The sequence below is a fragment of the Afipia felis ATCC 53690 genome, assembly GCF_000314735.2.
In the GTDB taxonomy this organism is placed as follows: Bacteria; Pseudomonadota; Alphaproteobacteria; order Rhizobiales; family Xanthobacteraceae; genus Afipia; species Afipia felis.
Map to the genome: position 1 here is coordinate 549,800 of NZ_KB375270.1, position 112,997 is coordinate 662,796.

Sequence of the window (112,997 nt, forward strand, 5' to 3'; positions counted from 1 at the left end):
TATCGTGTCTCGCAACGGCGAGTCGACGAAGGTCGCAGCGGGCGATGTTTATTTCGGTGCGGCGATGTCCGCGGGAGCGGCGTGATGGCACGGGCTGATGAACTGAGTTTTGTGCCGCTTGGTGGCATCGGCGAAATCGGCATGAACCTGTCGCTATATGGCCTTGGCAAGGGCAGGCAGCGCTCCTGGCTCGCGGTCGATCTTGGCGTATCGTTCGGCAACGAGGAGCATCTGCCCGGCATCGAAGTCGTGATGCCGGATATCCGCTTCCTCGAATCTGAGAAGAAGAATCTCGTCGGCCTCGTGCTGACCCATGCCCATGAGGATCATTTCGGCGCGATCATCGATCTGTGGCCGCGCCTGCAGTGCCCGATCTATGCCACGAAATTTTCCGCGGCGTTGTTCGAAGCCAAATGCGCGAGCGAGCGCAACCCGCCGAACATCCCCGTCACGGTGATCGAATCCGGTGGGCGGATCGATATAGGCCCGTTCAATGTCGAATTCGTCGCCATGCAGCATTCGATCCCAGAATCACACGCGCTGGCGATCCGCACCTCCGAAGGGCTGGTGCTGCATACCGGCGACTGGAAGCTCGATCCGACGCCGCTGATCGGTGAGCCGACCAACGAGAAGCGGCTGCGTGAACTCGGCGACGAGGGCGTGCTGGCGCTGATCGGTGATTCCACGAATGCGGTGCGCGAGGGCCGCTCGCCATCGGAGCGTGAAGTCGCGCATGGTTTGACGGAGATCATCAAAGCCGCGAAGGGCCGTGTGGCAGTGACGACGTTCGCCTCCAACGTTTCTCGGATGCGCGCCGTGGCGGAAGCCGCGCGCGAGGCGGAGCGCGAGGTCGTACTGATCGGTCGCGCGATGGAGCGCGTGGCGCAGGTCGCGCGCGAGACGGGCTATCTCGATGGTATTGCGCCGTTCCGCGGCGCAGACCTCTACGGCCACTTCCCGCCGAACAAGGTGCTGGCATTGTGCACCGGCAGCCAGGGTGAGCCGCGCGCGGCGCTGGCGCGCATTGCCAATGACGACCACCCCGAGGTGACGCTGAACAAGGGCGACACCGTGATCTTTTCATCGCGCACCATTCCGGGCAACGAGAAGGCGGTCGGCTCGATCATCAACGGCCTTGTCAGTCAGGGTATCAAGGTCATCACCGACCGCACGCACATGGTTCACGTCTCCGGCCATCCGCGCCGCGATGAGCTGCGCGACATGATCTCATGGGTGCGCCCGCAATTGCTGGTCCCTGCGCATGGTGAGGCACTACATTTGTCCGAACATGCGGCGCTTGCGCGCTCCTGCGGCGTACCGAAGGTGCTGGTGTGCAAGAATGGCGATCAGGTGCGGCTTGCGCCGGGCGAGCCTGCCATTGTCGAGCAGGTGCCGTCCGGTCGCCTCTACAAGGATGGCAAGATCCTGGAAGACCAGAACGCGCGCGCCGTGGTGGCGCGACGGCGGCTGGCGTTCGCAGGCAGTGCGTTCGTGGCGCTTGCGCTGACAGAGCAGGGCGAACTGGCGGACGATCCGCAGATCGATCTCGTTGGCATCCCGGAGCGCAATGCGGCCGGCGAACTGATGGACGAACTGATCTACGACGTCGCGGTCGCGACCTTTGAGAATCTGCCGCGCGCCAAGCGGCGCGATTCTGACGCGGTCGGCGAAGCGGTGCGGCGCGCGGTACGTTCGGCCATTGCCGAGCAGTGGGGCAAGAAGACGATCTGCGTCGTCCACGTCCTGGAAGTTTGAGGGGCGGGCGCGATGCTGGGCCGGCTCAACCATGTGGCGATCGCGGTGCGAGACGCGCGTGCGGCGGCGTCCGTCTATGCCGGGATAGGTGCAGAAGTGTCCGCACCGGCAGCGCAGCCGGAACATGGCGTCACGACGGTGTTCGTGACGCTGCCGAACACCAAGCTCGAATTCATCGAACCTCTGGGCGATGCGTCGCCGATCTCAAAATTCCTTGAGCGCAGCCCGGATGGTGGCATTCACCATCTTTGCTTCGAGGTTGATGATATCATCGCGGCGCGAGACGCCCTGATTGCCGATGGTCGTCGAGTGCTCGGCGACGGCAGGCCGCGGATTGGTGCGCATGGCAAGCCGGTGTTGTTTTTCCACCCGAAGGATTTTTCGGGAACGCTGATCGAGATCGAGGAGGCATAAATGGCCCAGTCAATCGCTTCCGCATTTGCGGTCTACTTCGTGGTCTGGTGGGTCGTTTTGTTTGCGGTGCTGCCATTCGGTATTCACAGCCAGCACGAGAACGGCGAAGTGAGTTTGGGAACCGACCCTGGCGCTCCGGTGCTGGCGAGGATGGGCCGCAAGCTGCTGTGGACCACGCTGATCTCGGCAATCATTTATGGCTGCGGATTTGTGGCATATCGTGCCGGATACTTTGATCTGGGCCGCATCAGCAAGGCGATCGGCCTGCCGTTCTGACCTCCGACATTGGATCGTCTTGCGATCCAATCACCACATTTTGGCTCCTCGTCGTCATCGCGCTTGATCCAACGCAATGCGTGCGGTCCTGCGCGACCTCAGGATACGACGGGCAAAACCAGATGAGATGAACACAGCAGGAAAACAGATGAGAGCTGCGGCACAGAACCTGCTGGACAAAGGCTTGCAGGCAAAAAAAGAGCAGGGCCGGAAGCCCTGCTGTTTAAACGTCGCGACCCTGTGTCCCCGAAACGTTGGATCTATCGTTGTTTAGACGGGGATGACGCTGCGTTGTGCGCGTCGGGCCTCCTCCCAAGACCTAGACCACAGCAGGTCTGGCGATACGCCTAGCCTGACTGACGGGCCTGTGTAGCGCAAGACTTTCGGCCTGTCATCTTTTTTGGAAACAAAATTCATATTGGAGTCCGGCTTTGAATTTTTGTTGCGCCGCGGGGTTTTTAATCGAGGAGCAGGCGATATCGACATTTCGATATTGCCGTGCTTAATCAGGGACATCCGGATTTCATCCGGTGGGGGTGGCAATGCGCAAGCGGCTGGGACGTCTGGTTCCCATCGTGATGATCGCGGTTCTGGTGCAGCTTTTTGCACCGATTGCGATGATGCGCGCGGCTGCCGCCGCAGCCTCTGATCCGCTGAGCGGTATTGTGATCTGCTCGGAGCATGGTGACGGCGCTTCCGACGCCGCGCCAGCCGCAACACACGCGGCCTGCTGCCCGCTCTGCGCTCTCGCGCATGTCGTGCCGCCGCTCGATCATCCTGTTGCACTTCATGTTGCCATCCAGCGCATCTATCAGCGCGTGGCCTGGCTCGAGAGCCGGACACCGTTCGTCAGCGGCGGGATTGATGATCGGCCGCATGCACGTGGCCCTCCTGTTTATTCCTGAGTGACAGTTCGCACGGATGGCGGGTTCTGCCTGCTGTTCTCCTGTTCGAAATGACTGCCACCGGCAGTTATCGGGAATATTCCAATGCTCAAGCCACACACATTCGGTGGCGCCACGATTCTCGCCGCTTGCGGCGCGCTCGCTGCTGCGTCTTCATCGAGTCTTGCCGATCACATCGAAGGTCACGTTCTTCCTGAAGTCACGGTAACCGCGCCGAACGCGGTGCGCGCCAAACCCACCCGCAAGCCGAAAGCGCGTGCGGTTGCGGCAAGACGATCCTCGCGCTCCCCCGGCACACCGGCGACAACGCCCCCGCGGGTTGTCGTCACCGGCGGAAGCCTCACCCCGGCGGCGGCGCTTGCCGGGCTTTCACAAGCGCCGACTGGCCAGACCGCGACGACGATCGATCGCGGCCAGTTCGACAATCGACCGTCGTTCTCCGTGAGCGATGTGTTGCGCGACAGTCCCGGCATCTCGGTGAAGCAGGGCAACGGTCCACGCGATTTCGGCATCTCGATTCGCGGCTCGAACGCGCGCAACGGCTTCGGCATCCGCAACATGGTGATCTTCGACGACGGCTTTCCGGTCACGCAGCCGGACGGCCTGTCGCGCAGCGACTTGATCGATCCGCATGCCTATGGCGCCATCGACGTGATCCGTGGGCCGTCGTCCGCGCTTTACGGCAATTACGCGACCGGCGGCGCGCTCAACTTCCGCACCCGCCCGGGCGGCAGCATCGACGGCGTCGAATACGGCATTGACGGCGGCAGCTTCGGTTATCTCAACAACTATTTCACCGTGGGAAAGAAAGTCGGCAACTTCGAAGCCTCACTGTTCGCGAGCGATGCACGCGGCGACGGCTTCATCGGCAACAGCTGGTTCAACACCCAGACGGTGAACTTCCTCGGCACCTATCAGGCGACGCCGGATGATCGCTTCACGCTGAAGATCATCAACAACAATGTCGATGCGCGGTTGCCGATCCGGCTGTCGCTCAATCAGTTTGGGATAAATCCGTTCCAGCGCGGCTGCTCGACGGCCGCAGGCGCCGCGCCGGGTTGTGCGACAGTTTCGTTGTTCGAGAACGGCTTCAACGGAGCACGCATTCCGCAAACGGCGGAGCAGGCGGGCCTTGGCCGCACTGACCGGCGCACCATCGTCGGCGCGCGCTGGGAGCACGATTTCGACAACCAGACCACGTGGCGCAACCAGCTGGTGTTCGACGATCGCAACATCAACCAGCCCACGGGCGCGACCAGCGCGATCGGCGACTATCCGTCCTACAATTTCATGAGCGATCTCACCCATAAGGGTCAGTTGTTCGGCTTCGATTCCACGACTTATTTCGGCGGCTTCTACAACACGCTGAGCTGGTCGGGCGACACACGCAACGTGATGCCGGGCGGCGATGCGACGCTGGGGCAGTTGTCGTCGAACGTTACGGGCACGCATACCAATTTCGGTTTGCGCGCACGCGAGGAATTGCGGTTGACCGACGCGCTGACAGCCATCGCCGGCATCGGCTGGGAGAATACCCAGCTCAAGGGCGTGAATACTGCTTATACGTATTCGGTGCCAAATGTTCCGACTGCAACCCCCACGCTGACGAGCGCCGACAAGCAGTTCACCAATGTCGCGCCGGAATTCGCGCTGCTCTACAAGTTCAGTAATGAATGGCAGGGGCGGGCTCGCGTCGGCACCGGTTACGGCACGCCGCAGGTCGGCAATCTGTTTGTCCTCGCCAATGGCCAGAACGGCAACAATACCAACCTCGTGCCGCAGCAGAATGTCGGCTACGACCTTGGCGTCGACTGGACTCCGAACAAGGCCGTGAAGGTCAGTCTCACCGGCTTCTACGAATTCTTCCGCAATGAACTGGTGTCGCAGGCGACACCTGTGGGGGCGCCGAATTCAAGCTTCATGTTCAACGCGCCGCGCTCAGAGCATCGCGGTATCGAACTCGCGGCCGACTGGCGGTTTCATCCGGGCTGGCGCGCGACGCTGGCCTATACCTATCTCGATGAAATCTACACCGACTATACCGAGATACTGAATGGTGGCGGCACGAGCTTCAGCTTCAACCGCGCCGGCAACAAAATCCCCGGCATTTCCCCCAATGAGTTGACCGCGCGTCTCGGCTACGACGAATTCGCCGGGATCTATGCGGGCCTCGGCGCGTTCGTCGAATTCCAGTGGAAGGATGCCTTCTACATGGACAACGCCAATCTGTTGAAGGCGCCGGGTTACGAGCTCGTGAACCTCAACGTGCACTACACAACCGATCTGAAGTCGGACTATTTCAAGACACTCAATGTTTACTTTGAGGTCCGCAATCTGTTCGATAAGACCTACATTGCGTCGGCCAACAATATCGGCAACAGCGTGACAAGTGCGGGCGTTCAAGATCAAGCAAGCGTCCTGGCGAACAAGACCGGCTCGATCTACGCCGGATCGCCGCGTGCATTCATTGCCGGCATGAAGGTGGCGTTCCGATGAAACAGACATTCATGAACAAATGGATCGCCGCTGCCGCGCTGCTGCTTTGTCAGTTGCCGGCATCGGCGCATGACATGCACAAGCCCGCAGCGGAGGCCGGTTGCACTGACGTCGCGCTGTCCTGTGCGACCAAGGTAACGCCCGCGTTCGGACCCGACGGCAAGCTGTGGATCGCGATGCTCGCTGGCGGCAAGGTCGCGGTGGCGAACTCGACCGATGGTGGGCGGAATTTCACCAAGCCTGTCGCCGTCACCGATCAGAAGCTCGACATGGACTGGGGCCCGGATGCGCGGCCGAAGATCGTAATCGACAAGCACGGTGACCTGATCGTGGCGTTCTCGACGTTCCGCGACACGGCATTTAACGGCGAGGTCTTCACCACGCGTTCGACAGATGGCGGGGCGACCTTCGCGCCGATCAGGCCGATCACGTCCAATAATGTCAGCCAGCGGTTCGAGACGCTCGCGCTCGATACCGACGGCACGGTGTTCGCGGCGTGGCTCGACAAGCGCAACCGCGCGCCCGCGAAGAAAAAGGGCGAGGCCTATGACGGCGCGGGCCTGTTCTTCGCGACGTCACGGAACGGTGTGGCGTATTCGCAGGCACAACTCGTTCACAACAACACCTGCGAGTGTTGCCGCCTCGGCGTGGCGTTTGCCGGTCATGGTCGCCCAGTCGTGATCTTCCGCAATATCTTCGAGGACGGCGTGCGCGATCATGCCATCACGACCTTCAGCGACCTGGACACGCCCGGACCCATTCATCGCGTCAGCAATGACGACTGGAAAATCTCGGCTTGCCCACATCAGGGGCCGAGCCTGTCGATTGCGCCGACCGGCACTTATCACGCGACATGGTACACCAACGGCAAGAACCGGCAGGGCCTGTTCTATGCGCGCTCATTGGATGGCGGCGCGACGTTCTCCAAGCCGGTGCCGATCGGCGACCCTGCGCATAATCCTTCGCGGGCCTTCGTGCTCGCGACCGCCCAGGGCACCTATCTGGCGTGGAAGGAGTTCGATGGCGAAAAGACCGCCGTGCGGATGATGCAGTCCGCCGACGACGGCAAGACATGGTCGGAGCCGAAGACGGTGATGGAGACTGCAGACTCCTCGGATCATCCGTTGCTGGTCAGCTTTGGCCGTGCGGTGTTTCTGTCATGGATGACAAAGAAGGACGGCTATCGTTTCCAGCCGGTCGGGCAGGGGACATGAAACGGTACATGACACATCATCTGACGCGCGGCCTGCTTGCCCTTATGACGATCCTGTTCGCGGGTGTTGCGATGGCTGACGCGACCATCGAGATCAAGCCATTCGAACGCGGAAGCTGGCAGGCGATCCGGCAGGCCCATGCCGGGCGGCCGACGCTGGTGCATTTCTGGGGCGTCACATGCGGGCCTTGCAAGGTCGAACTGCCGGAACTCGGCCAATTCGCCAAATCGCATCCCGGCGTGGACGTGGTGATGATCGACGCCGATCTGGTTCCGAACACGCCCGCCGCGGTGCGGGCGACGGTGTCGCAGGCGGGGCTTGCCTCGGCCGAGAACTGGGCGTTCGGCGATACCTTCACCGAGCGGCTGCGTTACGAGGTCGATCCCAAATGGCAGGGCGACATCCCGCGCAGCGTGCTGATCGGCAAGGATGGCTCGGTCAGGACCATCGAGGGGTCGGCTGCGTCCGCTGATCTGGAAAAATGGGCGCAGGGGCAGGGCGCAGGCCGTCATTGAGGGGGCCGCGGGCCGCGCCAGAAGCCTTGTCTTTTGCCCGCCAATCCGCTTTCAGTGACGGCTCCTCATCCTCCCGATTCCAGAGTGTTTTCCCATGCGGCTGACGCGCTTTTTTCTCCCCATCCTCAAGGAAACACCGAAAGAGGCCGAAATTGTCTCGCACCGGCTGATGCTGCGCGCGGGCATGATGCGGCAGGAGGCGGCGGGTATCTATGCCTGGCTGCCGCTCGGCTTCCGGGTGCTGAAGAACATCGAGCGGATCGTGCGCGAGGAGCAGGACCGCGCCGGCGCCATTGAGCTTCTGATGCCGACGCTGCAACTCGCCGACCTGTGGCGCGAGAGCGGCCGCTATGACGCCTACGGCCCGGAGATGCTGCGTATTCAGGATCGCCACAAGCGTGAGCTTCTTTACGGGCCGACCAACGAGGAAATGATCACGGAAATTTTCCGGGCCTACGTGAAGTCGTACCGCAGCCTGCCGCTCAACCTCTATCACATCCAGTGGAAGTTCCGCGACGAGCAGCGTCCGCGTTTCGGCGTGATGCGCGGCCGCGAATTCCTGATGAAGGATGCCTATTCGTTCGACATCGACGAGGCGGCGGCGCGTCTGTCCTACAACAAGATGTTCGTCGCCTATCTGCGCACCTTCGCCCGCATGGGACTGAAGGCGATCCCGATGCGCGCGGAGACTGGCCCGATCGGTGGCGATCTTTCCCACGAGTTCATCGTGCTGGCCGAGACCGGCGAATCCGGCGTGTTCTGCAACAAGGACGTGCTCGACCTGCCGGTGCCGGGCGCGGACGTCGATTACGACGGCGACCTCACGCCGATCATCAAACAGTGGACCGAGCTTTACGCCGCGACCGAGGACGTGCACGACGAAGCCCGCTACGAGAGCGAGGTGCCTGCCGACAAGCGCGTCAACACCCGCGGCATCGAAGTTGGCCAGATTTTCTACTTCGGCACAAAATACGCGGATTCGATGAAGGCGCTGGTCGTCGGCTCGGATGGTGCGGAAAAGCCGATCCACGGCGGCTCCTATGGCGTCGGTGTCTCGCGCCTTGTCGGCGCGATTATCGAGGCCTGCCACGACGAGAACGGCATCCAGTGGCCCGAGGAGGTTGCGCCGTTTCGCGTTGCCGTCCTCAACCTCAAGCAGGGTGCTGCGGAGACAGACGCCGCCTGCGAAAAGCTCTATCGCGAGCTGACGGCAGCAGGCGTGGACGTGCTCTACGACGACACCGACCAGCGGCCCGGCGGCAAGTTCGCGACCGCCGACCTGATCGGCATTCCGTGGCAGATCCTCGTCGGGCCCAAGGGGCTTGCCGAGGGCAAGGTCGAGATCAAGAAGCGCGCCGACGGCAGCCGCGAGATGATGAGCGTCGACGAGGCGTCTCACCATTTCCAGACGAAATGGAAGCCCGCCAACTGACATGACCGATATTTAAGGTCGCATCGTCGGTAATGGTGCGATTGAGCGGTGAATCATTGCGCTGCGGGGGCGGCGCGGGCGCGTGTGTGGACTACAATTCGCCTGATTCGCATGAAATTCGGGGCGATGGACAGATTTGATGAGTGAGCCGGTTCGAACTGCCCCCTTTGCTCCTTTCGAGTGGCTGATCTCGGCCCGCTATCTGCGGGCGCGACGCAAGGAAGGATTCATCTCGGTCATCGCGGGCTTCTCGTTTCTCGGCATTATGCTGGGCGTCGCCACACTGATTATCGTGATGGCGGTGATGAACGGCTTCCGCAAGGAACTGCTCGACAAGATTCTCGGCCTCAACGGCCATCTTCTGGTGCAGCCGCTGGAATCGCCGCTGACCGACTGGAAGGAAGTCGCCGACCGCATCAATGGCGTGCAGGGTATCCGCCTCGCGGCGCCGATCGTGGAAGGGCAGGCGCTGGCGTCCTCGCCGTTCAATGCTTCGGGCGTGCTGGTGCGCGGGATCCGCGCCGCAGATCTCGAAAAGCTCACCTCGATTTCCAAGAATATCAAGCAGGGCACGCTGGAAGGCTTCGACGACGGGCAGGGCGTCGCCATCGGCCGCCGTCTCGCCGATCAGTTGTCGCTGCATGCGGGCGATACCGTGACGCTGGTCGCGCCGCGCGGCGCAGTGACGCCGATGGGCACGACACCGCGCATCAAGCCCTACAAGGTCGCTGCCGTGTTCGAGATCGGCATGTCGGAATACGACTCCTCCTTCGTGTTCATGCCGCTGAAGGAAGCGCAGGCCTATTTCAACCGTCCCAATGATGTCACCGCCATCGAGATCTACACCGACAATCCCGACAAGGTGGACGAGTACCGCAAGGCGGTGACGGACGCGGCGCAGCGCCCGGTCTTCATGGTGGACTGGCGGCAGCGCAACTCGACCTTCTTCAACGCGCTGCAGGTCGAACGCAACGTCATGTTCCTGATCTTGACGCTGATCGTGCTGGTGGCATCGCTCAACATCATTTCCGGCCTCATCATGCTGGTGAAGGACAAGGGCAGCGACATTGCGATCCTGCGCACCATGGGCGCAACGCAGGGTTCGATCATGCGCATTTTCCTGATTACGGGCGCTGCGATCGGCGTGGTCGGCACGCTGGTCGGCTTCCTGCTCGGCGTCATCATCTGTCTCAACATCGAGAACATCCGCCAGTTCATCTCCTGGCTGACCAACACCGAACTGTTTTCGCCGGAGCTTTACTTCCTGTCCAAGCTACCGGCGGAGATTAGTGTCGGCGAGACGGCGGCCGTCGTGATCATGGCGTTGACGCTGTCGTTCCTCGCGACGCTGTACCCGTCCTGGCGCGCGGCGCGGCTCGATCCCATTGAAGCCCTGAGATACGAATGAGCGCGGCGATGCAAGACGGAGACAACGACGCGCCGGTGGTGTTCCTCCACGACATTCACCGCCAGTATCGGCAGGGTGAAACCACGCTGACCATTCTCAACGGCGCCAAGCTCGCGCTGTGGGCGGGGCAGTCGGTGGCGTTGGTGGCGCCGTCGGGCACCGGCAAGTCGACGCTGCTCCATATCGCGGGCCTTTTGGAGCAGCCGGATTCCGGCGAGGTCTATGTCAATGGTGCGCCGACCTCGACGCTGTCGGATGGTGACCGTACCCAGATCCGGCGCACCGACATCGGCTTCGTCTACCAGTCGCACCGCCTGCTGCCGGAATTCTCGGCACTGGAAAACGTCATGATGCCGCAGATGATCCGCGGCCTTCCGCGCAAGGAAACGGTGCAGCGTTCGAAGGAAATCCTGGCCTATCTCGGCCTCGGGGACCGCATCACCCATCGGCCGGCCGAATTGTCGGGTGGCGAGCAGCAGCGAGTTGCGATCGCGCGCGCAGTCGCCAACGCGCCGCGTGTGCTGTTCGCGGACGAGCCGACCGGCAATCTTGATCCGCACACAGCCGATCACGTCTTCAACGCACTGATGCAACTCGTGAAGGCGACGCAGGTCGCGATGCTGATCGCGACCCACAACATGCAGTTGGCCAATCAGATGGACCGCCGCGTCTCGCTGTCCGAGGGGCAGGTGGTGGAGCTCGACTGAGCTTTCGCCTCAGCGCGCTTGATGAATCTTGCGCTTGTGCTTGTGGCGAACGGACCGCTGCGGACCCGGTGCGGGCGCCACGCGGTAGGGATCGTAATTCGGATCGATGTTGCCGAACGGTGAATAGGGCACGCGCGGCTGCGTGATTACATAGGGGCTGCCCGGCCGTCCTTCGTAGAACGGGTCGCGGTAGCACATCGCCGAGCGGCCCGAGGCACTGAACTGGCACTGGGCGAGCGTCGAGTAACTGCAATCCTCATACTGGTCGCGGGTGTAGACCTTCATGCAGTAAGGATAGCGGATCAGTGCCTGCGCCGGCGACGGCATCAGGGCGCCAGCCCCCACGACCAAAGCGAGCGCCGCAAGAGAGGCGCGTAAGCCGCCTTTACCTGATGCGCGCGGCGCGTTCATGCTCAGTAAATCTCGCGGTAGACGCGGCGGCCCCGGCGCGGCGCGTCAGGCGCGCTGTGGTAGAAGGGATTCCGGTCGCAATAGGCGAAACGTCCCGACGCGGCGGCCGCACAGGCGGCGTAGCTCGGATAGCTGCATTCGCCATAGCCGGTGTAGTCGCGGCCGCGGATGCAATAGGGCTGCTCATGCGCGGCGGCCGGCGTGATGTCGAGGCTGGCGTACGCGCTGAGCGCGAGGACCGCGAAAAGCAATTTGCGCATCGATCTCTCCTGAATCGTCTGGACTGTTCGTGAACGCGTCCAGTTCCATGGTCAATACACTTCAAGGCCGGCGGTTCATTTCAGGCGCGGTCTCTCCCGTAAAACATTCGTTAAGGCTGTTTATTCGGTCGCGCTCCCGGGCGTCTTGACGAAAGAACAGATATAGAACATTGTTCTCCATATGTTCCAACCAAGCTTTCCGGGCGTTTCCGGGGATCAAGGAGCCGATCATGCTGAAGATGTTCTTTGAAGAAGCCGCCGCACTGGCCTCTCTGGTGCTGTTCGTGGGAACCGTGGCGGTGTGGGCGCACCTCATTCCGCAGCTCTGAGGACGGCCAGCCGCCACAGGCTGGGGAAAGGGATGATAGCGCCGCGCCGGATGCTGTTACGCATGGACAGGGCGGGGCGCGGGCGGCACCGTTGAGACAGTGAGTCGCCCGATGCGGCTTTCATCCCCCAGCGCGAGAGACTGCCCGGATGGCCTCTGCCGGATTTATCCATCTTCACGTCCACTCTGCCTATTCGCTGCTGCAGGGTGCGATGAAGATTCCCAAGCTCGCCGAGCTTGCGAAGGCCGACCATCAGCCCGCGCTGGCGCTGACCGACCGTGACAACATGTTCGGCGCGCTGGAGTTTTCCGACAAGCTCGCCGGCGCAGGCATCCAGCCGATCGTCGGTTGCGCACTCGCCATCGATTTCGGCGATATCGACCCCAACGCCCGCAATGCGCTTGTGGCGCCTTCGCACATCGTTCTGCTCGCCGCGCGCGAGGAAGGCTACCGCAGCCTGATGCGGCTGAATTCGCGCGCGTTCCTCGAGACGCCCGTCCACCAGTCCCCGCATATCAAGATCGACTGGCTGAAGGACGAAAGTGCCGGACTGATCGCGCTGACCGGTGGCCCGAATGGTCCGGTGTCGATGGCTCTGGCGACGGACCAGCCTGCGGTCGCCTTATCGCGCACCGAACAGCTCATGGAGGTGTTCGGCGACCGGCTTTATCTCGAACTGCAGCGACACGGGCTCGACGTCGAGCGTCGCGTCGAGGCCGCGCTGATCGACATCGCGTACGCCAAGAGCCTGCCGCTGGTTGCGACCAACGAACCTTATTTCGCGAGCGCCGACGATTATGAATCGCACGACGCTCTCCTCTGCATCGCAGGCGGCCGGTTGATCGCGGAGACGGATCGCCCGCAGCTCACGCCCGAGCATCGCTTCAAGACGCGGGCGGAGATGGCGGTGCTGTTCGCGGATATTCCCGAGGCGCTGTCGTCGACGGTTGAAATCGCGCAGCGCTGTTCGTACCGGCCGCGGACCCGCAAACCGATCCTGCCGCGCTTCACCGTCGGCAGCGACAACACAGCCGACGCGGAAAAGGAGGAGGGCGAAGAGTTGCGGCGTCAGGCGCAAGAAGGCCTCGCCCGCCGCATCGCCGCGCATGGATTGTCTCCGGGCTTTACGGAAGAGGACTACAGCAAGCGTCTCGACTTCGAACTCGGCGTCATCACCCGAATGAACTATTCGGGTTACTTTCTGATCGTGTCCGACTTCATCAAGTGGGCGAAGTCGCAGGGCATCCCGGTTGGACCGGGACGCGGTTCGGGCGCAGGTTCGCTCGTCGCTTATGCGCTGACGATCACCGATCTCGATCCGCTGCGCTTTGGTCTGCTGTTCGAACGCTTCCTCAATCCGGAACGCGTCTCGATGCCGGACTTCGACATCGACTTCTGTCAGGACCGTCGCGGCGAAGTGATCCAGTACGTCCAGCAGCGCTACGGGCGCGAACAGGTCGGCCAGATCATCACCTTCGGTACGCTGCAGGCGCGCGGCGTGCTGCGCGACGTCGGCCGCGTGCTGCAGATGCCGTACGGGCAGGTCGACAAGCTGACCAAGCTTGTGCCGCAAAATCCAGCCGCGCCGGTGACGCTGTCGGCGGCGATCGCGGGCGAGCCGAAATTGCAGGCCTTCCGCGATGAAGACCCGATCGTCGCGCGGGCATTCGACATCGCCATGCGTCTCGAAGGCCTGACGCGCCACGCATCGACCCACGCCGCGGGCATCGTGATCGGCGACCGGCCGCTCTCCGAACTGGTGCCGATGTATCGCGATCCGAAATCGGACATGCCGGTCACCCAGTTCAACATGAAGTGGGTCGAGCCCGCAGGCCTCGTGAAATTCGACTTTCTTGGCCTGAAGACGCTGACTGTCCTCGATGTCGCGGTGAAGCTTCTGAAGCAGCGCGGGCGGGAGGTCGATCTCGCCAAGCTGCCGCTCGATGACAAGACGACCTACGACATGCTCACGCGCGGCGAAGTGGTCGGCGTGTTCCAGGTTGAAAGTCAGGGCATGCGGCGCGCGCTTGTGGACATGCGGCCTGACCGTCTGGAAGACCTGATCGCGCTCGTCGCGCTCTATCGTCCGGGTCCGATGGCGAACATTCCGACCTATTGTGCGCGCAAGCATGGCGACGAAGAGTCGGAATACATGCATGCCATGCTCGAGCCGATCCTGAAGGAGACCTTCGGCGTCATCATCTATCAGGAACAGGTGATGCAGATCGCGCAGGTGATGGCGGGCTATTCGCTCGGTGACGCCGACCTGCTGCGCCGCGCGATGGGCAAAAAGATCCGCGCCGAGATGGACAAGCAGCGCACGATCTTCGTGGCGGGCGCGACCAAGAACAGCGTGGCGAAGGGGCAGGCCGAGCAGATTTTCGAGCTGCTGGCGAAATTTGCTGACTACGGCTTCAACAAGAGCCACGCCGCCGCCTACGCGCTGGTGTCGTACCAGACCGCCTATATGAAGGCGCATTATCCGGTGGAGTTCATCGCGGCGTCGATGACGCTCGACATGAACAACACCGACAAGTTGTCGGAATTCCGCGCCGAGGCGCAACGGCTAGGCATCAAGGTCGAGCCGCCGTCGATCAATCGCTCGGAAAGCACGTTCACGGTCAACGGCAACACGATCTATTATGCGCTCGCCGCTCTCAAGGGCGTCGGCGCGCAGGCGGTCGAGATGATCGTCGAGGCACGCAAGGACGGCGGACCGTTCACCTCGCTGGCGGATTTCGCGTCGCGTGTGCCGCCGCGCGCGATCAATAAGCGCGTCCTGGAAAGTCTCGCCGCCGCAGGTGCGTTCGATGAGTTCAACCCCAACCGCGCCGCGGTGTTTGCGGGTGCGGACGCGATCCTGGCCGCCTGCCAACGTGCCAACGATGCGGTCACGCTGGGGCAGAGCGACATGTTCGGCGGCCAGAGCGGCGCGCCGTCGCTGATCCTGCCGAATGTCGAGCCGTGGCTTCCGGCGGAGCGCCTGCAGCGCGAATACGGCGCGGTTGGCTTCTTCCTCTCCGGTCATCCGCTCGACGATTACAAGGTCGTGCTTCAGCGCCTCAACGTGCAGTCGTGGGCGGAGTTCTCCAACGCGGTGAAGAACGGCCGTACCGCGGGCAAGGTCGCAGCCACCGTGGTGTCGCGCATGGAACGGCGCACCAAGACCGGCAACAAGATGGGTATCATCGGCCTGTCCGATCCGACCGGACATTTCGAGGCTGTGCTGTTTTCCGAAGCGCTCGGTCAATTCCGCGACATGCTGGAGCCGGGGCTCGTCGTGCTGTTGCAACTCAGCGCCGAACTGCAGGGCGAGGACGTGCGCGCGCGCATTGCCAATGTCGAATTGCTCGATCAGGCGGCTGCGAAAACATCGATGGCGCTAAAGATTTTTCTCCGCGACGCCAAGCCGATCGAATCGATCCGTCGCCGCCTCGAGGATCATGCGCAGGGAGCAGGCGCGCGCTCGGGGAGCGCGGGTGAAGTCACGGTGGTGATGATGCTCGATCTCGAAGCGGAGGTGGACTTGAAGCTGCCCGGACGCTTCAAGGTATCGCCGCAGATTGCCGGTGCGTTGAAGGCTGTCACCGGCGTAGTCGATGTACAGACGCTTTAGAGAGCGTTCAAAGAATATTCAGACACGCCCGCGCCGAATGTGCCATCATTGCGACGTATCGCATCGGAGGCTGTTATGGCGTTTCGTATCGTGGGATTGTTTGCTGCTGCCGCACTGCTGGTTGTGACGGCGCTGCCGGGGGTAAGTGAGGCGCAACAGCCTCAGCAGCAGGCACAGCAACCGCAGGAAAAGCGTATTGCTCTGGTGATTGGCAACGGCGCCTATACCAAGGCACCGCTCGCGACCGCCGCCAACGACGCGGGCCTTGTTGCGCAGACATTGCAGGCCGCGGGCTTCGATGTGATAGGTGCGCGCGATCTCGACGGCGATACGCTGCGCAGCAGCTTCCGCGATTTCATCCAGAAGGCGGAAGCATCCGGCCCCGATACGGTGGCAATGGTCTACCTCTCGGGCTACGGCGTGCAGCTTGCGGGCGAGAACTATTTCATTCCGGTCGATTCCAAGATCGAGCGGGATACCGACATCCCGACCGAAGGACTTCGCCTCAGCGACTACATGCGTCAGCTCGCTGCGCTGCCGTTGAAGGCCGGCATTGTCGTGCTCGACATCGCGCGCCAGCAGCCTTTCATTGAAGGCAACGCGCAGATCGCAAGCGGCCTCGCGCTGGTCGACCCCGAGCCGAAGATGCTGATCGCATTCAACTCGGCGCCGGGCACTGTCGCACCGGACGAGCAGGGCGCTTACGGCGCTTACGCGCAGGCGCTCGCCGAGATGATCCGCGCGGGCGGCCTGCCGCTGCCGGAATTGTTCGATCGCGTGCGGCTGCGCGTCAACGAAACCACCAAGGGCGCGCAAGTGCCGTGGGATGCGCAGAAGGTCGACGCGCCGTTCGTGTTCTTCGACCGCGCCCCCGATGCACCGCCGCAGGCGACGCCCGCGCAGGCGGAAGCCGCGCGCAACAAGCCGATCAAGGATATGGGTGCGACCGATGCCTACGCCGCCGCGCTCGAGCGCGACACGCTGCAGGGCTACGAGGATTTCCTCAATGCCTATGCGAGCGATCCGATGGCCAAGCGCGTGCGCGTCATCGTCGCCGCGCGGCGCGAGGCGATCACATGGCGGCGTACCTATCGTACCGATACACCGGATGCCTACTGGTCGTATCTGCGCCGCTATCCGCAAGGCCCTCACGCTGCCGATGCGCGCCGTCGCCTTGCGGTTTTGTCAGCAGCGCTGGAGCCGCCGCAGTCGTTTGCGATGATCGATTACGACGTGCCGCCGCCGCCGCCCGACGAGATCGTCTATGTCGACCGGCCGGTGCTGATGTTCTCCGACCCGGATTTCGATTTCGCGCCGCCGCCATCGCCGCCGGTTTATTACCTGCCGCCGCCGCCGGAGGACTTCATCGATCTGCCGCCGCCGTATTATTATTCGGATGACCTGTTCATCCTGCCGCAGCCGGTGTTCGTGCCGATTCCGATCTTCGTGCGTCCGCCGATCTATGTGCGGCCGCCGCAGCATGACTTCCTCTTTGCTAACATCCACAACCGCGCGGTGATCGACAGCCAGATCAACCGGCGTGGGCCGGGCGGCTTCAATAGGCCGGGCGGTCCGGGGCTCCCTCCGGGAGCGAAGGGGCCGATGATTCAGCGTCCGTTCAATGCAGGACCGGCGCTGCCCGGCGCGGTGCAGCGTCGCGCCACGCTCATCTCTGAAGGCAAGGCGCAGCGCCCCGCGAGTTCGTTCATCAATCCGCGCGCCAATATCGGCAATGTCGACCGCCGCGCACCGTTGCCGGGCCCTCGCAAGTTCGGCCCCGGTGCGACCACGCCTCCGGTTGCGCCTGGTGCGCGCCCGATGGCGCCGGCCACGATGCCAAATCGCAATGCGTTGCCCGTCCCGGGTCGTGGCAATGTGCCGAATGCACCTACCATGCGGGGACCGCAGCCAAACCCGGCCGGACCGCAGGCGCGTCCGGGTGGTCCCGGTGTTCCGAATGCCGGTGGACCTAATGCCGGTCGCCCCGGTCCCGGCGGACCGGGCCATATGGGACCGGGCCCCGGCCAGCGTGGACCTGATGCCAACAGGCCTGCCATCAACCGGCCTGACGTGAACCGTCCGGGCACGAATCGTCCCGGTATGGGAGGTCCGAGGCCGGACGCGATGAGGCCGCCTTCATCGGCCCGACCTTCGCAACCGCCCGCCGCGATGCGTCCTGCGCCGCAGGTCCAGCGGCCCATGCCGTCTCGGCCCGCGCCGCAGATTCGTCCGCAGGTACAGCCCCGGATGGCGCCTCCGCCACGGCAGGCCGCTCCGCCGCAGCGCATGGCACCGCCGCCCCGGATGGCTCCTCAACGTCCGCCGCCGATGGCCCGGCCCGCCGCACCTCCGCGACAGGCCCCGATGGCGCGGCCTGCACCGCCGCCGCGGATGGCCCCGCCAAGAGCTGCTCCGCCGCCACGGCCGGCTGCACCAGCCAAGCGCTGCCCGCCGAACGTGCCGCGGTGCTGAAAGATTTGAGGACCGGCGGGCATTCCACCGGTCCTCTTTCTTTTTAAGATCTCCCGGGCTGGAACCCGGCGGGCAGGGGACCAAATAACGCCCCCAAATCCTTGCCTTATGCCGAGTCTGTGGGTATAAGCCGCGCCATCTCACACGGAAACATGGCTGTCACAGGCCGTCCGGTGGCAACCGGGCCGCACGATCTGTCCATTTCGGACGCATCCGTAAGGCTCATTGCTCACACGTTTCCGGAGGAACCAACCGGAGAATACAACAATGGCGCTTCCCGATTTCTCGATGCGTCAGCTCCTCGAAGCTGGCGTTCACTTTGGTCACCAGTCCCACCGGTGGAATCCGAAAATGGCGGATTACATCTTCGGTGCCCGCAATAACATTCACATCATCGATCTCGCTCAGACCGTTCCACTGCTGCATCGTGCGCTGCAGGCGGTGAGCGATACCGTCGCCAAGGGCGGCCGCATCCTGTTCGTTGGTACCAAGCGTTCGGCACAGGACGGCGTTGCTGAAGCGGCGAAGCGCTCGGCGCAGTACTTCGTCAACTCCCGCTGGCTCGGTGGCACGCTGACCAACTGGAAGACGGTGTCGGGCTCGATCAAGCGTCTGCGCCAGCTCGAAGAGATGCTCGGCTCGGCCGAGGGCAACCAGTACACCAAGAAAGAGCGCCTGACGCTTCAGCGCGAGCGCGACAAGCTCGACCGCTCGCTCGGTGGCATCAAGGACATGGGCGGTCTGCCCGATCTGATCTTCGTGATCGACACCAACAAGGAAGGCATCGCGATCCAGGAAGCCCAGCGCCTCGGCATTCCGGTCGCGGCGGTCGTCGACACCAACTGCGACCCGAAGGGCATCACCTACGTTGTCCCTGGTAACGACGACGCGGGCCGCGCCATCGCGCTGTATTGCGACCTTATTGCGCGTGCCGCGATTGACGGCATCTCGCGCGGTCAGGGCGATGCCGGCATCGATATCGGCGCCATGGCCAACCCGCCGAAGGAAGACGCGGTGGCTCCGAAGACGGACGGCTTCCAGGGCCTCGCAGGTCCGCGTGGCGTTGCTGACGACCTCAAGAAGCTGTCGGGCGTTTCCGGCGCGATCGAGAAGAAGCTCAACGATCTCGGCGTTTTCCACTACTGGCAGATCGCCGAACTCGACCACGACACGGCCCACAAGATCGGCGAAGAAGTCGGTCTTCCGGCTCGTGCCGATGGCTGGGTCGCCCAGTCGAAGGCGCTCACCGCCGACGCGGAATAATTCAAGACCACCTTCGCGGCCGGCTCTGCCGGCCGCATCATTATCAGGCAAGAAACGCCCTGTAAGACGATGGCATGCGGCCCCGCAGCCGCGACACTGCAGGCGAAAGGGTATTGGACAATGGCAACGATCTCAGCAGCGATGGTCAAGGATCTGCGCGACAAGACCGGCGCGGGCATGATGGACTGCAAGCAGGCGCTCAACGAGAACGGCGGCGATATCGACGCGGCGGTGGATTGGCTGCGCAAGAAGGGCCTGTCGAAGGCCGCGAAGAAGGCCGGACGCGTTGCCGCCGAAGGTCTGATCGGTGCGGTCGTCTCCGGCACCAAGGGCGTTATCGTCGAGGTCAACTCGGAAACCGACTTCGTTGCCCGCAACGAGCAGTTCCAGGGTCTCGTCAAGATGATCGGTCAGGTCGCGCTCGACGCGGGTGCCGAGGTCGAGAAGATCAAGGCCGCCAAGGTTGGCGCTGTCACCGTGGAAGCCGCAATCAACGACGCGATCGCCACCATCGGCGAGAACATGACGCTGCGCCGCGCGGCTACGCTTTCCGTCAATAGCGGTGTGGTTGCGAGCTATGTCCACAACGCCGTCACCGACGGTCTCGGCAAGATGGGCGTGATCGTCGCGCTCGAATCGGCCGGCAAGGCCGATGAACTGGCCGCGCTCGGCCGTCAGCTCGCAATGCACGTCGCCGCCGCCAATCCGCAGGCGCTGGACGCCACCGGCCTCGACCCGCAGGTCGTCGCCCGCGAGAAGGACGTGCTGGCCGACAAGTACCGCCAGCAGGGCAAGCCGGACAACGTCATCGAGAAGATCGTCGAATCCGGTCTCAAGACCTACTACAAGGAAGTCACCCTGCTGGAGCAGGCCTTCATTCACGACAGCGGCAAGAGCGTAGCCCAGGCCGTGAAGGAAGCCGAAGGCAAGGTCGGCGCGCCTATCAAGGTTGCTGGATTTGTGCGCTATGCTCTCGGCGAGGGAATCGAGAAAGAAGAATCCGATTTCGCCGCCGAAGTTGCCGCCGCTGCCGGACAGGGCTGAGCGGAGACTTCCGCTCAACCATTCTGGAAGGGACAACGCGTCATGGGTGAGCCGCTCTATCGTCGCGTCGTGGTGAAGCTGTCCGGCGAGTATCTCGCCGGCCACCAGCCTTTCGGTATCGATCAACCGACACTGGACCGTGTTGCGTCCGACCTCATCGAGGCGACGGAGCGGGGCATCGAAGTTGCCGTCGTCGTGGGCGGCGGCAACATCTTCCGTGGGGTGGACGTGTCCTCGCGCGGCGTGTCGCGACCGACCGGCGACACCATGGGCATGCTTGCTACCGTGATGAACTGCCTCGCGCTCGAATCAGCGCTGGAGCGCAAAGGCAAATCCGCGCGCACGCTCTGTGCGCTGGCAATGCCGCAGGTGTGCGAACTGTTCACTCGCAAGGCGGCGCTGCGTTATCTCGCCGACGGCCGCATCGTGCTGTTCGCGGGCGGCACCGGCAATCCATTCTTCACCACCGACACCACCGCCGTGCTGCGCGCGAGCGAGATCGGTGCGCAGGCGGTGCTGAAAGCCACCAACGTGGACGGCGTCTACAGCGCCGATCCGAAAGTGGACAAAACCGCCAAGCGCTTCGAGCGGCTGTCGCACTCGCAGGCCATCCAGGGCGGCTACAAGGTGATGGACGCCACTGCCTTCGCGCTTGCCCGCGAGAACTCATTGCCTATCATCGTGTTTTCAATCGCCGAATCCGGGTCGATCGGCGCAATTCTGGACGGCACCGGCAACGGCACGATCGTCGCCGGCTGACAAGGAGCGGAAGTTCATGACGACGAACGGTTTCGACATCAACGATCTGAAACGCCGCATGGATGGCGCGAAGGATTCGCTGAAGCATGAACTTGGCGGCTTGCGCACCGGGCGTGCGGCGATCTCGATGGTCGAGCCGGTGCAGGTCGAAGCCTATGGCAGCTACATGCCGCTTAATCAGGTGGCGACCGTCAGCGTGCCTGAGCCGCGCCTTCTGTCGGTGCAGGTCTGGGACAAGTCGATGGTGAAGGCCGTCGAGACCGCGATCGTGAATTCCAATCTCGGATTGTCGCCCGCGACCGAAGGGCAGGTGATCCGGCTGCGGATTCCGGAGCTGAACGAGGAACGCCGCAAGGAACTGGTGAAGGTCGCGCACAAATACGCAGAGGCGGCCCGCGTCGCGGTGCGCCATGTTCGCCGCGACGGCCTCGACATCGTCAAGAAGCTGGAGAAGGATCACAAGATCTCCGAGGACGAGCACGAGCGGGCGTCTGGCGAAATCCAGAAGGCGACCGACGCGGTCATCGGCGATATCGACAAGCTGCTCGCCACCAAGGAAAAAGAAATTCTCACCGTCTGAGAGAAACCGATGTTGAAGGGCGACACGCCACAGAACGGAGAGCCGGAAAACACCGGATCGCCGCGGCACGTCGCTATCATCATGGACGGCAACGGCCGCTGGGCGGCTGCGCGGGGATTGCCGCGTGCGGAAGGGCACCGGCGTGGCGTCGAGGCGCTGCGCAAGGTTCTGCGCGCCGCGCACGAACTCGGTATCTCCTATCTGACGATCTTCTCTTTCAGTTCGGAGAACTGGTCGCGTCCGGCGAGCGAGATTGGCGATCTGTTTGGCCTCTTGCGCCGCTTCATCCGTAATGACCTCGCCTCGTTGCACAGCGACGGCGTCTGCGTGCGCGTGATCGGCGAGCGCGAAGGGCTCGAGCCGGACATCAAGGCGCTGCTCGGGGAAGCCGAGGATTTGACGCGTAACAACACGCGGCTCACGCTTGTCGTCGCGTTCAATTACGGTTCGCGACACGAGATTGCGCATGCCGCGCAGCGGCTCGCGGTCGAAGTGGCTGAAGGCAAGCGCGACCCGGCTACGATTACGGCCGAGACGCTCGGCAGCTACCTCGACGCGCCGGATATTCCAGATCCCGATCTCATTATCCGGACCAGCGGTGAACAGCGGCTGTCGAACTTCCTGATGTGGCAGGCGGCCTATAGCGAGCTCGTGTTTGTGCCGATCCATTGGCCAGATTTCGACAAGGCCGCACTTGAAGGAGCGATTGCCGAATATGCGACCCGCGAACGCCGTTTCGGCGGTCTGATCGCGAAGACGGGATCGTGAACGGCGCGATGCCGGAATCCTCGGCACCGACTGCTGCGGTGAAGAATTCGCGCAACTTGCTGATGCGTGTCGCCGCTGCCGCATTGATGGTGCCGTTGGCGCTGATGTTCGTGTTCGCGGGCGGCTGGCTCTGGGTACTGCTCGTCACCGCGATTGCCGTCGGCCTGTTCTACGAGTGGCACGAGATCGTCAATCCGGTGCGCAATCCGCGCACCTTCGCGGCTGGCGTGATCGCGCTCGAACTGATCGGCCTGGCGTTGTGGTTCGGGTGGGGTGGCGTGGCGTGGGCCGCGCTCATTCTCGGCACAACGCTGATCGCCTTTCTGGCGACGGAGCAGAAATGCTGGATCACGGGCGGCTTCATGTACGCGGCGGCGGCGCTCATCGCCTCCGCGATGGTGCGGCTCGATGGTGCGATGGGGTTCTACGCGTTGATGTTCACGCTGCTCGTCGTCTGGGCGAGTGACATCGGCGGTTACTTTGCAGGCCGTGCCATTGGCGGCCCGAAACTCTGGCCGCGCGTCAGCCCGAACAAGACATGGGCGGGCTCAATCGGTGCGCTGATTCTGAGCGCGCTGGTAGCGGTCGTCGTGGCGTGGCTGGGCTGGGGACGGCTCGTGCCGTTGATCGTGCTCGCGCTCGCGATGTCGGTGGTGGCGCAGCTCGGCGACCTGTTCGAGTCGGCAGTGAAGCGCCGCTTCGGGGTCAAGGATTCGAGCCAGATCATTCCGGGCCATGGTGGCCTGATGGATCGGCTTGACGGGTTTGTCGCCGCGATCGTTTTCGTGGCTTTGATCGGGTTTTTACGGGCCGGTGCTGATGGCATCGGCCGTGGTTTCATGATTTGGTGATCTGATGAGTGTTGTGCCTTTACGTCAAAGCGAGCCGATGCTGCATGCCGATCGTGTCGTCACGATTCTCGGCGCGACAGGTTCGATCGGCCAAAGCACCGTCGATCTGGTGCGCCGCGCGCCGGAGCGTTATCGCGTCGAGGCGCTGACCGCGCACAGCAATGTCGCCGAGCTTGCGAAGCTCGCGCGCGAACTCGGCGCACGCTACGCCGCGATTGCCGACGAGGCGAAGTATGGCGAATTGAAAGACGCGCTCGCAGGCTCGGGCATCGAGGCGGGCGCGGGCGAGGGGGCGCTGGTCGAAGCTGCTCTTCGGCCTGCCAACTGGGTGATGGCCGCGATGAGCGGCGCGGCGGGCCTCAAGCCGGCGATGGCGGCGGCCGGGCGCGGTGAGATCGTCGCACTCGCCAACAAGGAATGCCTTGTCTGCGCCGGCGAAGCCTTCATGAACCACGCCGCCGCGAGCAAGGCGACCGTGCTGCCGGTTGATTCTGAACATAATGCGATCTTCCAGGCGCTCGGCGCGGGCCGCCGCGAGGATCTCGTTCGTATCATCCTGACTGCGTCCGGCGGTCCGTTCCGCTCGGCGACGCGCGAGCAGATCGAGAACGCCACCGTAGAGCAGGCGCTCAAGCATCCGAACTGGAGCATGGGCCGCAAGATCACCATCGACTCTGCGACCATGTTCAACAAAGCGCTGGAGATCATCGAGGCATTTCATCTGTTCGAGCTCACGGCCGACCAGATCGATGTGCTGGTGCATCCGCAGTCGATCATCCATGGCCTCGTGGAATTCACCGACTGCTCGGTGGTGGCGCAGATGGGCACGCCCGACATGCGCACGCCGATCGCGCATTGCCTTGGCTGGCCGCACCGGATCGATGGTCCGGCGCAGCGCCTCGATCTTGCCAAATTAGGACAACTGACCTTCGAGGCGCCGGATCCGGTGCGGTTCCCGGCGCTGCGGCTGGTTCAGGAGGCGCTGCGGACGGGCGGAGCGGCGCCGACCGTGCTCAACGCAGCCAATGAGGTCGCGGTCGCCTCATTCCTCGACCGCAAGATTCCATTCGGCGGCATCGCACGGCTGGTCGAGGCGACACTTGAGGCTCTGGTGGCCAAGGGAACGGCGAAGGCACCACAAAGCGCCGACGAGGCCCTCGCCGTTGACCATACTGCGCGAAAAATCGCTGCGGGGCTCTTGCCTCAAATTGCCTTAAAGGCATCCTAGACGATTGGGGAAGCGGGCCTGTACGGCTCGCACGCGAGGGACGGACGTGGATTTTTTGTTCAATATTTTCCATACGTTAAGCCATGGTCTGATTGGCTATCTCGTTCCTTTTCTCTTCGTCCTGACGATTGTCGTTTTCTTCCATGAACTCGGCCATTTCCTGGTTGCGCGCTGGGCCGGCGTGCGCGTGCTCACGTTCTCGCTCGGTTTCGGTCCCGAACTGTTCGGGTTCAACGACCGCACCGGTACCCGCTGGAAGCTCTCCGCGATCCCGCTTGGCGGCTATGTGAAGTTCTTCGGCGATGCGAGCGAAGCCAGCACGCCTGCGTCGAGTGTGCTTGCCGCGATGTCGGAGAAGGAGCGGCAGGACAGCTTCCACCACAAGAGCGTGGCGCGTCGCGCCGCCATCGTGGCGGCAGGTCCGATTGCGAACTTCATCCTGGCGATTGTGATTTTCGCCGGTCTTTTCACGTTCTACGGTAAGCCCAACACCAGCGCACGGGTCGACACGGTGCAGCCCAGCAGCGCCGCTGCTGCCGCCGGTTTCAAGCCAGGTGACGTCGTCACCAAGATCGATGGGCAGACCATCGAAACCTTCGTGGACATGCAGCGCATTGTCTCCACGCGTGCAGGCGAGGAGCTGCACTTCACGGTGAAGCGCGGCGACCGCGTCGAGAACCTCACCGCAACGCCTGAGCTGCGCGAGGTGAAGGACAGCTTCAACAACGTCCACAAGATCGGCGTTCTCGGCATCAGCCGGTCCTCGACGCCCGGAGAGCATGCGGTCGAACGCGTCGATCCGGCGACGGGCCTCTGGCTCGGCGTCAAGGAGACCTGGTTCGTCGCCAAGAGCACGATCCTCTATATCGGCGACATCTTCACCCGCCGCGCGAGCACCGATCAGCTCGGCGGACCGATCCGAATCGCCCAGATTTCGGGGCAGGTGGCGACCATCGGCCTCGCGGCGCTGGTCCACCTGACGGCCGTGCTGTCGGTCTCTATCGGCCTGTTGAACCTGTTTCCGGTACCCATGCTCGATGGTGGTCACCTTTTGTTCTATGCGGTGGAGGCTATCCGAGGCCGGCCACTGTCCGAAAGGTCGCAGGAAATGGGCTTCCGTGTAGGCCTTGCGCTGGTGCTGATGCTGATGGTGTTCGCTACCTACAACGACATCCTGCATCTCGCTGGATCGTAACGGTTTTACCACCCGTGGCCGATAGGCAACGTCTTGGTGGGATTTTAGGTTTTCGATGCGAAAGGACGTTTGCCCGAGTGTTAAAATTGGCTACAAGCGGGCAATCTTTTGGGGAATCTCCCGACTCTCTCTTCGGGTCGGCTTTGGAATGATAAGGGCGCCTGGCGCATGATGGTTGGTTTGCGGGGTTTGCGGGGAGGCTTGGCGGCCGCCCTGGTTATGTTTGCTGCGCCCGCCGCAACGGTGGCTACGGTCGGTTTTGGTGTGACCGCGGCTTATGCCCAAACGGTTGCTTCCATTGGGGTTGAGGGGAACCGCCGTATCGAAGCCGATACGATCCGCTCCTATTTCAAGCCGGGCCCGAGCGGTCGCCTCGACAACGTCGCGATCGATGACGGCCTCAAGGCGCTGATCAACACCGGCCTGTTCTCCGATGTCCGAATCGAGCATCGCGGCGGCCGCGTCGTTGTTGTCGTGTCCGAAAACTCCGTGCTTGGCCGCGTCGTCTTCGAGGGCAACAAGAAGATCAAGGACGAGCAGCTCTCCGCCGAGGTGCAGTCGAAGCCGCGCGGCACGTTGTCGCGGGCGATGGTGCAGTCCGATACCCAGCGGATCATCGAAATCTATCGCCATGCCGGCCGTTACGACGTGACGGTGACGCCCGAATACATCGAGCAGCCGAACAACCGCGTTGACCTGATCTTCGTGATTCAGGAAGGCAAGAAGACCGGCGTGCAGGCCATCAATTTCGTCGGCAACCACGCGTTCTCCGCCTATCGCCTGCGTGACATCATCAAGACCCGCGAATCCAACATCCTGTCGTTCCTCACCTCCGGCGACGTCTACGATCCGGATCGCGTTGAAGCCGACCGCGATCTGATTCGCCGCTTCTATCTGAAGAACGGCTATGCCGACGTGCAGGTCATCGCGGCGTTGACCGAATACGATCCCTCGGTGAAGGGCTTCATCGTCACCTTCAAGATCGAGGAAGGTCAGAAGTATCGCGTCAGCTCGATCAGCTTCGCCTCGACGATTCCCTCGTTCGATGCGAATGCTCTGCGGCCTTTGTCACGTGTGAGCGTCGGCTCCGTCTATAACGTCGAGGCGGTCGAGAAGTCCGTCGAGGACATGACTGTCGACACGTCCCGCCGTGGTTATGCCTTCGCCCAGGTCAAGCCGCGTGGCGACCGCAACTTCGAGAACCACACCGTCTCGATCGTCTTCGACGTGACGGAAGGGCCGCGCGTCTACATCGAGCGCATCAACATCCGTGGCAATACGCGCACGCGCGATTACGTGCTGCGCCGCGAGTTCGACATTGGTGAAGGCGACGCCTACAACCGCGCGCTGATCGACCGCGCCGAGCGCCGCCTGAAGAATCTCGACTACTTCAAGGAAGTGAAGATCACGCAGGAGCCGGGCTCCTCGCCGGACCGCGTCATCGTCAACGTTGACGTTGAAGAGAAATCGACCGGCGACTTCTCGGTCTCGGGTGGTTACTCGACCGCCGACGGCGCACTCGCCGAAGTCAGCATCTCCGAGCGCAACCTCTTGGGCCGCGGTCTCTACGCGAAGGCGTCGGTGCAGTACGGCCAGTATGCACGTGGCTACACGCTGTCGTTCGTCGAGCCATATCTGCTCGGCTACCGTGTTGCGCTGGGTCTCGACCTCTATCAGCGCGAGCAACTGCCCAACAGCTACATTTCGTACACGTCGAAGACGTTCGGCTTCAGCCCGCGTCTCGGCTTCCAGCTGCGTGAAGACCTGTCATTGCAGGTGCGTTACTCGATCTCGCAGCAGAAGATCGAGCTGCCTTATCAGTATACCAACTGTAATAATGGGGGTAACTCGAATCTGCCGTTCTTCCCGACACCGGCTTATGTTGCTGCTAACGGAGGAAGCGTCACTAACCCGAGTGATCCGAGCAATCCGTTTACGTCTGTAAATAACTGCTATTCTGATGGCGAAGCTTCCATTCCAGTCAAGGCCGGTTTGGGATTCGGCGCGGTCCTGACCTCGGCAGCAGGCGCGACGCTGACCTACAACACCCTCGACAACAACAAGAACCCGACCTCCGGTATCTTGGCAGCTTGGTCTGAAGATTTCGCGGGCCTCGGCGGTGACGTGCGCTATGTGAAGTCCACCGCCGACGTGAAGCTCTATACGCCGATCGTCTCCGATATCGTCGGTTTGATCCACGTGCAGGGCGGTATCCTCAATGGCTGGGGTGGTGGCGGTGCTGCGAACGTTGGTAACCCCAACGGCGATGTCCGAATGCTGGACAATTTCCAGATGGGGCCGAACCTCGTGCGCGGCTTCGCTCCGATGGGTATCGGACCTCGTGACCTGACGATCGGAACGACGAATGACGCGCTCGGCGGCACCAAGTACTGGGGCGCTTCGGCCGAACTGCAGATGCCGTTCTGGTTTCTGCCGAAGGAGGCCGGCCTGAAGGGGGCTGTCTTCGCAGATGCCGGTTCGCTGTGGGATTATCAAGGCATCACGGTTCTTGCCTCAGACCCGACGCAGAAGGTTGATCTTGGTGACACCAATGGCATGAAGGTCCGCTCTTCGGTCGGTGTCGGCCTGATCTGGGCCTCGCCGTTCGGTCCGCTGCGGTTCGACTATGCCGTGCCGATCAACAAGGTTACTGGCGACCGCGTCCAGCAGTTCCGGTTCGGCGGCGGTACTTCGTTCTGATCCGGGCTTGAGACGCAGCTCGTTTTCATCGAGATTGAAGCGGCCGGATCATCTCCGGCCGCTTGATTTTATGGCTGGTTTGTTCCGGATTGCTTCCATTATGGATTTTCAGGGTGACCGTTCCGTGAGGCAGCAGGCATGACGCAGCCAGGCTTTTTCAAACAGCCGGAACCCATGACCCTGGGCGATATCGCCGCTCTGACGGGAGCGCAGTTGGCCGACCCGTCTAAGGCTGGGCAGACCGTCAGCGGCACATCGACGCTCGATCAGGCGGGTCCCAAGGACCTCGCCTTCTTCGACAAGCGCAGATACGGCGACGAGCTTTATCGCTCGCATGCGGGCGCCTGTCTTGTCAGCGCAGGCCTGCAGGCGGACGTGCCGGACCATATTGCGGTCCTGCGCGTGGCCAATCCCTACGCGGCCTTCGTTGAGGTCGCTCGTGTGCTCTATGCCGATACGCTGCGGCCGGCATCTTCCTTCGGGAATGATGGAATTGCGGACTCGGCCGTCGTGCACACCGATGCGTTGCTGGAGGACGGCGTGATTGTCGATCCGCTGGCGGTGATCGGCCCCGACGTCGAGATCGGCTCCGGTACGGTGATCGGCTCCGGCACGGTGATCGGAGCAGGCGTCAAGATCGGCCGGAATTGTAGTATCGGCCCCGGCGTGACGATCCTGCACTGCTACATCGGTAACGATGTCATCATCCATCCGGGCTGCCGGATTGGCCAGGACGGCTATGGCTTCGTGTCCGGGCCAAAGGGGCATAAGAAGGTGCCACAACGCGGGCGCGTTCTCATCCAGAACGACGTCGAGATCGGCGCGGGCACGACCGTCGATCGTGGCGCGTTGCGCGATACCGTGATCGGTGAGGGCACCAAGATCGATAATCTGGTGCAGATCGGCCATAACGTCACCATTGGACGGCGCTGCATCATTGTCAGTCAAAGCGGCGTGGCGGGAAGTTCGACGCTTGGCGATGGCGCTGTGCTCGGTGCGCGCGTCGGCGTCAGCGATCATGCCACCATCGGTGCGGGTTCGATGCTGGCAGCGCGCTCGAGCGTTGTCGGCGAGGTGCCGGCGAACGTGAAATGGGGCGGATCGCCCGCCAAGCCGATCAAACAATTTTTCCGTGAACTGTTCGAAGTCGAAAAGCTTGGCCGCGAGGGTCTGAACGGCGGCAAGTCGAAATCGGCAGGCGCGAACGAAGAAGGACAAAAATAATGGAAGCGCAGGCGCCAATACGTCTGGAATCGGTGGACATCGGTACCATCATGAAGACCTTGCCGCACCGGTATCCGTTTCTCCTGATTGATCGGGTGGTGGATATCCGCGACGATTTCAGCGGCATCGGCATCAAGAACGTCACTGCGAACGAGCCATGCTTTCAGGGCCATTTTCCGAACCGGCCGATCTATCCGGGCGTGCTGATGATCGAGGGGATGGCGCAGACTGCAGGTGTGATCGGGATGCTCTCCACTGAGACCGAACGGCCTACGGCGGTTTATTTTCTCACCATCGACAACTGCAAGTTTCGCAAGCCTGCGGGACCGGGGGACGTGATTTCGTATCATATGCGGCTGGTCAACCGGAAACGCGCGATGTGGTGGTTTCACGGCGACGCCAAGGTGAACGGCGTGACGGTTGCTGAGGCTGATGTCGGCGCCATGCTGGCGGATTGAACTGATGACCAGGATCGATCCCTCCGCGCGTGTTGAATCGGGCGCCGTTCTCGGCGCCGACGTCACCATTGGTCCGTTTTGCGTGGTCGGTCCGCATGCCGTGATCGGCGCAGGTACGACGTTGATCTCGCATGTCAGTGTGACCGGCGTCACGACGATCGGAGAAAGTTGCACCGTCTATCCGTTCGCCTCGCTCGGCACCGCGCCGCAGTCGACCGGCTATCGCGGCGAGCCGACCAAGCTCGTCATCGGTAATAACTGCACCATCCGCGAAGGCGTGACGATGAACACTGGTACCGTCTCAGGCGGTGGCGTCACGACAGTCGGTGATCGTGGGTTCTTCATGAACAACTCGCATGTTGGGCACGACTGCCACGTCGGCAACGACGTTATCTTCGCGACCTCCGCAACACTCGGCGGCCATTGCACGATCGGCGATTTCGTCTTTATCGGTGGTCTGTCTGCAGTCCATCAGTTTACGCGGATCGGCTCTCAGGTGATGGTCGGTGGCATGTCCGGCGTGACCTACGACATCATTCCTTATGCCATAGCCAACGGCCAGCGCGCGCGACTTGAAGGCTTGAACGTGATCGGAATGAAGCGGCGAGGCTTCAATGCTGCACGCATGAAAACCGTTCGCATATTTTACCAGAAGCTGTTTAATGGCTCGGGCGTATTCGCCGAGCGGCTGGCGACGCTGCAAAGCGAACGCGGCGCCGATCCTGCGATTGCCGAGATTCTGGACTTCATTGCGGCCGACAGGCATCGTTCGCTGACTATGACGTCGATTTCCGATCATTCCTGAATGTGGTGGTGATGGACAATCAGGCCGATCATACACACCCGGTCGGATTGATTGCTGGGGGCGGCGTTCTTCCTTTCGCGCTGGCTGACAGTCTGCTTGCGCAGGGGCGAACGCCTGTTTTTATCGGCCTGAGAGGATTCTGCGATCCGCAGCGCATCGCGAATTATCGTCATCGCTGGTTTTCCGTCGGCCAGTTCGGTTCGATCATGAAAGCGCTGCGCGAGGAGGGATGCACCGACATCACCTTCATCGGCAATCTGGTCCGGCCCGCATTCAGGGACCTGCGCTTCGATTGGTCGGCGGTGCGGCTTCTTCCGCGAATTCTGAATGGTCTGCGTGGCGGCGATGATCATATTCTCTCGGCCACAGCGCGTGTGTTCGAGGATGGAGGTTTTCGCGTGCTTGGTGTGCGCGATCTCGCACCCGATCTCCTGATGCCGTCCGGCTGCCTCACGCGTACGCAACCTGACGCAGCGAGCCTTGCCGATGCGGTGAAGGGGCGCGAGGTGCTGCAGGCGATCAGCCCGTTCGATGTTGGGCAGGCTGTCGTCGTGATCGACGGTCATGTCGTGAGCGTTGAAGACATCGAGGGTACCGATGCGCTGCTGGCGCGGATCAAGCGGCTGCGCGAGAATGGCCGGCTTCGGGCCAAACCGGGGCGTGGCGTCCTCGTCAAGGCGCCTAAGCAGGGCCAGGATTTGCGCCTCGATCTTCCAGCGCTCGGGCCACAAACGATCCGGGGCTTAATGGAAGCTGGTCTTGCGGGGCTTGCGGTTGCGGCGGGACATTCGGTCGTTGCCGAGCCGCAGGCAATGATCGAGGCAGCGGATAGTGCCGGAATCTTTGTCATCGGGCAGGAATCCTGACCGTGGCGCGGGAGGTCATGGGCAGCCGTCGAAAAATCTTTCTGATTGCCACGGAACCTTCCGGCGACCATCTCGGTGCCGCGCTGATGAAAGAACTGCGCCACCGTTTCGGTGGCGATGTCGAGTTCGCTGGAATCGGCGGTCGCGAAATGGAAGGGCAGGGACTCGGTTCGCTTTTCCCGATTGGCGATCTTGCGATTGTCGGATTCGCTGCAATTGTGCAGCAACTCCCGATGCTGATGCGGCGTATTCGCGAGGCTGCAGCGGCGGTTGTTCAGACAAAGCCTGACATTCTGGTGATTATCGACAGTCCCGATTTCACCCATCGCGTGGCGAAGAAGGTTCGCAAGATCGATCCTTCGATCCCGATCGTCGATTATGTATCGCCGACGATCTGGGCGTGGCGACCGGGGCGCGCGCGCGTCATGGCGCGTTACGTCGATCACGTGCTCGCGGTGCTGCCGTTCGAACCGGAAGAGCATCGCAAGCTCGGCGGACCGGCCTGCACCTACATTGGTCATCCGCTGATCGAACGGCTCGATACGCTGCAGCCGAATGCACAGGAGCAACAGCGGCGGGAAACGCCGCCTCCTGTGCTTGTGCTGTTGCCCGGCAGCCGCCGTGGTGAAATCCGCCACCACATGCAGGTGTTTGGCGAAACGCTGGCGGCCTTGCGCGAGCAGGGGCTTGCGGTCGAGCCTGTGCTGCCGACCTTGCCGCATTTGTTGGATGCGGTGAATGAGGCCGTCGCGCAGTGGCCGGTACGGCCGCGCATCGTGACGGGCGAGGCGGAGAAGCAGGCGGCGTTTCGCACCGCGCGCGCGGCGCTGGCGAAGTCGGGCACCGTGACGCTCGAACTGGCTTTGGCGGGCGTGCCAATGGTGACGCTCTATCGCGGCGGCGCGATAGAGGCCTGGATCGCACGTCGTGTCGTGCGCGTGTCCTCGATCATTCTCGCCAATCTCGTGATAGGCGAGAATGTTATTCCCGAATTTCATCAGGAAGAATGTACAGCGCAGAATCTTGCGCCTGCCTTGCAGGCTATTCTGAACGATACGCCGCAACGAAGTCGTCAACTCGAAGCCTTCGCGAAGCTCGACCAGATCATGAATACAGGTGCGCTTTCTCCAAGCGAGGCAGCCGCCGACGTAGTGATCGAAATGCTCGGGAAAGATCGGGCTCCACGATAATCAGTTGCTATCGGAGCGGCGATGATTCAGTACGAATTGATCTAGGTCAAAATACGTATTTCTGAGGGTCGTCGGCCTTCAGGAGGGCTTAAACAAAATTCAATATGTTTGATGCAGCGTGATCGTCATTGAGAGCGCGGCGCACTGCGATGATTCGTGGGAGACGCCATACAGATCACGCACGCTACCTCTCGAGACGTATGAACTCGATGAGGCTTTTAAATGCGCAAGAATTTTCCAGTGACCGATGCCGAGTATCCGGTCACTGATGAAACATTGATTGTTTCCAAAACCAATCTCAAGGGCAAGCTGACCTATATCAATGGTGATTTCATTGACGCGGCAGAATTCACGTCGGATGAACTAATAGGTCAGCCGCACAATATCGTTCGTCATCCGGATATGCCGGAGGTGGCCTTCGAAAACCTCTGGGACACGCTCAAGGCCGGAAAGCCCTGGCTTGGTGCGATCAAGAACCGCCGCAAGAATGGTGGGTTCTACTGGGTCCTCGCCACCGCGTCTCTCATTCGGGAAGGTGGACAAGTCACGGGTTACACGTCGATCCGGACGAAGCTGCCAGCCGACCAGCGCGCGCTCGCCGAAGAAGTGTATGCGGCCATTCGCGAGAACAAGCCGCATCGCTACCGCATCGATGCCGGCATCATCCGGAAGCGCTCCTTCTTCGATCATTTCGCGTTTTTCACGCGCACGCTGAAAGCGCGCCTGACGACGATGATCGCGGTGCAGATGATCTTCCTGCTCGCTATCGGCGTCTGGAGCGCGACTGGTCATGGCGCGTCGGGAATGCTGATGGCTTGCCTCGCCGGCATGGGTATCATCGCTTGCGCGGTTGTAGGGCGCCAGACCATTCTGGCCGTTCAAGGCCCGATGAAGCACCTGAATGAAGTCATGACGAATCTCGTTCAGGACAAGCTTGATAACCGGATTGAAATTATCCGCGACGACGAGATTGGAGAGGCGCTCCGCAATCTGCAGACGGTGCAGACCGTCATTCGCTTCAGCCGCGAAGAAGTTGGTGCCACTCAGCGCCGTGCGGATATCCAGCGCAAGACAGACATGACGAAGGTCGCGGATGCTTTCGAAGCTGCCGTTGGTGAAATCGTTGAGGCTGTAGCGGCGTCGGCCACTGAGCTCGAAGCGTCTGCGACCACGCTTGCGTCTACAGCCGATCAAGCCCAGGAGTTTGCCGCGCGCGTTGCCAGCGGATCGGAGGATGCCTCGTCGAGCGTGAGTTCGGTCGCCACCGCGACGGAGGAGATGACTTCTTCGGTGCAGGAGATTAGCCGGCAGGTGCAGGACTCGGCACGCATGACGAGTGCCGCTGTCGATCAGGCCAGATCTGCGACAGATCGCGTCAGCACCCTCTCGAATGCAGCAGCGCGTATTGGCGATATCGTCGAGATGATCAACAATATTGCGGGTCAGACCAATCTTCTGGCTTTGAATGCGACAATCGAGGCTGCAAGAGCCGGCGAAGCCGGTCGGGGGTTCTCCGTGGTGGCTTCGGAGGTCAAGGCACTTGCCGAGCAGACAGCAAAAGCGACCGGCGAGATCGGCCGACAGATCGGCGATATTCAGGGCGCCACTCAGGAATCCGTCGCGGCGATCAATGAAATCAGTAATTCCATCGAGAGGCTTTCGGAGATATCGGCCGCGATTGCCTCAGCTATCGAGGAGCAGGGGGCGACGACACAGGAAGTCGCCCGCAACGTCCAGCATGCCGCGCAAGGAGCGCAGCAGGTGTCCTCGAATGTCGGAAATCTTCAGCGTGGCGCGGTGGAGACGGGGAGCGCATCGTCTCAGGTGTTGTCTGCCGCCCAGACGCTTTCACATGACAGCCACAGGCTCAAGCTGGAGGTGGACAAGTTCCTGGATTCGGTACGCGTGGCCTGAACCGCGAATTGGAGCCGCAAAAACGAAATGGCCGGAGCATCATGCTCCGGCCATTTAATATTGTGAGTTTGAAGATTACTTGCGCTGATCGAGCGGGACGTAATCGCGCTTGGCAGCACCGTTGAAGAGCTGGCGCGGACGGCCGATCTTCTGCTCCGGATCCTCGATCATCTCGCTCCACTGGCTTATCCAGCCGACGGTGCGAGCGACCGCGAACAGCACGGTGAACATCGAGGTCGGGAAGCCCATCGCCTTCAGTGTGATGCCCGAGTAGAAGTCGACGTTCGGATACAGCTTGCGTTCGATGAAGTACGGATCGTTCAACGCGATCTTTTCGAGCTCGAGTGCGATCGGGAGCAGAGGATCGTTGGCGTGGCCGGTTTCCTTCAGCACCTTGTGGCACATCTGCTGCATGATCTTCGCGCGCGGATCGTAGTTCTTGTACACGCGGTGGCCGAAGCCCATCAGGCGGACGTTGCTGTTCTTGTCCTTTACCTTGGCGATAAATTCCGGAATTTTATCGACGCTTCCGATTTCGGCGAGCATGGCAAGCGCGGCTTCGTTGGCGCCGCCGTGAGCCGGTCCCCACAGGCAGGCGATGCCGGCGGCGATGCAGGCGAACGGATTGGCCCCGGACGAACCGGCGAGGCGCACGGTCGAGGTCGAGGCATTCTGTTCGTGGTCGGCATGCAGGATGAAGATCGTGTCGAGCGCTTTCGCCAGCACCGGATTGATCTTGTACTCCTCGCAAGGCACGGCGAAGCACATGCGCAGGAAGTTCGAGGCGTAATCGAGGTTGTTCTGCGGATAAACGAACGGCTGTCCGGCATTGTACTTGAATGCCATCGCGGCCAGCGTCGGCACCTTCGCGATCATGCGCATCGAAGCGACCATGCGCTGATGCGGATCGTTGATGTCGGTCGAGTCGTGATAGAACGCGGCGAGCGCGCCGACCGAAGCCACCATCACCGCCATCGGGTGCGCGTCGCGACGGAAGCCCTGGAAGAAGCGGGCCATCTGCTCATGCACCATCGTGTGGTTCGTGACGCGACGGTCAAAATCTTCCTTCTGGGCCTTGGTTGGCAGTTCGCCGTACAGGAGAAGATAGCAGGTTTCGAGGAAGTCACCTTTTTCGGCGAGTTGTTCGATCGGGTAGCCACGATACTGGAGAACGCCAGCGTCACCGTCGATATAGGTAATTTTCGACTGGCAGCTTGCCGTGGAAGTAAAGCCCGGATCGTAGGTGAACATTCCGGTCTGCGCGTAGAGCTTGCTGATGTCGATGACATCCGGACCCACCGTGCCGGCATAGACAGGCAAGTTTACGCTTTTCTCGCCTACGGTAAGGGTGGCTTGTTTGGTGTTGGACTTTACATCCATCGTGGATCCCCCGATGTCTCTTGCTTTCTTTAGATCACGGAGGACAGGCAAAATCTTGCGAGCCCGCCGCTATGCTTAAAGTTCGGCAGAAGGGGTATCGTATTGCTATGTGCGCTGCAAGACGGCCCTTCGAAGCCTTGGTAGGGGGTTACTGGCTCTGATCCTGCAACCGTGCCAAGGATATTTCACGTCCTAGAACGGCCAGGACATCAAAAATACCGGGAGACGTCGTTTTGCCGGTCAGTGCCACGCGTAAAGGCTGGGCAACAGCGCCGAGTTTCAGGTTGTTTTTCTCGGCGTAATCGCGCATCGCCGCTTCGGTTGTCGCCGCGTTCCATTCCTTCACGTCAGAGAGGCTGCGGTGAAGATCACCGATGAGTGAACGGGTCTGCGGCGTCAGCAATGCTGCAGCCTTTGCGTCCATGGTGAGCGGTCTGTCGGCGAAGATGTAGCCGGCATTCTCGATCAGCTCGATCAGCGTCTTGGCGCGCTCCTTTAGTCCGGGCATCGCCTGCAGGAATTGCGCGCGCGTGGCGTCGTTGAGTTTCGCCTGTAGCGCAGGGCCTTGTGGGACGAACTGCAGAACGTCTTCGACGCTCTTGAGCAATTCTGTGTCGTCCGTCGAGCGGATGTAATGGCCGTTCAGGTTTTCGAGTTTGGCAAAATCGAAGCGCGCAGCCGAGCGGCCGATCGAAGTGAGATCGAACGCCTCGATCATCTCCGGAGTGGAAAATATTTCCTGATCGCCGTGACTCCAGCCGAGCCGCACCAGATAATTCCGCAACGCTGCGGGAAGGTAGCCCATGGCGCGATAGGCTTCGACGCCGAGCGCGCCGTGACGCTTGGAGAGCTTGGAGCCGTCCGGTCCGTGGATGAGCGGAATATGCGCCATCACCGGTACGTCCCATCCCAGCGCATCGTAGATATGCTTCTGGCGCGCAGCATTGATGAGGTGATCGTCGCCGCGGATGACATGGGTTACGCCCATGTCATGGTCATCCACCACCACGGCGAGCATATAGGTCGGGGTGCCATCGGAGCGCAGCAGCACCAGATCGTCCAGATTTTCGTTCTGCCAGACCACGCGACCCTGGACCTGATCCTCGATCACGGTTTCCCCGGTTTGCGGTGCCTTGAGGCGGATCACCGGCTTGGCCCCGGCAGGTGCTTCGGCGGGATCGCGGTCGCGCCAGCGGCCGTCATAGCGCACGGCACGGCCCTCGGCGCGTGCCGCCTCGCGCATCTGGGTCAGTTCCTCCGGCGTCGCGTAGCAGCGATAGGCCTTGCCCGCGGCCAGAAGCTGTTCCGCAACCTCACGGTGCCGCGCCACGCGGCTGAACTGGTAGATCGTCTCGTCGTCCCATTCGATGCCGAGCCATTTCAGGCCGTCGAGAATGGCTTCGATTGCAGCGTCGGTCGAACGTTCGCGGTCGGTATCCTCGATCCGCAGCAGCATCTTGCCGCCGTGCCTGCGGGCATAGAGCCAGTTGAACAGCGCGGTGCGTGCGCCGCCGATATGGAGGAAGCCGGTCGGAGACGGCGCAAAGCGGGTGACGACGGATTCGGTCATTTCAGATGGTTCAATTGCTCTCGGAAAGGGTGGTTGGGCGGGCCTTTATCATACTGCCGGGGCACTGTCCCGGTATCCCGGCCGCAAATGCCGCCGGGAGGTCAAAAGTTCGTTCTCGCCCGCGCACTCCCGAATGGTGCTTCCCACGCTCCTGCTCTTGGCGTGGCGGCGCGGATTTGGCACATAGGGCACAACTTGAAAGGGTGCAAATGACTGACGAATCGACGCCGGATGTGGGCCGCGACTTCATCCGCGACATTGTGGCGGCGGATCTGGCCTCGGGAAAGCATACGGGCGTGGTGACGCGCTTTCCCCCGGAACCCAACGGCTACCTGCATCTCGGCCACGCCAAATCGATCTGCCTGAATTTCGGCATCGCCGAGGAGTTTGGCGGGCGCTGCCATTTGCGCTTCGACGACACCAACCCGGCCAAGGAAGAACAGGAATTCATCGACGCCATTCAGCGCGACGTCCGCTGGCTCGGTTTCGATTGGGGCGAGCATCTGCATTTCGCCTCCGACTATTTCGAGCAGCTTTACGCCTGGGCGCAGGATTTGATCCGCGCGGGCAAGGCCTATGTCGACGACCAGTCGCCGGACGAAATCCGGCTGACCCGCGGCACTCTGACCGAGGCCGGACAGAATAGTCCGTTCCGCAACCGTTCGGTGGAGGAGAACCTCGATCTGTTCGCGCGGATGCGCGCCGGCGAGTTCCCGAACGGCACGCGTGTGCTGCGTGCCAAGATCGACATGGGCTCGGGCAATATCAACCTGCGCGATCCGGTGCTGTATCGCATCCTGCATGCGCACCATCCGCGCACCGGCACGGCGTGGAATATCTATCCGAGCTACGATTTCGCGCACGGCCAGTCCGACTCCATCGAGCACATCACTCACTCGATCTGCACGCTGGAGTTCGAGGATCACCGGCCTCTTTACGACTGGTTCCTCGATAATCTTCCGGTGCCATCGCATCCGCACCAGTACGAGTTTGCGCGGCTGAACATGACCTACACGCTGCTGTCGAAGCGCGTGCTCACCGAACTCGTCCGCGAAGGCCACGTTTCGGGCTGGGACGATCCGCGCATGCCGACGCTCGCAGGTTTGCAGCGGCGCGGCGTGCCGGCGCAGGCGCTGCGCGATTTCGTCAAGCGCATAGGCGTCGCCAAGGCCAACTCGACCGTCGATATCGGCATGTTCGATTTCACCATCCGCGAGACGCTGAACAAGACTGCGCCGCGCCGCATGGCGGTGCTGCGGCCGTTGAAGGTTGTGATTGAGAATTATCCGGAAGGCCAGGTCGACGAACTCGATGCGGTCAATCATCCGGACGATCCGGCGCAGGGCACACGGAAAATTCCGTTCGGCCGCGAGCTCTACATCGAGCAGGATGATTTCATGGAGGAGCCGCCGAAGAAGTTCTTCCGGCTCGCGCCGGGGCGCGAGGTGCGGCTGCGCTACGCCTATTTCATCACCTGTCGCGAGGTTATCAAGAACGCGGCTGGCGAAGTTGTCGAACTGCGCTGCACCTACGATCCGGAAACGCGCGGCGGCAACGCGCCCGACGGTCGCAAGGTGAAGGCGACGATCCACTGGGTCAGCGCGGCGCATGCGGTGCCGGCGGAAGTGCGGCTGTACGACAACCTGTTTGCCTCCCCGCAGCCGGAGGCAGGCAATTTCGCCGCGCAGCTCAATCCGAATTCGCTGGAGACGCTGGTGGACTGCAAGGCCGAGCCTGCGTTCAAGACTGATGTGGCAGAGGGCGCGGTGCAGTTCGAGCGGCAGGGCTATTTTGTCCGCGATCGCGACTCGACGTCGGAGCAGCTGGTGTTCAATCGCACCGTGGGCCTGCGCGACAGCTACGCCAAGGCGACAGCGGCCGGTTAGCGCCGCTTCGCGGATTCTGCATCCGTTCCCGTGTTCAGAGCCTGATCTCATCCGCTAGCATTACGGCGGGGTCAGCCGACACACGGGCGGCGCGATGGCGGACGGGGGCTGGGAGCAGGAACGGTCGCGTGCGGGCAGGGCCATCGCATGGCCGCCGCGTGAGACGGCGGTTGTGCCTGCCTTGTCCGGGCGCAGCCTATGGCGCTTCCTGGCGGAATCGAACCTCAATTGGATCCGTGCGGAGGCTGGTCCCGGCCGCTTGCTGCCGTGGATTCCGGTCGCTTTCGGCATCGGCATCGCGCTCTATTTCACAGCGTCGCGCGAGCCGATAGCGGCAGTAGTCGCGCCGGTCGCGGGAATGGCCTGCATGCTCGCGCTGGTGATGCGGCGGCGGCCGATCTTTCCGATGATGGCGCTGCTGGCGGCATTGCTCGCGGGTTTTGCCACCGCGACGCTGAAGACCGCATACATTTCGCACGCGGTGTTGCTTGCGCCGGTCAGCTCGGCGGTGATCGAGGGGTTTATCGAGACGCATGAGGAGCGCGAGCGTACCGACCGCTTCGTGCTGCGGGTAGCAAAACTCGAGGCGCGGGGTACGCCGCAACTGGAGCGCGTCAGGCTCTCGGTGCGCAAAGGGACGGCGCCGGCGGTCGGCGCTTATGTCGCGTTGAAGGCAAGGCTGCTGCCGCCGATGCGGCCGCTTCGCCCCGGAAGTTATGATTTCGCCCGTGATATGTATTTTCAGGGTATCGGTGCATCTGGCTTCGTGCTCGGTGCAATCAGGACGTTGGATGCGCCGAAGCAGGGCGGCTGGAGGCTTCGCTACGCGGCTTGGATGCAAAGCCTGCGCGACGCCGTCGATGCGCGGATCCGAATGGTGCTGAGCGGCGACGAACGCGCGATCGCGACCGCGCTCCTCACCGGCCGGCGCGACGCGATCTCCACCTCCAACAACGACGCCTTGTTCGTTTCCGGATTAGGCCACGTGCTGTCGATCTCCGGTTATCACATGGCGGTCGTCGCGGGCGTGGTGTTCTTCGCGATCCGGGCTCTGCTTGCGCTTAGTCCGGCGTTGAGCACGCGGTTTACGATCAAGAAATGGGCAGCGTTGGCGGCGCTGATCGCTGCGCTATTTTACTTATTGCTGTCGGGCGCGGAGGTCGCGACGCAGCGTTCGTTTTATATGACGGCGCTGGTGCTGGTTGCGGTGATGGCGGATCGCCGCGCGATCACGTTCCGCACGCTGGCACTCGCCGCCATGCTGGTGTTGCTGGTGGCGCCCGAGGCGCTCGTGCACCCTAGTTTTCAGATGTCCTTTGCCGCGACACTCGGTCTCGTCGTACTGGCGCAGATAGGCATGCCGCGATGGTTCGGCACAAACGATGATACCCGACTCGGACGCTTCGCCGCGTGGGGCGGGCGCGAACTCGTGGTGCTGGCTCTGGCGTCGTTTGTCGCGGGTCTTGCGACCACGCCCTATGCAGCCTTCCATTTCCACCGCATCGCGCCTTACGGCGTCATCGCCAATCTGGCTGCCATGCCGGTCGTGTCCGCGCTGGTGATGCCGGCGGGCCTGCTCGGGATCGCGGCCATTCCGTTCGGCTTCGACGCCTTGTTCTGGCACCTGATGGAGGTCGGCATCGACTGGATGATCGCGGTGTCGCAGTGGGTAGCGGCGCTGCCCGGTGCGTTCGGGCGCGTTCATGCCTTCGGCATCGGGCCGCTGATCGTCATGAGCGGCGGCATTGTTGTGCTCGGCTTGCTGCGTTCGCCGTTGCGATGGGCGGGAGCCGGATTGATCGGTTGTGGTGTGATGTGGGCGGCTGCCGCAACCGAGCCCGACATCCTGATCGCGCGCGATGCGTCGAGTGTCGCGGTGCGCGGCAAGGATGGCCACCTGCGCATCATGCACACGGCCAAGAACGCTTTCCTGTGGCGCGAGTGGCTGGCGGCTGATGCTGATCCGCGCGTCATCACGGACCCTGGTCTCGCGCGGGGCGTGGCATGCGATGAGGCGGGATGCGTGGTCGAGGGCAAGGAGGGCGATCTTATTGCGCTGGCGCGGCAACCCGACGCGCTGGCAGACGATTGCACGCGAGCGAAAGTCCTGATCACGCCGTATCAGGTGCCATCCGATTGTGCCGCCCAGGTGTTCCATCGCGATGCGCTGCGCGAACTGGGCGGAGTGACATTAAGAAAGACAGTGCAGGGCTACAGTATTACGGCCAGCCAAACCGTTGGTATTGACCGGCCCTGGTCGCCCGCCATTCCAGATGTCTCTACAGGCCCGCACGGCAACAATGCCACCGGACGCAAGCCATCCCGGCAGCCGGTCGATGCGACCCCGCCGGCGGCAGAACAGGAGGCCGCCGACTAGAGGGTAGTCTCAGTATTTGCGGTAAAGTCCGATCAGCTTGCCTTGGATGCGGACACGGTTCGGCGGCAGGATACGAACTTCATAGGCCGCATTGGCCGGCTCCAGCGCAATGGAGGCCCCACGGCGGCGGAAGCGCTTGAGGGTCGCTTCCTCTTCGTCGATCAGGGCCACGACGATGTCGCCAGTATCGGCATTCTCATTGCGCTGGATCAACGCCATGTCGCCGTCGAGGATACCGGCTTCCATCATGGAATCGCCGCGCACTTCCAGCGCGTAATGCTCGCCAGAGCCGAGCATGTCGGGCGGCACGCTGATGGTGTGGCTGCGGGTCTGCAGCGCTTCAATCGGGGTACCGGCCGCGATGCGGCCCATCACTGGGACCGCGACAGGCTGCTCGCCGCTCTCCTCGAAGTTTCCGGACGGGGTGCTGCGAACCTTGCCGAGATTGCCTTCGATCACGCTTGGGGTGAAACCACGCCGCGCGCCGCTGTTGGCGGCGGGCTCCGGCAGCTTGATGACCTCGATCGCGCGGGCGCGGTTGGCGAGCCTGCGGATGAAGCCACGCTCTTCCAGAGCCGTGATAAGGCGGTGGATGCCCGATTTCGACCGCAGGTCGAGGGCGTCCTTCATTTCGTCGAAGGAGGGCGGAACACCGCTTTCCTTCAGCCGCTCGTTGATGAAGCGCAGCAGTTCATATTGTTTGCGTGTCAGCATCCGGCGCAGCCCTCAATCTCATGTTCCGCGGATCTTCACCCGCTTCCTGGCATCCGCCTTGTTCACGACAAGTGCCAGACTCACTCGAAACAAATCATGAACATACACTATATGTTCCATACATGTTCTGCAATAGTTAAATTCTTATGAATCCAGACGTGCTGTTTTTAGGAAATCATGCCGGAATGAGCCGAGAGGCTGGCAGGGGGCCATGGGGTCTTGCATGGCGATGCCGGAAGAGTTCCTCACAGGAGCCCCGCTTTCTGCGATGCCTCGTTGAGCCACTTCAATGTCTTCTAATTCCAGAACGGGAATGTTCGGTTGAGCTCCTTGCCGCAACCACCTACGTCTTCGCGCAATGCAACGAGCATGCAGAGGAGATGCCGATGGCAGATCAGGACGGATCCGAACCGACGCAGACCGAGATCGATCATCATCTGATGGTGACGTTTTGCCGGACGCTCGACAGCACCGCGCTGCAGCCGATGACAGTGATGCGGATGATGGCGTCTGCGTTAGGCGCAATCTACCGACAGACCTCTGCCTCGCATCATGAACAGGTGTGTCCCTGTGGTTGGCAGCCGTTGCCGTCCGATGTCGAGACGTTGCTGGCAGAAATTGAAGCCGCCGCTCGCCGTCCGCTCGTTCCTGATCTTTCGAACATGCAGATTGTCGGCAGGGCTTAAGACGCGCTGAGCCGGTTCGAGCAGTCAACCGGGCAGGCGGATGATCTCGCAACGCGCGCCAGCCAGTGCGGCGGGCGCATGCGGCGGCCGGATCAACAGCACGTCCGCGACGGACAGGTTGTTCAGGAGCGAGCTGTCCTGACGGCTCACGGCGGTCGCGACAGCGACGCCGTCATCGTTGATGGCGATCCGCGCGCGAAGATATTCCTGACGATGATCGTTGGCAGGCAGATCATGGCCGAGAATGGCATGCTCGATGCAATGTCCGACCTGCGCGCGGCCCGAGAGCGCGCGGATCAGCGGCACCACGAACAGGAACGAACACACGTAGGACGAGGACGGGTTGCCGGGCAGGCCGATCACGCTCATCGCTCCCTTGTGTCCGTGCATCATCGGCTTGCCGGGGCGCAGCGCGATCTTCCAGAACTTGATGTCGATGCCTTCGGCTTCGAACGACGGCTTGACGAGATCGTGCTCGCCGACAGACGCGCCGCCGGTGGTGAGGAGGATATCCACGTTGAGAGCTTCTGCGCGGCGGATGGCGGCGCGCGTGTCTTCCATCGTATCGCGCGCGATGCCGAGATCGATCGGCTCGGCGCCGCTGTTGCGGATGAGCGCGCGGATCGCATAGGCGTTCGAATAGATGATCTGTCCGGGTCCCGGTTGCGAGCCTGGCATCACCAGTTCGTCGCCGGTGGCGAGAACAGCGACCTTCGGCCTGCGGTATACCGGCAGCGTGGGGTGGTTCATTGAGGCGGCGAGTGACAGGTCGCGGTCGCTGAGGAGGGTACCGCGCTTCAGCAGGATGTCGCCTTCATGGAAATCGATGCCGGCCTTGCGGATATGGCGAGGCAGAGGGGCAGCTTCCGCTAAGGTGATGGAATTGTGTTCGCGCTGGACGTCTTCCTGGATGACGATGGTGTCGGCGCCATCGGGCACCACGCCGCCGGTGAAGATGCGGACAGCCTCACCTGTGCCGACGGATTTCTCGCAAGGCCGCCCGGCGGCACTCTCGCCGATCACCTCGAGGCGCGCGCCTTCGGTCGCATCTGTGGTGCGGACGGCGTAACCGTCCATCGCCGACATCGTTGCGGGCGGCTGGGTGCGGAGGGCGGCGATATCACGAGCCAGGGTGCGATGAAGCGCATCGTCGAGTCCGACGTCTTCTTCGGGAAGGGCCTGTATGCCGTCGAGAATGGAGTTCAGTGCGTCGGCGACCGGCATCAACGCCATGATGAAGCGTCCGTTTTATTTTTCATGCTTGTAGACGCCCGACTTGCCGCCGCTCTTTTCGAGAAGGCGGATGCCTTCGATATGAACGCCGCGTTCCACGGCCTTGATCATGTCGTAGATGGTGAGACAGGCGACCGACACCGCGGTAAGCGCTTCCATCTCCACGCCGGTCGGTCCCGTTACCTTGACGCTCGCCTCGACGCGGCAGCCGGGCAGCCTGTCGTCCAGCGTGATGTCGAGCGTAACTTTGGAAAGCGCGAGCGGGTGGCACAGCGGGATGAGATCGGAGGTGTGTTTCGCCGCCATGATGCCGGCGACGCGCGCGGTGCCGAGCACGTCGCCCTTCTTGGCATTGCCCTCGACGATGAGCTTGAGCGTATCGGTGCTCATCACCACGAAACCTTCCGCCACCGCGACACGCTCGGTCGCGTCCTTCGCCGACACATCGACCATATGCGCTTCGCCCTTGGCGTCGATATGGGTGAGGGAAGGTTTACTCATCGTCTCATGAAGCCTTCGCGAGCAGGGTGCGGGTAGCGGAGGTGACGTCGGCCTGCCGCATCAGGCTTTCGCCGACGAGGAAGGTCGAGATGCCGACCTTGGCGAGTCGGGCGATGTCGGCGGGCGTAAAGATACCGCTCTCGCCGACCATGATGCGGTCCTTCGGCACCGAAGCCGCGAGCGTCTCGCTGGTCGCGAGCGTTGTCTCGAAGGTGCGTAAATTGCGGTTGTTGATACCGAGCAGAGGCGAGCGCAGCTTTAGCGCGCGTTCAAGTTCATCCTGATTGTGAACTTCGAGCAGTACGTCCATGCCGAGGTCGAACGCAGCATTCTCGATATCGCGCGCGGAGGCATCGTCGAGCGCCGCCATGATGATGAGGATGCAGTCGGCGCCATGCGCGCGCGCCTCCATCACCTGATAGGTGTCGTACATGAAATCCTTGCGCAGCACTGGCAGCGAGACGGCGTCGCGCGCGGCCACCATGAAATCGAGATGACCCTGGAAGGAAGGCGTATCGGTCAGCACCGAGAGGCAGGTCGCGCCGCCGGCCTCATATGCCTTTGCGAGCGCGGGCGGATCGAAATCGGCGCGGATCAGTCCCTTCGAGGGCGAAGCCTTCTTGATTTCTGCGATCAATGCGTAGTCGCCACGCGCGATTGTGGTCTGGATCGCTTTGGCAAAGCCGCGCGCAGGCGGAGCGCGCCGGGCGGCAGCCTCGACCTCGGCTTGCGGACGAGCGGCCTTGGCGGTTGCGATTTCCTCGCGCTTGTAGCGTTCGATCTTTTCCAGAATGTCGGACAAGGATTTGTCTTCCTCAAGCACGGGATACGGCCACGAGCTGCGCCAGTTTCGCCGCCGCCGCTCCACTGTCGAGCGACTTGATGCCGAGCGCAACACCTTCCTTCAGGTCTTTCGCCTTGCCTGCGACAACAAGCGCGGCGCCTGCGTTGAGCAAAGCGACGTCGCGGTAATGGTTCTTCACGCCCTTGAGCACGGCGTCGAGCGCGTCCGCGTTCGCGGTGGCGTCGCCGCCGCGGAGATCAGCATTCTTCACGCTCGCAAGGCCGCCGTCTTCAGGTGAGACTTCAAATGAACGGATCGCGCCATCGGCGAGCTCTGTCACGAAGGTCGGGCCGGTGAGGGTGATCTCGTCGAGCCCGTCGGAGCCGTGCACAACCCAGGCCGAGGTCGCACCGAGGTTCTTCAGAACCTGCGCCACCGGCTCGACCCAATGTTTTGCGAACACACCGATCATCTGCCGCTTGACGCCCGCCGGATTGGCGAGCGGTCCGAGCAGATTGAAGATCGTGCGCGTGCCCAGTTCCACGCGGGTCGGCCCGACATGGCGAATCGCCGGATGGTGCGCAGGCGCGAACATGAAGCCGATACCCGCCTTGGCGATGCAGGTGCCGACCTGCTCCGGGGTGAGTTCGATATTGACGCCGAGCGAGGCCAGCACGTCGGCCGCGCCGGACTTCGACGACATCGCGCGGTTGCCGTGCTTGGCGACGGGGACGCCCGCGCCTGCGACGATGAAGGCCGCGCAGGTCGAGACATTGACAGAGCCGGCGCCGTCACCGCCGGTGCCGACAACGTCTACCGCGTCGGGCGGGGCAGTTACGCGCAGCATCTTCGCGCGCATGGCGCTCACCGCGCCGGTGATCTCGTCGACCGTCTCGCCGCGCACCCGCATCGCCATCAGCGCGCCGCCGATTTGCGAGGGCGTAGCCTCACCGGACATCAGATAGTCGAACGCGCGAACCGACTCCTCGCGCGAGAGCGATTGGCCGTCCGCGAGTTTCGCGAGGATCGATTTGAAATCGCTCATGCCCGGCCGGTCACTGGTTGTTGGTCGCGCCGGTCGCGATCGCGAATGCGTTCTCGTTCACCTTCACGCCGAGGGTGGTTTCCAGATGGGTGATGTATTGCCCGATCTGTTCGTCGCTCAGGTTCTGCGCGAGACCTTCCTTCATCTTTTTGGACTCGTCCGAATTGAGATCGACCGCCGGCGTGGTGACGTTGGCGACCTGCAGCACCACGACGCCGCTGCTGGCGGGTGTATTCTCCGCCATCGCGGCGGCACCCTTGGCGGTACGGAAGGCCGTATCGACGACGAGATCGGGCAGGCCGTTGACCTTGTCGTCACGCTTGAACGGCGCGGAAGTCTGCGACGTCAGCCCGGCGGCCTTCACTTCGGTGGCGAATACGCCGCCCTTGTTGAGTTTTTCGACCAGCGCCTTGGCCTTGTCGCGCAGGCGCGTGGCGACCTGCTCATCATGCCAGCGGGCGGTGACCTGGTCCTTGACCTCGTCGAGCGTGCGGTCGCGTGAGGGCGTGGTGCCGAGTACGTCGAACCAGACTTCGCCACCGGGGAAGGTGAGCGGGTCGTTGTCGACGCCGACATCGCTGCCGAACGCCGCCGTGATGAGATCGACGCCCTTCGGCAGCGGGGCTTCCTTGTTGTCCGGTGTGCGACCGGAACGATCGACATCGATCGTCACGGCTTCGAGGCCGCTCTTTTGCGCCGCTTCCGGAATGCTGGCCCCGCCGCTGCGCTCGTCCTCGATGGCATTGCGCATCTTGTCGAAGTCGGCGCGGACGCGCTGCTCGGCGAGCTCCTTCTTGATGGCGGGCGCGACGTTCTCGAAGGCCTCGGTCGAGCCGGGCTCGATCTTGGTGACCTTGAGCAGCACTGTGGCGAGCGCTCCCTTGACGGGCTGGCTGACCTCGTTGACCGGCAGCGCGAAGGCGGCCTTGGCGATGATCGGATCGCCGAGGCTGTTCTCGCTGACGAGGCCAAGGTCGATGTCGCCCGATGTGAGTTTCATTTCCTTGGCGAGGTCCTCGAAGGACATGCCGCCCGCGATCTTCGCGCGCGCGGCCTTGGCCGCGTCCTCGCTCTGGAAGGCGATCTGCAGCACCTGGCGACGATCCGGTTTTACGTAATCGCCGCGCCGGCTGTCATACACCTTGCGAGCATCGTCGTCGGACACCACGACCTTCTTGGCGAGTTCGTCGGGTGAGAGGGTGAGGTAGACCACCTTGCGATATTCCGGCGCGCGGAATTGAGCCTTGTGGGCCTCGAAATAGGCGTTGAGCGCGTCTTGTGCCGGCGCTTCGATCTTGCCGGCCTGATCGGGGCCGATCTTGGCGTAGTCGATGGTGCGCTGCTCGTTCTGGAAGCGGCTCAGTGCCTCGATCTGGGTGCTTGTCGGCTCGGCGCCCGCGACGATGCTGCCGATCAACTCGCGGCGCAGAGTGAGGCGGCGCTGTTCGGCCAGATAGCGCGGTTCGGTGTAGCCGTATTCCCGCATCGCCATCGCGAAGCGCGTCGGGTCGAATTTCCCGTTCTGTCCGGCGAAGGTCGGATCACTGGAAATGGTACGGACGATCTCGGCGTCCGACATTCGCAGACCCATGCGGCGGGCTTCTTCGTCAAGTGCCGTCTCGGCGATGGTCTGCTGCAGCAACTGACGATCGATGCCGAAAGCGCGGCCCTGTGTGGGCGTGAGCGGCCGGCGGATCTGACGGCTGATCTGCTGCAGCTTATCGGTATAGGCCGAACGGAATTGTTCCAGCGGGATGTCAGTGCTGCCGACCGTTGCGAGCGTCGTCTGCGTCGAGCCCTTGAAGATGTCGGCAATGCCCCAGATGCCGAAGCTGACAATGAGCACGCCGAACAGCACGCTCATGATCGACTTGCCGACCCGGTTCGACGTGACGTTTCGTATCCCTCGGAGCATGACACCACATTTGTAGGAGGAAGCGGAACAGACCGGGCCGATTTGCCCTCACCGCATTGTTCCGCCTCGTATAAAACGCCGCCCCGGCGGGGGCAACCGGGACGGATGCGACGGGCACGCCCTGAATACTGGATAAGGCAGGGCACCGGGTGGCGCGGGAGCAGCCCCTCTGGTAGCGGAAAGGGTCATAAAAGAAGGGGGAATGATGCCGGCAGCCATCCGACCGCTGATTGCGGGCAACTGGAAAATGAACGGCCTCAAGGCGTCGCTGGCCGAACTGGCGGCGATTGGGCAGGGTGCGGCCGAAGTCTACAGCAAGGCCGATCTCCTGATCTGCCCGCCCGCGACGCTGATCTTCCCGGCGGCAGCCGCCATGATCGGATCGAAGGTCGCGATAGGAGGGCAGGACTGCCACGCCAACGCCTCCGGGGCCCATACCGGCGATATTTCAGCCGAGATGCTGGCCGATGCCGGGGCGACCTACGTGATCGTGGGACATTCGGAACGCCGCACCGACCATCACGAAACGGATACCATCGTGCATGCCAAGGCAGAGGCTGCCTGGCGCGCCGGGCTCATTGCCATCGTCTGCGTCGGCGAAACCCGCGCCGAGCGCGATGCGGGGCGGGCTGCCGAGGTCGTGGGCCGTCAACTGGCAGGCTCGATCCCGAACGGAGCTACTGCAGCCAATCTCGTCGTCGCTTACGAGCCGGTCTGGGCAATTGGAACCGGCCTGACCCCGACGTCGGGAGATATCGAGCAAATCCATACCTTTATCCGCGAGAAGCTGACGGAGAGGTTCAAGAGGGAGGGCGAGGGTGTACGGCTGCTCTATGGCGGATCGCTGAAACCCGACAACGCTGCCGAAATCCTGCGCCTGACCGACGTCAATGGCGGCCTGATCGGCGGCGCAAGCCTGAAAGCAGCTGATTTCCTTGCGATCGCCGCGGCCGTGCCTACCTAGTGTCGCGAATCCGAAGTTCGCCTCACTTGCCGCGTCTTCCAGAGCGAACTTCGGATTCGCGACACTAGCAAATCTATGATTCTAGTGTGGTTTAGGTTCAGAAGTTCGCTTGTAGGGATTCGCGGAGAAAATGAAGCGAACTTCTGAACCACCACACTAGGGCCGGACACGCGCGCCGGGGTGGCGTTCAGCGCCCTGATCGTGTACAGACGCGCCAACCTCAACCCCTCAGACATTGGCGTATCCGGCTGGCCGGTCGCGATTGTTTGTGACGGAAAGATATTATGCAGACCGTCGTTATCGTCGTTCATCTCCTGATTGTCGCGGCCCTGATCGGCGTCGTGCTCCTGCAGCGCTCCGAAGGCGGCGGCCTCGGCATTGGCGGCGGTGGTGGCGGCGGTTTCATGTCGAGCCGGGGTACGACCAACCTGCTGACCCGGACCACAGCGATTCTGGCCGCGGGCTTCTTCATCACCAGCCTGTTTCTGTCCTGGCTGGCCGGTTACGATCAGCGGCCGGCATCGCTCATCAATACGACCCCGGCGTCGCAATCGGGCTCGCCGGCACCGGAAAAGAACCTCCTGGATTCGCTCAAGCCCGCAGAGCCGGCGGCACCCGCCGCTCCGCAGGCGCCGCAGTCCAAGTAAGGGTTCATCTCAGCCCGAACTATCGGTGGACACATCTCCGGCTGTGCTGCCATCGCGTCTGAGCGGTGGTCGCTAACCGGCTGTGTTTGTTTAAAATTCAACGTAACCCACAGGGAATGATTTTTTCCGGGGGGAAGGGCGATTCGTTTTGCGAATCTCGCCCGTGACGATAAAGGTAGGCTCCCATGGCGCGGTACATATTCATCACCGGCGGCGTGGTTTCCTCGCTCGGAAAAGGACTTGCATCGGCGGCGCTCGGCGCCGTCCTGCAGTCGCGAGGTTACAAAGTCCGCCTTCGCAAACTCGATCCCTACCTCAACGTCGATCCCGGCACGATGTCGCCGTATCAGCACGGCGAGGTGTTCGTAACCGATGATGGCGCGGAGACCGACCTCGATCTCGGTCACTACGAGCGCTTCACCGGCCGTCCGGCGTGCAAGGCTGACAACATCACCACGGGCCGCATCTATCAGGAGATTCTCGCCAAGGAGCGGCGCGGCGACTATCTCGGCGCGACCGTGCAGGTGATCCCGCACGTCACCAACGCCATCAAGGATTTCGTCCTCACCGGCAATGACGGCTACGACTTCGTGCTCTGCGAGGTCGGCGGCACGGTGGGTGACATCGAAGGGCTGCCGTTCTTCGAGGCGATCCGCCAGATCAAGAACGACCTGCCGCGCGGCGAGGTGATCTACATCCACCTGACGCTCTTGCCCTACATTCCGAGCGCGGGCGAACTCAAGACCAAGCCAACCCAGCATTCGGTGAAGGAACTGCGCTCGATCGGCATCCAGCCCGACATTCTGCTGTGCCGCACGGATCGTCCGATCCCCGACGGGGAGCGCCGCAAGCTCGGCCTGTTCTGCAACGTGCGTGAAAGCGCGGTGATCGAGGCGCGCGACGTCGACAACATCTACGCGGTGCCTGAAGCCTACCATGCAGCCGGTCTCGACGACGAAGTGCTGGCGGCGTTCGGCATTCAGGATGCGCCGCCGCCTGCGCTCCAGCGCTGGCACGAGATCAATGCGCGGGTGCGCAACCCGGAAGGTCAGGTGACGATTGCCGTGGTCGGCAAGTACACCGGTATGAAGGACGCTTACAAATCGTTGATCGAGGCGCTGTCGCACGGCGGCATCGCCAATAAGGTGAAGGTCAATCTCGACTGGATCGAGAGCGAGGTGTTCGAGCGTGAAGACCCCGCGCCGTTCCTCGAACACGTCAACGGCATCCTCGTGCCCGGCGGCTTCGGCCAGCGCGGCGCGGAAGGCAAGATCAAGGCAGTGCAGTTCGCGCGTGAGCGCCGCGTGCCGTATTTCGGCATCTGCTTCGGCATGCAGATGGCGGTGATCGAGGCCGCGCGCAATCTCGTCGGCATCAAGGACGCCAACTCCACCGAGTTCGGCGAGACCAAGGAGCCGCTTGTCGGCCTGATGACCGAATGGCTGCGCGGCAACGAACTTGAGAAGCGCTCCAAGGCGGGCGATCTCGGCGGCACCATGCGGCTCGGCGCTTTTCCGGCTGCGCTGCGCAAGGGCAGCCGAGTCTCGCAGGTCTATGGCGACGCGCTGGAGATTTCCGAACGTCATCGCCATCGCTACGAGGTCAACACCGCCTACAAGGACCGCCTCGAGCAGCACGGCCTGCGGTTCTCCGGCATGTCGCCGGACGGCGTGTTGCCCGAGATCGTCGAGTACGAAGACCACCCGTGGTTCATCGGCGTTCAATTCCATCCCGAATTGAAGTCGCGCCCGCTGGACCCGCATCCGCTGTTCTCCTCCTTCATCGCGGCGGCGGCGGCGCAGAGCCGTCTGGTCTGATCGTCAGTACAATCCATTGAACAGGTATCGGTGGGCCGGATAGGCTACCGCCGAGGCGAGCCTGTTGCGGACGCCTCCGTGCCGAGGTGTCGGGCTGATGAAGATTCCCAAAATCAAACCGCCGCCCCATGATGAACCTGCGCGGCCGTGGGGCGAAGCTTCCGGCGTGGAACCGAAGGCACCGGTCAGCCAGGTGCCCGGGCGACGTGCTCGCCGGTTCGGCCGCAGCTGGCTGTCATCGATCCTGTTCGCGGTTCTAATCTTCGGTCTGTGGGGCGGTCGCGCCTGGCAGGATCTGTCCTCGCCGTCGGCGTGGGCCTACTGGAAGGACCGATACTTCTCACCGACACTGACGTCGTCGGTTATTCAGATTGAGGCGAACGGGCGTTCGCATCGCGCGCTCGCCATCTCGGGTGAGATCGGCGCCGCGGCTGCGGTCTGGTTTCGCGAGAAGCTGGACGACGCCAAGCTGGGCGAGGGCGATTTCGTCGTGCTGTCGTCGCCGGGCGGGCAAGTCGATCAGGCCCTCATCATGGGCGATGTCATCCGCTCGCGCGGGCTGACGACGATGGTCGCCAAAGCCGATGCGACAGGCCGCTTGCGCCCGTCCTATTGCGCCAGTGCCTGTGTGCTTGTTTATGCCGGCGGCAAAATTCGCGAAGCCTTTCCCGGATCGGCGCTGGGTGTGCATCAGTTCACGACTGAATTGCCGAGAAGCGCGGACTTCGGCCGCGACATCGTCGCCGACACCCAGAAGACGACGGGCATCATCCTCGACTACATGACACGGATGGGCGTCTCGCCATCCATCCTGCAAGCGATGTCGGCCACCCGGGATATCCGCTGGCTCAACGACAGGGAGACGTTCGATCTCAAGTTGGCGACGAATCGGTTTGCGGGCTGATGTTTTGCCTCAGCTCTCGGAAGGTGAACGAATGGCGGAGAGGAATTGAGCGCGTAGGGCAAAGACAGGCCCCCGGAGGAGCGCTATAAAGCCGCCATTGAAATTCGAGGTTTGCTCATGAGCATTTACGAATTGCGCGTGTATCGCTGTCTGCCGGGCCGTCTGCCAGCGCTGGTGAAGCGCTTTGGCGAAACGACTACGAAAATCTGGGAAAAGCACGGCATCAAGCAGGCCGGCTTCTTCACCACGCTTGTTGGTGAATCCAATCAGGACCTGACCTATCTGCTGGAATGGGATTCGCTCGCCGATCGCGAGAAGAAGTGGAATGCGTTTCAATCCGATCCGGAATGGATCAAGGAGCGTGCTGACTCCGAAAAGGACGGCCAGATCGTCGCGAACATCGCGAGTTCGTTCCTGGTGCCAACCTCGTTCTCCTCGGTGAAGTGAACGCTGGTCCCGTCATGCCGACGCAGACATGGTCGCGCCCGCGCGGACTCGACCATGTCGTGCATGCTGTGCGCGACCTCGACGCGGCAGCGGACTTTTACGCGCGCGCGGGCTTTCAGGTCGGTGGCCGCAATCGCCACCCGTGGGGGACGCATAACCGCATCATCCAGTTTCTTGGCTTCTTCATCGAACTGCTTGAAGTCGGGGAGCCGGAGAAGATCGTGCCGCCCGCACCGGGACAGTTTTCGTTCGGTGCATTCAATCGTGATTTCCTGAGGGCGCATGAAGGGCTGAGCATGGTGCTGCTCGCCAGCACCGACGCACGCGCTGATGCACGGCTTTTTGATGAGGCGGGTATCGGCGGCTACGAGGTGTTCGACTTCGAGCGCGAAGGTGCAGGGCCGGACGGCGCGCCGGTCAAGGTCGCATTCTCGCTGGCATTTGCGCATGACAGGCTCTCGCCGCATGCGGGCTTTGCGGTCTGCCAGCATCATTATCCGCAGAATTTCTGGAATCCGTCACGGCAGGTTCACGAGAATGGAACGACCGGCATCGGCGGCGTGGTGATGGTTGCCGATAATCCGACCGATCACCACGTTTTCCTCTCCGCCTTCACTGGCGTTCGGCTGCTGCATTCCAATTCCATCGGCGTGAAATCGGTGACGCCGCACGGCGATCTGGAGATCATGGAGGTTTTGAGCTTCCGTGATCAGTTCGGAGTGGTTGAAACCGTTGCGGGCGAGGGCGCTGAGTTGCGTGGGCTGCGCCTCGAGGTGCGCGATCTCGGTCAGCTTGAAACGCGGTTGAATGCGGGTGGTATCGCTCACCATCGCCGGGTCGGGCGGGTGGTAATCGCGCCGGAGGCGGCCTTCGGTGCGACGCTGATTTTTGAGCAGACGCAGGCAGCCTGACGGATTGAAAGCCTCCCGATCGCCTTGATCTTGTCCCGTGCTCCCGGCAAAAGGGGGCCTCAACGCGGAGCATTCTTTTGGTTTCAGCCTCGAAAACCGTATCTGCCGGCAACGTCACCTTCGGCAACGATCTGCCGCTGGCGGTGATCGCAGGCCCATGTCAGTTGGAAAGCCGCGCGCATGCGCTCGAGGTCGCCAGCGCGCTGAAGGAGATCGCAGCGCGGCTCAAGATCGGCCTCATCTACAAAACCTCTTTCGACAAGGCGAACCGCACCAGTGCGTCGGCCGAGCGCGGCATCGGCCTTGCCAAGGCGCTTCCCATATTCGCTGAAATCCGCGAGAGCCTTAAGCTGCCGGTATTGACCGACGTGCACGAGGCGGAGCAGTGCGCGGACGTCGCTCAGGCCGTGGACGTGTTGCAGATCCCTGCGTTTCTCTGCCGCCAGACCGATCTTCTGCTTGCGGCGGCTGCGACCGGCAAAGTCGTCAACGTCAAGAAGGGCCAGTTCCTCGCACCCTGGGATATGCAGAACGTCGTCGCCAAGATCACGAGCGGCGGCAATGTCAATGTGCTGGTGACGGAGCGCGGTGCGTCGTTCGGCTACAACACACTCGTCTCCGATATGCGCGCGCTGCCGATTCTTGCGCGTACCACCGGTGCGCCGGTCATCTTCGATGCGACCCATTCGGTGCAGCAGCCGGGCGGCAAGGGCACGTCATCGGGCGGCGAGCGTGAGTTTGTCCCGGTGTTGGCGCGAGCCGCAGTCGCGGTGGGCGTCGCGGGCGTCTTCATCGAGACCCATCCCGATCCCGATCATGCGCCATCCGACGGCCCGAACATGGTGCCCCTCAAGGACTTCGAGGGACTTCTTAAGAAGCTGATGGCGTTCGACGCGCTGGCGAAGGGCCGCTGACAGCAGCCGATAAAAATTTCCCGGACCGGGCGAATAAATCCGCTCTCCACCCAGTCTCCTGAACAGCGCCCCGTGCGGGCCCTTTCAGGGAGACTGCCATGTCACATGACCATCACGACCCTGGTCGCCGTCACGCCCTTGAGTGCATGATCTGGGCGGGGACCGGCGTTCTGTGGACCGTCAGCGGGGGTATCCCCCATTCCGTAGGACTGATCGGCGAAGCGAGCGCTGCACAGCCGTCCGGCTTCACGTTCCTGCAAATGAGCGATAGCCATATCGGCTTCGACAAGGCGGCTAATCCCGATGCGCTCGGCACTTTGCGTGAAGCGGTAGGCATCGTGAAGGCGATGCCGGTCAAGCCGTCCTTCATCATTCACACCGGCGATATCACGCACCTTTCTAAAGCCGCCGAGTTCGACAATGCCGGTGAGGTGTTCGGCGAAACCGGCGTGAAAATTCACTACGTTCCCGGCGAGCACGACATCATCGATGAGGATCGCGGTAAGGCGTACCTCGATCGCTACGGCAAAGGCACACAGGGCGCAGGCTGGTACAGTTTCGACGATCACGGCGTGCACTTCATTGGTCTCGTCAACGTCGTCGATCTTCAGGGCGGCGGGCTTGGCAATCTTGGCGCGGAGCAACTCGCCTGGCTGCAATCCGATCTCAGGGACAGGTCGAACGACACCCCCATCGTCGTGTTCGCACATATTCCGCTGCAGGTGGTCTATCGCGAATGGGGCTGGGGCACTGAAGACGGCATGCGCGTGCTGGAGATGCTGAAGCGCTTCGGCTCCGTCACCGTGCTCAACGGTCACATCCACCAGTTGCTGCAGAAGGTCGAAGGCAATGTGACCTTCCATACCGCGATGTCCACGGCGTTTCCGCAACCGGCGCCGGGCGCGGCGCCATCGCCGGGGCCGATGCGCGTACCGCCTGAGCAGCTTCGCTCCATGCTTGGCCTCTCGAGCATCAATGTCGTGCAGGGTGAGAAGTCGCTCGCCTTCATCGATCGAACGCTCGCCAGTTGATGGAGACGATGATGGGAATGGTTGCAACTCGTCGAACGTTCGTGGCTGCAGGGCTCGGGCTTGCGTTCGGAGCGGTGCTGGCGCTCAGCGTGGTCAGGGCGGAAGGGACCGCGAAGGAGGTCACCATCGATAATTTCACCTTTACTCCGGCGGAGCTGTCGGTGCCGGTTGGCACGACCGTGACCTGGATCAACCGCGATGACATTCCGCATACGGTGATCGCGAAGGACAAAAGTTTCCGCTCGAAGGCGCTCGATACCGACGACCGTTATTCCTTCACGTTCGCGACCGCCGGGACTTACGATTATTTTTGCGGCCTGCATCCGCACATGACCGGAAAGATTGTCGTCACCCCATGAATGTGATGCAGAAAGGCGACGAAGATTGTGATGACTTTGCGGTTGCTGGTCATGCCGGCATCAGCGCGATGTGCTAGAACTGACCCACCGGAGCTTCTGGATGGCTTCTCCGGCTTGAAGCAGCGTTCGGGTGAGGCCTTGCCAAATCGCGATGATCGCTCGCTGTTCGATGCAGTATTCCTGCCGCACTTGCCGGAATCCTATCGTCTGGCTCGTTGGCTGACGGGCAACGGTGCGGATGCCGAAGACGTGGTGCAGGAATCGTCGCTGCGGGCGTTTCGCGCGATCCAGACCTTCGATGGCGCTAATGCGCGCGCCTGGTCGCTCTCGGTTGTTCGGAATACGGCCTATAGCTGGCTCCTGAAGAACCGGCCCAGGACAGTGGTCCTCGCTGATGACCTCGGCGATGCAGACCGGCGGCAGATGGAGCAGGGCGATGCCCATCGATCCGGCGTGCAGACGCCTGAACAGGCGCTGCTGCTCAAGCTGGATATCGAAAGCGTGCGGGATGCGCTCAAAAGATTGCCGGCGCCACTGCGCGAAATCATCGTCCTTCGCGAAATGCATCAGTTGAGTTACCGCGAGATTTCAGAGATTGCGGGCATCCCGATCGGCACGGTGATGTCGCGCCTTGCGCGAAGCAGGGACGTTCTCGCACATATGCTGGGAGAGCAGGATAGATGAGGGCATCCCCGGACGACGACGATCTTGAGTTGCAGGCTTACCTCGATGGCGAGTGTGACACGGATGCCGCGCGAGCGTTTGAGCAGCGCCTCGCAGGCGACGAGAGCTTGCGCCTGCGCTTCGAGCAGATGCTGGCGCTGAGCAACGCGCTGCGTGCCATTCCGCAAGAAGATATGCCGCAAACATTGCGGGCGCGTGTCGGCGCGACGGTGGCGGGTGCAAGCTCTCGTGAGCGACGGTGGTCGTGGCAGGCGCTTGCGGCTGCGGTCATCGTCGGCGTGTTGATCAGCGCGGCTGCGATGCTGACGCTCGACCGGTATCGTTCGCGACAGGATCTCGTGCAGCAGGTGATCGCAAGTCACGTGCGAGGATTGCTGGCACCGCAGCCGTTCGATATCGCCTCGTCGGACAGCCATGTCGTCAGGCCGTGGTTTGCCTCGCGCATTGCGCGTTCTCCGCAAGTGCTCAACCTGGCGCAACAGGGATTCAAACTCACAGGCGGACGTATCGATATCGTTGGCAACACACCGGTCCCGACCGTCGTGTACCGGCACGACACTCATGTGGTGAGCCTGACGATGCTCGCTCCGGGGATGTCTCTGCCGGTGGCGAGCCAGTCCGGCTATCAGGCCCTGAGCTGGAGCGACAGCAAGGCGACCTATGTGGCCGTGTGCGATTTGCCGGTGAAGGACCTCGCGAACTTTAGGCGCATCTTCACCGCCGCTTCGTCCTAGCCCTGCTCGCGGTAAGGCGACGGGTCCTGATCGGGGCTGTGCAGCTAAAGCTGAGCTTCGATGGCGGCCTTGTCTATCACTGACCAGACCCGCCAAATCTTCTCTGCCCGAAATTCATAAAATACGTTCTCGGCAAAGGAGACCCGCTTCCCGTTGACATCGAGTCCGAGGAATTTTCCTTTTGGTGTGCAGTCAAAGTTCAACCGGCTTGCGATGTAGGGCGGGTCGGACGTCAGTAATTGGATGTTGAAATGAAGGTCCGGGATTTCGGAAAAGTCTTTCTCCAGCATCTGACGATAGCCGGATATTCCGATGAGCTCTCCGTTGTAATGCACGTCATCATCGACAAACTGGTCCAGCTTCGGCCAATCCTGCCTGTTCAGACAGGCAATGTAGTTTCGGTAGATATTGGCGAGCTCGGTTTTGGTCATGGCGAATGAGCGTTCTAGCCGCGCCCGCGATAGGGCGGCACACCCTGATCGGGCACCCAGACATTCTTCGGCAGCTTGCCGGTCTGCCAGAACACGTCGATCGGAATGCCGCCGCGTGGATACCAATACCCGCCGATCCGCAGCCATGTCGGTTTGATTTCGCGCACGAGCCGCTTGCCGATTTCCACCGTGCAGTCTTCGTGAAACGAGCCATGATTGCGGAAGCTCGCGAGATAGAGTTTCAACGCCTTCGATTCCACCAACCACTGGCCTGGAACGTAGTCGATGACGAGATGGGCGAAATCGGGCTGGCCGGTGATCGGGCACAGGCTGGTGAATTCCGGCGCGGCGAAGCGCACGAGATAGCCGGTGCCCGGGTGCGGGTTGGGAACGCGGTCGAGTTGCGCTTCCTCGGGCGAGGCGGGCAGGGTGACCGGGCGGCCGAGCTGGAGCGGGGCCTTCGTGGCAGTTTTGCGCGGCTTTCGTGACATTTTCTTCTCCGTTGTGGAGGTGATAGCGAAATTGGCGCGGCCCGTCACCTATGCGCCCTTGCGGCTTTTCCCGCCGGAAACCTTGCTGTAGAAGCAGCCATCCTGTTTTCCATTCCAATCAAAGAGGCGCTCATGACTGCCATCGTCGATATTATTGGCCGCGAAATTCTGGATAGCCGTGGCAATCCGACGGTCGAGGTCGATGTCGTGCTGGAAGATGGTTCGGTCGGTCGTGCCGCCGTGCCGTCGGGTGCTTCGACGGGTGCCCATGAGGCGGTGGAACTGCGTGACGGCGACAAGGGCCGCTATCTCGGCAAGGGCGTGCAGAAGGCGGTGGAGGCCGTCAACGGCGAGATCTTCGACGCCATCGGTGGCATGGACGCCGAGCAGCAGGTGCAGATCGACAACGCGATGATCTCGCTCGACGGCACGCCGAACAAGAGCCGCCTCGGGGCCAACGCTATTCTCGGCGTCTCGCTGGCGGTCGCGAAGGCTGCGGCCGAGTCCTGCGATATGCCGCTTTATCGTTACGTCGGCGGCACCTCGGCGCGCACCCTGCCGGTGCCGATGATGAACATCGTCAATGGCGGCGTGCATGCCGACAACCCAATCGATTTTCAGGAAATCATGGTGATGCCGGTTGGGGCGGCGAGCTTCGCTGAAGCCCTGCGCTGCGGCGCGGAGATTTTCCACACGCTGAAGGGCGAACTGAAGAAGGCCGGCCACAACACCAATGTCGGTGATGAGGGTGGCTTCGCGCCGAACCTGCCGTCGGCAGACGCTGCGCTCGACTTCGTCATGAGCGCGATTGGCAAGGCCGGCTACAAGGCGGGCAGCGATGTGATGCTCGCGCTCGATTGCGCCTCGACCGAGTTCTTCAAGGACGGCAAGTACGTCTATGAAGGCGAGAAGAAGACCCGCTCGCGTTCCGAGCAGGCGAAGTATCTCCAGGACCTGACCAACCGTTATCCGATCGTCTCGATCGAGGACGGCATGGCTGAGGACGACATGGATGGCTGGAAGGAGCTGACCGACCTCATCGGCGGCAAGATCCAGCTCGTCGGCGACGATCTGTTCGTCACCAACGTCACGCGGCTCGCCGACGGCATCAAGAAGGGGCTCGGCAATTCGATCCTCGTCAAGGTCAACCAGATAGGCACGCTGACGGAGACGCTTGCTGCGGTCGAGATGGCGCACAAGGCGGCCTATACTGCGGTGATGTCGCATCGCTCCGGCGAGACGGAGGATTCCACCATCGCCGACCTCGCGGTCGCCACCAATTGCGGACAGATCAAGACCGGCTCGCTCGCGCGCTCCGACCGTACCGCGAAGTATAACCAGCTCCTGCGCATCGAGCAGCAGCTCGACAATCAGGCGATCTACGCAGGACGTGCCGCGCTGCGCGCGCTGGCCTGATCCCGTCACGCTCCGGCGTGACAGGCCGGCGCTCTAACCAAAGCGCTTGCTTCCTGATGCGATGATGTCAAAGCCCGGCCACAGGCCGGGCTTTTGCGTTGATTACTTCACCAGTCCGCGCCGGCAGTCATGAATGAACTTGTTCATGCCCGAGTTTGCGGTGCCGTGTTGCCCCTGGCTTCTGTCGAAGCCGCGCGCATGCGCGAGATCAATGCACTCCTGCTCCGGACGAAGCGGTTTTTCCGCGTAGACGGCGGACGATCCAAGAACGAGCAGCGCAACCACGGCGGAAAGAGTTTTCATTTCTCGATCTCCTGATGGCGGGAAGGCGACACGCATATGAGGCAACTTCCCCACGGCACCGTATAGCCTTGCCTGCGGGTTTTCATGCACTTGCATCTTTATGGGTGCGCGATAAGGTGCGCCGGTCGAACTTTACTGCTTCATTGCCCAAAGGACGTGTTCATGCCCCATCAAGTTCTGGTCATCGTCGGAAGCCTCCGCAAGGAATCCTTCAGCCTCAAGATTGCCAATGCGTTGGCGAAGGCGGCTCCGGCGTCGCTCAAGCTGAACGTGGCGACCCTTCACGGCCTGTCGTTCTTCAATCAGGACCTGGAAGCCAATCCGCCTGCGGACTGGGTGGCGTTCCGCGACAAGATCAAGGCATCGGATGCCGTGATTTTCGTCACGCCGGAATACAACCGCTCGGTCTCCGGCGTACTCCGGAACGCTATCGACGTAGCCTCGCGGCCGTCCGGGCAGAGCGCGTTTTTGGGCAAGCCCGTTGGCATCGTCGGCAATTCGCCTGGACCACTCGGCGGCGTCAGCGCGGCGATGGAATTGAAGCGTTCGCTGCCGGGCATCACAGGGCCGATCCTCGGCCAGCCCGAAATCTATCTGACGCATGTCGGGAACTCGTTCAACGAGAAGGGCGAGGTAACGAGCGAGAGTTTCGGCAAGGTGCTGCAGCAGTACGTCGAGGCTTTCGCCGCGTTCGTCGACAGGCAAAAGAAGGGTGCCGCAGCGTAAGCCATTAGCGCGGCATTAACCCTGACGGGGCATCGTGCAGCGCATGGTCTCTCGCGCACGATTCAAGGCGATTCTGACCGGCCTCGCGCTCTATGCGATCGCGGCCGGTTTCATCACCTATTTCGGCGTTAATGCCTATACCGGCCGCTACGGCCTCAATGCCCGCATCGAGCTGGAAAAGGAAGCCGCTTCGCTGACGGCGGAGCTCGCCCGGCTCAAAGTCCAGCGCGCCGACGAAGAAAAGCATGTGGCGCTGCTGCGCTCCGACCGGCTCGATCCCGACATGCTCGATGAAGAAGCGCGGCGGCAACTCGACTATGCGAACCCGCGCGATCTGGTGCGTCTTCTCAACCGATGAACTTGGAATATCGTACGCCACGCGCGTTACGATCCGGAGGAGAGAAGAATCTTCTCTCCTGCAAATGCCTCCCGATGAGCCTGAATCGCTGTTTGCGTTGTCCGTCTGTGCATAAGACGAGCGAAAAGCTTCCCTGCACAGGCGATGGTACCGCGTCGTTGTGTCGGAATTTCAAAACAAACAACACAAATTTCAAAATCACGTGCGCGCGATGCCATTAATTTCAAGTCGCTGCGCTGCAAAATGTTTTGTAATCATGCGGCGTTACGCGCTCCTTCCACGCCGATCAGAGTTGGAGTAGAGAGGATTCATCACCTCTCTTATCCGGACATCTCATGCCATCTGGAAAACCTACGGCCGCCGCAACCAAAGGCACGTCGGCCGGTGCCGCCAAACTGGAATTCACCAAGGAGCAGGAGCTCGCCGCATTGCGCGACATGCTTCTGATCCGCCGCTTCGAAGAAAAGGCGGGACAGCTTTACGGCATGGGCGCGATCGGCGGCTTTTGCCATCTCTACATCGGACAGGAAGCCGTCGTCACCGGCATCCAGATGGTGCTGAAGGAAGGTGATCAGATCATCACCGGCTATCGCGATCACGGCCACATGCTGGCGACCGGCATGGAGGCCAAGGGCGTGATGGCCGAATTGACCGGCCGCCGCCACGGCTATTCGAAGGGCAAGGGCGGCTCCATGCATATGTTCAGCAAGGAGAAGCACTTCTACGGCGGCCACGGCATCGTCGGCGCGCAGGTGCCGCTCGGTACCGGATTGGCTTTCGCCAACCGCTACCGCAACAACGGCAATATCAGCGTGGCGTATTTCGGCGACGGCGCCGCCAATCAGGGGCAGGTTTACGAGAGCTTCAACATGGCGGAGCTGTGGAAGCTTCCGATCATCTACGTCATCGAAAACAACCGTTATGCGATGGGCACCTCGGTGACGCGCTCTTCCGCGCAGACCGATTTCTCCAAGCGCGGCATCGCGTTCAACATTCCGGGCGAGCAGGTCGACGGCATGGACGTGCGTGCGGTGAAGGCGGCAGCCGAGCGCGCCGCGGCCTGGTGCCGCGAGGGTAAGGGGCCTTACATCCTCGAAATGCAGACCTACCGTTATCGCGGCCACTCGATGTCCGACCCTGCGAAATATCGTACGCGCGAGGAGGTCGAGAAGGTACGGCACGATCAGGACCCGATCGAGCAGGTCCGCAAGCGGCTGCTCGATGCCAAGGTCGACGAGGCGGAGTTGAAGAAGATCGACGCGGAAGTGCGCGAGATCGTCAACGAAGCCGCCGATTTCGCCCAGCACGATCCGGAGCCGGACGCGTCCGAGCTCTACACCGACATTTACCGCTAAGCGCGAGCCACCGACCATGCCAATTCAAGTATTGATGCCCGCGCTCTCGCCCACGATGGAAAAGGGCAACCTTGCCAAGTGGCTGAAGAAGGAAGGCGACACCATCAAGTCCGGTGACGTGATCGCCGAGATCGAAACCGACAAGGCGACGATGGAAGTCGAGGCGACCGATGAGGGGACGCTCGGCAAGATTCTCGTGCCGGAAGGCACGGCCGATGTCGCGGTCAACACGCCGATCGCCACCATCCTGGCTGACGGCGAAAGCGCAGCCGATCTCGGCAAGGCTCCTGCCGCGCCAGCCCCCGCACCGAAGGCCGCAGAATCTGCGCCGCCCGCTGCTGAAGCGCCTGCGCCGAAGGCGGATGCCGTGCCTGCCGCACCGGCCAGCCATGCCGCTCCCGATCCCGACATTCCGGCGGGCACCGAGATGGTGACGATGACAGTGCGCGACGCGCTGCGCGACGCCATCGCCGAGGAAATGCGCCGCGATGAAGACGTCTTCATCATGGGCGAGGAGGTCGCCGAGTATCAGGGCGCCTACAAGATTACGCAGGGCATCCTGCAGGAATTCTCCGCGCGGCGCGTGATCGATACGCCGATCACCGAGCACGGCTTCGCTGGCGTCGGCATCGGCGCTGCGATGGCGGGCCTGAAGCCAATCGTCGAATTCATGACCTTTAACTTCGCCATGCAGGCGATTGACCAGATCATCAACTCGGCCGCCAAGACGCTCTATATGTCCGGCGGACAGATGGGCTGTTCGATCGTATTCCGTGGTCCGAACGGTTCGGCTGCGCGCGTCGCTGCCCAGCACAGCCAGGACTATGCTGCGTGGTACTCGCAGATTCCGGGTCTCAAGGTGATCGCACCTTACACTGCGGCCGATGCCAAGGGCCTCCTGAAGGCGGCGATCCGCGATCCAAACCCGGTGATCTTCCTTGAGCACGAAATTCTCTATGGCCACAGCTTCGAAGTGCCAAAGCTCGACGATTACGTGCTGCCGATCGGCAAGGCGCGCATTGCGCGGCAGGGTCAGCATGTCACGCTGATCGCATGGTCGCATGCGATGATCTGGACGCTGAAGGCCGCCGAGGAACTCGCCAAGGAAGGCATTGAGGCTGAGGTCATCGACCTGCGCACCATCCGTCCGATGGACACCGAGACGCTGATCGCTTCGGTGAAGAAGACGGGCCGTGCGGTAGTGGTCGAAGAGGGCTGGCAGCAGTCCGGCGTCGGCTCCGAGATCGCCGCGCGGTTGATGGAGCATGCGTTCGATTATCTCGATGCGCCAGTCGCGCGCGTGTCGGGCAAGGACGTTCCGATGCCTTACGCAGCCAATCTCGAAAAGCTCGCATTGCCGACGGTGGAGGAAGTTGTCGCCGCCGCCAAGGCCGTTTCATATCGCTAAGGGCAGGGTCCGGTCATGCCGATCAACATTCTGATGCCTGCCCTGTCGCCAACGATGGAAAAGGGCAACCTCGCCAAGTGGCTCAAGAAAGAGGGCGACAAGGTTTCATCCGGCGACGTGATCGCCGAGATCGAGACCGACAAGGCGACGATGGAAGTCGAGGCGGTGGACGAGGGCACCATCGCGAAAATCCTGGTGCCGGAAGGCACCGCCGACGTGCCGGTCAATCAGGTGATTGCCGTGCTCGCCGGCGATGGCGAGGACGTGAAAGCTGCCGCAAGCGGTGGGGGCGCTTCCGCACCGGCGCCGAAGGCTGCGGAGGCACCGAAAGCCGCCGAAGCACCGAAGCCTGCCACTGCTCCGGCTCCCGCGCCTGCCGCAAAGCCGACCGCGTCGGCTGCACCGCAGCCTGCACAGGCTCACAGCAACGGCGCACGAACGTTCTCCTCGCCGCTGGCGCGCCGTTTGGCGAAAGAAGCAGGCATCAATCTGTCACGCGTCACTGGCACCGGCCCGCACGGCCGCGTCGTCGCCCGCGATATCGACGAGGCGAAGTCCGGCAAGGGGCTGAAGCCTGCCACCGCTGGTGGTGCTGCTGCGCCATCCTACGCACCGGGGCCGAGCGACGCGCAGATTCTGTCGCTGTTCAACAAGGACAATTACGAAGCTATCCCGCACGACCAGATGCGCAAGGTCATCGCGCAGCGCCTTTCGGCGTCGGATCGCGATGTGCCGCAATACTATCTCACCTGCGACTGCGACATCGGCAAGCTTGTCGCCGCACGCGAGGAGATCAACGGTCTCGCGCCGAAGGACAAGGACGGCAAGCCCGCCTACAAGCTTTCGGTCAACGACTTCGTCATCAAGGCGCTGGCAATGGGGCTGCAGCGTGTGCCCGATGCCAACGTAACCTGGACTGACGAAGCGATGCTTCGCCATAAGGTGTCGGATGTGTCGGTTGCGGTGTCGATCCCGACCGGACTTATCACCCCGATCATCCGCAGCGCGCATGCCAAGTCGGTGGCGACGATTTCCAACGAGATGAAGGATCTCGCCGCGCGAGCGAAGGCACGCAAGCTCAAGCCGGAAGAATATCAGGGCGCGAGCACTGCAGTGTCGAACCTTGGCATGTACGGCATGAAGCAGTTCACCGCCGTCATCAACCCGCCGCAGTCGACCATTCTCGCGGTCGGTATGAGCGAGCAGCGGCCGGTGGTGCGCGACGGCAAGATCGAGATCGCGACCATCATGACGGTGACGCTGACCTGCGATCACCGCGCAATGGACGGCGCGCTTGGCGCGCAGCTTCTCAGCGCATTCCGCCTGTTGATCGAAAACCCGGTCATGATGGTGGTGTGAGGCGCGTGCCTCACACCCAGAGACACTCATGAAGCTTTTGGGCACGATCATTATTGCAGCCATCGTTGCCGCGCTTCTCGGAGGCGTGGTGGCGGTGGCGCTATCCTCGCTCGTGGCCTGCTGGCAGGCGGGTTGCGCGTTGAGCGGGATGCAGCAATTCATGCTGACGCCGTTTTACGCGGGCCTCGGTGCCGTGGTGTTTGTTGTCGCCGCAACACGGAAACAGTGGCGCGAGGCCATGTTCTACGCGCTGCGTTTGCTGATGCTGGTTCCGGTCGTGCTCATTGTCGTGGGTCTTGCGGCGGGCAATTCTCCCCGCGCGCAGATTCCCTTCCAACTGGGTAGCGCCGTGCTGCTCTCGATTCCGTTCTGGGTCGTGATCATTTCCCAGTGGTGGATGGTGCGGCGCGCGCTCGTGTCCCGCGAGGCGGCGCAGGTATAGGCGATTATCTTCTCAAAAAGGGCGGCGAGCCCGTGATGGCGAGGTCGGCAATGATGCGAAATGTTCGTTGGATGCTGGCAGCCATGCTGGCCTTGTCATTCACCGCCGCGCAGGCGCAGGTGAATCCGAAGGTCGCGAAGCTCGATGAGGTGCCGAAGACGGTGCTCTACATCGGCAACAGCTTTTTCTACTACAACAACAGCCTGCACAATCATGTGCTGAAGCTCGCGAATGCCGCCGACCCCTCGGCGCATTATCTCGCGACCTCTGCGACGATCAGCGGATCTGGACTGAACTGGCACGATGTGGAGTCGCTGTTCTCCGCCGATGGCATGGCGTCCTATTCGTTCGCGCCGGGCAACAAGGTCGTGATGAACACGCGCAACAAAAAGTTCGACGCGGCTATCATGATGGATTGCAGCCAGTGCCCGGTGCATCCGCAGTTGAAGCCTTTCTTCACCGAGGCTGCCGCGAAGGATGCGGCGATCGTGCGCAAGCACGGTGCCGACCCGGTACTGTTCATGTCATGGGCCTACGCCGACATGCCGGAGATGACCGAGCAACTGGCGGAGGCCTACACCACGGCAGGCAACGCCAACAATATGCTGGTGATCCCCGCCGGTCTTGCTTTCGCCCGCGCCAAGAAGGAGCAGCCCGATCTCGTTCTCAATGTCGAGGACAAGCGCCATCCGACGCTGGCGGGCACGTATCTCGCGGCCTGCACGGTGCTGGCCTCCGTCTATCAACGCTCGCCGGTCGGCAATCCGTACCACGCCGGTCTCGACGACAAGACCGCCGCCTTCCTGCAGAACGTCGCGTGGGAGACCGTGCAGGATTATTACGGGAAGTAGAGTGCTAACCCGGCTCCAGCCCCCGGGCCTTGAACACCTTCACGGCTTCCGGCGAGGTGAGAAACTTCATGAAGGCTTCCGCGGAGGATTTCGCCGTAGGAGCGGTACTGACGTCAGCTGCGAAATGCGTGATGTTGTTGAGGTTGCCCGGAAGCGGGCCGACCAGATCGACGCCTTTGGCCGACATCACTTCCGGCGTCTGCTGGATCGCGAGTTCGGCTTCGCCGCTCGCAACCAGATGGGCTGCGTTGCCGCCCGCCGGTGGATGCCGGATTTTATCCTTCAATTGATCGGTGAGGCCCATCCGCTCGATCATCTTGCCGACATAGACGCCGCTCGCGCCGCCCGCCGCCGGATTGGAATAGGCGATGGTCTTTGCCTTCAGAAGCGTCGCCTTCAGCGCGTCCGGCGTCGAGATGTCTGGCTTCGGCGCGCCGCTCTTGACCACCACCGAAATGCCGGAGCTTGCCACCGGCGTGATGTGGCCGGACACCTTGTTCTCCTTGGCAAGCGTTTCGAGATTTTGCCGGGTCAGGATCATGGCGTCGGCGTGCTCGCCGGCCTGGATGCGTTTGGTCAGGGCAGCGGCGGTATTGAACGTGAAGACGAGTTTGTCGCCGCTCTGCTTTTCGAACGCCGGTGCCAGTTCTTCCATGGCGGCCTGTACGCCGATGGTGGAGTAAACCTTCAGTTCGGCGGCGGAGGCGACGCTTGTTTGTGTCGCAAGACAGACGACAGCGGCGAGCAGGCTTCCAACTCGGATCATGACATTTCCCCCAGACGGTTTTGTTATTGCGATAATTACAAACCGCGCGGTTTTGCAGCGCAAGCCCTGCGACCTGTCTTGATTGCGATTGTGGGTTATGGGAGACCAAAGACAGCACAACTTAACTTGATTGCAAGTGGAGAGCCCCGTGGCTGATACCTCATTCGACGTCGTTGTCATCGGCTCGGGTCCCGGCGGTTACGTCACCGCCATCCGTGCAGCCCAACTCGGCTTCAAGACTGCGATCGTCGAGAAGGCCTATCTCGGCGGCATCTGCAACAACTGGGGCTGCATTCCGACCAAGGCGCTGCTGCGCTCGGCGGAAATCTTCCACTACATGAAGCATGCCAAGGATTACGGCCTGTCGGCGGACAACGTCTCGTTCGACCCCAAGGCGGTGATCGCGCGCTCGCGCGCCGTGGTGAAACGCCTCAATGGCGGCGTCGAATTTCTGATGAACAAGAACAAGATCACGATCATCTGGGGCGAGGCGACGCTCGAAGGCGGCGGCAAGTTCTCGGTGAAGAAGGTTGAGGCCGCTGCACCCAAGGGCGCACTCGGCGCGGGCAGCTATCAGGCCAAGCACATCATCGTCGCCACCGGCGCGCGTCCGCGTGTGCTGCCGGGGCTGGAAGGCGACAAGAAACTGGTGTGGACCTACTTCGAGGCGATGAACCCCGACAAGATGCCGAAGTCGTTGCTGGTGGTCGGCTCCGGTGCCATCGGCATTGAATTCGCGTCGTTCTATCGCACGCTCGGCGCCGAGGTGACGGTGGTCGAGGTGCTGCCGCAGATCATGCCGGTGGAGGACGCCGAGATTGCAGGCTTCGCCCGCAAGCAGTTCGAGAAGCAGGGCATCAAGATCCTCACCGGCGCGAAGGTCACCAAGCTCGACAAGAAGGCCGATAGCGTTACCGCCACCATCGACGACGGCAAGGGCAAGACTGAACAGATCACCGTGGACCGCGTGATCTCCGCCGTCGGCGTGGTCGGCAACATCGAGGGCTTCGGGCTGGAGAAGCTCGGCGTGAAGACCGACCGCGGTTGCATCGTGATCGACGGTTACGGCAAGACCAACGTGCCCGGCATCTACGCTATCGGCGACGTCGCCGGCCCGCCGATGCTGGCGCACAAGGCCGAGCATGAGGGCATCATCTGCGTCGAGGCGATCAAGGGCCTGCATCCGCACCCGATGGACAAGCTCATGATCCCGGGCTGCACCTACTGCCACCCGCAGGTCGCGTCAGTGGGGTTGACCGAGGCTAAGGCGAAGGAGGCGGGCAAGGACATCCGTGTCGGCCGCTTCCCGTTCGTCGGCAACGGCAAGGCAATCGCGCAGGGTGAAGACCAGGGCATGGTCAAGGTGATCTTCGACAAGAAGACCGGCCAGTTGCTCGGCGCGCATATGGTCGGCTCGGAAGTGACCGAACTGATCCAGGGCTTCGTGGTGGCGATGAACCTCGAGACCACTGAGGAAGAGCTCTTCCACACCATCTTCCCGCACCCGACCATCTCGGAAACGATGAAGGAAGCCGTGCTGGATGCCTATGGCCGCGTCCTGAATATGTAAAATTCTATCGGTCCCTTCCGGGATAGGAGCGGGACGCTTGCGCAGGCGCCATATCGGAATGCTCTCGATCGGAGCGGTTGTGGTCTGGTCCGGCCTGCTCGTCCGGGCCGGCCTTGCGGACGAACATTGCCGGGAGCCAAAGACCGGGACCCGGCAGATCCCGCTGTTCTCGCCGCCTGAAAGCGCGGTCGTTACCGGTGCCGGGCGGCTGCAGTTCTATTCGGCTCCCAATAACCGTTGCCCGATGCACGGCGTTTTCGTTGTCCCAAAAGATGCGTTGATTGCCTACGCTCGGTCTGCCGATGGCTGGTCGTCCGTGATGTATTTGAACCCGCGAACGGGCGAGGACGTCTCTGGCTGGGTCAGATCGGCTCGATTGAAGGCGACCGGCAGGGTCGCTCCGCGATAATAGAAGCGCGATAGAGCATGGTGACGCGCTGCACCGCACGCTGGCAGGGTGGCGCCGGTGCAACGAATGTTGCGAAGCCGCCACAGTTTTTGAACATTTAACCCTCGTCGTAGTAACCCCTTGCGCGCGCCGCGATTTGGCCACACGCCTCCATGAAATCATGTTCATGTAGCGTGGATGCGTTAGTCCGCCGCGTGAAGATTGCGAAAGCCCGCTGTTTTTAGGGGTTTTGAGCGAAAGGGCTGCCGCGGCGAAGGTTTTGAAATGGACGCGAAGACCAACATCAAGGCGAGACTGCCGAGCCGTCATGTGACGGAAGGTCCGGCCCGCGCCCCCCATCGCTCCTACCTCTACGCCATGGGCCTCACCACCGAGCAGATCCACCAGCCGTTCGTCGGCGTGGCGTCCTGCTGGAATGAGGCCGCGCCCTGCAATATTTCGCTGATGCGCCAGGCCCAGGCCGTGAAAAAGGGCGTCGCCTCCGCTGGTGGCACCCCGCGCGAGTTCTGTACCATCACCGTCACCGACGGCATCGCCATGGGACACGAGGGCATGCGGTCTTCGCTGCCGTCGCGCGAGGTGATCGCCGATTCCGTCGAACTCACCATCCGCGGCCATTCCTACGACGCGTTGGTCGGGCTCGCGGGCTGCGACAAGTCCCTGCCGGGCATGATGATGGCGATGTGCCGTCTCAACGTGCCCTCGATCTTCATCTATGGCGGCTCGATCCTGCCCGGCAATTTCCGCGGCCAGCAGGTCACCGTGCAGGACATGTTCGAGGCCGTCGGCAAGCACTCGGTCGGCGAGATGTCGGACGCCGACCTGGACGAAATCGAGCGCGTGGCATGCCCCTCGGCGGGTGCCTGCGGCGCGCAGTTCACTGCCAACACCATGGCGACTGTCTCCGAGGCGATCGGCCTCGCGCTGCCGTACTCGGCGGGCGCTCCTGCTCCTTACGAAATCCGCGACTCCTTCTGCGCGACGGCCGGCGAGAAGGTCATGGAATTGATCGCCAAGAATATCCGCCCGCGCGACATCGTCACCCGCAAGGCGCTGGAAAACGCTGCCGCCGTGGTCGCGGCCTCCGGCGGCTCGACCAATGCGGCGCTGCATCTGCCCGCCATCGCGCATGAATGCGGCATCGAATTCGACCTGTTCGACGTGGCCGAAATCTTCAAAAAGACACCATATGTCGCGGATTTGAAGCCGGGCGGCCGTTATGTAGCCAAAGACATGTTCGAAGCTGGCGGCATCCCGCTGCTGATGAAGACGCTCCTGGATCACGGTTATATGCACGGTGACTGCATGACGGTCACCGGGCGGACGATTGCCGAGAACCTCGCCAGCGTGAAATGGAATCCGCATCAGGATGTGGTGCGCCCCGCCGACAAGCCGATCACGGTGACCGGTGGCGTCGTGGGCATGAAGGGCAACCTCGCTCCCGACGGCGCGATCGTGAAAGTGGCTGGAATGTCCGTCCTGAAGTTCACCGGTCCGGCGCGTGTCTTCGATTGCGAAGAGGACGCGTTCGAGGCCGTGGAGAAACGGACCTACAAGGAAGGCGAGGTCATCGTCATCCGCTACGAGGGCCCTAAGGGTGGCCCCGGCATGCGCGAGATGCTCGCCACTACCGCTGCACTTTACGGGCAGGGGATGGGCGCCAAGGTCGCGCTCATCACGGATGGCCGTTTCTCCGGCGCGACGCGCGGCTTCTGCGTCGGCCATGTCGGCCCCGAGGCTGCAGTCGGAGGGCCGATCGGCCTTATCCGAAATGGGGACATTATCGAACTTGATGCCGAGGCCGGGGCGCTCAATGTGAAGTTGAGTGACGCTGAATTGGCCGAGCGGCGGAAAGCCTGGAAACCGCGGGAAACCGGCACGGGTTCCGGGGCACTCTGGAAGTATGCCCAGCAGGTCGGACCTGCGGTCAAGGGCGCGGTGACCCACCCAGGACGGGCGGGTGAAAAGAGTTGCTATGCGGATATTTAAGGGTTGCGTCTTGACCGCGTGTGCGACCATCGCAGTTTTTGCGATGACGCGGACCTACGCTTTCGATGGCACGGTCGATCCTGACGGTGCGACCGCCCCGCTCGGAGCGGTGACCACGTCGTCCGGCGTCGCGGTGGTAAAGAAGACCCTGCCGCCGAACAGCAACGCGCTGACCGCCCTGCAATATGCCGCCGAAGACGGCCATGCCGCCGCCCAATGGAAACTCGGCAAGATGTTCGCCGATGGCGTCGGCGTCGAGCGCGACGATCTGCGCGCCTTCGATTATTTCAGCCGGATCGCCAACCAACACGCCGAAGACAATCCGGGAGCGCCGCAGGCCAACATCGTGGCCAACGCGTTCGTGGCGCTCGGCCGCTACTACATCACCGGCATCGCCAATTCGAACATCAAGCGCGACCCGGAGCGGGCGCGGGAGATGTTCTCTTACGCCGCGTCCTATTTCGGCAGCGCCGAGGCGCAATACAGCCTCGCGCGGATGTATCTCGAGGGCAAAGGCATCCAGCGCGATGTGAAGTATGGTGTGCGCTGGCTTGGTCTCGCGGCCCACAAGGGCCAGCACGAGGCGCAGGCGCTTCTCGGCCAGATGCTGTTCAACGGCGACCATCTGCAGCGGCAGGCTGCACGCGGCCTGATGTGGCTGACGCTGGCGCAGGAAAGCGCCACGCCGGACGAGAAGTGGATTCACCAGAGCTACAACGAGGCGCTGTCCAAGGCCTCCGAAGACGACCGCGCCATGGCCCTGCAGATGCTGCAGCGCTGGGTGCAGGGTCGCCGCGACTGATCTGAGCGAAAGCTCCACCTAAAAATTAAGATCCGCCCATACCGGCACGTGATCCGAGGCTTTTTCCCAGCCGCGCACATGCTTGTCGATGCCGACCGCCTGCAGACGATCACTCGCTGGTGGCGACATCAGGAGATGGTCGATGCGGATGCCGTTGTTCTTCTGCCAGGCGCCGGCCTGATAATCCCAGAATGTGTACTGCTGCGGCGCGTCCGAGGTTGCACGGAAGGCATCGGTGAGGCCGAGGTTAAGCAGCGTCTGGAATTTGTCGCGGGTCTGCGGCAGGAACAGCGCGTCGCCGAGCCAGGCCTGCGGATTGTAGACGTCGGCAGGCGTCGGAATGACGTTGAAATCGCCCGCCAGCACGAACGGCTCTTCTGATTTCAGCCGGTCGCGCGCATAGTCGATCAGCCGGTCCATCCATCGCAGCTTGTACGGATATTTCTCCGTGTTCACCGGATTGCCGTTCGGCAGATAGAGGCAAGCGAGGCGGAAGGTGCCGTCCTTGTGCGACACCACGCCTTCAAGAAAGCGCGCGTGCAGGTCCTCGGGATCGCCCGCAAGCTGCGGTTTGGTTTCCTCGAAGCGATATTTGGAGAGCAGGGCAACGCCGTTGAAGGTCTTCTGCCCGTGAGTCACCACGTTGTAGCCGAGTGCCTCGATCGGCTCGCGCGGAAACGCGTCATCGAGGCATTTGATTTCCTGCAGGCAGACCAGATCTGGCTCGCGCTCCTTCAGCCATGTCAGCAAATGGTCGAGGCGCTGGCGCACCGAGTTGACGTTCCATGTCGCGATGCGCATGGGCGGCGTCAGATCGAGAAGCTGATGCCGCAACCGCAGGAGGCGGTGGCGTTCGGATTGTTGACGCGGAACGATGCACCAATCAGGTCATCGACGAAGTCGAGTTCGGAGTCCGCGAGGAACGGAGCCGAAGAGGGATCGACCAGTACTACGGCGTTATCGCGCACGATCACCAGATCGTCCTCGGCCTGGGTCTTGTCGATATCGAATTTGTACTGGAAGCCGGAGCAGCCGCCGCCCTCGACGCTGATGCGGAGCTTGGCGCCTTCGCCTTCGCCTTTCAGGATTTCGCCAATCCGCCGCGCCGCCCGCTCGGAAATTGTCACATTCGCGGTCACGTCCGCTCTCCCTCAGAATCCGGAAGTTTGAATCTGTTCCGGTCCATAGTTAAGTACTCACCACGCCAGAATCAAACGCCAAAGGAGCGTCCCCAATGTCCGTGGGGCGGGCGGCACCTGCCGCACCTTACCGCTGCGACCCAGACCTGAGCCGCGGCCGCCGGTTCGATGAGCCGCCAAGCCGCCACCGCAGCGCTTTCCGCCGCGATTGCGACCGGGTGATCCATTCCACCGCGTTCCGCCGCCTCAAGCACAAGACGCAGGTATTCGTCTTCCACGAGGGCGATCATTATCGCACCCGGCTGACCCACAGTCTGGAGGTGGCGCAGATCGCCCGTGCGCTGGCGCGCCAACTGGGGCTGGACGAGGATCTCACCGAGACGTTGGCGCTCGCGCATGACCTCGGCCATCCGCCGTTCGGCCATGCGGGCGAGCGTGCGCTCGACGCTTGCCTGAAAGATCAAGGCGGGTTTGACCACAATGCGCAGTCGCTGCGCGTCGTCACCTCGCTCGAACGCCGCTATCCGGCCTTCGACGGGCTGAACCTGACCTGGGAATCGCTCGAGGGCATCGTCAAGCACAACGGCCCGCTCATTGGCCGCGATGGCCATCCGCTCGGGCATTACGCATCCCATGGTCTGCCGGTGGGGATCACGAATTACAACGCGGTGCACGACCTCGAACTGTCGTCCTATGCCTCGTTGGAAGCGCAGGTCGCGGCAATTTCCGACGATATCGCCTACAATGCCCATGACATCGACGATGGCCTGCGCGCGGGCCTATTCACTATTGCCGACCTCAACGCCGTCCCGCTGATCGCCGATCTCAATGGGCGGATTCTCTCGCGCTTTCCGGGCATCGACGAGGCGCGTCATGGCGCTGAACTCGTGCGCGAACTGATCTCGTACTGGATTGAGTCCGCGTTCTCCGAAACGATGCGGCGGATCGCATCGGCCGCGCCGCGAACCGTGGAAGACGTGCGCCACGGCGGCGGCCCGCTGGCGGCCTTCAATCCGAAGGCGCAGGGCGCGGACCGGGCGATCAAGCAATTCCTGTGGGACCGGATGTACCGCCATGACCGCGTGATGCGGGTGATGATCGAGGCGGAAGCTGTCGTCGCGGACCTGTTCGCGCACTACAGCCGCCACCCGGACGACCTGCCTTCCGATTGGGCGCATGGGGATGCTGGCGACGACGAGGAGGACACGCGTCGGATCGGCAATTTCATCGCCGGAATGACCGACCGCTATGCCATTACAGAGCACCAGAGGCTTTTTGACTCGACCCCGGAATTGCGTTAGGCGCGCAGGGGAATTTGGCCGATTATGGCCGCCGTTACAGGAGAATCGCGTTGTCCGTCCCGACCCAGCCGGCCCATCTTTTCGCGGATATTCTCGGCCGGGTTCATAGCGTCTGCCGCGATCTGATGACCGAAGGCGTGCTGCCGCAAGGCATCGACCTGTCGCGGGTCGTGGTAGAACCGCCGAAGGATGCGACCCACGGCGACATGGCGACCAACGCCGCGATGGTGCTGGCGAAAGAGGCGAAGGCGAAGCCGCGCGATCTCGCCGACAGGATCAGCGACAAGCTGCGGACCGATCCGCTGGTGCTGGCCGCGAGCGTCGCGGGGCCGGGCTTCATCAATCTCACGCTGAAGAACGAGGCATGGTTCGACGCGCTGCGCACAGTGCTGCAGGCGGGTGATGCCTACGGCCGTTCGCAGATCGGTGCGGACGAGAAGGTCAATGTTGAATACGTCTCCGCCAACCCGACCGGGCCGATGCATGTCGGTCACTGTCGAGGCGCCGTGTTCGGCGATGCGCTTGCGACGCTGCTCGCGTCTGCGGGCTATGCGGTGACCAAGGAATATTACATCAACGATGCCGGTGCGCAGGTCGATGTACTCGCGCGCTCGGCGCATCTGCGCTACCGCGAGGCGCTCGGCGAAAATATCGGCGAAATTCCCGAGGGGCTTTATCCCGGCGACTATCTCAAGCCGGTCGGCGACGCGCTCGCGCGCGAGTATGGCGACAAGCTCGCGAAGCAGCCTGAGGCTGAGTGGCTTCCGCTCGTGCGCGACAAAGCCATTGTGATGATGATGGAGATGATCCGCGGTGATCTCGCGGCACTCAACATCAAGCATGACGTGTTCTTTTCGGAGCGCTCGCTGATCGCGGGCGGCACCGATCAGGTCGGCGCGACGATCGCGGGTCTGCGTGTGAAGGGCGATGTCTATGAGGGGCGCCTGCCGCCGCCGAAAGGTGCGCCGGTCGAGGATTACGAAGATCGCGAGCAGACACTCTTTCGCGCCACCGCGTTCGGTGACGATGTCGATCGACCGCTGAAGAAGTCGGATGGCTCCTATACCTACTTCGCCTCCGACATCGCCTATCACAAGAACAAGTTCGACCGCGGCTTCCACAATATGGTGGACGTGTGGGGCGCCGATCACGGCGGCTACATCAAGCGCGTGCAGGCCGCGATCAAGGCGGTGACGGCGGGCGAGGGCGAACTCGACGTCAAGATCGTGCAGCTCGTGCGGCTGCTGCGAAACGGCGAGCCGGTGAAAATGTCGAAGCGCGCGGGTGACTTCGTCACGCTGCGTGAAGTGGTGGATGAAGTCGGCTCAGATGCCGTGCGCTTTATGATGCTGTTCCGCAAGAACGATGCGGTGCTCGATTTCGACCTCGCCAAGGTGCTGGAGCAGTCCAAGGACAATCCGGTTTTCTACGTGCAGTACGGCCACGCGCGCGGACACTCGGTGTTCAAAAACGCCCGCGCCACGGTTCCCGATCTGCCTGAGGATGACGGCAAGCGGCGCGCCTGGCTGGGCGCGGCTGATGTTGAGCGGCTAACCGATCCGGTGGAATTGTCGCTGATCCGCCAGCTTGCTTTGTTCCCGCGCACGCTGGAAGCGGCCGCCTTGGCTCATGAGCCGCACCGCATCGCATTCTATCTCTATGATCTTGCAAGCGAGTTCCACGCGCTCTGGACCAAGGGCCGCGATGCGCCTCATTTACGCTTCATTATAGATAATGATGCTGGAATTACCATTGCGCGACTGGCCTTGGTGCAAGGCGTCGTCTCGGTTCTGGCATCCGGCCTCGCCGTGCTCGGCGTCCATGCTCCGAACGAGATGCGATGAAGGTGACTGTCTGCCCATTCGGGGATGATGTGGCGGCAGCCAGGAACGGCAAACTGGATTATGTTGCGTGAGTCTGCCGTCTCCGCAGGGGATGCGAGATCACATGTCTGAACGATACCGTGACAGGCCTTTTCCGCCCGATGATCGGGACTACACTCATGCGCCCCAGCAGGGCGCGGACGACCCGCTGGCCGAATTGGCCCGGCTGATCGGCCAGACCGATCCGTATTCGAACTTTGGTCGCCAGCAGGCTGCCGAGCCCGCCACCGCTCACGAGGAGCCGGGCTATGACAATCAGCCCGACCCGCACGACGATATGGGGTACGATCCCCATCACGGCGAACCGCCGCTGCCGTCCTGGATGCGTCCGCGCGATCCCGAGCCGCAGCAGTCTGCACCCGCGCACGACGATTACAGCTATCCGGCCGCTATGCCGGAGAACACCTACAATCGCCATTCCGGCTACCGGCTCGGTTACGAAACCTCGCGGTTCGATTCGCCGCAGCAGGAGGCTGAGGCTTCCTATGCGGAGGGCGGCCAGAGCCATTACGACGACGGCGCCTATCGTCAGGACGCTTACGGGCAGGGTGCCTACGCGCAGGATGGTTATGCTCAGGGTGGATACGATCAACCTCAATATGCGCAGGGTCAGGATCGCTACGATCAGGTTCTCTACGGTGAGCAGCCCCGTCACCGGCAGGGCAACACGCCTTATGCCGCCTACGATCAGGGCTATGACGAGGATGGCTACGATCAGGGTTATGCCGACCAGCCGGAGCAGCCGAAGCGCGGCGGGATGATGACGGTCGTGGCCGTGCTTGCGCTCGCCGTGCTCGGCACGGCCGGTGCCTATGCCTATCGCTCGATCGCGGGTTCGCCGCGCAGCGGAGAGCCGCCGATCATCAAGGCCGATGTCAGCCCGAACAAGGTCATTCCTGAAAAGCAGACAAGCGAGAAGCAGATCTACGACCGCATCGGCGACAAGTCCGGCGAGCGGATGGTGTCCCGCGAGGAGCAGCCGGTCGATGTCGACGCCCGTTCCGGCGGGCCGCGGGTGGTGTTTCCGCCGCTGACCCAGAACCCGTCGCCACCGTCCGGCGCATCGGTTTCGCCTGCGACCCGACCCACGGGGCCCGGAGTTGCCAACGGAACTCTCAGCGGCGAGGTTCCGCGTCGGATCCGCACCGTCAGCATCCGTCCCGACCAGACTGACGTGACGTCGCAGACAAACGCTGTTCCGCCTGCACCCGCGCCGGTGCAGTCGACGCCCGCAAGGGCTCCGGCCGCACAGGCGGCTCCCTCGAATGCGCCGCTTGCCCTTTCGCCTCAGGCGGCGCCTGAGCCACGCTCCCGTGTTGCCTCGCTGGCGGCCCCAGCGGGCGTACCCACGGTGTCCGGTTCCTATGTCCAGATCTCCTCGCAGCGCTCGGAGGCCGACGCCATGACCTCCTACAGGGTCCTGCAGGGCAAGTATCCGGGTATCCTCGGCTCGCGGCATCCGACCGTGCGCCGGGCCGATCTCGGTTCCAAGGGGGTATACTACCGCGCCTTGGTGGGACCGTTCGCCTCGACTGACGAAGCCACCCAGTTCTGCGTGAACCTGCAATCGGCAGGGGGTAAGTGCATCGTCCAGAGGAATTAACGGCCGTTTCCTTGACCCTTGAGGCGGCCACGGGCTAATCGCCCCTGATGGCCGTCCGAGCTTTCATCACCGGCGTTTCCGGCCCCGTCCTGACCGACGGGGAGCGCGCGTTCCTGCGCGCGGAACAGCCGTGGGGTTTCATCCTGTTCAAGCGCAACGTCGAGAACCCGGCGCAAGTCGCTGCTCTGGCTGCGGAGTTGCGCACCGCCGTGGACCGCCCCGACGCGCCCGTCCTGATCGATCAGGAAGGTGGCCGGGTGCAGCGGTTGGGGCCGCCGCACTGGCCGCGCTATCCCGCAGGTGCCGTGTTCGGCGCACTGTATGACCAGTCTCCGGAAAGAGGCTTGCGGGCGGCATGGCTGTCGTCCCGCCTGATCGCGGCCGACCTCGATGCGCTCGGCATCAGCGTCGATTGCCTGCCGCTGGCCGACGTTCCGGTGGCCGGGGCTGACGCGGTGATCGGCGACCGTGCCTATGGCACGACGCCGGAGAAGGTCGCGACCATCGCCCGCGCGGTGACTGACGGGTTGCTTGCCGGTGGAATTTTACCGATTCTGAAGCACATTCCCGGCCACGGCCGCGCGACTGCCGACAGTCATTTGCGGCTGCCAACCGTGGACACGCCGCGCGCGGAACTGGAGCGCACCGATTTCGTGGCGTTTTCGCGCCTCGCGGATCTGCCGATGGCGATGACCGCACATGTTGTGTTTAGCGCCCTCGATGCCGCCCAACCGGCGACCACTTCTGCGACAATCATTGATCAGGTGATTCGCGGCGCGATGAATTTTCAAGGCTTGCTCATGAGCGATGACGTCTCGATGAATGCGCTGAGCGGCACGATCGCCGAGCGCACCCGCGCGAGCCTCAAAGCGGGCTGCGATGTCGCGCTTCATTGCAACGGCAACATGGACGAGATGCGCGCGGTAGCCGCGGAAGCACCCGTGCTCACGGGCAAGGCGTTGCAGCGCGCTGACCGTGCGCTGGCCGCCCGCAAGCCGCCGCAGCCGTTCGAAGCCGACGCCGGGCGCGCGGAGCTTGATGAACTGATCGCACAGGCGGGGATCGCATGAGCGCCGAGATTCTATCCTTCGAGACTGGACAGCCTGCGGGCAACGCCGAGCGCGCACAGGACGAGCCGGCGCTGGTTGTTGACGTCGAGGGCTATGAAGGTCCGCTCGATCTTCTGCTCGCGCTTGCCCGTCAGCAGAAGGTCGACCTCGCCAAGATTTCTATTCTCGCGCTCGCCGACCAGTATCTCGTTTTCATTGAAGCCGCGCGCAAGCTGCGGCTCGAACTCGCTGCCGACTATCTGGTGATGGCGGCATGGCTTGCGTATCTCAAATCGCGTCTGCTGCTGCCCGAGCCGCCGACGCCGGACGGGCCGAGCGCCGAGGACATGGCGAGCGCGCTCGCCAACCGCCTGCGCCGCCTCGAGCAGATCCGCGAAGCCTCGAACCGCCTGATGACGCGCCCGCAACTGCGCCGTGACATCTTTCCGCGCGGCTTTCCCGAGCAGATCGCCCAGATCAAGCATCCGCAGTGGAATGCGACGCTCTACGACCTGCTGTCGGCCTATGCCGCGCAGCGCCAGCAGCGCGTGCTTGCGACCGTGCATCTGGCGCGCCGTACGGTCTGGTCGCTCGCGGAAGCGCGTGCCTCGCTGGAGCGGCTGGCAGGCATCGCCGAGGACTGGAGCCGGCTCGACGAGTACCTCATCGCTTACGTGATCGATCCCTCGCAGCGCGCCACGGTGATGGCTTCGAGTTTTGCAGCGGCGCTCGAACTGGTGCGCGAGGGCGTGGTCGATATTCATCAGCAGGACGCATTCGCGCCGATCTATTTTCGTAAGCATGCGGGCGGGCAGGGTGCTCCCGAACCGCAAGCCCCGATCGAGTAAGTGGAAGAAGGAGAGCCCGTCATGGCCACCAATCTGGCTACCAAGCACGTCGAGGACCACGATCCTTCGCACGACGAGACGGTGGAATCCTCGCACGAGACGGCCGAAGTTTCACATCAGGCGGTTGAGTCTTCGCATGAGGCAGAGCCCGCGCACGAGGTCATCGAAACTTCGGAGGCGGAAGCCTCCGCGCCTGTAGTGGCGCAGCGTCCAGAAGAACTGCGTCTTCTCGAAGCGATGCTGTTTGCCTCCACCGAGCCGCTCGATACGGCCTCGCTTGCCAAGCGTCTGCCGGACGGCGCGGATGTGAAATCGCTGCTCGAACAGTTGCAGGCGGATTACGCGATGCGCGGCGTCAATCTCGTGCGCGTCGCCAACAAATGGACATTCCGCACTGCCGCCGATCTGTCGTGGCTGATGACGCGCGAGAGCACCGAGACCCGGCGTCTGTCGCGCGCGGCGATCGAGACGCTGGCGATCATCGCTTATCACCAGCCGGTGACGCGTGCCGAGATCGAAGAAATCCGCGGCGTCATCACCTCAAAGGGCACGCTCGACGTGCTGCTGGAGACTGGCTGGATTCGTCCACGCGGCCGTCGCAAGACGCCTGGCCGCCCGCTGACTTTCGGCACCACGGAAGCGTTCCTGTCCCAGTTCAGCCTGGAGCAGCTGGGCGATCTGCCGGGCCTCGACGAGCTGAAGGGTTCGGGCCTGCTTGATACCCGTCTGCCGACCGGCTTCAGCGTGCCGTCGCCGTCGGACGATCCGGCGCTGCGTGAAGACGAAGAGCCGCTGGAGTCAGGCGACGATCTGCAGCTGACGCTCGCGCCGCTTCCGGATCCTGAGGAGCCTGCCCCCGAGGAGCCCACGGGAGAGTGATCGGCCGCGTGTAACGCACGTCGTCTCACCCGCGTAGACCTTTCGAAGCCCGTGACGGATGTGGTGTCGTGACGGGCCCGTGCGATCAACGCGAGTCCTGACAATGCTTCTTTTCGTCCTGGCCTATCTCGGCGGCGTGCTGACCATCATCAGCCCCTGCATTCTTCCCGTTTTGCCGTTCGTGTTCGCCCGGGCCGACCGGCCGTTTCTGAAAAGCGGCCTGCCGATGCTGATCGGCATGGCGCTGACATTCGCCATTGTCGCGACGCTCGCCGCTGTTGCCGGTGGGTGGGCGGTCGCGGCCAACGAATACGGCCGGATCGCCGCCTTGGTGCTGCTCGCGTTGTTCGGCATTGCGCTGCTGTTTCCCGCCATCGCGGATCGCGTTACGCAACCGCTGGTCGCTCTTGGCGGACGGCTGTCGCAATCGGCAGATGGTTCGTCGGGTGGCTTCGTGCCCTCGCTGCTGCTCGGTGTCGCGACGGGGCTGTTGTGGGCGCCCTGCGCGGGGCCGGTTCTGGGATTGATCCTGACAGGTGCCGCGCTGCAAGGCGCCAACATCCAGACCACGTTCCTGCTGCTGGCTTATGCGGCAGGTGCTGCGACCTCGCTGGCGCTGGCGCTCCTTGTCGGCGGACGTGTGTTTGCCGCAATGAAGCGCTCGCTCGGCGCGGGCGAATGGGTGCGGCGCGGCCTCGGCGTGCTGGTGCTCGTGGCTGTTGCCGCCATCGCGCTCGGCGTCGACACCAATTATCTCGCCAATGTCTCGCTGGCGCAGACCTCTGCCGTCGAGCAGACGCTGATCGACAAAATGCGCGGGCCGAACAACACCGCGATGACGCCTGCAGGCGGCGCCATGCAGCCGAACCCGTCGATGATGATGAAGGCGAACGCACCGCATGAGAGTGCGAGGGCTTTGCCGGTGGAGGGCACGATGCCCTCGCTCGACGGTGCGGTCGAATGGCTGAATTCAAAGCCGCTCACGGCGGAAGCATTGCGCGGCAAGGTGGTTCTGGTCGATTTCTGGACCTATTCCTGCATCAACTGCCTGCGCACCATTCCCTATGTCCGCGCGTGGGCGGAGAAGTACAAGAACGACGGTCTCGTGGTGATCGGCGTGCACACACCGGAATTCGCCTTCGAGAAACAGCCAGCCAACGTCAAGAAGGCGGTAGCCGATCTCAAGATTGATTATCCCGTCGCGATCGACAACAATTACGCGATCTGGCGCGCGTTCGATAACATGTACTGGCCCGCGCATTATTTTATCGATGCGCAGGGCCGCATCCGTCACCACCATTTCGGCGAAGGCGAATACGCCAAATCCGAGGAGGTGATCCGGCAGTTGTTGCGCGAGGCAGGAAAGAATGTTCCGGAGCAACTGACGGACGTGCGCGGCACCGGCGCGGAAGCGGCGCCGGACATGGCGAACATCAAATCGCCCGAGACCTATCTCGGTTATGACCGAGCCGAGAACTTCATGTCGCCGGGCGGTGCGGTACGCGATGAAAGCCATGATTATGCGGCGGGCGTTCTCAAGCTGAACGATTGGTCGCTTGCAGGCTCATGGACCGTCGATCCGGAGAATGCCGCGCTCGACAGGGCAGGTGGCGCGATCCGTTACCGCTTCCATGCCCGCGATCTGCATCTGGTGCTCGGGTCGGGAACGGACGGCAAGCCCGTTCGTTTCAAGGTAACGATTGATGGCGCCGTGCCCGGCGCGGATCATGGCGTCGATACCGATGCTAACGGCGAGGGGATTGTGACCGGACAGCGGCTTTATCAGTTGGTCCGGCAGCAAGGCGAGGTCCGCGACCGGACCTTCGAGATTCAGTTCCTCGATCCCGGCGTGCAGGCCTTCGCCTTCACCTTTGGTTGAAGGCAGGGTTGCGTTTTCTGTCCTGATTTTAACGATCCGGGGAACGAGAGCTGCCGAAACGCGGCCTGAATGCCGCAATCCGGCTTAAGTTCTTGTTTTCGGACCCTTCAGCGCCTAGGTTCGAGGCCAATCGGCCGGCCAACCCGGCAATGCGTTTACGTGGAGGACACAATGGGTTCGATGAGCATTTGGCACTGGATCGTCGTCATCGGCGTGGTCCTTCTGTTGTTCGGTCGCGGCAAGATTTCCGATCTGATGGGCGACGTCGCGCAGGGCATCAAGGCCTTCAAGAAGGGCATGGCGGACGACGACAAGCCGGCCGAGAAGTCCGAGCCGGTGAAGACCATCGACAGCACGTCCACGCCGCCGCAGGCGACTGCGCCGCGTCAGGATGTCGGCAGCAACGCCGTCTGAGCCTCGCCGGAATTAATCGCGACAGCGAAGCGGCGCTCACGCGAAGCGGAATGATTGATGTTCGATATCGGGTGGAGTGAACTGGTCGTCATCGGCGTGGTCGCGCTGATCGCCATCGGTCCGAAAGAACTGCCTGGTGTGCTGCGCATGATCGGCCAGTGGGTCGGCAAGGCCAGACGCATGGCCGCCGATTTCCAGGGTCAGTTCAACGAGGCGATGCGCGAGGCCGAAATGGCCGACATCAAGAAATCGTTCGACGATATCAGCGCCGCCTCGCGCGATCTGCACCCGACGAAACTTCTGGCCTCGCTGGAAGAACATGCCCGCGAGCGCGAGGAAGAGGAGCGCTCCGCGCAAACCACCACCGCGGCGCCTGCTTCCGAACCCCCATCTGTTGAATCCGCCGCTGCTCCCGTCGAAGGGCAGGCGCCCGCGTTGATGAAGCAGACCCCAGACGCGCCGCCGACCGCGCCGGAATCCAAAGCCTCATGAGCGCCGACGACATCGAAGCCAGCAAGGCGCCATTGATGGAGCACCTGATCGAGCTGCGTTCGCGGCTCATCAAGGCATTGCTCGGTTTCGGCCTCGCTTTCATCCTGTGTTTCGTGTTCGCCAAGCAGATCTACAACGTGCTGGTATGGCCGTTCGTGTGGGTCGCGGGTCCTGAGAACTCGAAGTTCATCTACACCGCGCTGCTGGAATACTTCATCACGCAGCTCAAGCTTGCTCTGTTCGGCGCGGGTTTCATCTCTTTTCCCATCGTGGCGACGCAGATTTACAAGTTCGTCGCGCCCGGCCTCTACAAGCACGAGCGCGGCGCGTTCCTGCCGTATCTGATCGCAACGCCGTTCTTCTTCGTGCTCGGTGCGATGCTGGTCTACTTCCTCGTGTTGCCGATGCTGATCCGCTTCTCGCTCGGCATGCAGCAGGCAGGGGGAGCCGAGACGGCACAGATCGCGCTGTTGCCCAAGGTTGGTGAATATCTGTCGCTGATGATGTCGCTGGTGTTCGCCTTCGGCATCGCGTTCCAGTTGCCGGTGGTGCTAACGCTGCTCGGCCGCATCGGCGTGCTGACGGCGGCGCAACTGCGCGCCAAGCGGCGGTATTTCATCGTGGTCGCCTTCATCATCGCGGCGGTGCTGACGCCGCCCGACGTCATCAGCCAGGCCTCACTCGCGCTGCCGTTGCTGCTCCTCTACGAGGGCTCGATCATCGCGGTCTCGATCGTCGAGAAGAACGCAGCCAAGCGAAAAGCGGCCCAGACGCCACCGGAAGCGCCGTCTGAGACGCCACCGGCGCTGCCGCCAGCCGAATAAGACCCGGCACGCCCGCTTTTGCTATTCTTGCGGAAACCCCTGCGATTCGGGCTTTCGCACGCCGCCGAGTTGTTCTAACCCCACCTTTTCCGAAGAGCCGCGGCCGCCAGCCGCGACGGATATCACCATGCATGACATTCGATCCATTCGCGATAACCCTGCCGCTTTCGACGCGGCGCTGAAGCGCCGGGGCCTCGAGCCGCTGTCGGCGTCGTTGCTTGCGATCGACGAGAAACGACGCGGTGCGATCCAGGAGGCCGAGCAGGCCTTGGCGCGGCGCAACGCGGCCTCGAAGGAAATCGGCGAAGCGAAGAAGATCAAGGACGCCACGCGCGCCGATGCGCTGATGAACGAGGTTGCGGCCCTTAAAGCGAAGCTTCCGGAAATGGAAGCGGCGGCGAAAGGGTTCGAGGACGAACTGAAAACCGCGCTTGCGCAGATCCCGAATCTGCCGCTCGACGAGGTGCCGGATGGTGCCGACGAACACGGCAACGTGCAGCACCATGTCTACGGCGCGGCGCGCAACTATTCCTTCAAGCCGAAGGAGCATGTCGCGCTCGGTGAAGGTCTCGGTTTCATGGATTTCGAGACGGCGGCGAAGCTGTCTGGCGCGCGCTTTGTCGTGCTGAAGAAGGGACTGGCGCGGCTTGAGCGCGCCATCGGCCAGTTCTTCCTCGACGTGCACACCGGCGAGCATGGCTATACCGAAGTCAATCCGCCGCTGCTGGTGCGCGACGATGCGATGTTCGGCACCGCGCAGTTGCCGAAATTTCGCGATGATCAGTTTGCCGCCGGATCGCTGGATGCTGAGGGGCAGGGCTACTGGCTCATCCCCACGGCCGAGGTGCCGCTGACGAACCTCGTTCGCGAATCCATCCTCGATGAAAAAGAATTGCCGATGCGCCTCACTGCGTTGACGCCGTGCTTCCGTGCGGAAGCAGGCGCTGCAGGGCGCGACACACGCGGCATGATCCGCCAGCATCAGTTCACCAAGGTCGAGCTTGTCTCGATCACGACGCCGGACGAGTCGAAGAACGAGCACGAGCGTATGCTATCTTGCGCCGAGGAAGTGCTGAAGCGCCTCGGCCTGCATTACCGGGTGATGACGCTGTGCACCGGCGACATGGGCTTCGCGTCACAAAAGACCTACGACATCGAAGTATGGATGCCGGGGCAGGGCGAGGGCGGCATGTTCCGGGAAATTTCGTCGTGCTCCGTGTGCGGCGACTTCCAGGCGCGGCGCATGGATGCGCGCTATCGCGGCCCCGACAACAAGCCGCGCTTCGTCCACACGCTGAACGGCTCAGGCACGGCGGTCGGCCGCGCGCTGATCGCAGTGATGGAAACCTATCAGCAGGAAGATGGCTCGATCGCGGTGCCGGACGTGCTGCAACCTTACATGGGCGGTCTGAAGATGATCGCGAAGGACAATTGAGACGATGCGTATTCTCTGCACGAATGACGACGGCATTCACGCGCCGGGCATCAAGGTCAACGAGGAGATCGCGCGGCAATTGTCGGACGATGTCTGGATCGTCGCGCCCGAGCTCGATCAGTCGGGCGTATCGCATTCGCTGTCGCTGAACGATCCGTTGCGTTTGCGCGAAATCGACGACCGTCATTTCGCCGTGCACGGCACGCCGACCGATTGCGTCATCATGGGCTCGCGTCACGTGCTGCCGGGCTGGCCGGATCTCGTGATCTCCGGCGTCAACAAGGGCCGCAACGTCGCGGAGGATGTTGTCTATTCCGGCACCATCGCGGGCGCACTGGAAGGCACCATTCTCGGCCTGCCTTCGTTCGCGCTGTCGCAGGAATTCGGCGGCCGCGAAAATCGCAACAAGCCGATGTGGGACGTTGCGCGCGCCTATGGCGCCGACATCATCCGCAAGGTGATGAAGCTCGGTGTGCCGCACGACACCGTCATCAACATCAACTTCCCCGCCTGCCGGCCTGAGGAAGTGAAGGGCATCGTGGTGGCGCGTCAGGGCAAACGCAATCAGGGCTTCCTGCGCATCGACGGACGCGAGGACGGTCGCGGCAATCCCTATTACTGGATCGGTTTCCAGGCCTTCGAGAAGATCGATCCGCCGGGTGAGGGCACAGATCTGGCCGCGCTCGACGGCAATTACGTCTCGGTCACGCCGTTGCGGCTCGACCGCACGGATGTCGCGTTTTCCACGGAATTGAAAAAGCTGTTCTGAGAATTACGCCGCTTCGCCGCGTAGCGTAACCTCTATCATCTTCGCCAGCGTTTCCATCTGGAACGGCTTTTGAAGTGCGGGGCGGTCGCGGAATTTTTCCGGTAGTCCCTGTACGCCATAGCCGGTGGCGAACACGAAGGGACGGTTGCGCATCTGCACCGCTTCGGCGACAGGTGAGATCACCTTCCCGTTGACGTTGACGTCGAGAATGGCGATGTCGAAATTGGTGCACTGAACGAGGCGCACGGCCTCGTCGATATCGCCGGCCTCTGCGACGACCTGATAGCCAAGTTCCTCCAGCATATCGGAGACCATCATCCTGATCATCACTTCGTCTTCGACCAGGAACACGGATCGCCGCCGTTCGCCGCTGCTCACCAACTCTACCCCCGCCTGTCGGACTTTCGCGGGCGGATCATAGGAGGGTTTCGGGAGTTCGTCACCTGTTCTTGTTCCCGGTGAATGGATAGAAAAAAGGCGGAAACCAACCACTTATAGAGAATCCGATATAACCTATGTTTATCGGATGGAAGATGATGGCAGCGTCAGGGCAATCGGGGCGGGAGAAGCTCAACTTTCAGCTGACTTTGCGGCGGCGCGGGATCAGCGATCAGGCGATTTTGCGCGCGCTGGAAGACGTGCCACGCGACCTGTTCGTCGATCCGCGCGACAGGGAGTTCGCCTATGCCGACACCGCCCTCGGCATCGCCTGCGGCCAGACCATCAGTCAGCCTTACGTCGTCGCCTATATGACAGAACAGTTGCGGACGCATCCGCGCCATCGCGTGCTCGAGATCGGCACCGGCTCCGGCTATCAGGCCGCGGTGCTGTCGCGCCTGTGCCGGATCGTCGTGACGGTTGAGCGCTATCGCACGCTGGTGGATACGGCGCGGCGGCGTTTCTCGTCACTCGGTTACAACAACATCGAAGTTGTGTTCGGCGACGGCTATGATGTTGCGCAAACGCTCGGCATGTTCGATCGCATCATCGTCACGGCGGCGATGGAGGAAATTCCGGAGTCATTGATGGAGTTGTTGGAGCCGGGCGGCATCCTGATCGCGCCGGTCGGCCCGCAGGGCGGTGCGCAGCAACTCGTGCGGCTGCGCAAGACGGAAGAGGGGATCGCGCGCGACGAACTGATCCCTGTGCGCTTCGTCCCCGCGCTAAAGGGACTCGCGAAAGAATTGTAAGACCCGCCAGTCAGGTTCCGTCGTCCCATTGCGAGACGCATGGGGAGGGAACCTGGCTCGCTACGAAAATAGTAACCATAAATTCCCGCTACCCCTTTGTGTTCAAGGGCATGCGCGATGCTTAAAGGGTTATTTACTGCACGGCTGTTTACTCAATTTAGTGCCAGTTGCGTACCAGTGAGTAACCATGTCCCGTCTTCTCGATTTGTTAGGCGCGCGCCGCGCTCCGTCTCTTGCGGTGATGGCGCTGGTCTCCGTCAGCTTTGGCGGATGTAGCGCGGATTACGACTCGCGCTTCTCGGACAACTCCCTCCAGAATCCTTTCGCCTCGCAGCGGTCTGAGACGACCGGTTCGGTGCGCCAGAACAATTATGCCCAGCGCGAGTTGCCGCAATATTCGCGGCCCGCGACTGCGCCGGTGGTGTCGGCGCCGCTGTCATATCCGGTGGCGCAGGGCTCGTCGGGTGGTGGGCGCGGTATGTCATCCTACACGCCGCCGGCTTCAAACCCGATCGAGCACACCGGCAGCGTCGCGCCGCGTTCGGTCGCAGCGACCCGTGAGGGTGGCACGCGGATCATCGTTGGCACCAGCGACACGCTCGAAGGGCTCGCGCGCCGCTACAATGTTTCGACCGCGGAGATCATGCGCGCCAATGGCTATCATGGCCCACGTGCGCTTTCGCCCGGACAGTCGCTCATCATTCCGAAGCGCGCCGCTCATGCGGAGGCGCCTGCTCTCAGCCAGGCGCCTGCGACCCGCGCGGCCGCGATGCCCTCCAGCGTGCACGTTGCTGGTCGTGGCGATACGTTGATGAACATCTCCCGGCGCAATCATATCTCCGTTCAGGAACTGGCGCGGGCGAACAATCTTCCGGTGACGGCGCAGCTCAAGATCGGCGACCGCATCACCGTGCCATCCTCGTCGAAGACGCTCGCCGTCGCGCAAGCGGCGGCGCAGCCGGCGCGTCCTGCCGTGGCAGCAGCCCCGCAGCCACAGCCTGTTGCGGCAAAACCGGTGGTGACCGCCGCCGCCGAGCCGGTTCAGAAGGTGCGGATGGCGACCGAGACCAAGGAAATCGAGCAGACCCATGCCCAGTCGTCGGTGAAGACAGCCGAGGCCACCAACGCCTTGCCGACCTTCCGCTGGCCAGTGCGCGGCCGGGTGATTGCGGGCTACGGGGCCAAGACCAACGGCAAGCAGAATGACGGCATCAATGTCGCGGTGCCGGAAGGTACGCCGATCAAGGCGGCGGAAGACGGCGTCGTGGCTTACTCGGGCAATGAGCTCAAGGGCTATGGCAACCTGATCCTGGTGCGGCACGCCAGCGGATACGTCACCGCGTATGCCCACGCGAGTGAACTGATGGTGAAGCGCGGAGATACGATCAAGCGCGGCCAGGTCATTGCCAAATCGGGTCAGTCGGGAGAGGTGGGGTCGCCGCAACTCCACTTCGAAATCCGCAAGGGTTCTTCGCCCGTCGACCCGCTTCAATTCCTCAACGGCGCCTGAGCGGCGCCGTTTCCTTCTCCGCTTGACGAAAAGGGTGACGCATTCCGACGCGTCACCTTTTCTTCACCCGCCATCTGTATACCGACTGCACATCATCGGATCTGCCTCGGCCGACGGGGCAAGACGCTGCTGGCCAGGTAGCGTTCAACGGCGGTGTTGCTTATTCCCCCGGTCTGGGATTTATTTCGTTCCGCTCGGAACGAGCTCTGGCAGCCGTGTTTGTTGCGGCTGTTGGTTGAGGAAAATGTCATGCGTATCGTGGCTTTGCTCATTCTGGCTGCGGCTTTTGCCGCGCCCGCGTCCGCCGAACCCACCTTCCTGAAACGCGAACCGCTGGTTCTCCCGCCTTATGTCTCGGTGCTCGTCGACACCAAGACCTGCGGCGCCGGCATGGTGATGCGGGTGAGGGGTGCGATCGCGGGGCGGGAACGCCAGCGCACCTGCGTGCCGATGGGGTCGATCCAGGCCCGCAACGGCGGCGACCTGCTGTAAGGGCAGGCTGAGTTCAGATCTGACGGCCCCGGAGCGCTGGACGCTCCGGGTTGTGTAGCCGTCACTCTCTGAAAATCACTTATTCCAGAATTATTTGGCCAGTTTGACGCGATGGCGTCCGGCCAGTTCCTGCACGAATTGCCAGGCGACGCGGCCGGACCGCGAGCCGCGGGTGGTGGACCATTCCAGCGCCTCGCGCTCGAGTTCGTCAGGCGGCAGTTTTACGCCATAATGAGCGCAATAACCCTTCACCATCTCCAGATATTCTTCCTGGCTGCATTTGTGGAAGCCCAGCCACAGGCCGAAGCGGTCCGACAGCGAGACCTTCTCCTCGACCGCTTCGCCGGGATTGATCGCGGTCGAGCGCTCGTTCTCGATCATCTCGCGCGCGAGCAGATGGCGGCGATTGGAGGTGGCGTAGAGGATGACGTTTTCTGGCCGGCCTTCGATGCCGCCTTCCAGCACCGCCTTGAGCGATTTGTAGGAGGCGTCCTGGCCGTCGAAGGATAGGTCGTCGCAGAACACGATGATGTGGAATTCGGACTGCCGCAGCAGCGCCATCAGTGCGGGCAGGCTTTCGATGTCCTCGCGGTGGATTTCGATCAGCTTCAGCGTGCCGCGCACGCCGTCCATATTGTTGACGGTCGCATGCGCGGCCTTCACCAGCGAGGACTTGCCCATGCCGCGCGCGCCCCACAACAGCGCGTTGTTCGCGGGCAGGCCGCGAGCGAAGCGCTCGGTGTTCTCGATCAGGATGTCGCGCATCCGGTCGACGCCCTTCAGCAGGTCGAGCTCGACGCGGCTGACCTTCGGGACCGGGATCAGATGTCCGTTCGGCTGCCAGACGAACGCCTCCGCCGTGCGCAGCGATTCTGGCGTCGAGACTGCCTGGCTCGATTTCGGCAGGCCGGCCGCGATGGCCTCAAGCGCGCGGGCGATCCGCTCCTCGATTCCCTCCGGTTTGGCCGTCGCGCGCTTTGCCGCAGCCACCACCGGCTTGAGGGTGCGGGTGCTGCCCTTGGCAGGGGCAGAATTGCGGGCGGGGCGGTTTTTGGAGGAGGGCGTCTTGCGCGTCGTTTTGGCCATGATTCCGGTCGTTTCCGTTGATTGTGGCGGCACCCTAAGCGAGCGGCACGCGCCCCGGCAACCCATGGAAATGACGGGGTGGCCAGCGTTGCAATTGGGGCGCTGGCCGCTATAGTCCGCGCAAATTTACCCCTCCGAATGGCCTCGAACCGGCCTTCCGCCGGCCAGCCCTAGCAAGGAATATTGCGTATGTTCATTACCCCTGCCTTCGCCCAGGCTGCCGGAGCTGCCGGCGACACCAACTCCATGCTGATGTCGCTCCTGCCGTTCGCGATGATTTTCGTCATCATGTATTTCCTGATCCTGCGCCCGCAGCAGCGCAAGGCGAAGGAGCATGCCAATCTGGTGAAGAACATCCGTCGCGGTGACACCGTGGTGACCAATGGCGGCCTCGTCGGCAAGGTGACGAAGGTCGTCGACGACGACCAGATCGAGATGGAAGTCTCCGACGGCGTGCGCATTCGCCAGATGCGGCAGATGATCGCCACCGTCCGCTCCAAGGGCGAGCCGACCTCAGAGGCTGCCGCCAGCTGAGACTGGCGCAAGCCTTCCTGTGACCTGACGGGTTGACCGAATGCTTTATTTTACCCGATGGAAAGCCCTCGCGGTCATTCTCACGGCTCTGGTCGTGTGCCTGTGCGCGGTACCGAACTTCTTCTCGGAAGCGACCGTCAAGACATGGCCATCCTGGGCGCAGCGCCGCCTCGTGTTGGGCCTCGACCTGCAAGGCGGCTCGCATCTGCTGCTCGAAGTCGATGCCAATTCGGTCAAGAAGGACAAGCTCGATCAGGTGCGCGACGATGCACGCCGCACGTTGCGCGAGGCCAAGATCGGTTACACCGGGCTCGGCATCAAGGGCGACAATGTAGAGGTCAGGGTCAAGGAAGCCGATCTTGCGACGGCGCTGTCGAAGCTGCGTGAACTGTCCCAGCCGATCGGCGGCATTCTCGGTGGCAACGGCCAGCGAACGCTGGAAGTCTCCGACGCGGGAGGTGGCCTGATCCGTCTCACGGTGCCGCAGGCCGCGATTCTCGATCGTGTCCGGCAGGCCGTCGACCAGTCGATCCAGATCATCGAAAAACGCGTCAACGAACTCGGCACGGTCGAGCCCCTGATTCAGCGTCAGGGCGTGGATCGCGTGCTGGTGCAGGTGCCAGGTCTGCAGGACCCGACCCGTCTCAAGGAAATCCTCGGCAAGACCGCGAAGATGGATTTCCGCATGGTCGACACCACCGTGTCGCCCGAGCAGGCGCTGCAGGGACGGGTGCCGCCGGATTCCGAAGTGCTGAAGGGTTCCGAGCCGCCGCACATCCCTTATGTCATCAAGAAGCAGGTTCTGGTGTCGGGTGCGGACCTCACCGATGCTCAGCCGAGTTTCGACCAGCGCACCGGCCAGCCGGTCGTCTCGTTCCGCTTCAACGGCACCGGCGCCCGCAAATTCGCGCAGGCGACCACCGAGAACGTGAAGCAACCCTTTGCGATCGTGCTCGACAATGAAGTGATTTCCGCGCCGGTCATCCAGGAGCCGATCACCGGCGGCTCGGGGCAGATCTCCGGCAACTTCACGGTGCAGCAAGCCAACGATCTCGCGATTCTGCTGCGTGCGGGCGCGCTGCCTGCGCCGCTCACGATCATCGAGGAACGCACCGTCGGTCCCGGCCTCGGCCAGGACTCGATCGCCGCAGGCGAACTCGCATCCTATGTCGGTTCGGTGCTCGTCATCGTGTTCATGACGCTGACCTATCGCCTGTTCGGCCTGTTCGCCAACATTGCGGTCGCGGTCAACGTCGCGATGATTTTCGGCGTCCTGTCGCTCCTCAACGCCACGCTGACGCTGCCCGGCATCGCGGGCATCGTGCTCACGGTCGGTATCGCGGTCGACTCCAACGTGCTGATTTACGAGCGCATCCGGGAAGAGGTGCGCCACGGCCGCAACGCGATCTCCGCGATCGACGCGGGCTTCTCGCGCGCGCTGGCGACCATTCTCGATTCCAACATCACCACCTTCATCGCTGCCGCCGTGCTGTTCTATATCGGCACGGGCCCGGTGCGCGGCTTCGCCGTGACGCTCGGCATCGGCATCGTCACCACCGTGTTCACGGCATTCACCGTCACGCGCCTGATCGTCGCCTCCTGGGTGCGATGGAAACGGCCGCAGACCGTGCCGATGTAAGGAATTGCCGCCGTGACAATGCCCCATATCGTTATTCTCGGCCTCGCGGTTTTCATCGTCATTCTGACGGTGCTGTGCGTCTACGGCGTCATTCCCGCGCTGCGTGTGGTGCCGGACGACACGACGCTGCATTTCATGGACCTGCGGCGCTTCAGCTTTCCGATCTCGGCGGTCCTGTCGATCCTCGCGATCACGCTGTACTTTACCCACGGTCTGAATTTCGGCATCGACTTCAAGGGCGGCACGCTGCTTGAAATTCAGGAGAAATCCGGTCCTGCCGATCTCGCCAAGCTGCGCAGCGATCTCGGCAAGCTCGATCTCGGCGACGTGCAGTTGCAGCAGTTTGGCGGCCCAGCCAACGTGCTGATCCGTATTGCCGAGCAGCCGGGCGGCGACGCCGCGCAGCAGGCGGCGGTGCAGAAGGTGCGCGGAACACTGGGCGATTCAGTCGAATATCGCCGCGTCGAGGTGGTCGGTCCGCGCGTATCGGGCGAACTGCTCGCCTATGGCACGCTGGGCCTGATGCTCGCGATCGTCGGCATCCTGCTTTATCTCTGGTTCCGGTTCGAATGGCAGTTCGCGCTGGGCGCGATGGTCGCCAACGTCCACGACATCGTGCTGACCATCGGCTTCATGTCGATCACGCAGATCGATTTCGATCTCACCAGCATCGCGGCGTTGCTCACCATTCTCGGCTATTCGCTGAACGACACGGTCGTGATCTACGACCGCATCCGCGAACTGCTGCGGCGCTACAAGAAGATGCCGATGGAAGACCTGCTGAACCAGTCGGTGAACTCGACGCTGTCGCGCTCGATCATCACCCATGTCACGGTGACGCTGGCCTTGCTCGCGCTGCTCTTGTTCGGCGGCAAGGCGATCCACTCGTTCGCGGCGACCATGATGTTCGGCGTCGTGCTGGTCGGCACCTATACGTCGATCTTCATCGCGGCGCCGATGCTGATCTATCTCGGCGTCGGTACGCACCGGATGGGAATTACGGGTGAGCCTGACGAGAAGCCCGAGAAACCTGCCAAGTCTGCCAGCTCCTCCAAGTCGTCCAAGCCGTGAGCGGGGCCGCGCCTGCGGTTCCGCACTTTCCGCGCCCGGCGCCGATCGATGCTTATGGGCAGGGCGGGTTCCGCTTCGCCGACATGTCGCATCGTGGCTCGCTGTTGTGCCTGCCGGACGGCATCTGGGCGTGGCCGGTCACGCAGGCCGGCGAGATCGATGAATCTTCGCTCGCGCGCGTGTTCGAAAACGCGCAGGCCATCGACACGTTGATTCTCGGTACCGGCCGCGACATCTGGCGGCCCGAGCCTGCCTTGCGCGAAGCACTGCGCGCAGTTCAAATCGTGCTTGACCCGATGCAGACCGGCTCGGCCATCACCACCTACAACATCATGCTGGGCGAAGGCCGCCGGGTGGCGGCGGCGCTGATCGCGGTATGAGCGGGGCCGATGTGAGCGGCGCGGACGACGCCTCCTATTGCGCGCAACTGGTGCGCGATCATGATTTCGAACGTTACGCGGCGACGCTGTTTGTGCCGCCGCGTGCGCGGCGTCCGTTGCTGGCGCTCTACGCTTTCAACACCGAGCTGCGCCGCATTCGCGATCATGTCAGCCAGCCGCTGCCGGGCGAGATCCGTCTGCAATGGTGGCGCGACCTGGTCGACGGTGACGCGCGCGGCAGCGTCGAGGCGAACCCCGTCGCCGCTGAACTGATGGCTGCTGCCGCCAATCACGACCTGCCTCGAAACGAGTTGTCGCGGCTCGTCGATGCGCGGGTGTTCGACCTCTATGACGATCCGATGCTGTCGCTCGATATGCTGGAGCGCTATTGCGACGACACGGCAGGGCGATTGTTCAGCCTGAGTGCACGCATTCTCGGCGGGAAGTCCGATGCGGTTGGGCACGCCGCGCATCATACCGGCATCGCGCAGGGAATTGTCCGGGCAATCCAGGGATTGCCGCTGCATGCCGCACGCAAGCAGCTTTACCTGCCGCAGGACGTGTTGAACGAATCCGGTGCGAAGGAAGCGGATCTTTTCGCCGGACGATCCACGCCGCAGTTGCAGGCGGCCATCACGCGTCTGTCGGACGTCGCGCGGAGCCATCTCGGCAAGGCGATGGATTTGCTCATTGCGGTGCCTGCGGATGCGAAGCGGATTTTCCTGCCGCTCGCGTTGGTGCGTCGCGCGCTCGATCTCGCCCGACCTGCGGAGGATCCGTTCGCACTGGTGCCTGTGTCTCGCCTGCGGATGCTGTGGACGCTGTGGCGCGCGTCGAAGTCGGAAGCGTTTCGCAGCTAGGCCGCGTTCGCGACCGCCAACGTGTTTGAAATCCACGCATCCAGATCAGCCAATGCCCGCGCGCTCATCGCCTGCTTTTTGGCGATGGTCTTTTCATTGCCGCGCAGCCGCGTGCCGTCGGCCTTTTTCGTCGGGTTCTGGGCGAGCGGCGGAAACAGGCCAAAATTGATGTTCATCGGCTGGAACGAGCGCGGCCCGGCATCGACCGCTTCGATATGGCCGCCGGTGATGTGATTGAGCAGCGCGCCGAGCGCCGTGGTTGGTGGTGGTGGCGCGATGGGGCGTGCGAGCGCCTCGTGCGCGGCGAACAGTCCGGTCAGAAGTCCGATGCCAGCCGACTCCACATAGCCCTCACAACCTGTCATCTGCCCGGCGAAGCGCAGGCGCGGCTGAGCGCGTAATCGCAACTGCGCATCGAGCAATTTCGGAGAATTGAGGAATGTGTTGCGGTGCAGACCGCCGAGGCGCGCGAACTCGGCCTGTTCGAGGCCGGGGATCATGCGCAGCACTTCGGTCTGCGCGCCGTATTTCAGTTTCGTCTGGAATCCGACGATATTGTAGAGCGTACCGAGCTTATTGTCCTGGCGAAGCTGGACGATGGCATAAGGCTTCACGGTCGGGTTATGCGCATTGGTGAGGCCGACCGGCTTCATCGGGCCGTGGCGCAGTGTTTCAGGCCCGCGCGCGGCCATGACTTCGATCGGCAGGCAACCGTCGAAATAGGGCGTGTTGCTTTCCCACTCCTTGAAGTCGGTCTTCTCGCCCGCGATCAGGGCGGCGACGAACGCCTCGTACTGCTCGCGCGACAGCGGGCAATTGATGTAGTCGGCGCCGTTGCCGCCGGGGCCGACCTTGTCGTAGCGCGACTGAAACCACGCCTTCGACATGTCGATGGAGTCACGATGCACGATCGGCGCGATAGCATCGAAGAAGGCGAGCGAATCCTCGCCGCTTAGCGCGCGGACGGCATCCGCCAGCGCGGGCGAGGTGAGAGGGCCGGTCGCAACGATGACGTTGCCCCATTCGGCAGGCGGCAGGCCTGCGATTTCCTCGCGGCGGATCTCGATCAGCGGATGGTCTGACAACGCAGCACTGACGGCGATGGAAAAGCCTTCGCGATCCACCGCAAGTGCGCCGCCGGCCGGAACCTGATGGGCATCCGCGGAGACCATGATGAGCGAGTTCAGCTTGCGCAGTTCGGCATGCAGCAGGCCGACAGCGTTGTTCGCGGCATCGTCGGAGCGGAACGAATTCGAGCAGACGAGTTCGGCGAGGCTATCAGTCCGGTGCGCGTCGGTCGTGCGGGTGGGGCGCATTTCGTGCAGCACGACGCGTTGTCCACGCGTCGCAATCTGCCATGCGGCTTCGGAGCCTGCGAGGCCGCCGCCAATGACGTGGACAGGTTCTGTTTTGTGAGAAAGATCGGTCATGGCCCAGCACTAAGGCCAGTCGGCTGACAGCGCAACGGCGAGGGTGGGCGTATTTTTGGAAGCAAAAACAACAAACGCCCGCTCAAAGGCGGGCGTTCGTCGTAGTCGGTACGATCGTTCAGAAGAACGTCTTAGGCGGCCTTGCGATAGGCACCCGCCGCGACGCGCTCAATGTCGCCACGATCGATGCCGATATCGGCCAGCTCGCGCTCGCTGAGCTCCGAAAGCTCGCGATAAGCGCGATTGTAGTCACGGAACGCCTTGATGATGCGAACGAGAGAGAGGATCATGGTAGTCACCCTTGATTTGCAGTTCAATCCTTGCGAACTGGATGAACCATGTAATAATCCTTTTTTCCTGGCATACCAGAGCAATTGGTGCGGTGCAGCTAGGATCTAAACGCATGCCTCTGTCGGTAATATACGCTTTTAATCGGTGAGGCGGACTTAAATTATTATGATTCTATAAACATAAGCATGGCGGTCGGTCTTTTTGGCGGAACTCGATGTTTTTCTAACGTATGCAATAGGTGCATGAACCGAATATGAATAAATGAATTAAAGATCGTTTTTTGAATGGAGGTTCAGGCTCCAATAGGAGCAGCTATGAGATTTCTCCCGTTGTTTTGGACGCGCTTTCAAGGAACATTCCAGAGGTCTTCAAACCGTCTTGAAGCTGTTTTTATAAACGGCTCCTAAAAGGCTCCGGGAACGCAGAGAGCGTTCCAAGGACAATTCCCAAGGACAATCTCCGATGACCCTCCGCTTCTCTCCGTTGCGAACGAGCTTCGCGGGTGCAGCCATGTTCGGCATGCTCGCTGCACCTTCCGCTGTCCAGGCTCAGGACCATTCCGACCATCCGGCAATGACGATGAGTCCATCGATGACAATGAAGCCAGCAATGGCGATGAAGCAGGCATCTGCGAGCGGGCCGCAGTTCAAGGCGGGTGATCTGACTGTCACGGCGCCCTGGAGCCGCGCGACGCCCAAGGGCGCGAAGATCGGTGCAGGATATCTGACGATCCAGAACAACGGCACCGCGCCTGACAAGCTCGTCGGCGTCGAGTCCGTGGTGGCGGGCAAGACGGAAATTCACGAGATGTCGATGACCGACGGCGTGATGAAGATGCGGCCGGTGACCGGCGGCGTCACCATCGAGCCCGGCAAAAGCGTCGTGCTTGGTCCGTCCGGTTATCATCTGATGCTGATGGATCTGAAAAATCCGCTCGAGCAGGGCCAGTCGTTTGACGCCACGCTGCGTTTCGAGAAGGCCGGGCCGTTAAAGGTCACGTTCCAGGTCGGCGGGATTGGCGCGGGGAGTGCGCCGAAGCACTGATCGTCACAACTGGTGCCAAATCTACATAGACGGCGTCAAATCTGCACAGAACATGTCGCGCGCGTTCCCGGCCGATAGGCCGGGCGCGCGAGCGTGATCGTAAGGGGCGGAGCGCAGTGTTAGCCTGCGCTTAGCGTATGTTTGCCTTCGCAGATGCCGACCCGGTTACCTGAGCCAAGAGATCAGATTGACCGGGAAATCGGCTGCGTAGCGTTTCTCTCGCGGCGGTTGCGCAGGCTCCCGGTACGGTTGCGTGGCGGGCTCCACGGCGGCGCGGTAGAGATGCCAGGTTGCGTGACCGAGTACCGGCACCACCACCGCAAGGCCGAGGAACAGGGGCAGTGACCCCAGAACCAGCAGGGCTGCGACAATAAGTCCCCACGTCACCATCACCTGCGGATTTTCCGCGACCACTTTCATCGAGACAGTCATCGCTTGCGCTGCGCTGGCGTGCCGATCCAGCATCAGCGGGAAGGCGACGACGCTAATGCACAGCGCGACAATCGCAAACAGCAGGCCGACACCGCAGCCGAGCAGGATCAGCGTCCAGCCTTGCCGCGTGGTTAGCACCATGCCGATAAAATCTGGAATGCGCGCGGCCGGAGCGTAACCGAAGCAGGCGATATAAATTGCCTGCGCCGTTGCCACCCAGACGGCGAACAGGATCAGCAGCATCGCGCCCAGGGCGAGCATCGCGCCAAGCGAAGGAGATGACAGGACGTGCAGGGCGTCGGATGCCGTCGGATTTTGTCCGGCCTCGCGGCGGCGGCTGAGTTCGTAAAGCCCGATGGCGGCGAACGGCCCGAGCAATGCAAAGCCTGCGGCCAATGGGAATAGCAGCGGCAGCACCGAATAGCCGTGGATGAGCCGTGCGACGATGAGACCGATGACTGGGTAGATCAGCGCCAGGATGATCGCGTGTGACGGCAGCGCGACAAAATCCTCCCAGCCTGCACGGAGGGCGGCGGACAGGTCGGACATGTGAATGCGCCGCACGACGGGCAAGCCATTGGGCGGGGAGACGGCGACGGGCAGGGTATTGCCGGAAGATGGATAAGTGGAAGACATGACAGAGGCTCCCGTTCGATGGCGGTTGACGCGATGTTCGCGACCGTGACCACGCGGAAGCAACGCGCGTCTGATGTGAGGAGGCTAAACCTTCCCTGAGAGGAACAAACTCACGGTTCGGTGAATTTGTTCCGACCGGAGTCCAAACAAGGGGCGCATCCTTATACCGTCTTCAAACTTTCATTGGCCTGACATGATGGCCAGCCGATGACGGGTGTATTGGCAAGCTGCACGCCGTAAGGCAGACTTTCCATCAGGTGACGCTCGCGGCGCCGATACTTTGATTCAAATCGCAAGCAGGAGTTCAGCATGAGCATTTTTTCCAAGATCATGGGCGCTATTTTCGGAACGACCAGCGCACAGGCGGCCGAACCCGCCGGGGGCGCGGGCTCGGCAGGCGCCGGAGCTCCGGCGGCGCAGACCGTCGATGTGGCGCCGATCCTCGATGCGGCCGTGAAGGCCAAGGGTGAGAAGCTCGAATGGCGCACCTCGATCGTCGACCTGATGAAGGCGCTCGATATCGATTCCAGTCTCGCCGCGCGCAAGGAGCTCGCCAAGGAGCTGAACTACACCGGCGACACCAACGATTCTGCGTCGATGAACATCTGGCTGCACAAGCAAGTCATGGATAAGCTCGCGGCCAACGGTGGCAAGCTGCCGCCTGACATCAAGCATTGATCGTTTTCTGAACGATTTTCTCACGAGGCCCGTCGCGTTCGCGCGGCGGGCCTTTTGTTTCTCGGCGTCCGGCATTCGGGTGGCAGATCGGCGTTGACGGAAATGTGTAGGTCCCGGCGCGGGTCATCAATTTGGAGAGATGACGGCGCACCGGCAGCCGGGTATGAAAATGCATTCAAACGAGGCCGAGCCAACGGCCCGATGGGAAACAAAAGGAAAATCAAATGACGAATATCGATCGACGTACCGTTTTGGCTGGCAGCGCGGTGGCGCTCGCAGGCACGGCATTAGCAACCCCGGCGACAGCGCAGGGGACTGCCAAAACGCTGTTCGAAGTGGCGCAGGTGACGATTCCGGTCGAGGGCCAGAGCGAGGTGTTTCCGGTGCGGCGCATCTATTGCATCGGGCGCAACTATGCCGCGCACGCGCTGGAGCGCGGCTCCGATCCGACGCGCGAGCCGCCGTTCTTCTTCCAGAAGCCGACCGACGCCATCCAGAACGTCAAGCCGGGCACTGTCGCCGATCATCCGTATCCGTCGTTGACCAAGAATTATCACCACGAGGTCGAACTCGTGGCGGCCCTGAAATCCGGCGGCACCAATATCCCGCCTGAGAAGGCACTGGACTGTGTGTTCGGCTACACCGTCGGCCTCGACATGACCCGTCGCGATCTTCAGAATGAGATGGCGGGCATGAAGAAGCCATGGGAAATCGGCAAGAGCTTCGACCACGCCGCAGTGCTCGGCCCGCTGCATCCGGCTTCCAAGGTTGGCCACCCGACCAAGGGCGAGATATCACTCGCTGTGAACGGCAAGGTGCGGCAGGACTCCGATCTCAGCAAAATGATCTGGAGCGTCGCCGAACAGATTTCGAAACTGTCGGAAGCCTTCGAATTGAAGGCGGGGGACATCATCTATTCCGGTACGCCGGAAAATGTCGGTCCGGTGGTGAAGGGTGACGTGCTGCTCGCCAAGATCGCAGGCTTCCCGGATATGTCGATCAAGATCGTCTGATCCCGATTCCAAATCAAAAAGCCCGCCATCGGCGGGCTTTTTTTCTGCGCCTCAAGGCTTGAGGTCTGAGTATTCGGAATGCCGCGCAAGGAACGCCTCGGCGTAGCTGCAAACCGGCACCACCTTGAGACCATCGCGCCGGATCAGTTCCAGCGCGCCGCTCATGACTTTGGCGGCAATTCCCTGACCGCGCAGCGCCAGCGGCGTCTCGACGTGCAGGATGAACAACGTATCGCCCTCGCGACGATAGGTTGCAAAGGCGGTGTCGCCGTTCATCTTCATTTCGTAACGGCTCAGAGAGGTGTTGTCGTGAACGTCCTGCAGCATCTGGCTCATCGTACTCTTTATCCGTGGTCGTAATTTGCGCTGGTGGTGAGCGACCGGCTATTTCAGCAGGTCGGCATAGTCCGTGTGCTTTTCGATATAGGCTTTTACAAACGGGCATTGCGGGACAACCTTGAGGTGTCTCGCGCGCACGTCGTCGAGCGCACCTTTCACCAACTGCGAACCGATGCCGCGCCCGCCCAGTTCCTTCGGAACTTCGGTATGGGTAAAGGTGATGACGCCGTCCGACAGCCTGTAATAGGCGCCCGCGAGATAGCCGTCGACGGTCAGCTCGTAGCGGCTTTCAGCGGGATTGTCCTGAACCGTGCCGGTTGCGTCGCTCATTCGTGTCTCCTCGTTGTCCGGAAAGCCGACATGGACCGGATATGCCTCAATGATCTGGATCGGGCCTGTTCCGCGACAACAAAGCTGGGCGGATGGCTCTTGTAAAGGCGCAGGGCCTTCATAGGTTTTCGTGAAGACATACCTCTGCGGCCGACCGGTCGTGACGGTTGAAGTCGCCTCGTTCAGGCCGCCGCCGTATGCCTCTTGATACAGGAGGTTTCCATGTCTGGCGCTCGGTTCTTCGACACTCATCGCACGTGGGAGGACTGGGTCGGGATGCTGCTCGGCATCCTGATCGCCGTTTCTCCCTGGATGACCGGAGAGACGAACTACGGTCTCGGACTGCTGCCCGATCCGGGATTGGCTCTCATTAACACAGCGGTCGTGGGCATCCTCATCATCGGCCTGTCGCAGCTTGAATACATCGCGTTGCGGCGCTGGGAGGAGGGCTGCGAGATGGCGCTCGCCATCTGGCTGATTATGTCGCCCTACGTCTTCGGATATTCGACCGATGGCGTGCTACGGTTTTACCATGCTGCTTTCGGCGGCGCGGTCTTCCTGCTTGCGGCGCTGAAGCTGTGGCAGGACTGGGAGTTGTCCGATCGGGATTTGGCCCGGCACGGGCAATAAAACTCTGTCCGAATGACAGGGTTTGAGGGTTTGATGTTCAGGCGTCCGATGAGATCGGCCGCCTGAACAAGTTTGTGAGTCTTATTCGGCCGCTTCGTGGCTCGCAGTAAGATGGCCGGCCTGGCCCTTCTCCAGCACGGGCGCGAGGAATTTGCCGGTGTAGCTGCGCGGCGCACGCACGATGTCCTCCGGCGGGCCCCAGGCGACGATCTCGCCGCCGCCATCGCCGCCTTCGGGACCGAGGTCGATCACCCAATCCGCGGTCTTGATGACTTCGAGATTATGCTCGATCACCACCACGCTATTACCCTGCGCGACCAGTTCATGCAGCACTTCGAGCAGTTTCGCGACATCGTGGAAATGCAGGCCGGTGGTCGGCTCGTCGAGAATGTAGAGCGTGCGGCCGGTGGCGCGCTTCGACAGCTCCTTCGCAAGCTTCACGCGTTGCGCTTCGCCGCCTGACAGCGTCGTGGCTTGCTGGCCGACATGGATGTAGCCGAGGCCGACGCGCTGCAGAGTGCGGAACGTCTCGCGGATGCGCGGCACCGCGCGGAAGAATTCCTCCGCCTCATCCACCGTCATGTCGAGGACGTCGGCGATTGTCTTGCCCTTGAACATCACCTCGAGCGTTTCGCGATTGTAGCGTTTGCCTTTGCAGGTGTCGCAGGTGACGTACACGTCCGGCAGGAAGTGCATCTCGATCTTGATGAGGCCGTCGCCCTGGCAAGCCTCGCAGCGGCCGCCTTTCACGTTGAACGAGAAGCGGCCCGGCTCGTAGCCGCGGGCCTTGGATTCCGGCAGGCCCGCGAACCATTCGCGGATCGGTGTGAAGGCGCCGGTGTAGGTCGCGGGGTTGGAGCGCGGTGTGCGTCCGATCGGCGACTGATCGATGTCGATGATCTTGTCGATGTGCTCGAGTCCCTCGATCCGGTCGTGTGGAGCGGGGGCGTCGGCCGCGCCGTTGAGCTTGCGCGCGATCGATTTGTAGAGCGTGTCGATCAGCAGCGTCGACTTGCCGCCGCCGGAAACGCCGGTGACGCAGGTGAACAGGCCGAGCGGAATTTCCGCCGAGACGTTCTTGAGATTGTTGCCGCGCGCGTTGATGACCTTCAGCGTGCGCCGGTGGTTCGGCGGACGGCGCTCGGGGATAGGCACGAACTTGTCGCCGGTGAGATATTTGCCGGTCAGCGAGTTCGGGTTTTTCATGATCTCGGCAGGCGTGCCGCGCGCGACGATATGGCCGCCGTTGATGCCCGCGCCGGGCCCGACGTCGACGACATGATCTGCGAGCCGGATGGCGTCCTCGTCGTGTTCGACGACAATCACCGTGTTGCCGAGGTCCCGCAGTCGCTTCAGCGTATCCAGCAGGCGCGCGTTGTCGCGCTGGTGCAGACCGATGGAAGGCTCGTCCAGCACGTAGAGAACGCCGGTAAGACCGGAACCGATCTGCGAAGCGAGGCGAATGCGCTGGCTCTCGCCGCCGGACAGCGTACCGGAGGCACGCGACAGCGTGAGATAATTTAGCCCGACATCGAGCAGGAACGACAAGCGCTCGCGGATCTCTTTCAGGATTCGGACGGCGATCTCGTTCTGCTGCGTGTTCAGCACGTCCGGCACGGTCGCGAACCATTCGCCGGCCTTTTTCACCGACAACTCGGAGATTTCGCCGATATGCTTGCCGCCGATCTTGACGCACAGCGCTTCCGGCTTGAGGCGATAGCCGTGGCAGCCCGCGCAGGGCACATCGGCGAAATATTTGCCGAGCTCTTCGCGCGCCCATTCGCTTTCGGTTTCCGCGAAGCGGCGCTCGATATTGGTGATGATTCCCTCGAACGGCTTCTTGGTGTCGTAGGAGCGGGTGCCGTCCTCGTAGGAGAATTTAATGGCGTCTTCGCCCGAGCCATAGAGCAAGGCCGTCTGCGTCTTCTTCGGCAGATCTTTCCACTTGGTGTCGAGCGTGAACTTGTAGAACTTGCCGAGCGCCTGCAGCGTCTGGATGTAGTAAGGCGAGGACGACTTCGCCCATGGCGCGATTGCGCCCTTGCGCAGCGTCAGCTCCTTCTCCGGGATGATGAGCTCGGGATCGATGTGCTGCTCGACGCCGAGGCCGCCGCATTCGGGGCATGCGCCATAGGGGTTGTTGAACGAGAACAGCCGGGGCTCGATCTCGGGCAGGGTGAAACCAGAAACCGGACAGGCGAATTTCTCCGAGAACAGCAGCCGCTCAGGGCCGCTCTTATCGTGGATTTTCGCAGTCTTTTTCTCGGGCTTCTTGGTGTCGGTTGCTGCAGTGGCGGGCGCATCGGCGAATTCGACCACCGCTAGCCCTTCGGCGAGCTTCAGCGCGGTCTCGAAACTTTCCGCGAGCCGCTGGGCGATATCGGGCCGTACCACGATGCGGTCGACGACGACGTCGATGTCATGCGGGAATTTCTTGTCGAGTGCCGGTGCATCGGCAAGTTCATGAAACGTGCCGTCGATCTTGACGCGCTGGAAGCCCTTTTTGAGATATTCCGCCAGCTCCTTGCGGTATTCGCCCTTGCGGCCGCGTACCACCGGGGCGAGCAGATAGAGCCGGGTCCCTTCCGGCAGCGCCAGCACGCGGTCCACCATCTGCGAAACCGTCTGGCTTTCGATCGGCAAGCCCGTTGCGGGCGAATAGGGTACGCCGACGCGCGCCCACAATAGGCGCATGTAATCGTAGATTTCAGTGACGGTGCCGACGGTCGAACGCGGGTTCTTCGAGGTGGTCTTCTGCTCGATTGAGATTGCAGGCGACAGGCCGTCGATCTGGTCGACGTCCGGCTTCTGCATCATCTCCAGGAACTGGCGGGCATAGGCCGACAGCGATTCGACGTAACGGCGCTGGCCTTCGGCATAGATGGTGTCGAAGGCGAGCGAGGACTTTCCCGAGCCCGACAGGCCGGTGAAGACGACCAATCTGTCACGCGGCACTTCAAGGTCGACGTTTTTCAGATTGTGTTCGCGGGCGCCGCGAATGGTGATGGCGCGAGAGGCGCTCGCTGCCTGTCCACGTTGTTTTGCCTTGATGACTTCGTCCATGATCAGTTCCAGCGGGCCGGGCACAAGCAAGAACGCCGTGCCGGGCAAAACCGGATCGTGCGTCAGGCATAAGAGGATGGCCGTGACTGGAACGTAGGAAGAACGGAGGGAAATTTCCAGTGTCGGCTTTGCCAGATCACCGGAATCATTTGAGATCCGAGTGATTGATCCATGAGGGTTTCACGCGCGGAACGACCGGACACACTGTGTGGTGTTCGTTGGAGGCAACAAAAAAGGCCGGCTTTCGCCGGCCTTTTCGTTGGATCGCGTGAGCGATCAGCAAGTCTTAGTAGCGGGCAACAACCGGGCCACCCCAGTTGAAGTGGTAGTTGATGCCGGCCTTCACAGTGTGAAGGTCGTCGCTGTAGCGCACGGTACCGGGAGCAAACGCCACGGTGGTGTGATCGAAGTTGTAATACTGGTACTCGATCTTCGCCGACCAGGCCGGAGCGAACATGTATTCGAGGCCAGCGCCGACGGTGTAGCCAGTGTCCTTGCGGTCAACCAGGGCCAGCGAGGTCGAGTCGATGCCGCCGTTGTCGCGGAATGCAACACCGCCCTTGGCGTAGATCATGCCAGGACCCCAGGTGTAGCCGAGACGGCCAGTGACCGAAGCCAGCCAGTCGTTCTTGATGCGGATCGCATCGGTGCCGTCGCTGAAGGTATGACGGTTGCTCGACAGGCCGTTGAATTCGCCCTCGAGACCGACAACCCAGTTCGGAGCGAACTGGTAGTTGGCGCCGACAACGCCGCCGCCGAGGAACGAGCTGTCGTTACGGGTGCCGACAATAGCCGCGTTATCCGTGGTGAAGCCGCTCGAGCCCTGGAACGCGCCGCCAACCTGGGCACCGATGTAGAAACCGGTCCAGTTGTAGATCGGGGCAACGTAAGCCGGCGGAGCCTTGGTATAGGGGCGGGCCGCGAGGTCAGCAGCGAACACCGAGGTCGAGCTCAGAGCCGCGACAGTGGCTGCAAGAAGGATCTTTTTCATTTTTACTTCTCCAAAAACCGTGTCCCAGGTCTGTCCCAAGAGCGCGGGGTGTCCAGATTGCGTCCGCCGGGGTCAGCGCCACGCAGGTGGAATGATGAATTCCGATGCCCCGATCTATAACCCGGATTCCCTGAAAAAGCCGTGTCGCAAATATCACAGTCAGACGCGATGTTTTGAGTTCCAAAGTTCCACTTAAGAATTTGGAAACGCTAATTTTTCTTCAATTTTAGTTCCATCGATTTTGATCACAAAATGGTGAGTTTTTGCGCCGCGTTAAAAGCCATGTCGATCCAAGGACTTGCGCGGAACAAAACGGGTACGTATAAATGCTGACGGATATGCGCGCGTCGTATTGGTGTGGATAAGGGCGTCCTCGGAGCACGGAAGCTCCACCGCGGCGTTTCGATGTGTCCGCGAGTAGGCTTAGGTGCCGGGCTGGCGCATAGGTGGCGCCTTGGTGGAGATTGAAGATATGGCAGGCAGCGTCAACAAGGTCATTCTGGTGGGCAACCTCGGGGCGGATCCCGATGTCCGGCGCACCCAGGACGGTCGGCCGATCGTCAATCTGAGCATCGCGACCTCCGATACCTGGCGCGACAAGAATACTGGCGAGCGGAAGGAGAAGACCGAGTGGCATCGCGTCGTCATCTTCAATGAAGGGCTTTGCAAGGTCGCGGAGCAGTATCTGAAGAAGGGCGCGAAGGTTTATGTCGAAGGTGCGCTCCAGACCCGGAAGTGGCAGGACAAGGACGGCAAGGACAAATATTCGACCGAAGTCGTCCTGCAGGGCTTCAACTCGACGCTGACCATGCTCGATGGTCGTGGCGGTGGAGGAGGAGGCGGTTCGTTCGCCAGCGACGAGGGCGGCGGCTCCTTCGGCTCCGGCGGTCCGTCGCAGCGCCGTTCGGTCCCGGCCTCCGGCGGCCGTGATGACATGAATGACGACATTCCTTTCTAATCATCCAAAGGCGGCGCGGCCGCCATCGATGACGAACTGCACGGCGAGGGCAGCAAGCACCACGCCGAGCAGTCGTGACATCACGACATTACCGGTAACGCCGAGCAGCCGCGCCACGCGGCCTGCAAACACGAATGCAATCGCGCAGACGACGGCAATCACGATAATGATGCCGACGAGCGTCAGCAAAGGCGCTGGTTCAGCCTTGGTCTGTCCCGCCAGCAGTAGGGTGGCTGTGATGGCGCCGGGACCCGCGATCAGCGGGATCGCCAGCGGAAACGCGGCGATGTTGCGGGCATGTTCCTCAATGGCCTGTTCGGCCTGCCGTGCCTCGCGGGCCGGGCGGATGCCGAACACCATCTCGCCGGCAATAACGAACAACAGGATGCCGCCGGAAATCCGAAATGCGGGCAGGCCGATGCCGAGCCGCGCCAGCAGCCAGTTTCCGACCAGTGCGGTACCGATCAGGATTGCTCCGGCGATGACTGCGGCGCGATAGCCGGCGGCACGACGAACGGCCGGTGGCAACCCATGCGTGACAGACAGGAACGCCGGCGTGATTCCGATCGGATCAACCACGACGAACAACGTCACCAGCGCATTGAGAGCGTATTCGGGAAGCATGGATACCCCGCAGAACGGCAGCCCGTGTTGCCGGATTTTACGACGTCAGCCACGCGCGCGCACGATTTTGCCGATCCATTTTCGACAGGCCGTGCCTGAATTGTGCGCTCTGAAATCGGCTTTGACGAACGCTTTCGGCGGGGCGTGAAGGCGGCGCCCGAAGGGGCTCAATATCATCCTGCAAATGACTGAAAATACTTGACTATTCCCGCTGTATTTTGGCCCGAATAGATTGGCGAAAAACTACGATTCAGCCTATATAGGCGGGACATTTTGCACCCTCAGGATTCGCTCCCTTGACCGACCCGAAAGATCCGGCGGACGACAGCTCTGGTCCCGTCGACATCAAGCCCGTCTCGATCTCTGATGAGATGAAGCGCTCGTATCTCGATTACGCGATGAGCGTGATCGTGTCGCGTGCGCTGCCAGATGCGCGAGACGGCTTGAAGCCGGTGCATCGACGCATTCTCTACGGCATGTATGAGAACGGCTTCGAGTGGAATAAGCCGTACCGCAAGTCGGCGCGCACGGTCGGCGACGTTATCGGTAAGTATCACCCGCACGGCGACCAGTCGGTTTACGATGCCTTGGTGCGCATGGCGCAGGACTTCTCCATGCGCGTGCCACTGATCGACGGTCAGGGCAATTTCGGTTCGGTCGATGGCGATATGCCCGCGGCGATGCGCTACACCGAGTCGCGGCTGCAGAAGATTTCGCATTCGCTGCTCGACGATATCGACAAGGACACAGTCGACTTCCAGCCGAACTACGATTCCTCCGAACGCGAGCCGAAGGTTCTACCGGCGAAGTTTCCCAATCTTCTCGTCAACGGCGCCGGCGGCATTGCGGTCGGCATGGCAACCAACATTCCGCCGCACAATCTCGGCGAGGTGATCGATGCCTGCATCGCGTTGATCGACAATCCCGCGCTTGGCATTGACGATCTCATCAATATCGTGCCGGGACCGGACTTCCCGACCGGCGGCATCATTCTCGGCAAGCAGGGTATCCGCTCGGCCTATCATCTCGGCCGTGGCTCGATTGTGATGCGCGGCAAGGTCTCCATCGAGACCATTCGCAAGGATCGCGAAGCGATCGTCGTCTCCGAAATTCCCTATCAGGTGAATAAGGCGACGATGGTGGAGCGTATCGCCGAACTCGTTCGCGACAAGAAGATCGAGGGCATTTCCGACCTGCGCGACGAATCCGACCGTGACGGCTATCGCGTCGTCGTCGAATTGAAGCGTGACGCGGTGCCGGACGTGGTGCTGAATCAGCTTTATAAGTTCACGCCATTGCAGACGAGCTTCGGCGCCAACATGGTGGCGCTCGATGCAGGCCGTCCGCAGGTGATGAATCTGAAGGACCTGCTGACGATTTTTGTCGCGTTCCGCGAGAACGTCGTCTCCCGGCGCACGAAATTCCTGCTCAACAAGGCGCGCGACCGTGCGCATATCCTGGTCGGTCTCGCCATTGCCGTCGCCAATATCGACGAGATCATCAAGGTCATCCGTACCTCGCCCGATCCGGCGACGGCACGGGATACCTTGATGTCGCGCGACTGGCCGGCGAAGGACGTCGCGACCATGATGATGCTGATCGACGATCCGCGCCATCGTATCGCCGAGGACGGCACCGCGCGGCTGTCGATGGAACAGGCCAAGGCCATCCTCGATCTGCGCCTGCAGCGTCTCACGGCGCTCGGTCGCGACGAGATCGCCGAAGAACTCGACAAGCTCGCTGTCGAGATCGCCGATTATCTCGATATCCTGCGTTCGCGGGCGCGCGTGCAGGGCATCGTCCGCGATGAACTGACGGCGGTGAAGAACGAATTCGCGACGCCGCGCCGCACTGTGATCGTCGATCAGGAAGGCGAAGTCGAGGACGAGGACCTGATCCAGCGCGAGGACATGGTCGTGACCGTGTCGCACGCGGGTTACGTCAAGCGTGTGCCGCTTTCGACCTATCGCGCGCAGAAGCGCGGCGGCAAGGGTCGCTCCGGCATGCAGACGCGCGACGAGGATTTCGTCTCGCGGCTGTTCGTCGCCTCGACGCATACGCCGGTTCTGTTCTTCTCCTCGCGCGGGCAGGTCTACAAGGAGAAGGTCTGGCGGCTGCCGATGGCGGCGCCGAACGCGCGCGGCAAGGCGCTCATCAATATCCTGCCGATGGAGCAGGGCGAGCGCATCACCACCATCATGCCGCTGCCGGAGGATGAATCCTCGTGGAGCGAGCTCGACGTGATGTTCGCCACCACCGGCGGTAATGTCCGGCGCAACAAGCTATCGGATTTCGTCGAGGTCCGCCGTTCCGGCATCATCGCGATGAAGCTGGACGAGGGCGAGGCGATCGTCGACGTGCAGATTGCGAAGGAAAGCGACGACGTGCTGCTGACGGCGGCGGGCGGACAGTGCATCCGCTTCCCGGTTACCGACGTGCGCGTGTTCCAGGGCCGCACCTCGATGGGTGTACGCGGTATCAATCTTGGTGATGGCGACAAGCTGATTTCGCTCACCATCCTTCGCCACATGGATGTCAACGCTGACGAGCGCGCCGCCTATCTGCGCCGCGCCAACGCGGTACGCCGCGGCGGCGTCGAGGACGAGGTGGGCACGGACAACGAGGAGGCGACCGGCGCGATCGAACTCGGCGAGCAACGTTATGTCGAGATGTCGGCCAACGAGCAGTTCGTGCTGACCATCAGCGAGAACGGCTACGGCAAGCGCACCTCGTCTTACGAGTATCGAACCACGGGACGCGGCGGAAAGGGCATCGTCGCGATGTCGGTCAACGGCCGCAACGGCAAGCTCGTGGCGTCGTTCCCTGTCGAGGACAGCGACCAGATCATGCTGGTGACTGACAAGGGCCAGCTCATCCGCTGTCCGGTGGAAGACATTCGCATCGCGGGCCGCTCGACGCAGGGCGTGACCGTGTTCAACACCGCCGATGACGAACGTGTGGTGTCGGTCGAGCATCTCTCGGACGAAGCGGAAAACGGCAACGGCGAGTAACCGGGCGATACAATCGCCCGGTTATCGTCGGAAAATGGATCTGCTGGCCGCCGGATTGAACGGCGGCCCCTACAGGATGGCTTTACCGTAGCTAATCGAGCGAATGTTTCGCGGCGATGACGTTCGACCAAAAAGCCGGAATGCCGTCCAACGGCTCGAGCCAGAAATTGTAATTGGACCTCAGGCGCTTCAATTCGCGACCAAGGCGTCCGTCGATGGTGTCGCCGGTTTCGCGAATGGCATAGAGATGCCGGTAGCCGTACTGCTGAAGCACACCATAGGCTTCAGCGCCGGGTCCCGTTTGATCGCTTTCAAATACAATGATTGGCGAATGATCCGTCAGGGTTTGCTTCAGTCCCTTGAAGACCGACGCTTCGAATCCTTCGACATCGCATTTTACAAATCCGATGCGGCGTCGGCCGTTTGCGATTTCCGGATCGATTTCCCGCAGCAGATTGTCACCGTTCTTGACCTGCAGGTCGATGGTCGAGGCGCCTTTGATCGCGAATGAGCCGTGTCCGTCGTTACCTTCGCTATCCTGTGTAAACGGCAGAACCGCATCTTCCGGGCCGAGTCCGACGCGCTGTACTTTGACGTTCCGGCAATTCGACAAAACAATATTGGCTTCCAGTAGCGCCGCGACCGACGGGTTCGGCTCGAATGCGATGACGTCGCGGAAGAGCTTCGAAAAAACGACGGCGTGATTGCCGATGTTGGCTCCGATATCGAGCGCCGTCGTGTTGGAGAGACCTTGTGATTCAATAAGCCGTCTCAGGATCGTCAGTTCGTGGCGTTCGTAGAAGCCATTTGCGATCACGTTCATGCCGACGAAATCAGTCGGGATCACTGCAAATTTGCCGAAATCGGCGCGCCGCTTCGCTGCGTGCCTGACCAGGGTTTTGACAACGAACTCTCTCACACGCTCCACGACATAATGCGAGCGTTCGATCGTGACGCCATCGATGGCCATGCGCGCCTCCCATTCGATAAAAATTTACGCATCGCAATCTAGGGGA

Annotated in this window: 107 protein-coding genes (1 of these 107 cut by a window edge); 80 read left to right on the top strand and 27 right to left on the bottom strand. The window is 62.2% G+C overall.

Annotated features, from left to right (window positions below; genetic code table 11):
• The 11 genes from HMPREF9697_RS02830 to HMPREF9697_RS02880 form a co-directional block, all read left to right on the top strand.
• A protein-coding gene (locus HMPREF9697_RS02830) for a biotin--[acetyl-CoA-carboxylase] ligase (protein ID WP_002715636.1) crosses the window boundary here: on the top strand, positions 1-85 show its end. It extends 695 nt beyond the left edge of the window; 85 of the gene's 780 nt are visible here — the last part of the coding sequence; the start codon falls outside the window, past its left edge; the stop codon is at positions 83-85.
• Positions 85-1,755, top strand: coding sequence for a ribonuclease J (locus HMPREF9697_RS02835; protein ID WP_002715637.1), 1,671 nt, complete (start codon positions 85-87; stop codon positions 1,753-1,755). The genes HMPREF9697_RS02830 and HMPREF9697_RS02835 overlap by 1 nt, the downstream gene beginning before the upstream one ends.
• Positions 1,756-1,767: 12 nt before the next feature.
• Positions 1,768-2,169, top strand: coding sequence for a methylmalonyl-CoA epimerase (gene mce, locus HMPREF9697_RS02840; protein ID WP_002715638.1), 402 nt, complete (start codon positions 1,768-1,770; stop codon positions 2,167-2,169).
• The gene (locus HMPREF9697_RS02845) at positions 2,170-2,445 is read left to right on the top strand and encodes a DUF1467 family protein (protein ID WP_002715639.1); all 276 of its coding nucleotides are present in this window, start codon (positions 2,170-2,172) and stop codon (positions 2,443-2,445) included.
• 542 nt (positions 2,446-2,987) lie between these two features.
• Positions 2,988-3,350, top strand: coding sequence for a DUF2946 domain-containing protein (locus HMPREF9697_RS02850; RefSeq protein ID WP_002715641.1), 363 nt, complete (start codon positions 2,988-2,990; stop codon positions 3,348-3,350).
• An 84-nt stretch (positions 3,351-3,434) separates the two neighbouring features.
• Positions 3,435-5,846 carry a TonB-dependent receptor family protein gene (locus HMPREF9697_RS02855; RefSeq protein ID WP_002715642.1) on the top strand — a complete coding sequence of 804 codons (2,412 nt, stop codon included), beginning with the start codon at positions 3,435-3,437 and terminating at the stop codon, positions 5,844-5,846.
• Positions 5,843-7,060 (top strand): sialidase family protein, encoded by a 1,218-nt coding sequence (locus tag HMPREF9697_RS02860; protein ID WP_002715643.1) that lies wholly within the window; start codon positions 5,843-5,845, stop codon positions 7,058-7,060. The genes HMPREF9697_RS02855 and HMPREF9697_RS02860 overlap by 4 nt, the downstream gene beginning before the upstream one ends.
• An 8-nt stretch (positions 7,061-7,068) precedes the next feature.
• Positions 7,069-7,575, top strand: coding sequence for a TlpA family protein disulfide reductase (locus HMPREF9697_RS02865; RefSeq protein ID WP_040308090.1), 507 nt, complete (start codon positions 7,069-7,071; stop codon positions 7,573-7,575).
• Between the two features lie 94 nt (positions 7,576-7,669).
• A complete protein-coding gene (gene proS / locus HMPREF9697_RS02870; RefSeq protein WP_002715645.1) occupies positions 7,670-9,007 on the top strand; it encodes a proline--tRNA ligase in 1,338 nt (445 codons plus the stop codon).
• Between the two features lie 139 nt (positions 9,008-9,146).
• Entirely contained in the window at positions 9,147-10,415 is a 1,269-nt protein-coding gene (locus HMPREF9697_RS02875) for a lipoprotein-releasing ABC transporter permease subunit (RefSeq protein ID WP_002715646.1), read from the top strand.
• A gap of 8 nt (positions 10,416-10,423) precedes the next feature.
• A complete protein-coding gene (locus HMPREF9697_RS02880) occupies positions 10,424-11,122 on the top strand; it encodes an ABC transporter ATP-binding protein (protein WP_040308091.1) in 699 nt (232 codons plus the stop codon).
• A 9-nt stretch (positions 11,123-11,131) separates the two neighbouring features.
• Here the strand turns inward: HMPREF9697_RS02880 and HMPREF9697_RS02885 are convergent, their stop codons facing one another.
• Complete coding sequence (locus HMPREF9697_RS02885) at positions 11,132-11,533, bottom strand: DUF3551 domain-containing protein (RefSeq protein ID WP_002715648.1); 402 nt, start codon at positions 11,531-11,533, stop codon at positions 11,132-11,134.
• Between the two features lie 2 nt (positions 11,534-11,535).
• On the bottom strand, positions 11,536-11,793 hold the full coding sequence (locus HMPREF9697_RS02890) for a DUF3551 domain-containing protein (RefSeq protein WP_002715649.1): 258 nt from the start codon (positions 11,791-11,793) through the stop codon (positions 11,536-11,538).
• Positions 11,794-12,270: 477 nt separating this feature from the next.
• Between HMPREF9697_RS02890 and dnaE the strand changes: the two genes are divergently transcribed.
• The 17 genes from dnaE to HMPREF9697_RS02975 all read left to right on the top strand — a co-directional run bounded on the left by dnaE (position 12,271) and on the right by HMPREF9697_RS02975 (position 35,055).
• The gene (gene dnaE / locus HMPREF9697_RS02895; protein WP_002715651.1) at positions 12,271-15,738 is read left to right on the top strand and encodes a DNA polymerase III subunit alpha; all 3,468 of its coding nucleotides are present in this window, start codon (positions 12,271-12,273) and stop codon (positions 15,736-15,738) included.
• Positions 15,739-15,813: 75 nt separating this feature from the next.
• Complete coding sequence (locus HMPREF9697_RS02900; RefSeq protein ID WP_002715652.1) at positions 15,814-18,210, top strand: caspase family protein; 2,397 nt, start codon at positions 15,814-15,816, stop codon at positions 18,208-18,210.
• 267 nt (positions 18,211-18,477) lie between these two features.
• A complete protein-coding gene (locus HMPREF9697_RS02905; protein ID WP_002715653.1) occupies positions 18,478-19,473 on the top strand; it encodes a 30S ribosomal protein S2 in 996 nt (331 codons plus the stop codon).
• A gap of 120 nt (positions 19,474-19,593) precedes the next feature.
• Positions 19,594-20,517 carry a translation elongation factor Ts gene (gene tsf / locus HMPREF9697_RS02910; protein WP_002715654.1) on the top strand — a complete coding sequence of 308 codons (924 nt, stop codon included), beginning with the start codon at positions 19,594-19,596 and terminating at the stop codon, positions 20,515-20,517.
• Between the two features lie 42 nt (positions 20,518-20,559).
• Positions 20,560-21,276, top strand: a complete 717-nt coding sequence (gene pyrH, locus HMPREF9697_RS02915; protein ID WP_002715655.1) for a UMP kinase — start codon at positions 20,560-20,562, stop codon at positions 21,274-21,276.
• Positions 21,277-21,292: 16 nt separating this feature from the next.
• The gene (frr, locus tag HMPREF9697_RS02920) at positions 21,293-21,856 is read left to right on the top strand and encodes a ribosome recycling factor (RefSeq protein ID WP_002715656.1); all 564 of its coding nucleotides are present in this window, start codon (positions 21,293-21,295) and stop codon (positions 21,854-21,856) included.
• A gap of 9 nt (positions 21,857-21,865) precedes the next feature.
• On the top strand, positions 21,866-22,624 hold the full coding sequence (locus HMPREF9697_RS02925) for an isoprenyl transferase (RefSeq protein ID WP_002715657.1): 759 nt from the start codon (positions 21,866-21,868) through the stop codon (positions 22,622-22,624).
• A gap of 8 nt (positions 22,625-22,632) precedes the next feature.
• The gene (locus HMPREF9697_RS02930) at positions 22,633-23,475 is read left to right on the top strand and encodes a phosphatidate cytidylyltransferase (RefSeq protein WP_002715658.1); all 843 of its coding nucleotides are present in this window, start codon (positions 22,633-22,635) and stop codon (positions 23,473-23,475) included.
• Positions 23,476-23,479: 4 nt separating this feature from the next.
• On the top strand, positions 23,480-24,703 hold the full coding sequence (gene dxr, locus HMPREF9697_RS02935; protein ID WP_040307779.1) for a 1-deoxy-D-xylulose-5-phosphate reductoisomerase: 1,224 nt from the start codon (positions 23,480-23,482) through the stop codon (positions 24,701-24,703).
• A 46-nt stretch (positions 24,704-24,749) separates the two neighbouring features.
• Positions 24,750-25,898 carry an RIP metalloprotease RseP gene (gene rseP, locus HMPREF9697_RS02940; protein ID WP_002715660.1) on the top strand — a complete coding sequence of 383 codons (1,149 nt, stop codon included), beginning with the start codon at positions 24,750-24,752 and terminating at the stop codon, positions 25,896-25,898.
• 168 nt (positions 25,899-26,066) lie between these two features.
• The gene (bamA, locus tag HMPREF9697_RS02945; protein WP_002715661.1) at positions 26,067-28,598 is read left to right on the top strand and encodes an outer membrane protein assembly factor BamA; all 2,532 of its coding nucleotides are present in this window, start codon (positions 26,067-26,069) and stop codon (positions 28,596-28,598) included.
• Between the two features lie 138 nt (positions 28,599-28,736).
• Positions 28,737-29,822, top strand: coding sequence for a UDP-3-O-(3-hydroxymyristoyl)glucosamine N-acyltransferase (lpxD, locus tag HMPREF9697_RS02950; RefSeq protein ID WP_002715662.1), 1,086 nt, complete (start codon positions 28,737-28,739; stop codon positions 29,820-29,822).
• The gene (gene fabZ, locus HMPREF9697_RS02955) at positions 29,822-30,280 is read left to right on the top strand and encodes a 3-hydroxyacyl-ACP dehydratase FabZ (protein WP_002715663.1); all 459 of its coding nucleotides are present in this window, start codon (positions 29,822-29,824) and stop codon (positions 30,278-30,280) included. Before lpxD ends, fabZ begins: the two co-directional genes overlap by 1 nt.
• A 4-nt stretch (positions 30,281-30,284) precedes the next feature.
• A complete protein-coding gene (gene lpxA / locus HMPREF9697_RS02960) occupies positions 30,285-31,085 on the top strand; it encodes an acyl-ACP--UDP-N-acetylglucosamine O-acyltransferase (RefSeq protein WP_002715664.1) in 801 nt (266 codons plus the stop codon).
• A gap of 11 nt (positions 31,086-31,096) precedes the next feature.
• Complete coding sequence (locus HMPREF9697_RS02965; protein ID WP_002715665.1) at positions 31,097-31,951, top strand: LpxI family protein; 855 nt, start codon at positions 31,097-31,099, stop codon at positions 31,949-31,951.
• 17 nt (positions 31,952-31,968) lie between these two features.
• On the top strand, positions 31,969-33,141 hold the full coding sequence (lpxB, locus tag HMPREF9697_RS02970) for a lipid-A-disaccharide synthase (RefSeq protein WP_040307781.1): 1,173 nt from the start codon (positions 31,969-31,971) through the stop codon (positions 33,139-33,141).
• A 222-nt stretch (positions 33,142-33,363) separates the two neighbouring features.
• Positions 33,364-35,055, top strand: a complete 1,692-nt coding sequence (locus HMPREF9697_RS02975; protein WP_002715667.1) for a methyl-accepting chemotaxis protein — start codon at positions 33,364-33,366, stop codon at positions 35,053-35,055.
• Between the two features lie 75 nt (positions 35,056-35,130).
• Here the strand turns inward: HMPREF9697_RS02975 and gltA are convergent, their stop codons facing one another.
• Together gltA and gltX are read right to left on the bottom strand one after the other, a co-directional pair.
• A complete protein-coding gene (gene gltA, locus HMPREF9697_RS02980; protein ID WP_002715668.1) occupies positions 35,131-36,435 on the bottom strand; it encodes a citrate synthase in 1,305 nt (434 codons plus the stop codon).
• A 148-nt stretch (positions 36,436-36,583) separates the two neighbouring features.
• Positions 36,584-38,005, bottom strand: coding sequence for a glutamate--tRNA ligase (gene gltX / locus HMPREF9697_RS02985; protein WP_002715669.1), 1,422 nt, complete (start codon positions 38,003-38,005; stop codon positions 36,584-36,586).
• A gap of 209 nt (positions 38,006-38,214) precedes the next feature.
• On the opposite strand from gltX, the gene HMPREF9697_RS02990 reads away from it, so the two are divergent.
• Positions 38,215-39,891: a glutamine--tRNA ligase/YqeY domain fusion protein gene (locus HMPREF9697_RS02990; RefSeq protein ID WP_002715670.1), complete on the top strand. Its 1,677-nt coding sequence runs from the start codon at positions 38,215-38,217 to the stop codon at positions 39,889-39,891.
• A gap of 94 nt (positions 39,892-39,985) precedes the next feature.
• Positions 39,986-42,268, top strand: coding sequence for a ComEC/Rec2 family competence protein (locus tag HMPREF9697_RS02995; RefSeq protein ID WP_002715671.1), 2,283 nt, complete (start codon positions 39,986-39,988; stop codon positions 42,266-42,268).
• Between the two features lie 9 nt (positions 42,269-42,277).
• Here HMPREF9697_RS02995 and lexA read toward each other — a convergent pair whose 3' ends face one another.
• Positions 42,278-42,982, bottom strand: a complete 705-nt coding sequence (gene lexA / locus HMPREF9697_RS03000) for a transcriptional repressor LexA (RefSeq protein ID WP_002715672.1) — start codon at positions 42,980-42,982, stop codon at positions 42,278-42,280.
• A gap of 386 nt (positions 42,983-43,368) precedes the next feature.
• Between lexA and HMPREF9697_RS03005 the strand changes: the two genes are divergently transcribed.
• Positions 43,369-43,668, top strand: coding sequence for a hypothetical protein (locus tag HMPREF9697_RS03005; RefSeq protein ID WP_002715673.1), 300 nt, complete (start codon positions 43,369-43,371; stop codon positions 43,666-43,668).
• Positions 43,669-43,692: 24 nt separating this feature from the next.
• Here the strand turns inward: HMPREF9697_RS03005 and HMPREF9697_RS03010 are convergent, their stop codons facing one another.
• The 5 genes from HMPREF9697_RS03010 to HMPREF9697_RS03030 are packed head-to-tail and all read right to left on the bottom strand — an operon-like array spanning position 43,693 to position 49,146.
• Positions 43,693-44,901, bottom strand: a complete 1,209-nt coding sequence (locus tag HMPREF9697_RS03010) for a molybdopterin molybdotransferase MoeA (RefSeq protein WP_002715674.1) — start codon at positions 44,899-44,901, stop codon at positions 43,693-43,695.
• Between the two features lie 15 nt (positions 44,902-44,916).
• On the bottom strand, positions 44,917-45,402 hold the full coding sequence (gene moaC, locus HMPREF9697_RS03015; RefSeq protein ID WP_002715675.1) for a cyclic pyranopterin monophosphate synthase MoaC: 486 nt from the start codon (positions 45,400-45,402) through the stop codon (positions 44,917-44,919).
• 4 nt (positions 45,403-45,406) lie between these two features.
• On the bottom strand, positions 45,407-46,204 hold the full coding sequence (gene trpC, locus HMPREF9697_RS03020; RefSeq protein WP_002715676.1) for an indole-3-glycerol phosphate synthase TrpC: 798 nt from the start codon (positions 46,202-46,204) through the stop codon (positions 45,407-45,409).
• Between the two features lie 13 nt (positions 46,205-46,217).
• Positions 46,218-47,231 (bottom strand): anthranilate phosphoribosyltransferase, encoded by a 1,014-nt coding sequence (trpD, locus tag HMPREF9697_RS03025; RefSeq protein WP_002715677.1) that lies wholly within the window; start codon positions 47,229-47,231, stop codon positions 46,218-46,220.
• 10 nt (positions 47,232-47,241) lie between these two features.
• Complete coding sequence (locus tag HMPREF9697_RS03030) at positions 47,242-49,146, bottom strand: peptidylprolyl isomerase (protein ID WP_002715678.1); 1,905 nt, start codon at positions 49,144-49,146, stop codon at positions 47,242-47,244.
• 205 nt (positions 49,147-49,351) lie between these two features.
• Here HMPREF9697_RS03030 and tpiA point away from each other — a divergent pair, with 205 nt between their 5' ends.
• The 11 genes from tpiA to HMPREF9697_RS03085 all read left to right on the top strand — a co-directional run bounded on the left by tpiA (position 49,352) and on the right by HMPREF9697_RS03085 (position 58,558).
• The gene (gene tpiA, locus HMPREF9697_RS03035; RefSeq protein ID WP_040307782.1) at positions 49,352-50,110 is read left to right on the top strand and encodes a triose-phosphate isomerase; all 759 of its coding nucleotides are present in this window, start codon (positions 49,352-49,354) and stop codon (positions 50,108-50,110) included.
• A 284-nt stretch (positions 50,111-50,394) separates the two neighbouring features.
• The gene (secG, locus tag HMPREF9697_RS03040; RefSeq protein WP_002715680.1) at positions 50,395-50,757 is read left to right on the top strand and encodes a preprotein translocase subunit SecG; all 363 of its coding nucleotides are present in this window, start codon (positions 50,395-50,397) and stop codon (positions 50,755-50,757) included.
• A gap of 185 nt (positions 50,758-50,942) precedes the next feature.
• Positions 50,943-52,574, top strand: coding sequence for a CTP synthase (gene pyrG / locus HMPREF9697_RS03045; protein WP_002715681.1), 1,632 nt, complete (start codon positions 50,943-50,945; stop codon positions 52,572-52,574).
• Positions 52,575-52,671: 97 nt separating this feature from the next.
• The gene (locus tag HMPREF9697_RS03050; protein ID WP_002715682.1) at positions 52,672-53,478 is read left to right on the top strand and encodes a COG3904 family protein; all 807 of its coding nucleotides are present in this window, start codon (positions 52,672-52,674) and stop codon (positions 53,476-53,478) included.
• Positions 53,479-53,595: 117 nt separating this feature from the next.
• Positions 53,596-53,925, top strand: a complete 330-nt coding sequence (locus HMPREF9697_RS03055) for an NIPSNAP family protein (protein ID WP_002715683.1) — start codon at positions 53,596-53,598, stop codon at positions 53,923-53,925.
• Between the two features lie 14 nt (positions 53,926-53,939).
• Positions 53,940-54,836, top strand: coding sequence for a VOC family protein (locus tag HMPREF9697_RS03060; RefSeq protein WP_002715684.1), 897 nt, complete (start codon positions 53,940-53,942; stop codon positions 54,834-54,836).
• Positions 54,837-54,913: 77 nt separating this feature from the next.
• Positions 54,914-55,750: a 3-deoxy-8-phosphooctulonate synthase gene (kdsA, locus tag HMPREF9697_RS03065; protein ID WP_002715685.1), complete on the top strand. Its 837-nt coding sequence runs from the start codon at positions 54,914-54,916 to the stop codon at positions 55,748-55,750.
• A 98-nt stretch (positions 55,751-55,848) separates the two neighbouring features.
• Positions 55,849-56,781 carry a metallophosphoesterase family protein gene (locus HMPREF9697_RS03070; protein WP_002715686.1) on the top strand — a complete coding sequence of 311 codons (933 nt, stop codon included), beginning with the start codon at positions 55,849-55,851 and terminating at the stop codon, positions 56,779-56,781.
• 11 nt (positions 56,782-56,792) lie between these two features.
• On the top strand, positions 56,793-57,140 hold the full coding sequence (locus HMPREF9697_RS03075) for a cupredoxin domain-containing protein (protein ID WP_002715687.1): 348 nt from the start codon (positions 56,793-56,795) through the stop codon (positions 57,138-57,140).
• Positions 57,141-57,278: 138 nt separating this feature from the next.
• Complete coding sequence (locus HMPREF9697_RS03080; RefSeq protein WP_040308094.1) at positions 57,279-57,824, top strand: sigma-70 family RNA polymerase sigma factor; 546 nt, start codon at positions 57,279-57,281, stop codon at positions 57,822-57,824.
• Positions 57,821-58,558: an anti-sigma factor family protein gene (locus HMPREF9697_RS03085; RefSeq protein ID WP_002715689.1), complete on the top strand. Its 738-nt coding sequence runs from the start codon at positions 57,821-57,823 to the stop codon at positions 58,556-58,558. Before HMPREF9697_RS03080 ends, HMPREF9697_RS03085 begins: the two co-directional genes overlap by 4 nt.
• Positions 58,559-58,602: 44 nt before the next feature.
• Here the strand turns inward: HMPREF9697_RS03085 and HMPREF9697_RS03090 are convergent, their stop codons facing one another.
• On the bottom strand, positions 58,603-58,989 hold the full coding sequence (locus HMPREF9697_RS03090; RefSeq protein WP_002715690.1) for an ester cyclase: 387 nt from the start codon (positions 58,987-58,989) through the stop codon (positions 58,603-58,605).
• Positions 58,990-59,003: 14 nt separating this feature from the next.
• The gene (gene queF, locus HMPREF9697_RS03095; protein ID WP_002715691.1) at positions 59,004-59,480 is read right to left on the bottom strand and encodes a preQ(1) synthase; all 477 of its coding nucleotides are present in this window, start codon (positions 59,478-59,480) and stop codon (positions 59,004-59,006) included.
• Between the two features lie 132 nt (positions 59,481-59,612).
• Here queF and eno point away from each other — a divergent pair, with 132 nt between their 5' ends.
• Positions 59,613-60,896 (top strand): phosphopyruvate hydratase, encoded by a 1,284-nt coding sequence (gene eno / locus HMPREF9697_RS03100; RefSeq protein WP_002715692.1) that lies wholly within the window; start codon positions 59,613-59,615, stop codon positions 60,894-60,896.
• Between the two features lie 102 nt (positions 60,897-60,998).
• Here the strand turns inward: eno and HMPREF9697_RS03105 are convergent, their stop codons facing one another.
• Positions 60,999-61,199, bottom strand: a complete 201-nt coding sequence (locus tag HMPREF9697_RS03105; RefSeq protein ID WP_002715693.1) for a hypothetical protein — start codon at positions 61,197-61,199, stop codon at positions 60,999-61,001.
• A gap of 162 nt (positions 61,200-61,361) precedes the next feature.
• Between HMPREF9697_RS03105 and HMPREF9697_RS03110 the strand changes: the two genes are divergently transcribed.
• The 7 genes from HMPREF9697_RS03110 to HMPREF9697_RS03140 all read left to right on the top strand — a co-directional run bounded on the left by HMPREF9697_RS03110 (position 61,362) and on the right by HMPREF9697_RS03140 (position 67,698).
• A complete protein-coding gene (locus tag HMPREF9697_RS03110) occupies positions 61,362-61,925 on the top strand; it encodes an NADPH-dependent FMN reductase (protein ID WP_002715694.1) in 564 nt (187 codons plus the stop codon).
• 43 nt (positions 61,926-61,968) lie between these two features.
• Positions 61,969-62,283, top strand: coding sequence for an FtsB family cell division protein (locus tag HMPREF9697_RS03115; protein WP_002715695.1), 315 nt, complete (start codon positions 61,969-61,971; stop codon positions 62,281-62,283).
• A 335-nt stretch (positions 62,284-62,618) separates the two neighbouring features.
• On the top strand, positions 62,619-63,638 hold the full coding sequence (gene pdhA / locus HMPREF9697_RS03120) for a pyruvate dehydrogenase (acetyl-transferring) E1 component subunit alpha (protein WP_002715696.1): 1,020 nt from the start codon (positions 62,619-62,621) through the stop codon (positions 63,636-63,638).
• 16 nt (positions 63,639-63,654) lie between these two features.
• On the top strand, positions 63,655-65,046 hold the full coding sequence (locus HMPREF9697_RS03125; RefSeq protein ID WP_002715697.1) for a pyruvate dehydrogenase complex E1 component subunit beta: 1,392 nt from the start codon (positions 63,655-63,657) through the stop codon (positions 65,044-65,046).
• Positions 65,047-65,061: 15 nt separating this feature from the next.
• A complete protein-coding gene (locus HMPREF9697_RS03130) occupies positions 65,062-66,405 on the top strand; it encodes a pyruvate dehydrogenase complex dihydrolipoamide acetyltransferase (RefSeq protein ID WP_002715698.1) in 1,344 nt (447 codons plus the stop codon).
• Between the two features lie 28 nt (positions 66,406-66,433).
• A complete protein-coding gene (locus HMPREF9697_RS03135) occupies positions 66,434-66,847 on the top strand; it encodes a hypothetical protein (protein WP_002715699.1) in 414 nt (137 codons plus the stop codon).
• 50 nt (positions 66,848-66,897) lie between these two features.
• Positions 66,898-67,698: an SGNH/GDSL hydrolase family protein gene (locus HMPREF9697_RS03140; RefSeq protein ID WP_002715700.1), complete on the top strand. Its 801-nt coding sequence runs from the start codon at positions 66,898-66,900 to the stop codon at positions 67,696-67,698.
• Between the two features lie 4 nt (positions 67,699-67,702).
• Here the strand turns inward: HMPREF9697_RS03140 and modA are convergent, their stop codons facing one another.
• Positions 67,703-68,464 carry a molybdate ABC transporter substrate-binding protein gene (modA, locus tag HMPREF9697_RS03145; protein ID WP_002715701.1) on the bottom strand — a complete coding sequence of 254 codons (762 nt, stop codon included), beginning with the start codon at positions 68,462-68,464 and terminating at the stop codon, positions 67,703-67,705.
• Positions 68,465-68,612: 148 nt separating this feature from the next.
• Between modA and lpdA the strand changes: the two genes are divergently transcribed.
• From lpdA to HMPREF9697_RS03165, 4 genes are all read left to right on the top strand, one after another.
• Positions 68,613-70,034, top strand: a complete 1,422-nt coding sequence (lpdA, locus tag HMPREF9697_RS03150; RefSeq protein ID WP_002715702.1) for a dihydrolipoyl dehydrogenase — start codon at positions 68,613-68,615, stop codon at positions 70,032-70,034.
• Between the two features lie 37 nt (positions 70,035-70,071).
• Positions 70,072-70,443, top strand: a complete 372-nt coding sequence (locus tag HMPREF9697_RS03155) for a hypothetical protein (RefSeq protein WP_002715703.1) — start codon at positions 70,072-70,074, stop codon at positions 70,441-70,443.
• A 264-nt stretch (positions 70,444-70,707) separates the two neighbouring features.
• The gene (gene ilvD, locus HMPREF9697_RS03160; RefSeq protein ID WP_002715704.1) at positions 70,708-72,432 is read left to right on the top strand and encodes a dihydroxy-acid dehydratase; all 1,725 of its coding nucleotides are present in this window, start codon (positions 70,708-70,710) and stop codon (positions 72,430-72,432) included.
• A complete protein-coding gene (locus tag HMPREF9697_RS03165; RefSeq protein ID WP_002715705.1) occupies positions 72,419-73,234 on the top strand; it encodes a tetratricopeptide repeat protein in 816 nt (271 codons plus the stop codon). Before ilvD ends, HMPREF9697_RS03165 begins: the two co-directional genes overlap by 14 nt.
• 18 nt (positions 73,235-73,252) lie before the next feature.
• Here the strand turns inward: HMPREF9697_RS03165 and xth are convergent, their stop codons facing one another.
• The gene (gene xth, locus HMPREF9697_RS03170) at positions 73,253-74,035 is read right to left on the bottom strand and encodes an exodeoxyribonuclease III (RefSeq protein WP_002715706.1); all 783 of its coding nucleotides are present in this window, start codon (positions 74,033-74,035) and stop codon (positions 73,253-73,255) included.
• Between the two features lie 8 nt (positions 74,036-74,043).
• Positions 74,044-74,373, bottom strand: coding sequence for an iron-sulfur cluster insertion protein ErpA (erpA, locus tag HMPREF9697_RS03175; RefSeq protein WP_002715707.1), 330 nt, complete (start codon positions 74,371-74,373; stop codon positions 74,044-74,046).
• A 95-nt stretch (positions 74,374-74,468) separates the two neighbouring features.
• Between erpA and HMPREF9697_RS03180 the strand changes: the two genes are divergently transcribed.
• The 12 genes from HMPREF9697_RS03180 (at position 74,469) to surE (ending at position 87,749) form a co-directional block, all read left to right on the top strand.
• Positions 74,469-75,674: a deoxyguanosinetriphosphate triphosphohydrolase gene (locus tag HMPREF9697_RS03180; protein WP_002715708.1), complete on the top strand. Its 1,206-nt coding sequence runs from the start codon at positions 74,469-74,471 to the stop codon at positions 75,672-75,674.
• A 50-nt stretch (positions 75,675-75,724) separates the two neighbouring features.
• Positions 75,725-77,518 (top strand): arginine--tRNA ligase, encoded by a 1,794-nt coding sequence (gene argS / locus HMPREF9697_RS03185; protein WP_002715709.1) that lies wholly within the window; start codon positions 75,725-75,727, stop codon positions 77,516-77,518.
• 103 nt (positions 77,519-77,621) lie between these two features.
• The gene (locus HMPREF9697_RS03190; RefSeq protein ID WP_002715710.1) at positions 77,622-79,160 is read left to right on the top strand and encodes an SPOR domain-containing protein; all 1,539 of its coding nucleotides are present in this window, start codon (positions 77,622-77,624) and stop codon (positions 79,158-79,160) included.
• Positions 79,161-79,207: 47 nt separating this feature from the next.
• Positions 79,208-80,230 (top strand): beta-N-acetylhexosaminidase, encoded by a 1,023-nt coding sequence (nagZ, locus tag HMPREF9697_RS03195; protein ID WP_002715711.1) that lies wholly within the window; start codon positions 79,208-79,210, stop codon positions 80,228-80,230.
• A complete protein-coding gene (locus HMPREF9697_RS03200; protein WP_002715712.1) occupies positions 80,227-81,057 on the top strand; it encodes a segregation and condensation protein A in 831 nt (276 codons plus the stop codon). The genes nagZ and HMPREF9697_RS03200 overlap by 4 nt, the downstream gene beginning before the upstream one ends.
• A 21-nt stretch (positions 81,058-81,078) precedes the next feature.
• Positions 81,079-81,936 (top strand): SMC-Scp complex subunit ScpB, encoded by an 858-nt coding sequence (gene scpB / locus HMPREF9697_RS03205; protein WP_002715713.1) that lies wholly within the window; start codon positions 81,079-81,081, stop codon positions 81,934-81,936.
• A 103-nt stretch (positions 81,937-82,039) separates the two neighbouring features.
• Positions 82,040-83,815 (top strand): cytochrome c biogenesis protein DipZ, encoded by a 1,776-nt coding sequence (locus HMPREF9697_RS03210; RefSeq protein WP_002715714.1) that lies wholly within the window; start codon positions 82,040-82,042, stop codon positions 83,813-83,815.
• Between the two features lie 171 nt (positions 83,816-83,986).
• Positions 83,987-84,229: a twin-arginine translocase TatA/TatE family subunit gene (locus HMPREF9697_RS03215; RefSeq protein ID WP_002715715.1), complete on the top strand. Its 243-nt coding sequence runs from the start codon at positions 83,987-83,989 to the stop codon at positions 84,227-84,229.
• 57 nt (positions 84,230-84,286) lie between these two features.
• On the top strand, positions 84,287-84,721 hold the full coding sequence (tatB, locus tag HMPREF9697_RS03220) for a Sec-independent protein translocase protein TatB (protein ID WP_002715716.1): 435 nt from the start codon (positions 84,287-84,289) through the stop codon (positions 84,719-84,721).
• The gene (tatC, locus tag HMPREF9697_RS03225) at positions 84,718-85,545 is read left to right on the top strand and encodes a twin-arginine translocase subunit TatC (RefSeq protein WP_002715717.1); all 828 of its coding nucleotides are present in this window, start codon (positions 84,718-84,720) and stop codon (positions 85,543-85,545) included. The genes tatB and tatC overlap by 4 nt, the downstream gene beginning before the upstream one ends.
• 127 nt (positions 85,546-85,672) lie before the next feature.
• On the top strand, positions 85,673-86,980 hold the full coding sequence (serS, locus tag HMPREF9697_RS03230) for a serine--tRNA ligase (protein ID WP_002715718.1): 1,308 nt from the start codon (positions 85,673-85,675) through the stop codon (positions 86,978-86,980).
• Positions 86,981-86,984: 4 nt separating this feature from the next.
• On the top strand, positions 86,985-87,749 hold the full coding sequence (surE, locus tag HMPREF9697_RS03235; RefSeq protein WP_002715719.1) for a 5'/3'-nucleotidase SurE: 765 nt from the start codon (positions 86,985-86,987) through the stop codon (positions 87,747-87,749).
• Between the two features lie 3 nt (positions 87,750-87,752).
• Here the strand turns inward: surE and HMPREF9697_RS03240 are convergent, their stop codons facing one another.
• Positions 87,753-88,130, bottom strand: a complete 378-nt coding sequence (locus HMPREF9697_RS03240; RefSeq protein ID WP_040307785.1) for a response regulator — start codon at positions 88,128-88,130, stop codon at positions 87,753-87,755.
• 155 nt (positions 88,131-88,285) lie between these two features.
• Here HMPREF9697_RS03240 and HMPREF9697_RS03245 point away from each other — a divergent pair, with 155 nt between their 5' ends.
• The 3 genes from HMPREF9697_RS03245 (at position 88,286) to HMPREF9697_RS03255 (ending at position 90,941) form a co-directional block, all read left to right on the top strand.
• Positions 88,286-88,939, top strand: coding sequence for a protein-L-isoaspartate(D-aspartate) O-methyltransferase (locus HMPREF9697_RS03245; RefSeq protein WP_040308095.1), 654 nt, complete (start codon positions 88,286-88,288; stop codon positions 88,937-88,939).
• A gap of 187 nt (positions 88,940-89,126) precedes the next feature.
• On the top strand, positions 89,127-90,449 hold the full coding sequence (locus tag HMPREF9697_RS03250) for a LysM peptidoglycan-binding domain-containing M23 family metallopeptidase (RefSeq protein WP_002715722.1): 1,323 nt from the start codon (positions 89,127-89,129) through the stop codon (positions 90,447-90,449).
• Positions 90,450-90,698: 249 nt separating this feature from the next.
• Positions 90,699-90,941: a hypothetical protein gene (locus HMPREF9697_RS03255; RefSeq protein ID WP_002715723.1), complete on the top strand. Its 243-nt coding sequence runs from the start codon at positions 90,699-90,701 to the stop codon at positions 90,939-90,941.
• Positions 90,942-91,031: 90 nt separating this feature from the next.
• Here HMPREF9697_RS03255 and HMPREF9697_RS03260 read toward each other — a convergent pair whose 3' ends face one another.
• Positions 91,032-92,027, bottom strand: a complete 996-nt coding sequence (locus HMPREF9697_RS03260) for an ATP-binding protein (protein ID WP_002715724.1) — start codon at positions 92,025-92,027, stop codon at positions 91,032-91,034.
• A 189-nt stretch (positions 92,028-92,216) separates the two neighbouring features.
• On the opposite strand from HMPREF9697_RS03260, the gene yajC reads away from it, so the two are divergent.
• Genes yajC through HMPREF9697_RS03285 form a run of 5 tightly spaced genes read left to right on the top strand, consistent with a single transcriptional unit; the run spans position 92,217 to position 96,511 of the window.
• Positions 92,217-92,561 (top strand): preprotein translocase subunit YajC, encoded by a 345-nt coding sequence (gene yajC, locus HMPREF9697_RS03265; protein ID WP_002715725.1) that lies wholly within the window; start codon positions 92,217-92,219, stop codon positions 92,559-92,561.
• Between the two features lie 40 nt (positions 92,562-92,601).
• Entirely contained in the window at positions 92,602-94,200 is a 1,599-nt protein-coding gene (gene secD / locus HMPREF9697_RS03270; RefSeq protein ID WP_002715726.1) for a protein translocase subunit SecD, read from the top strand.
• Between the two features lie 18 nt (positions 94,201-94,218).
• Entirely contained in the window at positions 94,219-95,271 is a 1,053-nt protein-coding gene (secF, locus tag HMPREF9697_RS03275; protein ID WP_172583913.1) for a protein translocase subunit SecF, read from the top strand.
• Positions 95,268-95,651 (top strand): Mth938-like domain-containing protein, encoded by a 384-nt coding sequence (locus tag HMPREF9697_RS03280; protein ID WP_002715728.1) that lies wholly within the window; start codon positions 95,268-95,270, stop codon positions 95,649-95,651. The genes secF and HMPREF9697_RS03280 overlap by 4 nt, the downstream gene beginning before the upstream one ends.
• The gene (locus HMPREF9697_RS03285) at positions 95,648-96,511 is read left to right on the top strand and encodes a phytoene/squalene synthase family protein (RefSeq protein WP_002715729.1); all 864 of its coding nucleotides are present in this window, start codon (positions 95,648-95,650) and stop codon (positions 96,509-96,511) included. The genes HMPREF9697_RS03280 and HMPREF9697_RS03285 overlap by 4 nt, the downstream gene beginning before the upstream one ends.
• On the opposite strand, the gene trmFO is transcribed toward HMPREF9697_RS03285, so the two are convergent.
• Complete coding sequence (gene trmFO, locus HMPREF9697_RS03290; RefSeq protein ID WP_002715730.1) at positions 96,508-97,941, bottom strand: methylenetetrahydrofolate--tRNA-(uracil(54)-C(5))-methyltransferase (FADH(2)-oxidizing) TrmFO; 1,434 nt, start codon at positions 97,939-97,941, stop codon at positions 96,508-96,510. The genes HMPREF9697_RS03285 and trmFO overlap by 4 nt on opposite strands.
• 131 nt (positions 97,942-98,072) lie before the next feature.
• On the bottom strand, positions 98,073-98,231 hold the full coding sequence (locus HMPREF9697_RS20265; RefSeq protein ID WP_002715731.1) for a DUF1127 domain-containing protein: 159 nt from the start codon (positions 98,229-98,231) through the stop codon (positions 98,073-98,075).
• A 463-nt stretch (positions 98,232-98,694) separates the two neighbouring features.
• Between HMPREF9697_RS20265 and HMPREF9697_RS03295 the strand changes: the two genes are divergently transcribed.
• A complete protein-coding gene (locus HMPREF9697_RS03295) occupies positions 98,695-99,276 on the top strand; it encodes a copper chaperone PCu(A)C (protein WP_002715732.1) in 582 nt (193 codons plus the stop codon).
• Between the two features lie 165 nt (positions 99,277-99,441).
• Here HMPREF9697_RS03295 and HMPREF9697_RS03300 read toward each other — a convergent pair whose 3' ends face one another.
• Complete coding sequence (locus tag HMPREF9697_RS03300; protein ID WP_002715733.1) at positions 99,442-100,344, bottom strand: DUF2189 domain-containing protein; 903 nt, start codon at positions 100,342-100,344, stop codon at positions 99,442-99,444.
• A 309-nt stretch (positions 100,345-100,653) separates the two neighbouring features.
• Between HMPREF9697_RS03300 and HMPREF9697_RS03305 the strand changes: the two genes are divergently transcribed.
• Both HMPREF9697_RS03305 and HMPREF9697_RS03315 read left to right on the top strand, forming a co-directional pair.
• Positions 100,654-101,022 carry a DUF3597 domain-containing protein gene (locus HMPREF9697_RS03305; RefSeq protein WP_002715734.1) on the top strand — a complete coding sequence of 123 codons (369 nt, stop codon included), beginning with the start codon at positions 100,654-100,656 and terminating at the stop codon, positions 101,020-101,022.
• Between the two features lie 224 nt (positions 101,023-101,246).
• Positions 101,247-102,035, top strand: a complete 789-nt coding sequence (locus tag HMPREF9697_RS03315; RefSeq protein WP_002715735.1) for a fumarylacetoacetate hydrolase family protein — start codon at positions 101,247-101,249, stop codon at positions 102,033-102,035.
• Between the two features lie 51 nt (positions 102,036-102,086).
• On the opposite strand, the gene HMPREF9697_RS03320 is transcribed toward HMPREF9697_RS03315, so the two are convergent.
• Complete coding sequence (locus HMPREF9697_RS03320; protein ID WP_002715736.1) at positions 102,087-102,371, bottom strand: GNAT family N-acetyltransferase; 285 nt, start codon at positions 102,369-102,371, stop codon at positions 102,087-102,089.
• 48 nt (positions 102,372-102,419) lie between these two features.
• The gene (locus HMPREF9697_RS03325) at positions 102,420-102,704 is read right to left on the bottom strand and encodes a GNAT family N-acetyltransferase (RefSeq protein WP_002715737.1); all 285 of its coding nucleotides are present in this window, start codon (positions 102,702-102,704) and stop codon (positions 102,420-102,422) included.
• A 222-nt stretch (positions 102,705-102,926) separates the two neighbouring features.
• Here HMPREF9697_RS03325 and HMPREF9697_RS03330 point away from each other — a divergent pair, with 222 nt between their 5' ends.
• Positions 102,927-103,334 carry an SPW repeat protein gene (locus tag HMPREF9697_RS03330; RefSeq protein ID WP_002715738.1) on the top strand — a complete coding sequence of 136 codons (408 nt, stop codon included), beginning with the start codon at positions 102,927-102,929 and terminating at the stop codon, positions 103,332-103,334.
• Between the two features lie 81 nt (positions 103,335-103,415).
• Here the strand turns inward: HMPREF9697_RS03330 and uvrA are convergent, their stop codons facing one another.
• Together uvrA and HMPREF9697_RS03340 are read right to left on the bottom strand one after the other, a co-directional pair.
• Positions 103,416-106,397 (bottom strand): excinuclease ABC subunit UvrA, encoded by a 2,982-nt coding sequence (gene uvrA / locus HMPREF9697_RS03335; RefSeq protein ID WP_002715739.1) that lies wholly within the window; start codon positions 106,395-106,397, stop codon positions 103,416-103,418.
• 286 nt (positions 106,398-106,683) lie between these two features.
• Positions 106,684-107,388: an outer membrane protein gene (locus tag HMPREF9697_RS03340; RefSeq protein WP_002715740.1), complete on the bottom strand. Its 705-nt coding sequence runs from the start codon at positions 107,386-107,388 to the stop codon at positions 106,684-106,686.
• 472 nt (positions 107,389-107,860) lie between these two features.
• On the opposite strand from HMPREF9697_RS03340, the gene HMPREF9697_RS03345 reads away from it, so the two are divergent.
• On the top strand, positions 107,861-108,346 hold the full coding sequence (locus HMPREF9697_RS03345; protein WP_002715741.1) for a single-stranded DNA-binding protein: 486 nt from the start codon (positions 107,861-107,863) through the stop codon (positions 108,344-108,346).
• Here HMPREF9697_RS03345 and HMPREF9697_RS03350 read toward each other — a convergent pair whose 3' ends face one another.
• Positions 108,347-108,970: a MarC family protein gene (locus tag HMPREF9697_RS03350; RefSeq protein ID WP_002715742.1), complete on the bottom strand. Its 624-nt coding sequence runs from the start codon at positions 108,968-108,970 to the stop codon at positions 108,347-108,349.
• Between the two features lie 296 nt (positions 108,971-109,266).
• Here HMPREF9697_RS03350 and gyrA point away from each other — a divergent pair, with 296 nt between their 5' ends.
• Complete coding sequence (gene gyrA / locus HMPREF9697_RS03355; protein ID WP_002715743.1) at positions 109,267-111,981, top strand: DNA gyrase subunit A; 2,715 nt, start codon at positions 109,267-109,269, stop codon at positions 111,979-111,981.
• A gap of 91 nt (positions 111,982-112,072) precedes the next feature.
• Here the strand turns inward: gyrA and HMPREF9697_RS03360 are convergent, their stop codons facing one another.
• Positions 112,073-112,951: an FkbM family methyltransferase gene (locus tag HMPREF9697_RS03360; RefSeq protein ID WP_002715744.1), complete on the bottom strand. Its 879-nt coding sequence runs from the start codon at positions 112,949-112,951 to the stop codon at positions 112,073-112,075.
• Positions 112,952-112,997: the final 46 nt, after the last annotated feature.

What these genes read in the sequence shown, in the direction of transcription:
- HMPREF9697_RS03105 (WP_002715693.1), bottom strand. Translation starts at nt 61,199, where the DNA reads ATGAAAACTCTTTCCGCCGTGGTTGCGCTGCTCGTTCTTGGATCGTCC.
- dnaE (WP_002715651.1), top strand. Translation starts at nt 12,271, where the DNA reads ATGGCCTCTGCCGGATTTATCCATCTTCACGTCCACTCTGCCTATTCG.
- HMPREF9697_RS03050 (WP_002715682.1), top strand. Translation starts at nt 52,672, where the DNA reads ATGAAGATTCCCAAAATCAAACCGCCGCCCCATGATGAACCTGCGCGG.
- HMPREF9697_RS02875 (WP_002715646.1), top strand. Translation starts at nt 9,147, where the DNA reads ATGAGTGAGCCGGTTCGAACTGCCCCCTTTGCTCCTTTCGAGTGGCTG.
- yajC (WP_002715725.1), top strand. Translation starts at nt 92,217, where the DNA reads ATGTTCATTACCCCTGCCTTCGCCCAGGCTGCCGGAGCTGCCGGCGAC.
- HMPREF9697_RS02965 (WP_002715665.1), top strand. Translation starts at nt 31,097, where the DNA reads ATGGACAATCAGGCCGATCATACACACCCGGTCGGATTGATTGCTGGG.
- HMPREF9697_RS03250 (WP_002715722.1), top strand. Translation starts at nt 89,127, where the DNA reads ATGTCCCGTCTTCTCGATTTGTTAGGCGCGCGCCGCGCTCCGTCTCTT.
- HMPREF9697_RS02890 (WP_002715649.1), bottom strand. Translation starts at nt 11,793, where the DNA reads ATGCGCAAATTGCTTTTCGCGGTCCTCGCGCTCAGCGCGTACGCCAGC.
- frr (WP_002715656.1), top strand. Translation starts at nt 21,293, where the DNA reads ATGACGACGAACGGTTTCGACATCAACGATCTGAAACGCCGCATGGAT.
- dxr (WP_040307779.1), top strand. Translation starts at nt 23,480, where the DNA reads ATGAGTGTTGTGCCTTTACGTCAAAGCGAGCCGATGCTGCATGCCGAT.
- HMPREF9697_RS02925 (WP_002715657.1), top strand. Translation starts at nt 21,866, where the DNA reads ATGTTGAAGGGCGACACGCCACAGAACGGAGAGCCGGAAAACACCGGA.
- HMPREF9697_RS03075 (WP_002715687.1), top strand. Translation starts at nt 56,793, where the DNA reads ATGGGAATGGTTGCAACTCGTCGAACGTTCGTGGCTGCAGGGCTCGGG.
- pyrH (WP_002715655.1), top strand. Translation starts at nt 20,560, where the DNA reads ATGGGTGAGCCGCTCTATCGTCGCGTCGTGGTGAAGCTGTCCGGCGAG.
- HMPREF9697_RS03305 (WP_002715734.1), top strand. Translation starts at nt 100,654, where the DNA reads ATGAGCATTTTTTCCAAGATCATGGGCGCTATTTTCGGAACGACCAGC.
- HMPREF9697_RS03340 (WP_002715740.1), bottom strand. Translation starts at nt 107,388, where the DNA reads ATGAAAAAGATCCTTCTTGCAGCCACTGTCGCGGCTCTGAGCTCGACC.
- HMPREF9697_RS03295 (WP_002715732.1), top strand. Translation starts at nt 98,695, where the DNA reads ATGACCCTCCGCTTCTCTCCGTTGCGAACGAGCTTCGCGGGTGCAGCC.
- moaC (WP_002715675.1), bottom strand. Translation starts at nt 45,402, where the DNA reads ATGAGTAAACCTTCCCTCACCCATATCGACGCCAAGGGCGAAGCGCAT.
- lpxB (WP_040307781.1), top strand. Translation starts at nt 31,969, where the DNA reads ATGGGCAGCCGTCGAAAAATCTTTCTGATTGCCACGGAACCTTCCGGC.
- HMPREF9697_RS03090 (WP_002715690.1), bottom strand. Translation starts at nt 58,989, where the DNA reads ATGACCAAAACCGAGCTCGCCAATATCTACCGAAACTACATTGCCTGT.
- secD (WP_002715726.1), top strand. Translation starts at nt 92,602, where the DNA reads ATGCTTTATTTTACCCGATGGAAAGCCCTCGCGGTCATTCTCACGGCT.
- secG (WP_002715680.1), top strand. Translation starts at nt 50,395, where the DNA reads ATGCAGACCGTCGTTATCGTCGTTCATCTCCTGATTGTCGCGGCCCTG.
- HMPREF9697_RS03315 (WP_002715735.1), top strand. Translation starts at nt 101,247, where the DNA reads ATGACGAATATCGATCGACGTACCGTTTTGGCTGGCAGCGCGGTGGCG.
- HMPREF9697_RS03070 (WP_002715686.1), top strand. Translation starts at nt 55,849, where the DNA reads ATGTCACATGACCATCACGACCCTGGTCGCCGTCACGCCCTTGAGTGC.
- HMPREF9697_RS03180 (WP_002715708.1), top strand. Translation starts at nt 74,469, where the DNA reads ATGTCCGTGGGGCGGGCGGCACCTGCCGCACCTTACCGCTGCGACCCA.
- bamA (WP_002715661.1), top strand. Translation starts at nt 26,067, where the DNA reads ATGATGGTTGGTTTGCGGGGTTTGCGGGGAGGCTTGGCGGCCGCCCTG.
- HMPREF9697_RS03345 (WP_002715741.1), top strand. Translation starts at nt 107,861, where the DNA reads ATGGCAGGCAGCGTCAACAAGGTCATTCTGGTGGGCAACCTCGGGGCG.
- surE (WP_002715719.1), top strand. Translation starts at nt 86,985, where the DNA reads ATGCGTATTCTCTGCACGAATGACGACGGCATTCACGCGCCGGGCATC.
- HMPREF9697_RS03135 (WP_002715699.1), top strand. Translation starts at nt 66,434, where the DNA reads ATGAAGCTTTTGGGCACGATCATTATTGCAGCCATCGTTGCCGCGCTT.
- gltX (WP_002715669.1), bottom strand. Translation starts at nt 38,005, where the DNA reads ATGACCGAATCCGTCGTCACCCGCTTTGCGCCGTCTCCGACCGGCTTC.
- HMPREF9697_RS02900 (WP_002715652.1), top strand. Translation starts at nt 15,814, where the DNA reads ATGGCGTTTCGTATCGTGGGATTGTTTGCTGCTGCCGCACTGCTGGTT.
- serS (WP_002715718.1), top strand. Translation starts at nt 85,673, where the DNA reads ATGCATGACATTCGATCCATTCGCGATAACCCTGCCGCTTTCGACGCG.
- HMPREF9697_RS03140 (WP_002715700.1), top strand. Translation starts at nt 66,898, where the DNA reads ATGATGCGAAATGTTCGTTGGATGCTGGCAGCCATGCTGGCCTTGTCA.
- HMPREF9697_RS03005 (WP_002715673.1), top strand. Translation starts at nt 43,369, where the DNA reads ATGGCAGATCAGGACGGATCCGAACCGACGCAGACCGAGATCGATCAT.
- HMPREF9697_RS20265 (WP_002715731.1), bottom strand. Translation starts at nt 98,231, where the DNA reads ATGATCCTCTCTCTCGTTCGCATCATCAAGGCGTTCCGTGACTACAAT.
- HMPREF9697_RS03055 (WP_002715683.1), top strand. Translation starts at nt 53,596, where the DNA reads ATGAGCATTTACGAATTGCGCGTGTATCGCTGTCTGCCGGGCCGTCTG.
- lexA (WP_002715672.1), bottom strand. Translation starts at nt 42,982, where the DNA reads ATGCTGACACGCAAACAATATGAACTGCTGCGCTTCATCAACGAGCGG.
- uvrA (WP_002715739.1), bottom strand. Translation starts at nt 106,397, where the DNA reads ATGGACGAAGTCATCAAGGCAAAACAACGTGGACAGGCAGCGAGCGCC.
- mce (WP_002715638.1), top strand. Translation starts at nt 1,768, where the DNA reads ATGCTGGGCCGGCTCAACCATGTGGCGATCGCGGTGCGAGACGCGCGT.
- HMPREF9697_RS03320 (WP_002715736.1), bottom strand. Translation starts at nt 102,371, where the DNA reads ATGAGCCAGATGCTGCAGGACGTTCACGACAACACCTCTCTGAGCCGT.
- tatB (WP_002715716.1), top strand. Translation starts at nt 84,287, where the DNA reads ATGTTCGATATCGGGTGGAGTGAACTGGTCGTCATCGGCGTGGTCGCG.
- modA (WP_002715701.1), bottom strand. Translation starts at nt 68,464, where the DNA reads ATGATCCGAGTTGGAAGCCTGCTCGCCGCTGTCGTCTGTCTTGCGACA.
- HMPREF9697_RS03200 (WP_002715712.1), top strand. Translation starts at nt 80,227, where the DNA reads ATGAGCGCCGAGATTCTATCCTTCGAGACTGGACAGCCTGCGGGCAAC.
- ilvD (WP_002715704.1), top strand. Translation starts at nt 70,708, where the DNA reads ATGGACGCGAAGACCAACATCAAGGCGAGACTGCCGAGCCGTCATGTG.
- trpD (WP_002715677.1), bottom strand. Translation starts at nt 47,231, where the DNA reads ATGAGCGATTTCAAATCGATCCTCGCGAAACTCGCGGACGGCCAATCG.
- HMPREF9697_RS03165 (WP_002715705.1), top strand. Translation starts at nt 72,419, where the DNA reads ATGCGGATATTTAAGGGTTGCGTCTTGACCGCGTGTGCGACCATCGCA.
- lpxA (WP_002715664.1), top strand. Translation starts at nt 30,285, where the DNA reads ATGACCAGGATCGATCCCTCCGCGCGTGTTGAATCGGGCGCCGTTCTC.
- HMPREF9697_RS03110 (WP_002715694.1), top strand. Translation starts at nt 61,362, where the DNA reads ATGCCCCATCAAGTTCTGGTCATCGTCGGAAGCCTCCGCAAGGAATCC.
- xth (WP_002715706.1), bottom strand. Translation starts at nt 74,035, where the DNA reads ATGCGCATCGCGACATGGAACGTCAACTCGGTGCGCCAGCGCCTCGAC.
- HMPREF9697_RS02880 (WP_040308091.1), top strand. Translation starts at nt 10,424, where the DNA reads ATGCAAGACGGAGACAACGACGCGCCGGTGGTGTTCCTCCACGACATT.
- HMPREF9697_RS03010 (WP_002715674.1), bottom strand. Translation starts at nt 44,901, where the DNA reads ATGGCGTTGATGCCGGTCGCCGACGCACTGAACTCCATTCTCGACGGC.
- proS (WP_002715645.1), top strand. Translation starts at nt 7,670, where the DNA reads ATGCGGCTGACGCGCTTTTTTCTCCCCATCCTCAAGGAAACACCGAAA.
- HMPREF9697_RS02865 (WP_040308090.1), top strand. Translation starts at nt 7,069, where the DNA reads ATGACACATCATCTGACGCGCGGCCTGCTTGCCCTTATGACGATCCTG.
- HMPREF9697_RS02845 (WP_002715639.1), top strand. Translation starts at nt 2,170, where the DNA reads ATGGCCCAGTCAATCGCTTCCGCATTTGCGGTCTACTTCGTGGTCTGG.
- HMPREF9697_RS02975 (WP_002715667.1), top strand. Translation starts at nt 33,364, where the DNA reads ATGCGCAAGAATTTTCCAGTGACCGATGCCGAGTATCCGGTCACTGAT.
- HMPREF9697_RS03350 (WP_002715742.1), bottom strand. Translation starts at nt 108,970, where the DNA reads ATGCTTCCCGAATACGCTCTCAATGCGCTGGTGACGTTGTTCGTCGTG.
- HMPREF9697_RS03300 (WP_002715733.1), bottom strand. Translation starts at nt 100,344, where the DNA reads ATGTCTTCCACTTATCCATCTTCCGGCAATACCCTGCCCGTCGCCGTC.
- tsf (WP_002715654.1), top strand. Translation starts at nt 19,594, where the DNA reads ATGGCAACGATCTCAGCAGCGATGGTCAAGGATCTGCGCGACAAGACC.
- HMPREF9697_RS02905 (WP_002715653.1), top strand. Translation starts at nt 18,478, where the DNA reads ATGGCGCTTCCCGATTTCTCGATGCGTCAGCTCCTCGAAGCTGGCGTT.
- tpiA (WP_040307782.1), top strand. Translation starts at nt 49,352, where the DNA reads ATGCCGGCAGCCATCCGACCGCTGATTGCGGGCAACTGGAAAATGAAC.
- HMPREF9697_RS02995 (WP_002715671.1), top strand. Translation starts at nt 39,986, where the DNA reads ATGGCGGACGGGGGCTGGGAGCAGGAACGGTCGCGTGCGGGCAGGGCC.
- pdhA (WP_002715696.1), top strand. Translation starts at nt 62,619, where the DNA reads ATGCCATCTGGAAAACCTACGGCCGCCGCAACCAAAGGCACGTCGGCC.
- HMPREF9697_RS03030 (WP_002715678.1), bottom strand. Translation starts at nt 49,146, where the DNA reads ATGCTCCGAGGGATACGAAACGTCACGTCGAACCGGGTCGGCAAGTCG.
- queF (WP_002715691.1), bottom strand. Translation starts at nt 59,480, where the DNA reads ATGTCACGAAAGCCGCGCAAAACTGCCACGAAGGCCCCGCTCCAGCTC.
- HMPREF9697_RS03360 (WP_002715744.1), bottom strand. Translation starts at nt 112,951, where the DNA reads ATGGCCATCGATGGCGTCACGATCGAACGCTCGCATTATGTCGTGGAG.
- HMPREF9697_RS02860 (WP_002715643.1), top strand. Translation starts at nt 5,843, where the DNA reads ATGAAACAGACATTCATGAACAAATGGATCGCCGCTGCCGCGCTGCTG.
- HMPREF9697_RS03285 (WP_002715729.1), top strand. Translation starts at nt 95,648, where the DNA reads ATGAGCGGGGCCGATGTGAGCGGCGCGGACGACGCCTCCTATTGCGCG.
- HMPREF9697_RS02885 (WP_002715648.1), bottom strand. Translation starts at nt 11,533, where the DNA reads ATGAACGCGCCGCGCGCATCAGGTAAAGGCGGCTTACGCGCCTCTCTT.
- lpxD (WP_002715662.1), top strand. Translation starts at nt 28,737, where the DNA reads ATGACGCAGCCAGGCTTTTTCAAACAGCCGGAACCCATGACCCTGGGC.
- HMPREF9697_RS03060 (WP_002715684.1), top strand. Translation starts at nt 53,940, where the DNA reads ATGCCGACGCAGACATGGTCGCGCCCGCGCGGACTCGACCATGTCGTG.
- HMPREF9697_RS03260 (WP_002715724.1), bottom strand. Translation starts at nt 92,027, where the DNA reads ATGGCCAAAACGACGCGCAAGACGCCCTCCTCCAAAAACCGCCCCGCC.
- HMPREF9697_RS03190 (WP_002715710.1), top strand. Translation starts at nt 77,622, where the DNA reads ATGTCTGAACGATACCGTGACAGGCCTTTTCCGCCCGATGATCGGGAC.
- HMPREF9697_RS03215 (WP_002715715.1), top strand. Translation starts at nt 83,987, where the DNA reads ATGGGTTCGATGAGCATTTGGCACTGGATCGTCGTCATCGGCGTGGTC.
- pyrG (WP_002715681.1), top strand. Translation starts at nt 50,943, where the DNA reads ATGGCGCGGTACATATTCATCACCGGCGGCGTGGTTTCCTCGCTCGGA.
- HMPREF9697_RS02930 (WP_002715658.1), top strand. Translation starts at nt 22,633, where the DNA reads ATGCCGGAATCCTCGGCACCGACTGCTGCGGTGAAGAATTCGCGCAAC.
- HMPREF9697_RS03125 (WP_002715697.1), top strand. Translation starts at nt 63,655, where the DNA reads ATGCCAATTCAAGTATTGATGCCCGCGCTCTCGCCCACGATGGAAAAG.
- HMPREF9697_RS02855 (WP_002715642.1), top strand. Translation starts at nt 3,435, where the DNA reads ATGCTCAAGCCACACACATTCGGTGGCGCCACGATTCTCGCCGCTTGC.
- eno (WP_002715692.1), top strand. Translation starts at nt 59,613, where the DNA reads ATGACTGCCATCGTCGATATTATTGGCCGCGAAATTCTGGATAGCCGT.
- HMPREF9697_RS03325 (WP_002715737.1), bottom strand. Translation starts at nt 102,704, where the DNA reads ATGAGCGACGCAACCGGCACGGTTCAGGACAATCCCGCTGAAAGCCGC.
- gltA (WP_002715668.1), bottom strand. Translation starts at nt 36,435, where the DNA reads ATGGATGTAAAGTCCAACACCAAACAAGCCACCCTTACCGTAGGCGAG.
- tatC (WP_002715717.1), top strand. Translation starts at nt 84,718, where the DNA reads ATGAGCGCCGACGACATCGAAGCCAGCAAGGCGCCATTGATGGAGCAC.
- HMPREF9697_RS03255 (WP_002715723.1), top strand. Translation starts at nt 90,699, where the DNA reads ATGCGTATCGTGGCTTTGCTCATTCTGGCTGCGGCTTTTGCCGCGCCC.
- HMPREF9697_RS03130 (WP_002715698.1), top strand. Translation starts at nt 65,062, where the DNA reads ATGCCGATCAACATTCTGATGCCTGCCCTGTCGCCAACGATGGAAAAG.
- scpB (WP_002715713.1), top strand. Translation starts at nt 81,079, where the DNA reads ATGGCCACCAATCTGGCTACCAAGCACGTCGAGGACCACGATCCTTCG.
- HMPREF9697_RS02990 (WP_002715670.1), top strand. Translation starts at nt 38,215, where the DNA reads ATGACTGACGAATCGACGCCGGATGTGGGCCGCGACTTCATCCGCGAC.
- HMPREF9697_RS03085 (WP_002715689.1), top strand. Translation starts at nt 57,821, where the DNA reads ATGAGGGCATCCCCGGACGACGACGATCTTGAGTTGCAGGCTTACCTC.
- HMPREF9697_RS03115 (WP_002715695.1), top strand. Translation starts at nt 61,969, where the DNA reads ATGGTCTCTCGCGCACGATTCAAGGCGATTCTGACCGGCCTCGCGCTC.
- secF (WP_172583913.1), top strand. Translation starts at nt 94,219, where the DNA reads ATGCCCCATATCGTTATTCTCGGCCTCGCGGTTTTCATCGTCATTCTG.
- trmFO (WP_002715730.1), bottom strand. Translation starts at nt 97,941, where the DNA reads ATGACCGATCTTTCTCACAAAACAGAACCTGTCCACGTCATTGGCGGC.
- HMPREF9697_RS02850 (WP_002715641.1), top strand. Translation starts at nt 2,988, where the DNA reads ATGCGCAAGCGGCTGGGACGTCTGGTTCCCATCGTGATGATCGCGGTT.
- nagZ (WP_002715711.1), top strand. Translation starts at nt 79,208, where the DNA reads ATGGCCGTCCGAGCTTTCATCACCGGCGTTTCCGGCCCCGTCCTGACC.
- fabZ (WP_002715663.1), top strand. Translation starts at nt 29,822, where the DNA reads ATGGAAGCGCAGGCGCCAATACGTCTGGAATCGGTGGACATCGGTACC.
- HMPREF9697_RS03330 (WP_002715738.1), top strand. Translation starts at nt 102,927, where the DNA reads ATGTCTGGCGCTCGGTTCTTCGACACTCATCGCACGTGGGAGGACTGG.
- HMPREF9697_RS03210 (WP_002715714.1), top strand. Translation starts at nt 82,040, where the DNA reads ATGCTTCTTTTCGTCCTGGCCTATCTCGGCGGCGTGCTGACCATCATC.
- HMPREF9697_RS03245 (WP_040308095.1), top strand. Translation starts at nt 88,286, where the DNA reads ATGGCAGCGTCAGGGCAATCGGGGCGGGAGAAGCTCAACTTTCAGCTG.
- HMPREF9697_RS02835 (WP_002715637.1), top strand. Translation starts at nt 85, where the DNA reads ATGGCACGGGCTGATGAACTGAGTTTTGTGCCGCTTGGTGGCATCGGC.